Source organism: Ligaoa zhengdingensis, from assembly GCF_014384885.1.
Taxonomy (GTDB): Bacteria; Bacillota; Clostridia; order Oscillospirales; family Ruminococcaceae; genus Ligaoa; species Ligaoa zhengdingensis.
In genome coordinates this window covers 1-115,343 of sequence record NZ_JACRST010000002.1, presented here as the reverse complement: position 1 = coordinate 115,343, position 115,343 = coordinate 1, and the positions used below count along the sequence as shown (strand labels likewise).

Genomic DNA, 115,343 nt, shown 5'->3' with positions numbered 1-115,343 from the left:
TGCTGAAATCGGCGCCAACGCAGAGGATGGAACGCCGATCGACTGGAGAAGCATTGCAGACTCCATTTCTGTTTCTACTGGGGTGGTAGATCGAATCGAAGCTGATTATCTGGAAAAAGACAAGGCGATTAAGCTGACGCTATATCGCGATGAAAGGAAACCGTCGGAAGATAACATCACAGTTTGGGCCTCGGATGGCGATCACAAATTCCGGTGGGTGTTGCCCTATCGGCTGATCAGCGGTATTTATATCGCTGAGAGGGAGATGGACGGTGACTTCACATCCAGTGAAACTCCTGTAACAATCGAACTCCGCGAGTTGGAGACGCAATATTTTGCCATACTCAATGCGGAGCGCGAGCAGACTGGATTCCGTGTGGTGGAAACCCAGGGCGACGGCTTTGAATGGAGCACCATCGAAATCGACGGAAAAACCTATCTGACGGTGGACGCCCTGCTGCTGGGCGGGGACGAACCCAATTCGATCACCTTGGAAAATGCGGAAGGGGTTCGGCACACCTACCCGATTATAATACAAGAGGCGAAGATCAAAGCCTACTCCGATCCGGAGCTCACCAACCGCATCTGGCAGCTCGATTTCTTTGAAAATACCATCCGGAAGTGCTATCTGGTAGTGGAGGGCCTGAGCGCAGACGAGCTGGAGGTTTCTCACTGCCGGTTTACACTGAACCACGGCGGGACAGGTCAGCTTTTAAAGAAGATCAAAAATCCAGAGCTCGTGCAGGTTGAAGGGACCTATTGCTTTGAAGTGGAGCTGCAAGCGCCGGAGGATTCTGTTATGCAAAGGCCAGGGTCCATCGAATTTGTTGTCTATCCACTGCATGGAAATGAACTCAGGCAGACCTACCGCTATTGGATACATCCCCAGTTGACCAGCGACTATTATCATGCTGATTTTGAACAGCGGCAGTTGAGCGGGCTGGAAGTTGGAACCACCGTGGAGGAGATGAGCGATAACCTGACAGTTTTGACACGTTATCGTCTTGCGGTGATGCGGGCTGACAGTTCGGGACAGATGCGGCAGTTGCAGGGAGGCGACCTCGTGGGAACGGGGTGTGAAATTCGGTACTGTGATGAAAAGGGCCGCACGCTCAGTTCCCTGACAGCGTTGTTGTACGGTGACTGTTACGGTGATGGCAAAATCGATGTTTTCGACCTGCTGGAAGCCAAACGCCACATTCTCGGAATCAGCAGGCTGGACGGCATCTATGCGGCGGCGTCGGACACCACCCGCGATGGCGAAATCAATGTTTTCGATATGCTGGAGATCAAAAAAAGTATTTTGGGAATCAGTAGGATCGACCAATCAAAATAGAGGCCGAGGCTCCTGCCGCATCTGCGCGGCAGGAGCCTCTTTTCATACCAAACTTTTGTTAATATAGAGAAAATTCGATGAAATATTTGTGAATATTACAAAAAATACCTTTACAAATTAACACATTCGCAATATTATGTATTGGCAATAGATAATATAAATGATAAAGATAATTCGAGTAAAAAGAGGGGGATAGAAATGCAATGGGATATTATGACGTTTAAGACCAGCTTTTGGGATGTGCTGCGTCAGATCATGGGCAGCGGCGATCGCATGTTCCAGTCGGTCTACGAGCGGTACGGCCTCACCGGGGTACAGCTTCGGCTGTTGATGGATATCGGGCACGCGCGGGAAGGCGTACTTTCTGTGGGAGCCCTGAGCGAATCGACCTGCATGGCCGGGGCCAACGTATCCGCCATGTGCAAAAAGATGGAGCGGGCGGGTTGGGTCACCCGCACGCGAGACACACAGGACGAGCGGGTGGTCAACATTTCGCTTACCGACCATGCGACAGATGTGCTCGGCCAAATTAATGACGAGATGTGCCGCCGGTTCGATCCGGTGGGCGCCCAGATGAGCGAACAGGATATGGAAGACATTGTGCGGGGCCTCAACCGTCTTAATGAGATGGTGAAGCTGATGTCTCAACAATTTACATATACAAAACAAAAATAAACCGGATACGGAGGTTTTAACAATGACCAAACAAAAGAAGGCGCTCAGTTTAGCGCTGAGTGCAGTTTTACTCAGCACCGTGCTGACCACAGGCTGCTCGACGTTCGGCGGCCAGGAGTCGCAGGTGGAGGAGACCGACCGCAACATCCTGGTGGAGACCGCATATCCAGAGGTGGGCGACATCGCCTTGACCGCCGAATATATCGGCAAGCTGGAGCCCGCTGAGTCGGTGATGGTGATGCCCAAGACCAGCGGCGAGGTGCTCAAGACCTATGCCAAGGTGGGCGATACGGTCAAAAAGGGGGACCTGCTCTTTGAACTGGACGCCTCTGACCTGATGCCGGCGGTCAATCTGGCGAAAGCGAACCTCGAGCTCACAAAACTTTCCGCAGCGAGCAGCGAAACTCAGTTGGACCAAGCTGTTTTGCAGGCGCGCAGCAGTGTAATCCAGGCAAAGAGTGCATATGACAACGCCCGCTTTACTTACAATGATACCTATGGCAGTGATTATGATGGGGATAAGAGCGACTACAATTATCGCAAACTGAAGGCCGCCCGAGATGCGGCCGCCAGCTCTTACGATTTGGCGCAGCAGCTTTTGGAATTGACCGAGGGCGAGTCGCTGGAGGAGAACAAGGCGCTCATCGCGCAGCAGCTGGTGTTAGCTGAGGCAAACTACCAGGTACAGACGCAGCAGCTCGGTTTCACCAAGGTCTATGCGCCCATCGACGGCGTGGTGGAGGCAAAAAATGCCGACGAGCACCAGATGTCGGGTGGCACCAGCGTCGCCTATTACACCATCTCCAACAAGGGCAGTATGCTTGTTAATTTCGCGGTTCCGTCCAGCGTGGTGCTGGGTCTTTCCATCGACGACCCGGTCGCGGTTACGATCAACGGTGAGGAGCGCAAGGGTACCATCATCGAGGTAAGCACCGCCGCCGACCAGCAGACCGGCTTGTTCGCGGTCAAAGCTCGCATCGATGAGGACGGTTCCGGCCTATTGACCGGCGTGACGGTGAAGATCGCGGTGGATACCGACCGTGCGGAAGCCGCAATCCTGTTGCCGGTGAGTTGCGTCTATTACGAGGACAACAAGCCGTTTGTCTATGTCGATGAAAGCGGCGCTGCGGTGCGGGTGGATGTTACAACTGGCATCAACGACGGTAGCCGCATTGAGATCCTCTCGGGAATCTCCAAAAATGACCGCGTTATCACGACCTGGCACCCCAACCTGATGGACGGCGCAAAGATTATGGTGGCCGATTCCAATTCCGCGGAATCTTCCGCTGCGAACAGCGAGGGCGATGAAGCATGAATTTAACAAAACTATCGCTGAAAAGGCCGGTGTCGGTGGTAATTGTGGTGCTGGCGCTGGTGGTATTCGGCATCTCGGCGATCTTCAGCTCGCCGCTGGAACTGATGCCGGAGATGGAAATGCCCATGCTGATCGTCGGCACCACCTACCCTGGGGCCGGTCCCGAAGAGGTTGAGGATCTGGTCACCTCCAAGGTGGAAAGCGCGGTCGCCAACCTCAATGGTGTGAAGAACATCACATCGCAGTCGTCCGAGAACCTGTCGATGGTCATGCTGGAGCTGGAATACGGCACCAACATGGACGTGGCGCACATGGACTTGCAGGAAAAGATCAATATGTATGTCAACAGCCTGCCGGATGACGCCAGCAAGCCCATCATCATTGAGATCAGCATGGATATGCTGGACACAATCACCCTGTCTGCGGAGGGGCGCGGCGACGTCAAGCTGCTCAACGTGCTGGACGACGAGATTGTGCCGGAGTTTGAAAAGATTGCCGGCGTCGCCTCGGTGGATATTTCGGGCGGCCGCGAGGACTACATACGGGTCGAGCTCAAGGAGGAGCAGCTCAAGCAGTTCGGCTTGGATTTGAGCTCGGTATCCAGCGCGATCGCCAGCGCGAATTTCTCGATTCCAGCTGGCGATGTGGGGCGCGGCGATGTGGATTTGACAGTGCGCGGCGAGGTGGACTACAACACCACCGCAAGCCTGAGAAATATCCCGATCACCACCCGCTCGGGCGCGATCATCCGCCTGTCCGACGTGGCGGATATCTATGAAACCCAGGAGGATCTCGATTCGATCAGCCGCTACAACGGCAGCGAGTCGGTCAGCCTGGGCATCAAGAAGCGCCAGAGCGCGGACACCCTCAGTGTGACCCGCGCGGTCAACAAAGAGGTAGAGCGTATCAACGCGTCGCGCACCGATATCCAGCTTTCGGTGGTCAACGATACCAGCACCATGATCGTCAACTCCACTCAGTCGGTGGCGACAACGCTGGTTCTCGGCGTCATCATCTCGATGGCCGTGCTGTTCCTGTTCTTCGGCGACCTCAAAGCGTCGCTCATCGTGGGCAGCTCGATGCCGATTTCGCTGCTGTTGACCCTTATCATCATGAATCTGATGGACATTTCGCTCAACGTGGTGTCGCTGGGCGGTCTGGTCATCGGCGTCGGCATGATGGTGGATAACTCGATCGTCGTGGTAGAGAGCTGCTTCCGCGTTAAAGATCGCATCCCCAGCTTCCGCGAATCCGCCTTGGAGGGCGCAAAGGTGGTCACCAGCTCGATCATCGCCTCCACCATCACCACCATCGTGGTCTTCCTGCCCATCAGCTTGATGCAGGGTATGTCCGGCCAGATGTTTAAGCAGCTCGGCTTCACCATCATCTTCTCGCTCACCGCGTCGCTGATTTCTGCATTGACGTTGGTGCCCCTGTTGTTCTGCCGGTTGCGCCCGATGGAGAAGAAGAACACCCCCATTTCCCGCGGCCTGGCCCGCGTGGAGAAGGGGTATGGCAACTTCCTGCGCAAGACCTTCCGCTTCAAGTGGCTGGTCGTGCTGGTGGCGGTGCTGCTGCTGATCGCCTCCTTCTTCCTGTTCTCCACGTTGCAGATGGAGCTGATGCCGCAGATCGACCAGGGCCAGGTGTCCATTGAGGTGAACACCAAGCCGGGCCTCAAGCTCTCGGAGATGGAGCCCACCCTGAACCGTTTGGAGCAGATGGTCGCGGAGCACCCGGATGTGGAGCGGTATCTCGTCACCACGGGCGGCGGCCTGTTTGGCAGCGGCTCGGGGGCCACAGTCAGCGCCTATCTCAAGGGGGACCGCGAGATGACCACCCGCGAGGTGGTGGCGCAGTGGCAGGAGGCCACCCGGGATATCACCAACTGCGAGGTCAAGGTGAGCTCAGCGAGCAACTTCTCGTCCATCACCGGCGATGGTTCCGTCCAGATCAACCTTCAGGGCTCCGACCTGGACACCCTGAAGGAGGGAGCCGACCTGGTGGAGGAGACGATGCGCAAAAACAGTGCGATCATCAACGTATCCTCCAGCCTCACCAAGGGCAACCCGCAGGCGGAGGTCGTGGTGGACCCGCTCAAGGCGTCCGCCTACGGCCTCACCCCGGTGCAGGTGATGGGGATGGTGAGAACCAACCTGGTTGGCGCTGAGGCCACCACCATCCGCCAGGACGGCGTGGAGTATTCGGTGCAGGTCGAGTACCCGGAGGGGCGCTTTGAAAATGTCAACGATCTGGCCACGATGCTGCTGCCCACCACCACGGGCGGGCAGGTGCAGCTCACCGAGATCGCGGAAATCCGCTATTCGGATGCGCCGCAGAGCATCATGCGCAAGAACAACCGCTACATCGTCACCGTCACCGGCCAGCCCGCTGAGTCGGCCAAAAACCGCGGCAAAAACGAAATCACCGTGAGCGATGAAATCAATGCGGAGGTGGCCAAACTCGCGCTGCCCGAGGGTGTCAGCCTGGAACAATCGGATATGCAGGAGCAGATGCAGGAGGAGTTCAGCGCCCTGTTCGGCGCGATCGCCACAGCGGTGCTGCTGGTGTTCATGGTGATGACCATGCAGTTTGAGTCGGCGCGGTTTTCCGGCTTGGTGATGCTGTGCATCCCGTTCTGCCTGATCGGTTCGTTCGGATTGATGTGGTTGACCGGCACCACCGTCAGTATGATCTCCCTGATGGGCCTGTTGATGCTGGTCGGTACGGTGGTCAACAACGGCATCCTGTTCATCGACACCGCCAACCAGCTCCGCGCCAGTATGGACGCGGAAACCGCGCTGATTTACGCGGGTCGGACCCGTCTGCGCCCCATCCTGATGACCACGCTGACCACCATCCTGTCGATGGTGCCCATGGCGATCGGCATCGGCGAGAGCGCCGAGCTGATGCGCGGCATGGCTGTGGTCATCATCGGCGGCCTGATCGCCTCCACGCTGCTCACCCTGCTGCTGATCCCATCCTTCTACCTGTTGTTTGACGGCAAAAAGAAAAAGCCCTCGGGCGACGAGCCGGAGGAGCAGCCGCAGCAATCTCTGGAGGAGATGCGCGAGATCGATTACCTGATGGATTCCGAAAGTTAATATAATAGCAAGGGTGCCGGGGGTTTTATCACCTCCGGCACCTTTTAGGATTATTGCGTTTTCCAAAGCAGCTCCACAGCCAGTTCCAGTCCGTCGCGGAAGCCTTGCCGATAGTTTTGATAGGCCACCCGTTCGGCGCGCAGATCCTTTTCGTCGATGATGCGCAGCAACAGCTTGCGGCCTTCTTGGTTCAACTGTTCGCGCAAAAGGTGGCGGTATCGAGCCGTTTGGTCCTCGTGTTCGGCCATCTGTACGCGGCCAGCGGCGATTTGATCGATCAACGGTTATCCCCCCTTCGTAAGTACTTTACCACGGAATAAACATGGTGAGATAGCGTCAACCTGACACCAGTTAGACACCATAATCTGAATTTTGAGTGCTGGATTTATGATAAATCGGCCCTGGCCATTTGTCTATTCCCCTGTTTGAGGATATAATCAATTGACTCTATAAGTGAGAAAGATCGGTTTCCGATCCCAATTGGATATTTTTAGAAAGTTGTAAAAAATAAGGCCGAGATTGGCGGGGGATTTTGGTCGGAAGTCAACATAATTTTTAAATTGAGAAAAAAGGCTTTACAACCCCGCTTCGGTGCGCTATAATCATTACCAACATCGCAAAATGCAGTGATAGGGAAATCATAGCGGTCACATCCAGCTACAGAGAGCTGCCGGGTGCTGCGAGGCAGTGCGGAGGATCGTTAGAACTGGCCCTGGAGCAGTCCGACCCAAAGGCCCGCGCGGCTTAGTAGGTTTGACCGGGTTTCCGACCGTTATCATCGGAGGGCATTGTATGATGCCGCAGAGTTGGGTGTGGTGCGCCACGCCAACAAGAGTGGTACCGCGGAAGTGTGAACGCTTTCGTCTCTTGGTTTCATCCGGAGACGATGGCGTTTTTTGTTGTCTCCGGAAAAAATCAATTTTGGAAGGGGATTACAACCATGAAACTCGCATTTTCAACACTCGGCTGCCCGGACTTCGATTGGCCGGACATCTACTCGATGGCAAAGGACTTCGGCTTCAGCGGCATCGAGCTCCGCGGCTTGGGCGACGATATTTTCTCGATCAAGGCGAAGCCGTTCCGCGAGGATAACCTGCCCAAAACAATTGAAGAGCTGCACAAAAAGCGCCTGGAGATTCCCTGCCTCTCGTCGGGTTGCGCGCTGCGCTTTGCCGACCGCGCTGAGCAGACCCACCGGGAGCTGCTCGACTACATCGACCTCGCCTCCAAGCTGGGCGCTTCTTACATCCGCGTCCTGGGCGACCTTACCGCTGAGCCGCGCGGCGAGGTGGACGATGCGGTGGTGGTAAAGGCGCTCAAGGCGCTGGCCCCCTACGCGGAGGAGAAGGGCGTCACCCTGCTGGTGGAGACCAACGGCGTTTACACCGATACCCAGCGGCTGCGCGAGCTGCTCGACACGGTGCAGAGCGACAACGTCGCTGCACTGTGGGATATCCACCACCCCTACCGTTTCGCGGGCGAGAGCCCCGAGCAGACGGTGCAGAACCTGGGCGCATACATCAAATACACCCACATTAAGGATTCGGTCATGCAGGACGGCAAGGTCTGTTACCGCATGATGGGCGAGGGCGACCTGCCGATGGATGCGATCATCCGCGCGCTGCGTTCGATCAACTACGAGGGCTATGTCTCGCTCGAGTGGCTCAGGCGCTACGCGCCCGATCTCTCTGACGCGGGCATCGTGTTCCCGCATTACGCCAACTTCATGGGCCAGTACATGGAGAGATCTGCCGACACCGGCCGCCTTTACGACAACAACGCGGGCACCGGCAAGTATGTCTGGCCAAAGGAGCACCTGATCGATCTGACCTTCCCGCAGGTGCTCGACCGCATGGTGGAGGAGTTCCCCGACCAGTACGCCTTCCGTTACACCACCCTAGACTACACCCGCACCTATGCGGAGTTCCGCGACGATGTGGACACCTTCGCGCGTTCCCTCATCGCAATGGGGGTCAAGGCGGGCGACCATGTGGCCATCTGGGCCACCAACGTGCCGCAGTGGTATATCACCTTCTGGGCCACCACCAAGATCGGCGCGGTGCTGGTCACCGTGAACACCGCCTATAAAATCCACGAGGCTGAGTACCTGCTGCGCCAGTCGGACACCCACACCCTGGTGATGATCGACGGCTACAAGGATTCGGATTACGTTGCGATCATGAAGGAGCTCTGCCCGGAGCTCGCCACGGCGGATAAAGATAAGCCGCTGCACATCAAGCGCCTGCCATTCCTGCGCAACATCATCACCGTCGATTCCGAACAGCCCGGCTGCTACACCTGGGACGAGGCGGTCGCCCTGGCCGGCCGCGTGCCGGTCGAGGAGGTCTACCGCCGCGCCGCCGCGATCAACAAGCACGACGTCTGCAATATGCAGTATACCTCGGGCACCACAGGGTTCCCCAAGGGCGTGATGCTCACCCACTACAACGTCGTCAACAACGGCAAGGCGATCGGCGACTGCATGGACCTCTCCACCGCCGACCGCATGATGATCCAGGTGCCGATGTTCCACTGCTTCGGCATGGTGCTCGCCATGACCGCCTCGATGACCCACGGCGTCACCATGTCGCCCATCCCGGCGTTCTCGCCGCGCAAGGGGCTCGCCTGCATCAACCAGGAGAAGATCACCGCGTTTCACGGGGTGCCCACCATGTTCATCGCCATGCTGGGTCACGAGGATTTCCCCAAGACCGATTTCAGCCACATGCGCACCGGCATCATGGCGGGCAGCCCCTGCCCGATCAAGGTGATGCAGGACGTGATCGACAAGATGCACATGTCCGAAATCTGCATCACCTACGGCCAGACCGAGGCGTCTCCCGGCTGCACCATGAGCAAGACCACCGATTCGCTCGAGGCGCGCGTCAACACGGTGGGCGCGGCGATGTTCGGCGTCGAGTGCAAGATCGTCGACCCCGAGACCGGCGAAGACCTGCCGGACAACGTGGACGGCGAGTTTGTAGCCAAGGGCTATAACATCATGAAGGGTTACTATAAGATGCCAAACGCCACCGCGGCCGCCATCGATGAAGACGGCTGGCTGCACACCGGCGACCTCGCGCGGCGCGACGAAAACGGCTATTATAAAATTACCGGCCGCATCAAGGATATGATCATCCGCGGCGGCGAAAACATCTACCCCAAGGAGATTGAGGACTTCATCTACACCCACCCGAAGGTGTCCGACGTGCAGGTGATCGGTGTGCCGGATAAGCAGTACGGCGAGGAGATCATGGCCTGCGTGGTGCTGAAGCCCGGCGAGACGATGACCGAGGAGGAGCTCAAGGAGTACGTCGCATCCCACATGGCCAAGCACAAGACCCCCCGCTATGTCGATTTCGTCGACGGGTTCCCGATGAACGCGGCGGGCAAAATCCTCAAATATAAGATGCGTGAGAACGCCGTGGAGAAGCTCAACCTCCAGGCGGCCAACAGCATCGAGACCGCCTGACAGCAAAGGGGGAAGAACGGTGCCATTTTTTCAACAGACGCTCGACTTCCTGGTGGAAAACCGGCTGCGCAACAGCAGGGAATGGTTCCGCGCGCACAAGGAGCAGTACCAAAAATTTGTCCTGGCGCCGTTCGTTGAGCTGGCAGCCCGCCTCGGTCCAGCCATGCTGGAGCTCGATCCACTGTTGGTGGTCGAGCCCCGAGTGGATCGCACCATTTCGCGCATCTACCGCGATACCCGCTTTGCGAGGGATAAATCCCTCTATCGCGACGTAATGTGGTGCGCCTTTCAGCGCGACCGGAAAGTGTACGGCGAGCCGCCCGGCTTTGTATTCGAGCTATCCCCCGCCGGATTTCGCTGGGGCTGCGGCTATTATCAGGCGCCGCCCGGCCTGATGCGGGCGATGCGCGAGCTGATTCTGGAGGGCGCGCGCTCCTTCCAGCGTGCTCAGGCGGCCGTCGGGACAGACGGCCGGTTTGCCGTGGAGGGGGACCGGTACAAGCGCAGCCCCTGCCCGGACCAGCCGGAGGAACTGCGCGATTGGCTTGACCGCAGGTGTATCTCCCTGATGCACAGCAGCCGCGACTTCGACCTGCTGTTCTCCGACCAGCTCTGCGTCCGGCTGGAGGAGGACTTCCGGCGGTTGGAGCCGGTTTACGACTTCTTCTGGGAGGTTGAGAGACGGGCGCGCCTCTGACGGGTAAAAATCGAGGGGCGGGGAAATTTTTCCCCGCCCCTCGTATCGGTGTTAACCGGCATCCTCTTCCTCGAGGTCGAGCAGCTTGTTCACCGCCGCCTGCAACCCGGGGTGCGCCCGGTAGCTTTCCACCAGACGCTGTTCCCGCGCGTCCCGCCGCGGGGTGTGCCCTACGCGGTTTTGCAGGCTGTCCAGCCCAATCGCCAGCCCGTCACAAATTTTGATGGCATTGTCGAGCGATGCGCCGCCCACCGATCCGTTCAGGATCGAGAGCAGGGTGCTGTAAGGCATGTCGATCTGCCGCGCGAATGCCTTGACAGTGAGACCCTTTTGGTGGATCAGCCGCTTCAGCTCCTCTTCTCGGCTCATAGGTATCCCCTCCCATGGGTGTTATTTTACCACGTCTTGCCAGTTGAGGCAATGCAAACGCGGAATAAAATGGCGAAATCAACAATATTTTGGATTTCTACTTGCCAAACCGAATAAAATATGCTATTCTAAATAAGGTAATAGTGTTAACGTGAAAGAGTGGGGCTACCCGCTCTTTTGTTTATGTATGGGGGTCGTGCCTGGGTGCACACCCAAAAGGAATGGTGATAATTTGGCAAAAGGCAAAAATACGGTCGCGGTTGTGACCGAGCTGGTAAAGCCCGTCGCGGATCAGATGGGTCTGACATTGTGGGACGTCCGCTTTGAAAAGGAGGGCGCAGGCTGGTATCTGCGCCTGTTCATCGACAAGGAAGGCGGCGTAACCATCGACGACTGCGAAAATTACAGCCGGGCGGTGGATAAACTAATTGATGATGCGGATCCGATCGATCAGAGCTATTATCTGGAGGTCTGTTCGCCGGGCGTCGAGCGCGAGCTGGTGCAGGACTGGCACTTTGAGCGGTACCTCGGCAGCTTGGTCAACGTGAGGCTGATCCGGCCGGTGGAGGGGCAGCGGGATTTTACCGGCGAGCTCACCGCCTATGCGGACCGTACAGCCACCATTCTGCTGGACGAAGAGACCGAAATGCAGGTGCCGCTGAACGAAGCGGCTTTTGTGCGACTCTACGATGATTACGATATGGGGGGACTCGACTGACATGAACAACGAGTTTTTTGAGGCGTTGGCGCTTCTGGAGAAGGAAAAGGGCATATCCGCCGACTATCTGCTGGAAAAGATCAAGGCGGCGATTGCCATCGCGGTCAAACGCGATTACGGCGGCACGGAGAACGCCCTGGTGGAGATCGACCCCGCCCGCGGCGCCTTCCGCGTTGCCATCCGCAAGGATGTGGTCGAGGCCGTCGAGAACCAGTACACCGACATCCTGCTGCAGGATGCTTACCAATACGACAAGCACGCCGAGGTGGGCGGCACCGTGGAAATTCCGCTGGAGACCAAGCAGTTTGGCCGAATCGCAGCCCAGGCCGCGAAGCATGTCATCCGCCAGGGTATCCGCGAGGCGGAAAAGGGCCAGATTTTGCAGGAGTTCCAGAGCAAGGAGCACGAGATCGTCTCGGCGGTTGTCTCCCGCATCGACCCCAAAAAGGGGGTCGCCACGTTGGAGATCGGCCGCAGCGAGGCCATCCTGCCCAAGTCTGAGCAGGTGCCCACCGAGGAACTGGTCGAAGGCCAGCGGATCAAGGTGTATGTGGTCGAGGTCGCCAACAGCGAAAAGGGCCCGCGCATCATGATCTCGCGCACCCATCCGGGTTTGGTCAAGCGCCTGTTTGAGATTGAGGTTCCCGAGATTTACGACGGCACCGTCGAGATCAAGGCGATCTCCCGCGAGGCGGGCAGCCGCACCAAGCTCGCGGTGTGGAGCAAGGACGAGAACGTCGACGCGGTCGGCGCGTGCATCGGCCCCAAGGGTAGCCGCGTCGCCAAGATCGTGGATGAGCTGGACGGCGAGAAGATCGATGTCGTCAAATACAGCGAGGACCCCGCACAGTTCATTTCGGCCGCGCTTTCGCCCGCCGACGTGATCTCGGTGGAGGTGGACCCGGAAGGCGCGAAGACCTGCAAGGTCACCGTACCCGACCACCAGCTGTCGCTCGCCATCGGCAACAAGGGGCAGAACGCCCGCCTTGCCGCCAAGCTGACTGGCTGGAAGATCGATATCCGGCCGGAGAGCGGATTCTTCGGCGAGGATGAGCCGGACGGGGAGTAAAAGGTTTTACCAGACGAGGGAGGCAGAGGGGATGCAGACAAAAAAGATACCGATGAGAATGTGTTCGGGCTGCGGCAAAATGAAGCCGAAGCGCGAGCTGATTCGTGTGGTGAGAAGCCCGCAAGGTGAAATATCGCTCGACACGGTGGGCAAAAAGCCCGGAAGGGGCGCCTATGTCTGCAACAACCTCGACTGTCTGAAAAAAGCGAGAAAGGCAAGGCGCCTGGAGCGTTCGCTTTCCTGCCAGATCCCCGACGAGGTTTACAACCGGATGGAGGAGGAATTGGAAAAGGGTGAATAGGCTCCTGTCAACCATCTCGCTGTGTAAAAGGGCAGGGAAGCTGCTCATGGGGTACGACCGGGTCAAGGATGCGGTGTTTGCAGGCAAGGCGCACATTGTGTTCACCGCAACCGACCTTTCGGAACGATCCCGCAAGGGTGTGATCCTACTCTGCGAGGCGGATAACATAGATCATTTTGTCCTGCCGTTTTCAATGGAGCAACTGGAATATGAAATCGGCAGGCGCACCGGAATATTGGCGGTTACAGACCCGGGACTCGCCGGGAAGCTGCACGCGATGCTGACCGCCTCAACAGAGGAATAAGGAGGATTTTGCTTATGATGATAAAGTACAGAGTCAACGAGGTCGCCAAGGACTTGGGGGTCACCAGCAAGGAGATCATTGAGGTGCTCTCCAAGGTGAACGATACCCCGCATAAATCGCAGACCGCGCTGACCGAGGGCGAGCTCAACGCCATCTTTGAAAAATATACCCAGACCCGCCAGGTGGAAAACTTCGACGCCTACTTTGCGCAGGCGGATGAGAAGCCCGAGCCGCCGAAACCCGCGGTGAAGCCCGCCGAGCCCGCAGTGCAGCAGGCGAAGCCGGCGCCCGCGGCGGCGCCGGCCGTCCAGGCGGTAAAACAGCCGGCGACTCCCGCGGCGGCGGCAAAGCCCGCAGCTTCCGCTGCGCCCGCACCGCAGCCGCAACAACAGCCGGCAGCGCAGCAGCGCCCTGCCGCGCGCCAGCAGGCCCCTGCACAGCAGAGCGTGCCGAACGGCCGCCCCGCACCGCAGTTCCGGCCCAACACCAACCGCCCGCCCGTGGGCGGCGCGCAGGGCGGCAACCGGCCCCCCTACCAGGGCAACCGCCCGCAGCAAGGGGGACAGCAGCAGGGCCGTCCGCAGCAGGGCGGGCAGTTCCAGCAGAACCGTCCGGGCAACCGTCCGCCGTATCAGGGCGGGCAGCAGCGCGGCGGCTTCCAGCAGGGCGGCCGCCCGGGCAACAACCAGCCCAGAACCCCGAAGCAGCCCAAGCCGACCTATCAGCGCCCGGCCGTGAACCCCGCGAAGCCAGCCGCACCGCTGATGGTGGACGAACAGGGCAACAAGGGGCGCGACGTGCGCGTGGTCGATATGAGAACCTCCCAGGTCAACCTGGACAAATACAACGAGAAGTATGAGCGCATTGCGCCCACCAACTTCGCCAAGGACAATATCGTCAAAAAGCAGAAGCTCAACCAGCGCAGCGCGCAGCGCGGCAAGCCCAACTATTCCCGCCGCGAGCAGGAGATGCTCAAGATGCGCAAGTTGGAGATGGAGCGCCAGCGCCGCCAGAAGCTGGAGATCACCCTGCCCGATGAGATCACGGTGGGCGACCTCGCGCTGAAGCTGAAGATTCAGGCGGCCGAGATCATCAAAAAGCTGATGCTGAGCGGCGTGATGGCGGCGGTCAACGACGTGATCGATTACGACACCGCCGCACTTGTCGCCATGGAGATCGGCGCGAAGGTCGAACACGAGGTGGTGGTCACCATCGAGGACCGTCTGATCGACGACAGCGAGGATAATTCTGAAAACCTGCATCCGAGGGATCCGGTCGTGGTGGTCATGGGCCACGTCGACCACGGCAAGACCTCGCTGCTCGACGCCATCCGCAACGCCCACGTCACAGCGGGCGAGGCCGGCGGCATCACCCAGCATATCGGCGCTTACCGTGTGGAGATCGGCGGCAAGAACATCACCTTCCTCGACACCCCGGGCCACGCGGCGTTCACCGCGATGCGCGCGCGCGGCGCGCAGGTCACCGACATCGCCATCCTGGTGGTAGCGGCCGACGACGGCATCATGCCCCAGACGGTGGAGGCGATCAACCATGCCAAGGCTGCGGGCGTCTCGATCATCGTGGCGATCAACAAGATGGATAAACCCACCGCGAACCCCGATAAGGTCAAACAGGAGCTTACCGAATACGAATTGGTCCCCGAGGAGTGGGGCGGCGACATCATCTGCGTGCCGGTTTCGGCCAAGACCCACGAGGGCATCGACACCCTGCTGGAGATGGTCAACCTGGTGGCCGAGGTCAAGGAGCTCAAGGCCAACCCCGACCGCTTGGCGAAGGGCACCGTCATCGAGGCGAAGCTCGATAAGGGCCGCGGCCCGGTTGCAACGCTGCTGGTGCAGAACGGCACCCTGCGCACCGGCGACATTGTCATCGCTGGCACCACAACTGGGCGCGTGCGCATGATGCTCGACGACCGGGGGAACAAGATCGAAGCGGCCGGCCCGAGTGTGCCGGTTGAGATCACCGGCTTGGACGAGGTCCCGGCGGCGGGCGATATCTTCAACGCGGTTGAGGATGAAAAGCTGGCGCGCGAGCTGGTGGAGCAGCGCAAGCACGAGCAGAAGGAAGAGATGTTCAAGGCCTACCACAAGGTCACGTTGGATAACCTGTTCGATCAGATCGCCGAGGGCGATATGAAGGAGCTTCCGATCATCGTGAAGGCCGACGTGGCCGGCTCGGTTGAGGCGGTGAAGCAGTCGCTCGAGAAGCTCTCGAACAGCGAGGTGCGCGTCCGCGTCATCCACGGCGCGGTGGGCGCGGTCAGCGAAAGCGATGTGATGCTTGCAGCGGCCTCCGGTGCGATCATCATCGGGTTTAATGTGCGTCCCGACCCGGTCGCCAAGGCCAAGGCCGATGCGGACGGCGTGGATATCCGCCTTTACCGCATCATCTACGACGCCATTGAAGAAGTCAGCACCGCCCTCAAGGGGATGCTGGCGCCCAAATACCGCGATGTCGATCTGGGCCGCGCCGAAGTGCGCCAGGTGTACACCATCACCAACGTGGGCAAGGTCGCGGGCTGCTACGTGCTGGAGGGCAAAATCCTGCGCAACGCCAACATCCGCATCGTGCGCGATGGCATCATTGTGGCGGACGACAAGCTGGATTCCCTCAAGCGCTTCAAGGACGATGTAAAAGAAGTTGCCAGCGGCTACGAATGCGGTATGAGTTTACAGAAATTTGCCGATATTAAGGAAGGCGATATCTTCGAGGCCTACGAGGTGGAGGAGTATCGCGACTGATCCGCACGCATCTGAGGGCGGCGCGGAGCGATCACAAGTATGTCAGGAGGTTTTGCCATGGCAAGTTACCGGGCGGACCGCACGGCTGAGGACGTGAAGCGCGAGTTGACCGCGATCATGGGTACCTTGAAGGACCCGCGTATCACGGGGATGCTGAGCATCGTCAAGGTGGATCTCGCGCGTGATCTGTCGGCCTGTAAGGTATATATCAGCTCGCTGGACGGCATGGAGGCCGCCAGGGAGGCGGTTAAGGGGCTCAACAACGCCGCGGGTTTTGTGCGGCACGAGTTGGGTGGCCGGCTGGCGCTGCGCCACACCCCTTCGATCAAATTTATCGCAGACAATTCAATCGAGCAGAGCGCGGAGATTCTCAAGATCATGGAGGATATCGAACACCCAAAACGTGGGTGATCCAATTTGGAAAGCGCGGGGAACACCCGCAATATGAGGTGAGCAGATGGGCATTGCGATTACGCTGGAGCAGGCCTGCGCCTGGTTGCGGGAGCAGGACGACATTTTGATTTTGACGCACCAGAATCCGGATGGGGATACGCTGGGGTCGGCCTTTGCGCTCTACTATGCGCTGCGCGCGCTGGGCAAGCGCGTGCGGGTGGAGTGCTCAGACGAATTCCCGCGCAAATACCGGTTTATGTTCCCGGATTACCAGCCGGAGGCGTTTGAGGAGCGGTTTGTGGTGGCGGCGGATATCGCCGACACCCAGCTGTTCGGCAAGAAGCTCGAGCGGTACAGCGGGGCGGTCGATCTCTGCATCGATCACCACCCGTCCAACACCTTTTATGCGGCGCAGACCTATCTGGTGGCGGACGCAGCGGCGACCGCCGAGGCGATCTGCGATGTGATCGACGGCCTGGGCGTGACGCTCGATCTGCCGATGGCCACCTGCATCTACACCGGGCTTTCCACCGATACCGGGTGTTTCCGCTTTTCCAATACCACCGCGAAAACCCTTTCGACCGCGTCCCGGATGGTGGCGCTGGGGGTGGACAACGCCGAGATCAATCTGCAAATGTTCAGCCACAAGACCCAAAGCCGCATCGCCATCGAGCGCGAGGTTTATAACACGATGGAATACCACTTCGGCAACCGCTGCGCGGTCATCTGGATGACGCGGGCGATGCTGGAACAGGCCGGCGCGGACGACGCGGAGCTCGAAGGGGTATCCGCGATCCCCACGCAGATCGAAGGGGTCGAGGTGGGCGTCACTCTGCGCGAAAAGGAAGGCGGCTACAAGGTATCGCTGCGCACCAGCCGCTATATCAACGCCTCCGAGATCTGTGCCAGATTGGGCGGCGGCGGCCATGCGCGCGCCGCGGGATGCTTCCTCGCCGCCACGCTGGAGGAGGCAAAGCGCCAGGTTTTGGTTTTGGTCAAACAGGCGTTCGATCGATACGACGCCGAACAATAGAGAATGGATGGGACGGGGCGGACGGCGGTTGTCCGTCCCTCTCTTTTTTCGGAGGCCAGGCATGACAGGAATTTTACTTATCAATAAGCCCGCGGGCTTCACCTCCTTCGATGTGGTGGCAAAGCTGCGCGGGATTTCCAAGACCCGCCGCATCGGCCACGCGGGCACCCTCGACCCGATGGCGACCGGGGTGCTGCCGCTGCTGTTCGGCGCGGCTACCAAGGCGTGCGACCGCCTGCCCAACACGGATAAGCGCTACCGCGCCGAGCTCCGGTTGGGGATCACCACCGACACCCAGGACATCACCGGGACGGTGCTCTCCCGCAATGAGGTTCACGCATCCGCTCGGGATGTGGAGCGCGCGCTCGCCCGCTTCCGTGGGGAGATCATGCAGGTGCCGCCGATGTATTCGGCGGTGCAGGTGGGCGGCAGGAGGCTGTACGACATCGCGCGTGAGGGCGGCACGGTGGAACGCGCCGCGCGGCCGGTGACAATCCACCGGCTCGAGCTGCTGGAGGCGGACGGGCGGGAACACGTCTACACCATCGATGTGAGCTGCTCCAAGGGCACCTACATCCGCACCCTCTGCCACGACCTGGGGCAGGAGCTCGGCTGCGGGGCCACACTGACGGGGCTGTGCCGCACCGAGGCGGCCGGTTTTGGACTGGAGCAGTGCTTGACGCTGGAACAGGCGCAGCGCATGGCGGACGCGGGGGAGTTTGAAAGGGCTCTGCTCCCAGTGTCCACATTGTTTGCCGGGATGCAGCGCGTCACACTCGACGAACGCAGGGCGCGCCTGTTCTGCAACGGGGTGCGGCTCGACCTCGCGCGCAACCGCCTTCCAGCGCTGGAGGGCGGATATGCGGTGTACGGGCCGGGGAACCGCTTTCTGGGCTTGGCGCACAACGATTACGGAAAAAATGAACTGCACATCGATCAATTGTTCCCGGCAGAGGGGTAAATTCTGCCGGGGAACGGGAGGCTGGCGTTCTTTTGAATACAACGGAAAAACGGGAACATACTGTCATTGCACTCGGTTTTTTTGACGGGGTCCACCGCGGCCATCAGGCGGTGATCGGGCAGGCGGTGGAGTTGGCTGCGCGCCGCTCGTTGCTGCCGTGCGCGTTCACCTTTGACACCGCGCACAGCGCTCCATCCTCAAAGGGGGAACTGCATGCGCTGACCACGGTGGAGCAGCGGGAACGGGAGCTCACGCGCCTGGGGATTGCACAGGTGTTCTGTCCGGCATTTGAGTCCTTCCGCGATTTGAGCGGGGAGGCGTTTGTGCGCGAGATGTTGTACCAACGGTTCGGTGCGCGGGCGCTGTGCTGCGGCAGGGATTTTCGCTTCGGCAGATACGCGGGCTGCGGTGTGGATGACCTGGAGCGCCTCTGCGGCGATTTGGGCATCGAGCTGTGCATCACGCCCGAGGTGATGGACGGGGGCGAGCCGGTGAGCTCCACGCGGATTCGCGCCGCTCTGGCCCAGGGGAAGATGGACACTGTCAACCGCCTGCTGGGCCGCCGGTACGGCTTTGAGCTGGAGGTGGTGCACGGGCGACGGCTGGGCCGCCAGATGCAATACCCCACCATCAACCAACTGTTGCCCGAGGGCTGCGCCCTGCCGCGGTTCGGGGTTTATGCGGCCTTTGCCGAGGTCGACGGAAGGGCTTATCCGGCGGTGACCAACGTCGGGGTGAAACCTACGGTGAAGAGCGACAACCGGCCGGTCGCGGAGACCCATATCCCGGGCCTGACAGCCGACCTGTACGGCAGGGTGGTTCCGGTGACGCTGGTGCGTTTTTTGCGCCCCGAGGTTCGTTTTTCCTCCATCGAGGAGCTGCGGGAAAACATCCGGCGGGATACGGAACATGCCCTCGAGGCATGTAAACTTTATGCTTTACAATAACGGGATTTTATGGTATAGTGAAAAAGCTAACGCAGCCGTTTACCCCGGCTTGGGGACTGAGCCCGCTACGCGGGAAGATACCTACCCCTTGCTGCGATAGACGGTAATAAAAAGAAAAGAGGTACCGACATGCTCCTGAAAGAAAAGAAAAACGCAGTCATCGAGGCAAACCGCCTCAACGAGAAGGATACCGGCTCGCCGGAGGTCCAGATCGCCATTCTCACCAAGAGAATCGAAGAGTTGACCGAGCACACCAAACGCCACCCCAAGGATCATCACTCCCGCCGTGGCCTGCTCAAGATGGTCGGTCACAGACGCAACCTGCTCAACTACCTGATGAAAAAGGATATTGAGCGTTATCGTGCTATTGTTGCGAAACTCGGTCTGCGTAAGTAATTGGATGCGTTTCGAAAGGCAGATGGATTTCCATCTGCCTTTCGTTTCACATAATTCTCAGCACATCCAGAGGGGGGAGCGGAGGCCCGCGTTCACCGGCGGATGGTATCCGAAAAAACACAATGCTTCGGCTGCTTCAAGGTGATTTAGCAGTGAATCGACGGCTCAACGGGCTTGAACCGTGGATTTATTGCTAAACCCGGTGGCTGCCGAAGCGCGATGGAGGTAGCAGAATATGTTTGAAAATTTTAGAGTGTTTGAAACAGAGTATGCCGGGCGCAAGATCAGCTTTGAAACCGGCATGATGTGCGGCCTTTCCAACGGCACCTGTCTGGTGCGGTACGGCGAGACCACCGTGCTGTGCAACGTGACCGCCAGCAAAAAGCCCCGCGACGGCATCGACTTTTTCCCCCTGTCTGTGGATTACGAGGAGAAGCTCTACTCGGTCGGTAAGATCCCCGGTTCTTTCCTGAAGCGCGAGGGCCGTCCGTCCGACAAGGCGATCCTGGCTTCCCGCTGTGTCGACCGCCCGATCCGCCCGCTGTTCCCCAAGGATATGCGCAACGACGTGTCGGTGGTGATGACGGTGCTTTCGGTCGATCCCGACTGCTCGCCCGAGCTCGCCGGTATGCTGGGCACCTCGTTCGCCATCGCCATCTCGGACATCCCCTGGAACGGCCCGGTGGCCAGCGTCAGCATGGGCATTGTGGACGGCAAAATCGTCATCAACCCGGATGCGGAGCAGCGCAAGGTGTCGCAGATGGCCACCACTGTGGTCTCTACCGATCAAAAGATTGTGATGATCGAGTCGGGCGCAAACGAGGTGGACGACGACACCATGCTCGAAGCGATCGTGATGGGTCACGAAGAGAACAAAAAGATGGTCGAATTCATCAAGGGCGTGGCCGCGGAGATCGGCAAGCCCAAGTTCGAGTTCGAGTCGCAGGAAGTGGATCACGACATGTTCGAGGCGATCAAGGAGTTCGCCATCGACAAGGTGAAATATGCGCTGGATACCGATGACAAGAACGAGCGCGATGCGCGCCTCAATCCGATCATCGATGAAATTCACGCTAAATTCGACGAGGTTTATCCCGAGCAGACGGCCATGATCGACGAGTGCATCTACAAGCTGCAAAAATTTGTGGTGAGAAGATGGCTGCTCGACGAGGGCAAGCGTGTGGACGGCCGCGGCATCAACGAGATGCGCCCGCTCAACGCTCAGGTCGGCCTGATCCCCCGCGTGCACGGTTCGGGCATGTTCACCCGCGGCCAGACCCAGGTGCTCACCATCGCCACGCTGGGCCAGCTGCGCGACGCGCAGATTCTCGACGGCATCGACGGCGAGGAGAACAAGCGCTACATGCATCAGTACAACTTCCCCTCCTACTCAGTGGGTGAGACCAAACCCAGCCGCGGCCCCGGCCGCCGCGAAATCGGCCACGGCGCCCTGGCGGAGCGCGCCCTCGAGCCGGTGCTCCCCTCGGTGGAGGAGTTCCCCTATGCGATGCGTCTGGTGTCCGAGGTGCTGTCCTCCAACGGTTCCACCTCGCAGGCTTCCATCTGCGGTTCCACGCTGGCCCTGATGGACGCAGGCGTGCCGATCAAGGCGCCGGTTGCGGGTATCTCCTGCGGCTTGATCACCGAGGGCGACCGCTGGATGACCATGGTGGATATCCAGGGCCTCGAGGACTTCTTCGGCGATATGGACTTCAAAGTGGGCGGCACCAAGAAGGGCATCACCGCCATCCAGATGGACCTCAAGATCGACGGCCTCACCCCGGAGATCGTCAAGGAGGCGTTCGCCAAGACCCACGAGGCGCGCAACTATATCCTCGACAACATCATGCTGCCGGTCATCGCCGAGCCCCGGCCGGAGCTCTCCAAATATGCGCCCAAGATGATTTCGCTCCAGATCCCTGTGGATAAGATCCGCGAGGTGATCGGTTCGGGCGGCAAGGTCATCCAGAAGATCTGCGCGGACTGCAACGTCAAGATCGACATCGAGGACGACGGCCATGTGTATGTCTCCGCCATCGATATGGCCGACTGCCGCCGCGCAGTGCAGGTCATCGAGACCATTGCGATCGACCCCGAAGTGGGCGCAATCTACAAGGGCCGCGTGACCCGCATCATGACCTTTGGCGCGTTCGTCGAAATCGCGCCGGGCAAGGAGGGCCTGTGCCACATCTCCAAGCTGGAGAACAGCCGTGTGGAGAAGGTGGAGGACGTTGTCTCGGTGGGCGACGAGATTGTGGTCATGGTCACGGAGATCGACCAGCAGGGCCGCATCAACCTGTCTCGCAAGGACGCGATCGCCAAGCTGGCGGAGCGCAAGAAGGCCGCAGAAGCTGCAAAATAATAGAGAAAAGCGACAGTCGCCGGTGGTTTGCCACCGGCGGCTTATCTTTTGGAAATTTTTTCACGCCCTAAAATCCCCCTTGAAATGTCGGGGAGCTGTGTTATACTGTTTGGCAAAGGATTGGTGATGACAATGGACGACACCCTCTCGATGCTGAAATCGATGCTGCTCGAAAACAACTCCCTCATTCGCATGGACCTTGAGGCGAGCATGAAGGTGCTCAAGCTGGAGCTGGACTCCAATTTGAAGGCGATGAGACAGGATATGCAGGCCGAACGCCGCGAGCAGTTGCGCGAGATGCACACGGTGACGCGCGAGGAGCTCGAGGCCAACAACCACAAGCTTGCCCTCGCTATGGCGGACAACAATCAGCGTGTATTCGATTACATCCAGCTCAACAACCAGAAGATATTCGACTTTATCGAGCGGAACAACCGCGCGATTTCGCTGCTCATCGCCGACGCGGTCAAGACGGGCAACGACCAGATACGCTACGAACTGGGCGCCCTGCGCGATGAGACCGAGCGTCAGGAGCGGGAGCTCAACCACCTCAAGCGGAGAATTTAACAGCGACAAAAAGAGGACGCACCTGGGACCTTTTCCCGGGCGCGTCTTTTGTTTACCGGTTGATGAACCACAGCCCGCCCAGGCAGAGCGCCATTCCGACCAACTGGTTGGCCGACAGCTTTTCGCGGTAGAACAGCACGCCGATCACCAGCAACACCAGCGCCAGGGCGATGTTGCACACCAACGACCCCACGCTGACCTTCCATCCCGCCCGGTAGAGCAGGATGTAGCCGGCCTCCAGCCCTACGACTGAGAATCCGAGCAGCAACGGGGCCCAGTTGAGGGTATGTAGCTGTGCGGTCAGGTTTTTTTCCGGGCTGGTTGCAAAGAAGAGGCCGAGCGAAACCGCAGCGCCCACCAGATAGACCACAAATAGGGTGAAGTAGGAATTGGCACGCGCGGGTACCGATTTGGTACACAGGTTGTAAACGACGTTGGAGCAGACGATGAGCAGGGCGGGAAGGTAATAAGACAGCATGTGAAAGACCCCCTTGTTTGTAAAGTAAATCCAGTATACCACAGCGCGCGGGCCGGGCCAATCCCGCATTGTGGACAAAATTCTCCACAATGTGCCCCCGCAGAATCCACATTTTTTCAGATTTTGTGGAAAAGATGTTTGGCGAAATAGGGCTTGACGGGGATGCGCGGAAGGTGTATACTTACCAACATGGATAGTTTAAAGCGTTAAAGTGGTGTGGCGCGAAAGCTCCCGCCCGTGAGAGGATGAATGTAACGATGAAAAAGATACTTGCGATTCTGTTGACAGCCGCCATGGCGGTGGGCATGGTTTCCTGCGGTTCCAGCCCCTCGTCGAGCGCACCGGCAGCGCCCGTTTCGAGCGATGCCCAGCCCTCTGAGGAAGGCGCTTCCACACCGAGCACCGACAAGGTGTACAACATCGGCGTGATCCAGCTGCTGCCCCACACCGCGCTCGACGCGGCCTATGAGGGCTTTGTGGACGGCCTGAAGGAGGCCGGCTATGAGGACGGCAAAAATATCAAGATCACTTATCAGAACGCGCAGGGCGAGCAGTCCAACTGTGTCACCATCGCGGATAAGCTGATCAACGACAAGAACGACCTGATTCTGGCCATCGCCACCCCGGCGGCGCAGGCGGTCGCCAATAAAACCAAGGATATCCCGATCCTGGTCACAGCGGTCACCGATCCGGCTGACGCGCAGCTGGTCGCCTCCAACGAGGCGCCCGGCGGCAATGTCAGCGGTACCTCCGACCTCAACCCGATCAAAGAGCAGATGGAGCTGCTCACCCAGCTGGTGCCGGGCGCCAAGAAGGTGGGAATGCTGTACTGCTCGAGCGAGGCAAACTCCGAGTTCCAGGTGGGTTTGGCCAAAGCGGAGTTGGAGACCAAGGGGATCGAGAGCGTCGACTTCACCGTGACCAATGCCAATGAGATTCAGCAGGTGATGCAGTCGATGGCGGGCAAGGTGGACGCTATCTACACCCCGACCGACAACATGATTGCCAACGCGATGGTGACTGTCAGCATGGTCGCCAACCAGCTCAAAATCCCCATCATCGCGGCGGAGCCCGGCATGGTGGAGAACGGCGCCTTGGCCACCTACGGGTTGAGCTACTACAACCTGGGCAAACAGACGGCCGCCATGGCGGTTAAAATCTTGGCCGAGGGCGCAAATCCCGGCGACATGCCGATCGAATATCTGCAAGAGACCGAGCTGGTTATCAACACGACCACAGCCGATGCGTTGGGCCTCACCATTCCGGAGGATCTCGCCGCCAAGGCGCGGATGGTCGAGACGCCGGAAGCGGAATAACAACGACAGGACGGCGCCGGACGCGTTTGAGGCGCGCTTTGGAACCGACATAGAGCAAAACAAGCAGCGACAGAGGGAGTTTCCTTCTGTCGCTGCAAGCTGTATCAAAAACAAAAACGAGGAGTGCTTTCTGATATGCAAATGTTATCAGCTATTGGCGGTGCCATGTGGGGCGCGGTCGCACAGGGAATCCTGTGGGGCATTATGGCGCTGGGCGTCTACATCACCTTTAAGGTGCTCGATTTCGCCGACCTGACGGTGGACGGCAGCTTCGCCACCGGCGGCGCGGTCAGCGCGATCCTGATTTCGCTCAAGGTGGATCCGTTTCTCACGCTGTTGGTGTCGCTGGCGGCGGGCATGCTGACCGGTATTATCACCGGCCTGTTGCATACCAAGTTTAAAATTCCCGCGATCCTGGCGGGAATCCTGACCCAAATCGCGCTGTATTCCATCAACATCCGCATCATGGGGGATAAGCCGAACATTCCGCTGTTGGGCAGCACCACGATATTCAGCCAGCTTCAAAAGGTCTTTCCCGGCCTCAGTTACGATACCATCACCATTCTGCTGGGGCTTGCGCTCAGTGCTGTCATCATCGCCGCACTCTATTGGTTTTTTGGCACCGAGATCGGCTGCTGCATCCGCGCGACGGGCAACAACGAATATATGGTGCGCGCCCTGGGGGGTAACACCAATTCCATGAAGGTGCTCGGCCTGATGCTCTCCAACGGTTTGGTGGCGCTGTCCGGCGCGCTGGTGGCCCAACAGCAGGGCTATGCGTTGGTGGATATGGGAACCGGTGCGATCGTCATCGGCCTTGCCTCGGTGATCATCGGCGAGGTGGTGTTCGGCAAGCGGTTCAACTTCGCCTATTGCCTGGCGTCGGTGGTGATCGGCTCGGTGCTCTACCGCGTGGTCATCGCGATTGTGTTGCAGCTCGGTATGAAAGCGACCGACCAGAAGATGATCACAGCCATCCTGGTGGCCCTGGCGCTCGCGTTGCCGGTCATCCGGAAATGGTTGTTCCCCAATGGGAAAAAGAAACAGCCCGCTTCACGGGCTGCACAGTGAGGGAGGGTAAAAGCGATGCTGTATTTGAACCATGTCTCTAAAACCTTTAATGGCGGAACCATCAATGAAAAGCGCGCCCTCACCGATGTGAGCCTGCACCTGAACCCGGGCGATTTTGTCACGGTCATCGGCGGCAACGGCGCGGGTAAATCCACCCTGCTCAACCTGATCGCCGGGGTGTTTCCCTGCGACGAGGGCGCTGTGACGATCGACGGGGCGGACATCACCCGCCAGCCCGAATATCAGCGCGCCAAGCTGCTCGGTAGGGTGTTTCAAGACCCGATGATGGGCACGGCCGCTGACATGGGCATCGAGGAGAACTTGGCGATGGCGTTCCGGCGCGGCAAAAAGCGCACCCTGCGGTGGGGAATCTCCAAGGAGGAGCGCGAGGAGTATGTGGAACGCCTCAAGTCGCTCGATCTGGGGCTGGAAAACCGCCTCAGCTCCAAGGTCGGCCTGCTCTCTGGCGGCCAGCGGCAGGCGCTCACCCTGCTGATGGCGACCCTGCAAAAGCCGAAGCTGCTGTTGCTCGACGAGCATACCGCGGCGCTCGACCCCAAAACTGCGCGCAAGGTGCTGGAGCTCACCGACGAGATCGTATCCCGCGACCAGCTCACCACCCTGATGATTACCCACAACATGAAGGATGCAATCCGCATGGGCAACCGGTTGATCATGATGCACGAGGGGAACATCATTTACGACGTGTCGGGGGAGGAGAAGAGCAACCTGCACGTTAAGGACTTGCTGGAAAAGTTCGAGCAGGCCAGCGGCGGAGAGTTCGCCAACGACCGCATGATGCTCGCGTGACCAAAATAGTAAAAAACCAGGGGGCGCTCCCGTCGGAGCGCCCCCTGGTTTTTGCTTTATTCATCGTCAGTGCCGGCAAAGGAATGGTCGATCAAACCGCCGCCGGCCACGGTATCGCCGCAGTAGCACACCGCGCTTTGCCCGGGCGCAGGCGCGCGCTGAGGTTCATCGAATTCCAATCGCGCCCGGTCAGATTCCAGCAGCGTCAAATAGGCGGGAACCGGCCTTGCCATCGAGCGGATTTTCACCTCGACGCGACAGGAGCCCGTTTCGCTGCGCCCGGCCAGAGCCAGCGCGGGGTGCGTCACGCAGTTGATCAGCTCCACCGCCCCGGCGTACTCCTGCCCAGCTTCGGCGAGATAGACGCGGTTTTGTGCCGCATCGATGTGCGAGACAAACACCGGCCGGCCCAGCGCCACACCGAGCCCCTTGCGCTGCCCCACCGTATAGTGCAGAATCCCCTTGTGGCGACCACAGACGCTGCCGTCCGGCGCGATCAGGTCGCCGCCGGGCAGGGGCCCCAGGAGTTTTTCGATGTAGGAGGCATAGTTGCCCTCGGGGATAAAGCAGATTTCCTGGCTGTCGGGCTTGTCCGCCGCCGGGAGTCCGGCTTCAGCGGCGATACGGCGCACCTCGTCCTTGGCGAGGCTGTGCAGCGGGAGTATCAGGCGGGACAGGGTGCTCTGCCCGAGGCGGTAGAGCATGTAGCTTTGGTCACGGGGCAAAAAGCCCGCGCGCTGCAATAGCCAGGCATCCGCGCCGCCGATTTGGGCGCGCTCGATGCGGGCATAGTGCCCGGTGGCCACCTGCCCGATGCCCAGTTCATCGGCGGTTTTCATCAGAAAGTGAAATTTTGTGGTGGGGTTACAGAGGATACACGGATTGGGAGTGCGCCCCGCGCGGTACTCCTCGCAGAAGGGGAGGACGACATTCCGGTGGAACGCATCGTGCTCGCGTACCACGTGCAGCCGGACGCCGAGGCGTTCAGCGGTCTCCTGAGCAGCCTCCACAGTGGCCTGGGCGCCCGGAAACAGGTCGAGCACCGCGGCCTCCACCTCGTAGCCCGCCCGCTGCAATAAAACGACGCAAGCGGAGGAGTCCACTCCTCCGCTCAGCGCGACCAATACCTTGGAATTATTCATCATGGCTGCAAGCGTGGCAGTCGCCGATCTCGCCGACGATCGGGCCGGGATCGATGCCCAGGCGCTTGTAGTAGTCGGCCACAGCGGCGCGCACCGCCTGCTCAGCCAGTACAGAACAGTGGATCTTGACCGGAGGCAGGCCCTCCAGCGCCTCCACAACCGCCTTGTTGGTGAGCTTCAGCGCATCCTCGATCGTCTTGCCCTTGATCATCTCAGTGGCCATCGAGCTGGTTGCGATGGCCGCACCGCAGCCGAAGGTCTTAAACTTCACGTCGGTGATGACACCCTTGTCCACTTTGATGTACATCTTCATAATGTCGCCGCACTTCGCGTTGCCCACCTCGCCGATGCCGTTTGCGTCGGCGAGCTCGCCCACATTGCGGGGATTGGTGAAGTGATCCATCACCTTGTCGCTGTATAACATTGCCATAAGAAAGAATCCTCCTTGTCCGTCCGGCAGCCGCCGGTGTATATGATTTCTATGCTGAATCTGTTTATTTCTCGGAGATGATGCGCTCCCACAGCGGGGACATGGCGCGCAGCTTTTCAATCACGCCCGGGATCACCGAAAGCATGTAATCCACGTCCTCCTCGGAGGTGTCGTCGCTGAGCGACAGGCGCAGCGAGCCGTGAGCGACTTCGGCCGGCAGCCCGATGGCCAGCAGCACATGGCTGGGATCGAGCGAACCGGAGGTGCAGGCGGAACCGGAAGAAGCGCAGATGCCGTGCGCGTCGAGGGTGAGCAGCAGGCTTTCGCCCTCCACCCCTTCGAACGAGATATTGACGTTGCCGGGCAGGCGTTTTTCCCGGTCGCCGTTGAGGCGGCAGCGCTCAATCGGCAGCAGCCCGTCGATCAGCCGGTCGCGCAACGCACGCAGCCGCGCAGCGCGCTCGGGCAAGGTCTCCATTGCCTTGGTGATGGCCACGCCCAGCCCCACAATGCCAGCGACGTTTTCGGTGCCCGCGCGGTGGCCGCCCTCCTGGCCGCCGCCGTCGATCAGGTTGGGCAGCAGGATGCCGCGGCGGCAGTAAAGCGCGCCCACACCCTTGGGTCCGTGAATTTTATGCGCGGAAAGGGAGAGCAGATCGATCTGCTGCGCCTTGACGTCGATCGGCAGATTGCCGACCGCCTGCACCGCATCGGTATGGAACAGCACCTTGCGCTCGTGGCATAGGGCGCCGATCTCTGAGATCGGCTGTACGGTGCCGATCTCGTTGTTGGCGTACATGACCGACACCAGGGCGGTGTCCTCACGGATAGCGTTTTTGACATCCTCCACGCTCACTAATCCCATGTCGTCCACCGGCAGATAGGTGATCTCAAAACCTTCCTTGCGCAGGGCATCGCAGGTGTGAAGCACTGCATGATGTTCAAACACCGAGGTGATGATATGCTTTTTTCCCTTCTTGGCGAACGTGTGGGCAACCCCTTTGATCGCCCAGTTGTCCGCCTCGGAGCCGCCCGATGTGAAGTAGATCTCGCGGGGCTCAGCGCCGAGCGCCGCCGCGACCTGTTCGCGCGCCTTTAAAACGGCTCGCGCGGCCTCGTCGCCCTTGCGGTAGATGCTCGAAGGGTTGCCATAGCCCTCTTTGAGCCATGGAACCATCGCGTCGAAAACCGCGTCGGATATTTTTGTAGTCGCCGCGTTGTCGGCGTAGACAAATCTTGTTTCAGCCATAAAATTGTACCTCCCCCGGCCGCCGTACGTCCGGCCCCCAGCTACGGCGGCCCGTTTTCCCCGGCGGCGAATGTTTCACTTCTGTGTGTGAATGGCTTTTATAACCATAATATATACTATTTTAGTAGGAAAATCAATAGGCTATTTGTAAACTATCTGTGTTTTTCGCATTCCGCCACGGCCAGCCGGTCGCAGCGCTCGTTTTCCGGGTGCCCGGCGTGTCCGCGCACCCACACGATCTCCACCTCGTGGCGCTGGAGCTCGCCGAGCAGCGCGTCCCACAGGTCGGGGTTGAGGGCGGGCTCCTTTCTGTTGCGCATCCATCCGTTTTGCTTCCACTTTTCGGCCCAACCCTTGTTGATGCCGTTGGCCACATACTGCGAATCGGTGTAAAGGGTGACGCGGCAGGGCTCCTTCAGCGCGCGCAGCGCGGTGATCGCCCCCAGCAGCTCCATGCGGTTGTTGGTGGTCTCGTGCTCGCCGCCCGAAAGCTCCTTTTCCATGCCGTTGTAGCGCAGGATTGCGCCGTACCCACCCGGCCCTGGGTTGCCCGAGCAGGCCCCGTCGGTAAAAATCTCCACATGTTTGCGTTGCTGCGGCATGGCGTCCTCCTGTGATGTTGGATTGTATACGAAAAAGCTACCATATATTATAGTATTTTCTGGCGGCAAATGCAATCATTGGTTGCAGCGGGACGCTATTATTCTTGCAAAAATCTCTCTTTTTACTCCTCAAAAGGGATGGAGAATCGCTTTTTCTGCTTTTTTCCGAGATGCGGTTAGGTTGGCAAAAACCGAGCCATACTAATGGTAACAGTTGGGGGATACCACCCGGATGGAGGAAAAAACATGATTCAAGCGGTGATTATGGCGGGAGGAGCGGGCAGCCGGTTGCGTCCGCTCACCTGCGACCTGCCCAAGCCGATGGCGCGGCTGTGCGGCAGACCCAATATCGAGTATATTTTGGACCTGCTGGCGGAACACAGCATCACCGAAGCAGCGGTGACGGTCCAATATCTCGCGCAGCGCATCGAGGAGCACTTCGAGAGCGGGGAGTACCGCGGCGTCCGGCTGCGCTTTGTGCGCGAGGAGCAGCCGCTGGGGACGGCGGGAAGCGTGAAGAATGCGGTGCCCAATGGGTTCCAGGGCGAGGCCTGCCTGGTGATCAGCGGGGACGCGATGTGCGATTTTGATCTCACGGCCGCCCTGCGCCGCCATAAGGAGGCGAACGCGGCGGCGACCATCGTGGTCAAGGCGGTGGAGGACCCGCGGGAGTACGGCCTGGTGGACACCGATCCGGAGGGTATGGTGCGCGGTTTTGTGGAAAAGCCCTGCTTTTCTCAGGCGGTCAGCAATCTGGCGAATACCGGCGTCTATATCCTCAGCCCGCGTGCGCTGGAACAGATCCCCTGCCACCGGTTTTACGACTTCGCAAAGGACCTGTTCCCCAGGCTGCTGGAAAAGCGGTGGAAGATTGCGGCGTACGAGGATCGGGGCTACTGGTGCGATATCGGGGACATCGAGAGCTACCGACGCTGTCAGCGGGATATGCTCGAAGGAAAGGTGCGCTGCCGCATCGAAGGCGAGCGCGACCAAATGGGCAACATTTTCGCCGGGCCGCGGCCGCGCGGCAGCTATCGCCTGTCCGCGCCGGTGTACGTCGGCGCGGGGGTGGAATTGGGCGACGGCGCGCTGGTGGAGGCGGGCTCGGTGATCGACCGGGGCTGCTCGGTGGGACCGGACGCCCGTGTCACCGCTTCCGTGCTGCTGCCCGGCAGCCTGGTGGAGCGCGGCAGTTCCCTGACCGGCGCGGTGGTCTGCGCAGGCGCGACGGTGCGCCGGAAGGCGATGCTTTTTGAAAACGCTGTGCTGGGCGCGGATGCGACTGCGGGAGAGGGCAGCACCATCCGGCCGGGTGTGCGGGTATGGGCTGGCAAGGCGGTCGAGGCGGGCGTCACCCTGCGGGACAACCTGCAGCACGGCGCCGGGCGCGGCCCCTGCTTTGAGGACGACGGCTTAGGCGGCGCAGGGGGATTGGAGTTCACCCCGGAGCTGGCGCTGCGGCTGGGCCTGGCGCTCGGCTCCTGCGGCGAGCGGCGCATCGGTGTGGGCGGCGCGGGCGACCCGGCGACTCAGGTGATGCGCCAGGCGCTGATTGCGGGCGTCCTTTCCACCGGCTGCGATGTGCTGGATTTCGGCCCCTGCTTTGAATCGCTGTTCCGGTTCGACCTATCGTTTTGCGGCGTCGGCCTGGGGGTGTACCTCGGCGGCGGAGAGGAGGCGGGCGCGCGCCTGTTTACCTTCGGCGGTCTGCCCGCCACCCGCGCACAGGAGCGGTCGGTCGAGGGCGCATTGCAGCGCGGGGAGTACAGGCGGAGTTCGCGGGAGGGGTTCGGCGACAGCAGCAACCTCACCGGGATGAAGCTGCTCTATGAAAATGAGCTGCTCAAATACGCGCCGTTCGGCCTGTCCGGCCTGGGCGTCGCGGTGAAAAGCCCCAACCGGGAGCTGCAAACGATTCTGCGCGGCACACTGGAACGGCTCGGCGCGGAGGAGGACAATTCCCTGACCCTGCAAGTGTCGGCCGACGGCGGATCGATCGGGGTTTCCTGTTCCGGGCTGGGATATCTGTCACACGGCAAGGTGCTGGCGCTCTGCTGTCTGCGGGAGTTTCAGCGGGGCAGGGCGGTGGCGCTGCCATATGAGTCCCCGCGCGCGCTCGATGAGCTCGCGGCGCGGGAAGGGGGGTGCGTCGAGCGCTACCTATCCTGCCCGGCCGACCACACCGACGATGCGGCGCGGGAGCTGGCCTGCCGCCAGCTTTGGAGCCGCGATGCGCTGATGCTCGCGGTGCGGCTGCTCGCCTGGATGAAGGAGGAACAGCTCGCGCCGGAGCAGCTATTCCACCTGCTGCCAGAGTACGACGTTGCGTCGGTGCTCATCAAGACCGGGCGCAACCCGGCAGATGTGCTGCGCGCGCTCGCGCAGAGCGAACAGCGCGAAGGGGACGGCATCGGCGAAGGGGTGGTGCTGCGCGACCCCAACGGCGTGGTGCTCATCCGGCCGCTCAAACGGGGCGGCGGGCTGCGGGTGCTGGCGGAGGCGCACAGCAGCGAAATCGCCATGGAATTGTGCGCGCAGTATGAAAAGCAGATCAAACCGCTGCTGGCGGATTCGGCCGATCGTTAAATTTACTTGACAGGATTAAACAAAGAGTATAATATTTAACATAAGGTAGTGTTCGGACTTACAATATCAAAATCGGGCCGCCGCAGACGGGCAGTAGCTGGCAGGGCTGCTGTGCTGCGGTGGGCGTGCGCCTTCGGGCAGAGGTATGGCGGAAATTCCGGCCGTTTGCGGCACGGCGGAAGGGCTTCTGTGTGCCATCTTGGATGAAACGCCCCATTTTGAATGAGAATTCTTCCCGAGAAAGGGAAGGATGGATATTGGATTTTAAGCCCAGATGGGCTGTTTTGAACGGACAAAACCGAATAATAACCTTTTGCGCTCCCCGTTTGAATCGAGTTGAGCTGAAGATGCGGCGGCAGGAGTAAAATGGCGTGGACGGGTGAAGTCCGTGGCTGACAGCGTGTTGGCGAGGGCCTTCTTTTTGTACCCTGTAAAGACCATTTTGCATAGAAAATGAAAGCCGATTTTTCCCATTTAAGCAGAAAAAAGAGCAAATGGGTTAATTTTGTTGTGCGCGAAGGTTCTAAATATGGAGGTATACCATCGTGTCAAAAGACCAAATGGAACAAGAAATGGATTTCACCGAGAAGATCGCGCCCAAAGCGCATGGCCAGACGAAAAAGCCGTCGCTGGCGATCGACCCGGCAGATCTCATCGAGCACATCGCCCCCAAGGCGAAGCCGGCCCAGCGTGGGCGGCGCAAGCCGGGGCAGAGCGCCGCGAAAAAGCCGCAGGCGCCATCCGCGGCGGAGAAACCGCCGGCCAAGGCGGAACCCGCCGCGGCCCCGGCAAAACCCAGGCGGCAGCGCACCGCTGCAAAAAAGGCGCCCGCGCCCGCCGTCACCACCATGCAGCCGGCCGAGACCATCGCACCGGTCGTCCCGACGCCCGCGAAAGCGCCCGCTAAGCGCGGCCGCAAGCCCGCAGCGCCTCAGCGCAAGACACCGGTGCGCATCATCCCGCTGGGCGGCCTGCATGAGATCGGCAAAAATATGACCGTGATCGAGTGCGGCAGCGATATGTTCATCGTCGATTGCGGTCTGTCCTTCCCTGATGAGGAGATGCCCGGCGTGGATCTGGTCATCCCCGACTTCAGCTATGTGGAGAAGAACCGCGAAAAGCTGCGCGGAGTCGTGCTCACCCACGGCCACGAGGATCACATCGGCGGGCTGGCGTTTCTGCTCAAGAGCGTCGACACCCCGGTCTATTCCTCGCGCCTCACGCTGGGGCTGGTCGAGGGCAAGCTCAAGGAGCACGGGCTGCTCGGCCGCGTCAAGCTGAATGTGGTGCAGCCGCGCGACACCATCAAGATGGGCTGTATGGCCGTGGAGTTCATCCACGTCAACCACTCGATTCCAGACGCGCTGGCCCTGGCGATCCACACCCCCGCCGGCGTTATCATCATGACGGGCGACTTCAAGATCGACCCCACCCCGATCGAGGGCGAGATCACCGACCTGGCGCGCTTTGGCGAGCTGGGCAACCGCGGCGTGCTGGCGCTGCTGATGGATTCGACCAACGCGGTGAAGCCCGGCATGACCATGAGCGAGCGCAAGGTGGGGGAGAGCTTCTCCAACCTGTTCCAGCGCGCGCAGGACCGCCGCATCATCATCGCAAGTTTCTCCTCCAACATCCACCGCGTGCAGCAGATCGTGGACTATGCGGTGAAGTACAAGCGCAAGGTGGCGCTTTCCGGGCGCAGTATGCTCAATGTGGTGGCCAAGGCGACCGAGTTGGGCTACCTCAAGGTGCCCGACGGCATCCTCATCGAGATCGACGAGATCAACCGCTACCGCCCCGACCAGCTGGTCATTATCACCACCGGCAGCCAGGGCGAGCCGATGTCCGCGCTCACCCGCATGGCGATGAGCGACCACCGCAAGGTGACCGTCACCCCGCACGATTTCATCATCATCTCCGCATCCCCGATTCCCGGCAATGAGAAGCTGGTCAACCGCGTGATCAACGAGCTGATGAAGCTGGGCGCCGAGGTGATCTACGAGAAGATGTACGAGGTGCACGTCTCGGGACACGCCTGCCAAGAGGAGCTCAAGATCATCCTGGGGCTCACCAAGCCGAAGTTCTTCATCCCGGTGCACGGCGAATACCTGCACCTGCGCAAAAACGCCGACAACGCGGTTGCGATGGGCATGGACCCAAAAAATATCCTGATCACCGAGATCGGCAAGGTGGTTGAGCTGGATGGCGTTGAGATGAAGGTCACCGGCAGCGTACCGGCGGGCCGCGTGATGGTGGACGGCCTCGGCGTGGGCGACGTGGGAAGCATCGTGCTGCGGGACCGCAAACACCTGGCTGAGGACGGTCTGATCATCGTAGTCACCGCCATCGACTCCCAAAGCGGGCAGATCGTGGCCGGGCCGGATATTGTGTCGCGCGGGTTCGTCTACGTGCGCGAGGCCGAGGATATGATGGCGCAGACCCGCCGCATCGCCAAGAAGGCGGTGGAGAACTGCATGGCCAGCAATGTGCACGAGTGGGGCAACATCAAAAATAGGATCAAGGACGATGTGGGCGATTACCTGTGGCAGATGACCAAGCGTACCCCCATGATCCTCCCGATCATTCAGGAAATTTAAATGAAAAAGGGGCTGCCTGTCTGCGGGCGGCCCTTTTTGTACCTGATGAGACAAAAAGGAAAAAAGAAAAAGAGAAATCCGGTTGAGAAAACAGGATGTTGATGCTATAATATTGAAATGAATACCCGGCGTTTCGGCCGGGCGACAGCGGAGCGACAGTTGCATTGCAGAACCCGGCCTCGGCCGGGCAGGAGGAGCCTTTATGAAGAGCAAGGTATGGCTGTTTAAGCCGATATTCTATGTATTGATCGCCCTGTGCGTGGTGCTGACGCTGCTCACAGGCTGGTTTCATACCCAGGATCGCGTTCTGTTCTATGTGGAAGCGGGCTTGACCATCGCGGTGATCGCTTATGTAATCCTGCGCCTGCGCCACATTCAAAAGGACATCAAATGCTTTTTGCAGGAGATGGGCCGCACCCTCACCTCGGCCCAGCAGGAGGCGCTGACCTCCTTTCCGATTCCGGTACTGGTGGCGAGCAAAAAGGGGGAGATCATCTGGTATAACGACCTGTTCCAGGAGCAAGCCTTACAGCAGGACGACATGTATGGCTGCCGTGTGGATGAGATCATCCCCAATATCGATATGGAGAACCTCGCGGGCAGCGAGGGTTATGAGGTGGAGTTCCACGACCGCCTGTACACCGTCTATGCGGTGGATTCCGCACAGACGGGAGACCCGCTGGTGGTGTTTTATTTCATCGATGAGACGCGCCTGAAAAAGACCGCGCGCCGGTTCGAGGATACCCGCCCCTCGGTGGGCGTCATCATGATTGACAACTGCGAGGAGCTGCTGGAGGCGGCCAAAGAGGACGAACGGGCCCAGCTGACCGGCCGCATCGAGTATCTGCTCATCCAGTATGTCGCGGCCTGCAACGGCCTGTTTAAGCGGCTCGAGCGGGATAAATATCTCATGGTGGTGGAGGAACAGCACCTGCGCACCATGCTGGATAACCGATTCGACATCCTCGACCGGGTGCGCGAGATCGTGGTTGGCGAGAGCAAGATGGCGGCCACCCTGTCCATCGGCATCGGCCGCGGGGCGGAAAACCTGCGGGACAGCGAGCAGATGGCCCGCCAGGCGCTGGAGATGGCGCTTGGGCGCGGCGGCGACCAGGTTGCGGTGCGCACCCAGAACGGATATGAATTTTTCGGCGGCGTCTCCAAGGGCGTGGAAAAGCGCACCAAGGTCAAGACCCGCATTGTGGCTTCAGCCCTGATCGAGCTGATCGAGGGCAGCGATAACGTGTTACTGATGGGCCACAAATTTGCCGACCTCGATTGCCTGGGCGCGGCGGTCGGCCTGCTCAAGGGCATCCGGATGCTGGGCAAGCCGGTTTCAGTGGTGCTCAACCGCGAGCAGAACCTTGCGCAGCCGCTGTATGAGCGGTTGGCCGGAAACGGCTATCAGGATGCGTTTGTCGATCCACAGGCGGCGGTGGAGCTGGTCTCCAAAAAGACGCTGCTCATTGTGGTGGATACCCATATTCAGCATATCCTGGAGTCCGAAGCGGTCTATCAGGCGTGCAAAAACGTGGTGGTGATCGACCACCACCGCAAGATGGTCGGTCACATCGACAGGGCGGTCATCTTCTATCACGAGCCCTACGCCTCGTCGGCGTCCGAGATGGTGACCGAGCTGCTGCAATACTTCGGCGGCGACCGCACCATCGGCCGCTTGGAAGCTGAGGCGCTGCTGGCGGGCATCATGCTGGATACGCGCAACTTTGTGCTGCGCACCGGCGTGCGCACCTTTGAAGCGGCCGCCTACCTGCGCAAGCTGGGTGCGGATACCGTGGAGGTCAAGCGCCTGTTCGCCAGTTCGATCGAGAGCTACCAGCACAAGGTGCACTTGGTGGCGTCCGCAGAGATTTATAAGGGCTGCGCTGTGGCCAGCGCAGCGGAGGGCGGCGCGGATATCAAGCTGGTGGCTCCGCAGGCGGCGGACGAACTGCTCAACATCAACGGCGTGGATGCGTCGTTTGTGCTGTACGAATATCAGGGGGGGACCTCCTTCTCGGCCCGTTCGATGGGCGGGATGAACGTACAGCTGATTATGGAAAAGCTCGGCGGCGGCGGCCACCAGACGATGGCGGGCGCGCAGCTCGCCGGGGTTCCGTTGGAGGAAGCGCGGGGGCGGCTGTTGGCTGCAATCGACGAATACCGCGAGGAGAACCGGAGCAAGCAGCAAAAGCTGCTGCCTCCGCAGGCATTCCAAGCGGCAATTTAGTAAGGAGATGGATTAACAATGAAAGTGATTTTACAGGCGGATGTCAAGGGCTCTGGCAAGAAGGGCGACCTGGTCAACGTATCCGACGGGTATGCCCGCAATTTTCTGTTCCCCAAGAAGCTCGCGGTGGAGGCCAACGCGCAGGCGATGAACGAGATGAAAAACCGCGAGGCGGCTGCGAAGCACCGCGCCGAGGTAGAGCTGCAAAACGCCAAGGATACCGCTGCGAAGCTGGAGGGTAAGACCATCAAGCTGACCGCCAAGGCGGGCGCTGCGGGCAAGCTGTTCGGCGCGATTACCTCCAAGGAGATCGCCGAAGGGGTGCAGAAGCAGCTCGGCATCGAGCTCGACAAGAAGAAGATCAGCCTGGACGAGGACATCAAGAGCTTTGGCACCTTCAACGCCACCGTCAAGCTGCATGTGCAGGTGCAGGCCAAATTCTATGTGACCGTCGCGGAAGCCGCGTTCTAAGCGGGGCGCACAGGCGCAGTTTTACATAACGGAAAAGGGGAGGGGAGTCCTTGGCGGAACTGGATCAGATTTTTGACGCGCAGATGCCGTACAGCCTGGAGGCGGAGCAGTCGGTGCTCGGCGCTGTGCTGGTGGACCCCTCCTGCCTGACGCGCGTGCTCGAATTCGTCAAGCCGGAGTGCTTTTACCGCAAGCAGCATGTCGAGCTGTTCGGCATCCTGCTGCGGATGTTCACCTCGGGGCAGCCGATCGACGTCGTCACAGTGCTGGAGCAGGTCAAAAGCGAAGAGGTGTTCCCCTCCGAGCAGGAGGCGAAGGTCTATCTCACCCAGCTGGTGCAGATTGTGCCCACCACCGCCAACGTCGAGGCCTACGCCCAGATTGTGCAGGAAAAATATTATGTGCGCTGCCTCATCGACACCGCGCGCGACATCATGGAAAACGCGCGCGATGTTTCCTACGACGCCAAGACGCTGCTCGACACCGCTGAACAGCGCATCTTTGAAATCCGCAAGGGGCGGGAGACGCGCGGGCTCCAGCGCATCAGCGAGATTATTATTTCCACCTACGACCACCTTCAGCAGCTCTCGGGCGAGGATCGCAGCCAGCACCTGGGCCTGCCGAGCGGATTTACCCAGCTCGACAACCTCATCACCGGTCTCAACCGGTCGGATTTGATCCTGCTGGCGGCCCGCCCTGCCATGGGCAAGACCTCGTTTGCGCTCAACATTGCCGCCAACGTCGCCAAAAAGGGAAAAACGGTGGCGGTGTTTTCGCTGGAGATGAGCAAAGAGCAGTTGGTGCAGCGCATCCTGTCCTCCGAGGCGCGGGTGCAGTCGCACCTGCTGCGCACCGGCAACCTCAGCGGCGACGACTGGACAAGGCTGGCCGAGGCCGCTGAAATCCTCTCAAAGGCGCCGCTCTATATCGACGATTCCACCGGCATCACCATCGCCGAGATGAAGGCGAGGCTGCGCCGCATGAAGGATCTCGGCCTGGTGGTGATCGACTATCTACAGCTGATGAGCTCCGGCCGCCGCATCGAAAATCGCGTGCAGGAGGTTTCGGAGATCACCCGCAGCCTCAAAATTTTGGCCAAGGATTTGGACGTGCCGGTCATCACCCTGTCGCAGCTTTCGCGTGGCCCGGAGATGCGCGGCCTCGACGCGCGGCGACCGGTGCTGTCCGACCTGCGCGAATCCGGTTCGATCGAGCAGGATGCCGATTTGGTGCTGTTTCTGTACCGCGACGCCTACTACAATAAGGATACCGAGGATCAGAACGTGGCGGAGTGCATCGTGGCCAAGAACCGCCACGGCGAGACCGACACGGTGAAGCTGCACTGGGACGGCCAGTACACGCTGTTCGGCAATTTGGAGCTGTATCGAGATGAAGGATAAGGCGTTGGCGGCCATCCGTCAATATGGCATGATTCCACCAGGCGCTTGCGTGCTGGTGGGGGTTTCCGGCGGCGCGGACTCGGTCGCGCTGCTTCATTTTTTGCAGAGAAGCCGGGAGCAGCTCGGCTGCACTGTGGTTGCCGCCCACGTCAACCACGGCCTGCGCGGAGAGGAAAGCGACCGCGACGAACGGTTTGTCCGCGCGCTTTGCGAGCGGCTGGGGGTCGAGCTGGCGGTCACTCACCTGCAAAATCTCGCGGCTGGCGCGAAGGCGAGCGGGCGATGCCTCGAGGAAGCGGCGCGCGATGCGCGCTACCGCTTTTTGGAGGAAAAGGCCCGTAAGCGCGGCGCGCAGGTCGCTACAGCCCACACGATGGACGACAGCATCGAGACCACCCTGTTCCACCTCGCGCGCGGCACCGGGCTGCGCGGGCTGCGCGGCATCCCGCCGGTGCGCGGGAAGATCGTCCGCCCGCTGATCGCCTGTACGCGGCGGGAGATCGAGGCGTACTGTGCTGAGAACGGGCTCGATTATGTGACCGACAGCAGCAACCTGAGCGACAGCTACGCCCGCAACCGCATCCGGCATACGGTGTTGCCGCCGCTGCGCGAGGTGCATCCGGGACTGGATTCGGTTTACCCCAGGATGGCGGCGCGCCTCGCCGCGGATGAGGATTACCTCGGGCAGGCCGCCGCAGCAGCAGTGCAGAGTTGCCGCCGCATGGACGGCAGCTGGGATGCGAAGGGGCTCGCAGCGCTGCACCCCGCCTTGCGCTACCGCGCGCTGTCGGTGATTCTGGCCGGGCGCGGATGGTCCGCATCCGATGTGCAGGCGACGCTGCTCTTAGAACATCTCAGGTCGGAACACTTTGTGCTGGAGCTGAGCGCCGGGCGGTACGCAGAACTGCGGGAAGGCGTACTGCGCCTGTATGAGAAGATGCCGCGGGAACCCGGGTGGGAGCTGCGGGTCGGCCCGGGAGAGTTTGCCCTCAGCGGCGGACGAACTGCGGTTCTGACGAGAATAAATTGTAAATATTCTGAACAAATCGAAAAAACTGACAGAAAGCTCTTAAAAAACGCGCTGGATTATGATAAGATATACGGTGATTTGGTTTTGCGGCAGCGCCGCGAGGGCGACAAGATCCGGCTTTGCGGCAGAGGCGTCGGCAAGACGCTGAAAAAGCTGTTCCAGGAGGCGGGGGTTCCCGCCGATGAGAGGCAGCGCATTCCGGTGCTCGCGGACGGTGTGGGCGTTGTCTGGGTTGCGGGGTTCGGCTGCGACGAGCGCGTTGCGGCGGATGCATCGACCAAGACGGCATTGACAGTGCAGATTGCGGAGGGGAACTACAATGAAAAATGATATCCTGAAGGTACTCATCACCGAAGAAGAGATCGCGGCAAAGGTTCAGGAGCTCGGCCGGCAGATCACCGAGGACTACAAGGGGAAAAACCTCCTGATGGTCAGCGTGCTCAAGGGCTCGGTCATCTTCATGGCCGATCTGATGCGCGCAATCGACATTCAGGCCCGGGTGGACTTTATGTCGGTCTCCAGCTATGGGAGCGGTGTAAAAACATCGGGTGTGGTTAAAATAGTCAAAGACCTGGACATCAACCTGGCGGGTTACGACGTGTTGATCGTCGAAGATATCCTGGACAGCGGCATGACGCTGCAATACCTCAAGGAAGTTTTGCTACAGCGCAAGCCGCACAGCCTCAAGATCGCCACACTTCTGGATAAGCCCGAGCGCAGAAAGGTGGATTTGCAGGCCGATTACGCTTGCTTTAACGTGCCTGACGAATTTGTGGTCGGCTACGGATTGGACTTCGCGGAGAAATACCGCAACCTGCCCTTCGTGGGCGTCCTAAAGCCCGAGGTATACGCAAAATAACGGGCACGGCATTCTTTATAACAAAATTTCACCTGGCAGCAAGGAGTGAACCGTTTGGCAGTGAACAGAAAGAAATCCAGGGGCCTCGGCATTTATCTCTTAATCCTGATCGCGCTGGTGCTGGGCATCTTCTCGGTGTTTACCCTGGGCGATACGGCGGAGGAAACGCCGCGATATCAAGAGATTTTGGCCTATTTCCAAAATGGTGAGGTCAAGGATTATTCCATCAACTTCGGTACGGGCGAGCTGATTATCAACCTGCGCCCCACGCCGGAGGAGCAGCAAAAATATGAGGAACAGCTGGCCAATTTGCAGCAGCAGGGTGCAAATGCACAGCAGAGCGGCGGATTGCTCAGCGGCTTGTTTGGCCCGGCGGGGCAGCAGGCGGTTCCCTCCGGCGACGAGAAGAAGGAGGCCCCCGGCAAGCAGATCATCTACCGCGTGCCGAGCGTGGCTTACTTTGTCGACGATACCGAGGATATGGTGGCCGAATACAACGAGGCGCATCCCGATTCGCCGATCACCTTCGACTATATCCGCGCCAAGGATGTATCCCCGCTGGTGCAGTGGATGCCCACTTTGATTTTGATCGGCGTAATGGTGCTGTTTTGGTTCCTGATGATGCGCCAGGCGGGCGGCGGCGCGGGCAAGGCGATGAGCTTTGCCAAGATGAAGGTGAAGAGCGACGACGGCCGCAAGACCACCTTCGCCGATGTCGCGGGCGCGGACGAGGAGAAGGAGGAGCTCAAGGAGGTCGTCGAGTTCCTCAAGGACCCGCGCCGCTTCAACGAACTGGGGGCGCGCATTCCCAAGGGCGTGCTGCTGGTGGGCCCTCCGGGAACCGGTAAGACCCTGCTGGCCCGCGCGGTTGCGGGCGAGGCGGGCGTCCCGTTCTTCTCGATTTCCGGTTCGGATTTTGTGGAGATGTTTGTGGGCGTGGGTGCGTCGCGTGTGCGCGACCTGTTTGAGCAGGCGAAGAAAAACGCCCCCGCCATTGTGTTCATCGATGAGATCGACGCCGTGGGCCGCCAGAGAGGCGCGGGCCTGGGCGGCGGGCACGACGAGCGCGAGCAGACCCTCAACCAGCTGCTGGTGGAGATGGACGGCTTCGGCGCGAACTCGGGCGTCATTGTGATCGCGGCGACCAACCGCGCAGATATTCTGGATAAGGCGCTCCTGCGCCCCGGCCGCTTCGACCGTCAGATTTATGTCGGCTATCCCGATGTGGAGGGCCGCGAGGCGATTTTGAAGGTGCACACCCGCGGAAAACCCCTCGGTCCGGATGTCAATCTCAGGACGATCGCCCAGACCACGGTCGGCTTTACCGGCGCAGACCTGGAGAACCTGGCCAACGAGGCTGCGCTGCTCGCGGCGCGCCGCGGCAAAAAGGCCATCACCATGCAGGAGATCGAGGAGGCCACCATCAAGGTGATCGCCGGCCCCGAGAAGAAGTCCCGCAAGGTGAGCGAGAAGGACAAAAAGCTCACCGCTTACCACGAGGCAGGCCACGCCATCGCGCATTACAGCCTGCCCGGGCAGGACCCGGTGCATCAGGTGTCGATCATTCCTCGCGGTATGGCGGGCGGGTACACGATGTCGCTGCCTGTCGAGGATGAGAGCTACCGTTCCAAGAAGTGGATGCAGGAGAACATCGTCACCCTGCTGGGCGGCCGCGTGGCCGAAAAGCTGGTGCTCGACGATATCTCCACCGGCGCTTCCAACGACATCCAGCGGGCTACCAAGATGGCGCGCGACATGGTCACCCGGTACGGCTTCTCTGAGAAGCTCGGCCCCATCGTCTATGGCACCGACGACAACGAGGTGTTCCTGGGGCGCGACTTTGGCCAAGCGCGCAACTATTCCGAAAACGTCGCAGCCGAGATCGATTCGGAGGTGCGCGAGATCATCGACAACGCCTACGAGCAGTGCAAGGATATTCTCACCGAGCACATGGCCGAGCTGCATAAGGTGGCGAAATACCTCTACCGCTATGAAAAGATCGACGGCGATGTGTTCCGCCGCCTGATGGAGGATCCGAATTTCCCGGATGAGGCGCACGAACAGGAGATGGAAGAGCGCGAGGAGCGGGAACGCCGGATAGAGGAGCGGGCCAAGAAAAACACCGAAGAGATTTTGGCAAAAAAGGTGGAGCCCAACGTTCCGCAGGACGACGAGGACAAAGAGTAACAGAAGCAAACAGGGAGCGGATTGGAGACAATCCGCTCTCTTTCTTATCGGCCTTAGAAAATTTCCATTTTATTTCCAGCTATTGACAAATTGCCCGCAATCGGAGAAAATAAAGGGTATGGAAAAATTTATAAACAACAAAGCATCGGAGGCGTGAAATGCCGAAAAAAACACAGGAATACGGAAACGAGAGCATCAGCCAGCTCAAGGGCGCGGACCGGGTGCGCAAGCGCCCCGCGGTCATCTTCGGATCGGACGGCATCGTCGGATGCCAGCACTCAATCTTTGAAATCCTCTCCAACGCGATCGATGAAGCGCGCGAGGGGCACGGCGATACCATCATCATCACCCGCTACCGCGACCACTCGGTCGAGGTGGAGGACTTCGGCCGGGGCATCCCGGTGGATTACAACCCGCGCGAGAAGCGGTTCAACTGGGAGCTGGTGTTTTGCGAGCTGTACGCGGGCGGAAAATACAACACAAACGACGGCGAGAGTTACGAATATTCGCTGGGGCTCAACGGTCTCGGCCTGTGCGCCACGCAATACTCCTCGGAGTATATGGACGTGGAGATCTACCGGGACGGCTCGAAATATACCCTGCGGTTTGAGAAGGGAAAAATTGTCGGAGAGCTGCATAAGGAGCCGACCTCCCGCAAAAAGACCGGAACCAAAATCCGTTGGAAGCCGGACCTCGAGGTGTTCACCGATATCAACGTGCCGCTCGAATACTACACCGATGTGCTCAAGCGGCAGGCGGTGGTCAACGACGGTACCCGCTTTGTGCTGCGCGACCAGAGGGAGAAAGGCTTCGAGGAATCCGAATTTGTCTACCAAAACGGCATCGTGGATTATGTGAATGAGCTGGCAGGGGAGGAGGCCCTCACCCCGGTGCAGTTCTGGACAGGCGAGCGGCGCGGCCGCGACCGGGAGGACAAGCCGGAGTATAAGGTGAAATTGCAGGTGGCGGCCTGTTTTTCCAATCGGTTCAAGCTGATCGAGTATTATCACAACTCCAGCTTCCTGGAGCACGGCGGTTCCCCGGAAAAGGCGGTCAAGAGCGCTTTTGTCTCGATGATTGACAGCTACCTCAAGCAGAACAACAAATACCTCAAAAACGAGGGGAAGATCACCTTTCAGGACGTGGAGGACTGCCTGATTCTGGTCTCATCCTCGTTTTCCACCCAGACGAGCTACGAAAACCAGACCAAAAAGGCGATCACTAACAAGTTCATCGCCGAGACGATGACAGAGTTTCTCAAGCACAACCTGGAGGTCTATTTCATCGAGAACCCCGAGGACGCGGCCAAGATCGCGGAACAGGTGCTCATCAACAAGCGCAGCCGCGAAAACGCCGAGAAAACCCGCCTCAACCTCAAAAAGAAGCTGGCTGGCGGGCTGGATATCGCCAACCGTGTGCAGAAATTTGTGGATTGCCGCAGCAAGGACACCACACGGCGGGAGATTTACATCGTGGAGGGCGACTCGGCCCTCGGTTCGGTCAAGCTCTCGCGCGACAGCGAGTTTCAGGCGATCATCCCGGTGCGCGGCAAGATTCTCAACTGCCTCAAGGCGGATTACGATAAAATCTTCAAAAACGACATCATCATCGATATTTTAAAGGTGTTGGGCTGCGGCGTGGAGGTCAAGAGCAAATCCAACAAGGATATCGCGTCGTTCGATCTGGCCGGCCTGCGCTGGAGCAAGGTGGTGATCTGCACCGATGCGGACGTGGACGGCTATCAGATTCGCACGCTGATCCTCACCATGCTCTACCGGCTGGTGCCTACCCTGATTGAAGAGGGTTATGTCTACATCGCGGAGTCGCCGCTGTATGAGATCACCAGCAGGGATAGGACCTGGTTTGCCTACAGCGAGGCGGAAAAGGCGGCCTGTCTTGCGGAGATCGGCTCGGCCAAGTATAAGGTGCAGCGCAGCAAGGGGTTGGGCGAAAACGACCCGGACATGATGTGGCTGACCACCATGAACCCCGAGACACGCCGCCTGATCGCGGTGAAGCCGGACGACATGGCGGCCACGGCGCAGATGTTTGATGTGATGCTGGGGGATAACCTGGCCGCGCGCAAGGAGTTCATCGCGGAGTTTGGGCACCTGTATCTGGATGTCGCGGATGTTTCCTGATCGGATGGGTTGCAGAGAAGGGCGCGGCACAGCCCGCGCAGGAGGGAGAGGACAGAATGCGATACAGCTTTCGGAATGATTACAGCGAGGGGGCGCATCCCCGCCTATTGGAGGCACTGGCGCGCACCAACCTGGAACAGACGGTTGGCTATGGGCTGGATGGATATTGCGACGCGGCGCGGGAAAAGATTCGCAGCGCGATCGGCCGCGCGGACCTGGACGTGCACTTCCTGGTGGGGGGCACCCAGGCGAACACCATTGTGATCGCTGCGGCGCTGCGGCCGCATCAGGCGGTGATCGCAGCACAGACCGGCCACGTCAATGTGCACGAGACCGGCGCGATTGAGGCGACCGGCCACAAGGTGGTGGCGATGCCGGGGGAAAACGGCAAGCTCACCCCGGCGCAGGTGCAGGCCGCGGTGGATAGCCACACCGACGAGCACATGGTGCAGCCCAAGCTGGTCTATATCTCCCAGTCCACCGAGATCGGCACCGTATACAGCCTCAAGGAATTGGAGGCGCTGCGGTCCTGCTGCGACCGCAACGGCCTGCTGCTCTACATCGACGGCGCGCGCCTCGCGTGCGCGTTGGCCGCACAGGGTAACGACGTAACGCTATCCGACCTGGCGCGTTTGAGCGACGCCTTCTCGATCGGGGGAACCAAGTGCGGCGCGCTGTTCGGCGAAGCGGTGGTGCTGCGCACCCACATCATCCGTGCGGACTTTCGCTATTTCATCAAGCAGCGCGGCGGGATGCTGGCCAAGGGACGGCTGCTCGGCGTGCAGTTCAGCGAGCTGTTTGAGGGCGGCCTCTATGAGGAGCTCGGCGCCCACGCCAACCGCATGGCGATGCTGCTGCGCAGCGCTTTTGCGGCTGAGGGAATCCCGATGCTGACCGATTCGCCCACCAACCAGCAGTTCCCCATCCTGCCCAACCGCATCAAGACAGCGTTGGAGCAGAACTACGAATTTGAAATCTGGGAGGCGCGCGGCAACGGGACCACCGTGGTGCGGTTCGTCACCTCCTGGGCCACGCCGGAGGACGCGGTGCGGTGCCTGATTGGGGAGCTGCACCGGCTGTGCGCCGGAAACTAATGATAACAGGAACTTTCCTGCGAGGGAGATGATGGATTGCCACCGAAAAAGAAGAAGGAGCCCGCCGCTTCCCACAGGCCTCAATTGGGGGAGAACGTGCGGATTGAAAACGCCGGTGTGGTGCTCGACCAGCCCATCACCGAGACGATAGAAAAGAATTACATGCCCTATGCGATGAGCGTGATCCTGTCGCGCGCTATCCCGGAGATCGACGGGTTCAAGCCGTCCCATCGAAAGCTGCTCTACACCATGCACAAGATGGGGCTGATCTCGGGGGCGCGCACCAAGTCGGCCAACATCGTGGGGCAGACGATGCACCTCAACCCGCACGGCGACGCGGCCATCTACGAGACGATGGTGCGCCTGTCGCGCGGCTACGAGGCGTTGCTGCATCCCTATGTGGACAGCAAGGGCAACTTCGGCAAGGCGTATTCGCGCGACATGGCCTATGCGGCGTCGCGTTACACCGAGGCCAAGCTCGACCCGATCTGCACCGAGATGTTCAGCGATATCGACAAAGACACCGTCGATTTTGTGGACAACTATGACAGCACCACCAAGGAGCCCACCCTGTTGCCGGTGACCTTCCCCACCATCCTGGTCAACCCCAACATGGGCATCGCGGTGGGCATGGCGAGTTCGATCTGTTCGTTCAACTTGGGCGAGATCTGTGAGACCACCATCGCGCTGATCAAAAACCCGAATCACAACATCATGGACACCCTGACCGCGCCCGACTTTGCGGGCGGCGGTTACGTCGTCTACGACCAGAACGAGTTGAAAAAGGTCTATGAAACCGGCCGCGGCAGCGTGAAGGTGCGCGCGCGTTACACCTACGATAAGCAGAACAACTGCATCGACATCACTGAAATTCCGCCGAGCACCACCATCGAGGCGATTATGGACAAGATCGTCGAGCTGGTCAAGGGTTCCAAGCTCAAGGAGATCGCGGATATCCGCGATGAGACCGACCTGTCCGGCCTCAAGATCACCATAGACCTCAAACGCGGCGCGGACCCCGAAAAGCTGATGCTCAAGCTGTTCCGTTTCACCCCGCTGGAGGACAGCTTCTCCTGCAACTTCAACGTCCTGATCGCGGGCACCCCGCGCGTCTTAGGGGTGCGCGGCCTGCTCAGCGAATGGATCGCCTTCCGCGAGGGGTGCGTCCGGCGCCGGGTGTACTTCGACCTCACCAAGCGCAAGGAAAAGCTGCATCTGCTCAAGGGCCTGGCCAAAATCCTGTTGGATATCGACAAGGCGGTTCGGATTGTGCGGGAGACCGAGGAGGAGGCCGAGGTGGTGCCCAACCTGATGATCGGGTTTGGCATCGACGAGACCCAGGCGGAATATGTCGCGGAGATCAAGCTGCGCCATCTCAACCGCGAATACATCCTCAAGCGCACCGACGAGATCGACAAGCTCAAGGGCGAGGTCGCGGACATGGAGGATATCCTGAGCTCCCCCGAGCGGATCGATGAGATCATTGTGGACGAGCTGCGCGACATTGGCAAGAAGTACGGCAAGCCGCGCCGCAGCCTCATCATCTACACCGCTGAGGAGGAGAAGGTTTCCATCGAGGAGGAGATTCCGGACTATCCGGTGAACCTGTTCTTCACCGCAGAGGGCTATTTTAAAAAGATCACCCCTCAAAGCCTGCGCATGAGCGGCGAACAAAAGCTCAAGGAGGGGGATGCGGTCGTCAGGCAGGTGGAGGAGACCAACACCGCCGAGCTGTTGTTTTTCTCCGACCGGTGTCAGGTGTACAAGGCGCGCGCCTGCGACTTTGACGACACCAAGGCCAGCGTGCTGGGGGACTACATCCCGGCCAAGCTGGGCATGGAAGAGGGGGAGCGCGCGGTCTACATGGCGGTCACCCACAACTATGCGGGCTATCTGCTGTTCTTTTATGAAAACGGCAAGGTGGCCAAGGTGGAGATGAGCGCCTATCAGACGGTGACCAGGCGCAAAAAGCTGCTGGCAGCCTACAGCGACAAATCGCCGCTGGTGGCGGCCTGCGCAGTGCGCGAGGACGGGGAGTTCCTGCTCACCTCGACCGCAGGCCGGATGCTGTTGCTGCATACCGGCGCAATCGCGGCCAAGACCACCAAAAACACCCAGGGTGTGGCGGTGATGACCCTCAAGAAGAACGCACGGTTGGCAAGCGCCGCACCGTATGAAGCGGGCACGTTGCCGAACGAGCACCGCTACCGCACCAAAACCCTGCCCGCAGCTGGAATGCTGCCGCGGCCGGAGGACCTGGGCGAGCAGCTCACCCTGTGAGCAGTAAAGAAAAAACCGGATAGCCCGCATCAAACACGGGCCGTCCGGCCGATGGAATTACAAACGCAGCCACGGAGACAACTCACAAACGCAACAGTGCACCAAAGTGGCGCGGTGTGGCTGCTCTGTAAAACCATCCTTATTATCCGCGCGATTCGGGCAAATATACAGAAAATTAGCGGAAAACATCCTTGCAAATAAGATTTTATTATGATATAATTGTAAAAGTTAACATGTAAAAGTGCGGAGGTGCAAAAAGATCATGAGTGTATTTGAAATAGTGGGCGGAATCATTCTGGCAATCGCCTGCATCCTGATTGTGGCAATTGTGATGATGCAGGAGACCAAATCCAACGGCATGAGCGCGGTGAGCGGTGCGGAGTCCTCTATGGGTTACAACAGAGGCCGTGCGCAGACCAAAGAAGCGATGCTCAACAAGGCGACCAAGATTCTGGCGATCATTTTCTTCGTCATTTCTTTGGCGGTATGCATTGTTTCGGTTTATGTGAAATAAGATTTGTATGAATGACTGAGAAGCCCTGCGTATTTGTGCGCAGGGCTTTTTTGGTGAAAAAGCGGGCAAACTATCTGATGAAGCGGCGCAGAACCGCGGTATTCAAGATTGTTTTGCAGCGTCCGGCGGAGCCGGGAAAGGAAATCCATGGGAAGATACAGAGAAAAAACAAAGAAAACGAGCGGAGCGCCGCGAACCGGCGCTGGCAAAAGGGATTATGCCGAGGCGATCGCCGCTGTTTTGCAGCGCAACCCCGGCAAGGGTTTTACCGCGCGCGAGCTCGGAGACCGGCTCAAAGTGAAGCGCCAATACCGCGAGGAATTTTTATTGGCGCTGCACCGGGCGGTTAAAGCCGGTGCCGTCAGTGAAAAGCGCGGCCGTTACCGCGCGGCGGGCGCACAGGAGCTCATCCCCGCGCGGATTATCAGCGTCAAGGAGGGCTTCGGCTTTGCGGGTGGTGAAGGACTCGAACAGGACATCTTCATCCCAGGGCGCGCGCTCAGAGGCGCGATGCCCGGGGACGAGGTGATGGTGCGCCGGAGGCCGGGACATGGCGAGCTGCCCGAGGGCGAAGTCGCACGCATTGTTCATGAGAATGACGCCCTGTTCAGCGGCGTGTTTACCAAGCGGGGCGGCCGGTGTGAAATCATGCCCGATTCCGGGTCGAAGATCCCGGTCAAGGTGTCCCCGGCCGACGCACTGGGTGCGCGGGACGGCGACAAGGTGCTCGGGCGCATTGTGCGGCGGGGTGAGAGCCATTTTGATCACCGCGCCGAAGTGATGGAGGTGTTCGGCAGGGCGGACAGTGCCGCTGCGTGCAGCGAGGCGATTTTGGCCGCGGCGGGTATCGTCAAGCAGTTCCCCGATGAGGTGCTGCAATTTGCCGACCGCGTCAGCCGCAAGGGCCTGGACGACCCGCAGTTTCAGGACCGCATCGACCTGCGGGGCGAACCGGTGTTCACCATCGATGGGGCGGACACCAAGGATATCGACGACGCAGTATCGCTAGAGCGCGACCCGGACGGAAGCTGGAGGCTGGGGGTGCACATCGCCGATGTGAGCCACTACGTGCGGCCAAACACTCCGCTGGATCTCGAGGCCTTCGAGCGGGGTACTTCGGTGTACTATGCCAACTCGGTGGTGCCGATGCTGCCGCCGTCCCTTTCCAACGGCATCTGTTCGCTCAACCCGGGGGAGGACCGGCTGACCTTTTCAGCTTTCCTCACGCTGGACGCGCAGGGCAAGCTGGCCGACTACCGCTTCCACAAGACGGTCATCCGGTCGCGCGTAAAGGGGGTCTACGCCGAGGTCAACCGAATTCTCGCGGGAGAGCAGGATGAGGTGCTGATGCAGAAGTACGACGGTTTGGTGGAAACCCTGTTTGCCATGCGCGAGCTCGCCGGTCTGCTGCAAAAGCGGCGCTCAGCGCGCGGCGGGCTCAACCTGACCTCCACCGAATCCAAAATTTTGGTGGGGGAGGACGGGCGCGCGCAGGAGATCCTGGCGCGGCAGTCGGGCGTGTCCGAAGGGATCATCGAGGAGTTCATGCTCACTGCAAACGAGGCGGCGGCCTCCCTGGCGATGGAACGCTCCCTTCCCTTTGTCTACCGCATCCATGAAAGCCCGTCCCCTGAAAAAATCGAGGGGCTGTGTACCCTGCTGGATGCGGTCGGGATCGACTGCGGGGAGCTGCGGCGGCAGGCGTCGTCCGGCGCGCTCGCCAGGATTCTGAATGAAGTCAACGGCACCGAATTGCAGCTGATGGTCAACAATCAGATCCTGCGTTCGATGGCTAAGGCGCGCTACAGCGAGGAGAACAAGGGCCACTTTGGCCTGGTGTTGGAGAACTACTGCCACTTCACTTCTCCCATCCGGCGTTACCCTGATCTGTCGATCCACCGGATTCTCACCAGCGCGCTTTCGGGCATGGATGCGGATCGTCTCAAGCGAAAGTATGGAAACTTCGTGCGGGAATCCAGCGCACAGAGCAGCAACCGTGAGCTGCGCGCCATGACCGCCGAGCGGGACTGTGAGGACTGCTACAAGGCTGAATATATGGCCCGGCATATCGGCGAGGTGTTCGACGGTGTGATCACCTCCGCGACCAGTCACGGCCTCTACATCGAGTTGGCCAACACCGTGGAGGGACTGCTGCGCATCGACCGGTTGCCGGCCGGCAATTACGATTACGACGGAGCAGTCGAACTGCGGGAGACCGCCTCGGGGGTTCGCTATCGGGTGGGCATGGCGGTGCGGGTGCGCGTCGTGAGCGCCGATGTGAGCGCGGGCCAGGTGGATTTTGCCTTGGAACGGGATGACGGTGAGGCACTAAGTTAAAAGCAGCCCGACACAGCGATCGCTGTGCCGGGCTGCTTTTGTTTTTATAATCGGTTAGAAACCGCGCGAGGAACCGCCGCCGCCAAAGCTGCCGCCGCCCCCACGGAATCCGCCTCCACCGCCGAAACCGCCGCCGCGGAAGCCCCCGCCGTAGTGAGATCCGCCCCCGAAGTACGGCCCCATGTAGAAGCCCCTGCGGGGCGGGCGCGGGCCGCGCGGAAAAAATCCGCCGCTTCCCAGCAGAATCACCAGGACGATCACCACCAGGGCGATTACGAGGCCGTTGCCGGAACCTTCGTCCTCCTCCGGTGCGTCGACCGGGCGCACCGAGTCGGGAACCTCCAGGCCGTACTCCTGGTAAATTTCGGCCAGCAGCGCCGAATAGACAGCGGCAATGCCTTCATCCCAGTTGTCGTCCCGGAAATAGGGCACCGCGTATTGGTCGAGAAATCGGCCGGTTTTGGAATCGTTGAGCGCGCCCTCCAAGCCGTAACCCACCTCAATGCGCACCTGGCGTTCGTTGGGGGCGAGCAGCAGGAGAACGCCGTTGTTGTCCTCTTCGCCGCCGATCCCCCAGGTGCGACCAAGCTCCAACCCGTATTCCTCGATGGGCCTGTCGTCGAGCGAGGGGACTGTGACCACCACAAGCTGCGCCTTTGTGGCCTTTTCTAGCGCCGCGCTGTTGTCCAGCAGATACTGTTCGGTATCCGCCGAGAGCACGTCGGCAAAGTCGTTGACGTAGAAGCGGTCGGTCGGCTGGGGATAGGCGGCGAATGCTGTGACGATACACAGCATCGCGGCCAGGGCCAGCGCCGCACCGCGCCGGAACAATTTCATCATTTGTTACACCTCAAAGTATGCCGCGCATCAATCGAAGCTCACCGCCGGAGGCGCCTCTGAGCCCGCGGCCGCTTCAAAGTATTCCACGCCTTCAAAACCGAACATGTTGGCGAAAATGACGCTGGGGAAGGTTTTGATTTTTTTGTTGTAGGTCTTGGCCGCGTCGTTGTAGTCCTTGCGGGCCACGGCGATTCGGTTTTCCGTTCCGGAAAGTTCATCCATCAGGGCGGTGAACTGCGCGTCTGCCTTCAGGTCGGGGTAGTTTTCCACCACCATGAGCAGGCGGCTGAGCGCGCCCGAAAGGGCGGCGTCCGCTTCGGCCTTTTCCGCCAGATTCCCCGCGCCGACCAGGGCGGAGCGCGCCTCGGCGAGCTCGGTCATAATCTCGGTTTCATGGGCCGCATAGCCCTTCACCGTAGAGACCAGATTGGGGATCAGGTCGGCCCGGCGCTGCAGCTGGGTTTCGATATTGGCGCTCTGGCCGCTCACCTCTTCGCGCAGGCCCACCAGGCCGTTGTAGCTGGAGACAGCCCACACGCCCAGCAGAAGCGCTGCCACCACAATGAAGATGAGAGCGATCATGCCTCCGGATAATTTTTTCATAAGTACTCCTCCTATATCATTGCATTGTATTTGCAAATACCGCTTGACGTTATTATACCAAAACAAGACACAAAAGTATCAACAGATTGTGAAGATCATGATTTCTTTATGAATGATTGAAGCTCAAAGCTGATCTCCAGTTCGATCTGCGGCAGGGAATACAGCCGCTCGGCGGCCTCAGCGGAGGTTTTCCAGTAGTAGGGGGTCATAGAGAACAGGTTGCGGATATCCTCGCCGCTGGTCAACCGGATGCGGTCGCCGAAGTGCATCTTCCGCTCCAGGGCGAAGCCCTCGAAGCTGTAGTGCTTGGGCTCGTTGAGATAAGGGGATTCGTACAGGAACTGTTTGAGCTCCCACAGATGCCGCTCGCCCGGCCCCACGACGACCATGCAGCCGCCCGGCTTGAGCACCCGGCGGAATTCTGCGTCGGCCACCGGCGCAAACAGATTGGTCACCACATCCGCGACTTCCGATTCCAGCGGCAGGTTGAAGATGCTCGCGGCCGCGAAGCTGATTTGCTTGCGGCGCTTGGCCGCGTATTTCAGGGCGTATTTGGCGATGTCCACCCCAGCCACGCGGGGCGCCTTGCCCGCCGCAGCCAGATGGTCGTAAAGCGCAGCGGTGTAGTAGCCCTCACCGCACGCAGCATCGATCACCACCGGCCGTAGGTTGCCGCCCACAGCTTCAGTGACATAGTTCGCCAGCCCTTCCGCGAGGCAATGGTAGTAGCCCTTGCTCAAAAAGTGGTTGCGTGCGGCGCACATCTCCTTGCTGTCGCCGGGCGCGGATGATCTTTTGCAGTGATCCACCAGGAGATTGACATACCCCGACGATGCGAGATCGAAGTTGTGGCTTTGCGCGCACTTGAGGCTTCCGCCCTCCCGCGAGAGCGGCATTTTGCAGATGGGGCAGAGAAACAGGTCCATAAGAGGCCTCCTTCGCCATAAAACTGAATAATACAATATGATTATACTTTAAGTAATAATCGGTCGCACAAAAAGCAGGGGAAATTGTTCCCCTGCCTACCGTAATCGGTCGCTCAATTGCGAAATACAAATCCATTTTCATCTGCGCGGTCGATGATTGCGAGGGACTCCAGCCGTACCCCCATGTCGCGCAGGGTTTGGCCGCCTTCCTGGAAGCCCTTCTCGATGACAATGCCGCAGCCCGCGAGGCTGGCGCCGCTCTGCTTGACGATGTCGATCAGGCCGAGCAGGGCCCTGCCGCGCGCCAAAAAATCGTCCAGGATGAGCACACAATCGTCCCGAGTGATGAACTTCTTCGACACCTGGATTTCCGAAACTGTGCCGTGCGTGAACGATTCCACCTGGGAGAGATAGAGCGCCCCATCGAGATTTTTTGACTTGGCCTTTTTGGCGAACACCACCGGCACATTGCCGAAATGCAGCGCCGCGATGGTCGCGATGCCGATCCCGGACGCCTCGATTGTCAGGATTTTGGTCACCGGCTGGTCCGCAAAGCGGCGGGCAAACTCCTCGCCAATTTCTCCGAGCAGGACCACGTCCATCTGGTGGTTGAGGAAGCTGTCCACCTTGACGATGTTGCCGGGTTTGATACGCCCGTCCTTGATGATGCGCTGCTTTAAAAGCTCCATGGTCCTCCGCCGTTTCTCCGCACACGGTGTAGTTATTTGGGTGCGCCATGTTGCCCCGTCCGTGCGGGGGACGGGGCAGCGCTTAGAGCTGTATGTATGATTATACCATAATCCCTACGGGAAGTCAGCCTTTCCGCTATTTTTTGCGCTCCTGCGCGGTTCGGTCTGCCCTCCCGCAGCGGCGGCAGAGCAGCTCCACCGCCTGGCGCGCGGTGAACCCTTCACAGATGCGCTCGGCCCGGCGGGACAGCAGAATCTGTTTGAGTGGGGCCGAAAAGAGGTTGCCGAGGGCGACTGCACCCTCGCTGTCGAAGCAGCAGGGTACCACCGTCCCGTCCACCAGCACGCCGAACTGCTCGCGCAAGCCGGTGCAAAACGCCTCCGTCCCCAGGATGGGCGCGGTCAGGGAGGGCCACTGAAACCGCTCGGCCATCTCCAAATAGATGCGGGGGGCGAGCTTGACGCCGCTTTGCCCCTGCGAAAGCATCTGGCGCAGGGAAAAGGTGCAGCAAAATTTCCCCTCCAGCAGCTCGATGATGTCGCGATTCAGGCGGTTTTCCCCGCGCAGCTCGCCGCTGTCCATGTTCCACAGGCGCAGGATGCACACCGTCCCCCGTTCCGCGAGGGCGCACGCCGTGTCCACGACGGTGTGCAGGTAATCGCACAGCGGCCCCGTCTGCCCGTTGGCCTCGAAGCTGTGCAGCGAAACCTGAAGCCGGCACAGGCTGGAGGCGCCCAGCAGCAGGTCGCGGCGCTGTTGCAGCAGCGTCCCGTTGGTGGTAATCGCCGCCTTGAACTCCAGAATTTCGCAGATTTTGAGGATTTCGTCGAGCTGGGGGTGCAGCAGCGGTTCCCCCATCAGGTGCAGATAGATCCAGTCGGTCAGCGGCCGGATTTGGCGGGCCGCCTGCGCGAAGCGCTCGGGGCTCATAAAAGCGGGAGCGCGCGCGATGGGGGGACAGAAGCTGCACCGGAGGTTGCAGCAGTTGGTGATCTCCACATAGGCCCTTTTGTAGTGCATCAAGGGGATTGCACCCACCTCTCCAGGTCGGCGCTGTAGGCCCTGAGCGCGCCGGGCAGGGCGTGGCCTTCCCGCAGCTGCGGCAGCGATATCCACTCGCCGCCGGGTAGGGGGATGGGCTGTTCTGCATAGGCCAGATATCCCTGCATCCGCCATTCGATGTGGGTGAAGATGTGCTTGGCCTTTTTCAGCGTGTGCATCGACCGCACCGCTAAGCCGTCCCGCTCCAGCTCGCGGCAGAGCTCATCCCGCGAGAGATGGCCCGGGCGGTTCCAGAACTCCCACAGCCCGGCCAGCAACCCGCCCTCCGGCCTCTTTTGCAGGTAGACGAGCTCCCCGCAGACCAGCACGCAGACGGTCTTTTCCTCGATTCTGCGCTCGGGCTTGGGCGGCTTCACCGGGTAGTCGAGCTCACAACCGGCGCGGTGCGCCGCGCACAGCTCCGCCAGCGGACACCCCCCGCACAAGGGCAGGCCGTTCGGCAGGCAGACCAGCGCGCCCAGCTCCATGAGCGCCTGGTTGAAGTCCCCCGCGCGCCCCGCAGGGATCAATTCGCGCGCGAGCGCCTGGTAGTCCCGCTTCACCGCGGGTAGGGTGATGTCCGCGCAGTTCGCCGTCACGCGCGAGAGCACCCGCATCACATTGCCGTCCACACACGGCGCCGGAATGCCGTATGCGATCGATGCGATCGCCCCCGCCGTGTACTCCCCGATGCCGGGCAGCGCCAGCAGTTGTTCGTAGTCGCGCGGCAGCTCCCCGCCGTGGCGCTCCACCACCAGCTTGGCGGCCTTTTGCAGGTTGCGGGCGCGGTTGTAGTAGCCCAGGCCCTCCCAGAGCTTGAGCAGCGTCTCCTCGTCACACGCCGCCAGGTCGCGCAGGGTGGGCAGCGCGGCGATAAACCGGTCGAAGTAGGCGCGCACCGCCTCCACCCGGGTCTGTTGGAGCATGATTTCACTTACCCAGGTGTAGTAACTGTTGTGGGCGTCCCGCCAGGCCATCTCGCGCTTGTTCTGGTCGTACCAGGCGAGCAGGGGGGCGGGGATTGCCGCGGCGGAATCCCTGGTTTCACGGTTAAAAATCATCGGCTGTAACCCCGTTTCGTCAAAAGATGAAGGGAATAGACCCTTTTAGTCTACCAGCAGCCCACCGGGATTGCAAGGGGCCCAGAGATTGACAACTGCCCTGTAAAACTGTATGATATTGGTAACTGTCTTTTGTTCATATTTTGGATAAGGAATTTTCACATTTGAGGAGGTTTTCTTTTGGAGAGGGAAAAGTTTTCATCGCGGCTCGGCTTTTTGCTGATTTCCGCGGGATGTGCGATCGGCATCGGGAACGTGTGGCGGTTCCCCTACATCACGGGGCAGTACGGCGGAGCGGTGTTCGTGCTCATCTACCTGTTGTTTTTGGCGATTCTGGGGCTTCCGATCATGGTGATGGAGTTCGCGGTGGGCCGCGCCAGCCAGAAGAGCGTGGCGCTTTCCTTCAATGTGTTGGAGCCCAAGGGCAGCAAGTGGCATATCTACCGTTGGTTCGGCATGGCGGGCAACTACCTGCTGATGATGTTTTATACCACGGTGGGCGGCTGGATGCTGACCTACTTTGTGAAGATGGTCAAGGGGGATTTTGTGGGGCTCGACGCCGACCAGGTGGGCGCGGAATTCGGCGCTGTCACCTCGCAGATGGGGATGCAGATTTTTTGGATGATCGTGATCGTGCTGGTGGGCTTCGGCATCTGCTCGCTGGGCCTGCAAAAGGGTGTGGAAAAGATCACAAAATGGATGATGTGCAGCTTGTTCGTCATCATGGTCGTCCTGGCGATCCGCTCGGTCACCCTGCCCGGCGCGGTTGAGGGCCTCAAATTCTACCTGGTGCCCGATTTCGGCCGCATGGTGGAAAACGGCATCGGCAACACGATCTTCGCGGCGCTCGGCCAGGCGTTTTTCACGCTCAGCCTGGGCATCGGCGCGATGGCGATTTTCGGCAGTTACATCGGCAGGGATCGCAGCCTCATGGGCGAATCGGTCAGCATCACCATACTCGATACGCTGGTCGCGCTCATCGCGGGCCTCATCATCTTTCCGGCCTGCTCGGCGTACAGCGTCAACCCCGGCGAGGGCCCCGGCCTGGTGTTCGTCACCCTGCCAAATGTGTTCAACCACATGGCGGGCGGCCGCTGGTGGGGCGCGCTGTTCTTCATCTTTATGTCGTTTGCAGCCCTGTCCACCATCGTCGCGGTGTTTGAAAACATCCTATCGTTTGCCATCGATCTCACCGGATGCAGCCGTAAAAAGGCGGTGGCCTGCAACCTGGTCGCCATCATCTTGCTTTCGCTGCCCTGTGTGCTCGGTTTCACTGCGTGGGCCGGTTTCCACCCATTGGGGGGAAGTAGCAACATCCTCGACCTGGAGGACTTCCTGGTGAGCAACAACCTGCTGCCGCTGGGCAGTCTCGTCTACCTGCTGTTTTGCACTCGACGCTACGGCTGGGGTTGGGATAATTTCATCGCCGAGGCCAACCAGGGCCGGGGTCTCAAGTTCCCGCGCTGGGCGCGGGTGTATGTCAGCTACATCCTGCCGGTTATCGTGCTGCTGGTGTTTGTGCAGGGGTATCTCTCCAAATTCTTCCCCGCGTTTTATGCGCGGCTGTTCGGCGGATGAGGCAAATTCAAATGGAAAAGCGCCGGGGCTCCTCAATCGGGCTCCGGCGCTTTTGTGATGCGCAATCGGCTGTATGTTATCTGCATTTTTCGACAAAACCTCTTGCATTTTTACCAATATTCGCCTATAATAAGTTCGAGGCACAAAAAGAGCAAGGCAGGCCCAGAGGTTAGCCCCCTCTGCGCCCTGCATATGAGCCGAGAACTCATACACTGCGGCAACAGCCGCGCCCTGCAACCGACATTATACAACATTTTTCCCCCGCTGTAAAGGAGCCAGCGATGTGCTCACACGCTGACACGCATAAAAGTCGCGCCTTGCAAGTCGAAGATGGATATGCGTTCCACACGTGGGGAGGATGTGCCGCGCTGTATTTTGCAGGCGGCCTGCGTTGCACGAATGAAGGGGAAAACATTCGGGGTGCTGTATGAGTAAAAAACATACAGCGCCTTTTTTGCGTCCTCAAACAGAGGCCGGGCGGGATGGCACTATCATCCCCGCCCGGCTTTTTGCGGCCTTTTTACGGAGCTTTTGCGTGCCCCCGTGCGCCTGCCTCGGCATTGCCTGGGCGGGGTTGCGCCCCTGCGGGACGGCTGGTGCAATTTTAATTTAATGTTTCATTTTTAAATGTTCTTCTTTTATGTGAAAAGAAGAACCAAGGCCCCAGGGGCCCTTCTCTTGGCCCAATGGGCCAATTCACCTTGAAAGCACACAAAAGGGTTTTCCCCTTTTGAAACCCCCGCGCCGGAGATAAAATTTGCGCTGATGTTGCCGACACCCGGCAAGCCCCCTCGGCAATGGTTCTGAAGTCGCTTCGCGAAAAAAGGCAAGGGGACGCTTCGCTCCCACGAACCATTGCCCCTACGGGGAGCCCTCGGACGATACCAGTAAAGCGCGCAGGCAGCGCACCGCTTGATTTTTGGCTCCGGGTCGGGTCGGCAACGCCGACGGGAAAGCCGGGTTGGCGCTTACGTTAATACAGGGCGCGGTGGCCGAAGCCGGAAGCACAAACAGAACACCGCATTTACGCCCTCGGAAGGGCGGAGGATCTAGGGCAAGCGGGGGACGGCAGAGAGGATGCGGGCATTACCCGAGGGGATCCCGCCAAAGGCGGGACAGGTGCCTGAGTGGAGCGAGTGCCCTCCAGAGGGCCTTCTCTTGTCCCTTCGGGACAATTCACCTTGCGCTCCCTGGAATTTGCACGAAGCGACTGGAAGGCACGTCGGCAGTGCCGACAGGCAATCCGAGTTGGCGCTTGCGCCATACCGGGTGCGTCCTCCGCGCGGAAGCTGCACTTTGCTTAACAAACGAGCCTGCCCGGCTTTCCTCCGGCCGTTGGCCGGCCGCCCCAAAGGGGGGTGCCAAAGGGGGGAACGCCCTTTGGGGCGCTTTTGCTCACTTTTGGCGCGTACCAAAAGTGAGGCGTCCCGCGGGGGCGCAACCCCGCCGGGCATGCGCCCGGGGGCAATGCCAAGGCAGGCACACGGCAGTGCGCAAACGCTCTGCCCGAAGCTGCAAGGCAAAGTGCAAACCCATCGGGCGGCGCCCGGAGGCGGTGCCGAAGAAAACATTTACTAAGGCATTGGACTCGGTGCCCGTAGCTGCAAAGCAAAGTGCAAACCCGCTGGCCAGTGGCCAAGGCCAAGCCGGGCCAGCTGCGCTACAATGCGCAAACGCTCTGCCCGCAGCTCACAGCTACGGGCAAACCCTCCGCTTTATTCCGGCTGGCCGACCGTCACGCCGAACAGCCGCTCGAAATTCTGATACAGGATTTTGTCCTGCTCCTGTTCGGTGAGATCGAGCGCCAAAAAGCGTTCCAGCTCCACCCGTGGCTCCCACATCGGGAAGTCGGTGCCGAACATCATGTGGTCCGCGCCGAAGTGATGGATCAGGCCGACCGCCTCCTCCGGGGTGAGCCGCCACAGGCTGCTGGAGGTGTCGAAATAGAGCTGCTCCCCCACGAGATATTTCGCCGCGTCGCTCCACCGCTGGTAGCCGCCAAAATGCGCCGCAATGCAGCACAGGCCGGGCACCTCCTCCAACACATGCGCCAGGCGCTGGGGGGCGGAGTAGTCGTAGCGGTCGTCGCCCATGTGGAACAGGATGGGCAGCCCGGTCTCGCGCACCTTGCGGTAGAGCGGCAGCATCGAGTCGTCGTCGATGTTGAAGCGTTGGAAGTCGGGGTGGAATTTAAAGCCGCGCAGCCCCAACGAGATGGCGCGGTCGATCTCCTCCGCCCAGTCGGTCTGCGCGGGATGCAGGGCGGCGAGTCCCAAAAACTGCGGATACTGCCCGCACTTCTGCGCGATAAAGTCGTTGATCGAGCGCGCCTGCTCCGGCTTGGTGGCCACCGAGCAGACGAGAAACCGGCCGATGCCCGCCTGCGTCCCGCTTTCTAACAGGGTGTGCGGGTACCCGATGCGGTTCATGCCGATGTGGTAGAAATCGCCCACCGAGGCGGTGGCCTTCTCCGCAATCTTGCCTGGATAGATATGGGCGTGCGCGTCTGCGATGGTGAGCACCCGCCCGTTGTGTCTCATTTGCATACTTTGCCTGCCTCTCCTTGGTCAAAATAGAACAAACCGCTTATTTGGTGACGGCGTGTTCTTCCCGCAGCAGGTCGCGGATTTCGGTGAGCAGCTCGGCCTCGGTCGGGGCGGGCGGAGCTGCCACAGCGGCTTCCTCCTCGGCCTTCTTGCGGGCAGCGCGGCCGCGGTTGACCAGCTTGACCGCCAAAAAGATTGAGAACGCAATAATCAAAAAGTCGATGATATTCTGAATAAAGCTGCCGTACAAAATTTCGGTGTTGAGCACGACCTCCTGGCCGCCCTGCATCACGGTTTTGCTGAGCACCCACTTGAGCTCCTTAAAATCCATGCCTGCGGTGAGGTAGCCGAAGAACGGCATAATCAGGTCGTTGACCAGCGAGGTGACGATCTTACCGAACGCGCCGCCGATAATTACGCCGACCGCCATGTCGATCACATTGCCTTTAAAGGCGAATTTTTTAAATTCCTGCCACATAAAAAATCTCCCTTTCTTGTCGGTTTGTGCCGGACCTGTTTTTATTATAATACGGTTTTTCAAAAAAACAAGGGAAAAGGCCTAGCGCGACACGCTGTTGTTCCCCAAATCGGAGAGGTTGTACAGGTGGCTGTAGACCCCTCCCTTGGCGAGCAGCTCCTCGTGGGTGCCCTGCTCCTCGATGCCCTTCTCGGTGAGCACCAAAATGGTGGCTGCGTTGCGGATGGTGGTGAGGCGGTGGGCGATGGTGAAGGTGGTGCGGCCGTGCGCCAGCTTTTCCAGCGACTGCTGCACAATCCGTTCGCTCTCGTTGTCCAGCGCCGAGGTGGCCTCGTCCAGAATCAGGATCGGCGGGTTTTTGAGGAACACCCGCGCGATGCTGATGCGCTGCTTTTGTCCGCCCGAGAGCTTCACCCCGCGCTCGCCCACATAGGTGTCATAGCCGTCGGGGAAAGCGGTGATAAACTCGTGCGCGCCCGCCAGCTTGGCTGCCTTGATCACCTCCTCGCGCGAGGCGTCCGGGCGGCCGTACTGGATGTTTTCAAACACGCTGCCCGAGAAGAGGTAGACCTCCTGCTGTACCACGCCGATGTTGGAGCGCAGCGAGTGCAGGGTAAAGTCGCGGATGTCGCGCCCGTCGATCAGGATGCGCCCGGCGGTCACATCGTAAAAGCGGGGGATGAGATTGCACAGGGTGGTCTTGCCGCTGCCCGAGGGACCCACCAGGGCGATATTGTCGCCCGGCTTCACATGCAGTTGGATGCCGGAGAGCACATTTTTGTCGTCGTCCCCGTAGTGGAAATCCACGTGATCGAACTCGATCTCGCCCACCACATCGGTCAGCTCCTCCGCGCCGCTGTCGTCGTCGATATCCACCGGCGCGTCCATCAGCTCGAGGAAGCGCTCGATGCCGGTCATGCCGCGCTGGAACTGCTCGGTAAACTCCACAATGCGCCGGATGGTGGTGAGCAGTGTGGTGACATACAGCAGGTAGGCCATCAGATCGGCCGGGGTGATCTGGCCGTTTATCATAAACAGCGAGCCTGTCACCACCACTGCGATGTACATAATGCCGTCGAACAGGCGGGTGGTGCTGTGAAAGGCCGCCATATAGCGGTACATCCGGCGCTTGATGTCGAGAAAATCGCCGTTGCCTTGCTCAAACTTTTCCTCCTCGATCTCCTCGTTGGCGAACGACTTGACCACCCGCACCCCCAACAGGCTGTCCTCCACCTGGGCGTTCAGCTCGCCGATCTGGTGGCGGGAATCCTTGAACGCCCGGCGCATCTGGGTGTTGAAGTGGGTGGAACAGAGCAGCATCACCGGGATAACCGCGAAGATGATGCAGGTCAGCGGCAGGTTGATGGTGGCCAGCACAGCGAAGGAGACGACGATCTTGAGCCCCGCGATGAAAAATTCCTCGGGGCAGTGGTGCGCGAATTCGGTGATATCGAACAGGTCGCTGGTGATGCGCGCCATGATCTGCCCGATCTTGGTGTTGTCGTAAAAAGAATAGGAGAGGCGCTGCAGATGGGAGAACAGGTCTCTGCGCATGTCGGTTTCGATGCGCGCGCCCATCATGTGCCCAATGTTGGCCATGTAGTAGTTGGCTGCGGTGTCGATGAGCCGCAGCAGCAGGTAGAGCGCGCCGATCGTAAGGATGACCGGCACCGTGAGGCTCCCCAGATCGTTCGCACCTTTCTCAGTGATGTACCGCACCATCATGGGGAGCACCAACTCGCACACGGTGGTGAGCGAGGCGCAGAACAGGTCGAGCAGCAGGATGCCGGTGTACTTTTTAAAGTAGGGTGCAAACCGCCGGAGCAGCACCGAGGTTTTCATGGTGCGGGTGGGATGGCTCATGATATTCCGCCTTTCTTTCAAGAATATAGGAAAAGGGCACAGGCCGGTCAGTTTTTGACCGCCAGGCAATAGTTGACGTTGTCAAACGCATACATGGAGTATTGGGGATTGAATTTGTTGTAGCCCGCAAAGAACCGTTTGGTCATTTCGTCGGGTGCCAGATGTTCATAGATCAGGAAACCGGAGTCCGAGAGCAGGCGCTCCATTTCTTTGTAGGAGTAACTTGCAAGCATCGCTTCACCAGTTCCGCCGGCAAGCTGCGCCTGCTTCCTTGCGCGTTTTCCCGCCCTGTTGGTGTAAGCGTCCTGATCGGGATAATCAAAGACGAGGGAGCTGCCCTTGGGGAGAAAATCTCCGGTCGCGGCGATCATATCCTTGAATTGTTCCGCTGTGAGATAGTAGGACAGCCCCAAAAGGCTGCAAAAGCTGATACGCTTCGAGGAAAAGGTCTTTTCCTGGAGCAGGGAGGTTTGCCAGCCTTCGGAGGTGAAATCCGCGCTTACATAGCGGGCATTTTCCGGAATTTCAACCGTCGCCCTTTGCAGCCGCGCCATTTTGTCCGCCGCTGTCGCGGGGTGGTCAATTTCAAAGATGGTGAGCGGCTTTGCCCAGTCCGGCTGGCGGTAGGCAAAGGTGTCGTACCCGGCTGCAAAGATCAAATACTGCGACGCACCGATGCGGACAGCGGTCCCGAGGGAGCTTTCCGCAAAGGCGGCCCGCGCGAGCGGGGTCGGAGACAGGTAATTATCGACGATCCACCGCAGCGCCTGCTGTGCATCGCCCACAAAGGATGGATGGAAAAAGCCGATGCCGGAGGCCATGCTTTCTGAAATCAGATGGTATTCCCCGTCGGTCAGAATCGCCCTGGCAACACTGTCGTTAAAAATCTTAATTTCGTTGTTTTCTGCGTGATATGCCCTTGAAAATGCGCTGACGAGTGCGGTCATGCTTTTTTGTCCCATTTTTCAGTCACCTCTTATTCTTCATACACCCGGCGGGGCAAAAGCGCAAGACTTGAAATTTTCTCTATTTTGTGGTATCATAAGAAACAAGAGATAAGAGAATTTACAAATCCGTCACAAGTTTGGTGGCGGATTTTTTGTTTTATGAAAACGCAAAGAAAAGCCACAGGACGCCAAAAGCATCCTGTGGTGAATCGTGCGGAAAGGAAAATAATGTTACCGTATGATGGTCATTTCAAGGCCGCTCGGCTTCTGCACCGGCAGCTCGATGAGATTGCGGGAGGCGTCGAATTGGAGCGGGATGACATCAGCCCCGGCATATTTGAGCATGTCCCGCAGGCGGGTCTTTTCGTTGGCTGCATAAAAGATGTAGGAGACGCCCTGCCGCTTGGCGCGTCCGGTGCGCCCGATGCGGTGGGTGTAGTACTCGTTTTCGTTGGGCATCTCATAGTTGAACACCGTGTCCACGTCATCCACATCGATGCCCCGCGCCGCCACGTCGGTGGCTACAAGGTAGTTGATCTCGCCGGCCTTGAACCGCGCCATAATGCTGTTGCGCTCCTTTTGGTTCATATCCCCGTTGAGGCACTCGGCGTTGAGGCCGCGCGCGCGCATCTGGTTGCGCAGCGCTTCGGTGCCATATTTGGTGTTGCAGAAGATCATCGCCTTTTTGCTGTCGCGCAGGCGGATGAGCTCGAGCATGTCCTCCAGCTTTTGGCTGCCCTGCGTCTCCATGCTGTACTGGGTGATCTGGGGCTTGCTCTCCTCCACCGGCAGCACCACCAGCTCTTCCGCGTCCCGCTGGTACAGCCAGCCGATGTCCATCACCGGGCGGGAGATGGTGGCCGAAAACATCGAGATTTTGCGGCTCTTGGGCAGCTTGTCCAGGATGAAGCGCACATCCTTGAAAAATCCCATGTCGAGCATCTCGTCGGCCTCGTCGAGCACCGCGATTTGTACCTTGTTCAGCTTGAGCGAGCCGCGCTTGAAGTGGTCGATCAGCCGCCCAGGGGTGGCCACCACGATTTGCGGGTTATTTTTGAGCGCAGAAAACTGCTTGCCGATCGGCTGGCCGCCGTATACCGCGACAATCTTCAGCCCCTTTTTAAATTGAGCGAGCTCCCGCAGCTCGTCCACAATCTGGGTGCAGAGCTCACGGGTGGGGCAGAGCACCAGCGCCTGCAGAACAGGATTTTCCAGATCGATCTGCTCGATGATGGGGATGCCGAAGGCGCAGGTCTTGCCGGTTCCGGTGGGCGCCTTGGCGATCACCTCGCGTCCCGCCAGCATCACGGGGATGGCCTTCTGCTGGATTTCCGTCATGGTGGTGAATCCCATTTTTTTTACTGCTTGAAGCAGCTCCGGTGATACCGGAAGTTCGCTGTAGTTTGTCATGCCGTACTGTACCCTTTCCGTTCCTCAAAAAGTTGATTTTGTCCGAAGCCGATTTTTTCGGCCCTATGATATCACAGATGCGCAGCGCGCGGCGGCATCTATTGATGTTCTACGGTTATTATATCACATTGTGAAGCCGGGGGCAATCAGTGGCGCAGGTAAACGGTTTTTCCCTCCTTGATCGTTTGCATCACCCTAAGCTCGCGCAGCCGGTCGGGGGAGACCTTCAGCGGGTTTTGATCGAGGATGACCAGGTCAGCCAGCTTGCCGGGGCGCAGGCTTCCCTTGCGGTTCTCCTCAAAGTACTGATAGGCGGCGTTGACGGTGACGCCGCGGAGCGCCTCCAGCGGGGAGATGCGCTCCTGCTCTCCCAAGAGATGGCCTGCCCGGCTGATGCGGTTGACTGCGCACCAGATGGTTTCGATCATATTCGGGCGGATGACGGGGGAGTCCTGATGGAAGGTGTAGACCACGCCGGTGTCGATAGCGGTGCGCGCGGGGCTGATCGCTTGGGCGCGCTGATCGCCGAAATTTTGCAGGTGCACATCCCCCCAGTGCCAGATGTGAGCGGCAAAGAAGGAGGCGATCAGGCCGAGGCGATGCATGGCGGGCAGTTGGTCGCGCCGCACGAGCTGCGCGTGGATCATCACATTGCGCGAGGCAGGGTCCCCGCAGGAGGCGCAGGCTTCGATCAACTGCTGGGCCGCCGCGTCACCGTTGCAGTGGGTGAGCAGCTGCATCCCGTCCCTCCGGGCGGTGGCCACAAAGCCGCGCACCGCTTCGTCTGTGTGGATGGGATACCCCCGGTAGCCGTCTTCCGCTCCCTCATAAGGCCGGGTCATCCAGGCGGTCCGGCCCTGTGGAGAACCATCCAGAAAGATTTTGTAACCGCCGATCTTGAGCCGGTTGCGGTAGCTTTTGCGGTATTGGGGGTACTGTTCCGCGATCGGCCGGCTGTGCTCCAGATCGAGGTAACAGACCACGTCGGCCTCCAAAAGTCCGGATTCCGCCGCAGCTTGCAGGAGCGCCCAGTCCCCCTGTTTTGTGATCCCATCCTGGATGGTTGTGATACCGTTTTCAAAATAGATGTTCTGAGCTTGAACCAGGCTGCTGCACAGCTCCTCCATGGTTGGTTGGGGAATCCTGGCGGTCAAGCCGGAGAAAGCGGTCTCTTCCAGGTAGCCGTTGGGCGTCCTGCCGTCCGCTTCACGGCCGATGACGCCGCCCGCCGGATCTGGGGTGTCCGCATCCACCCCGAGCGCCCGCAGCGCGGCGGAGTTCGCCACCCCCATGTGCCCGGAAGCGTGGGCGATCAGTACAGGGCGGTCGGGGCAGGCCGCGTCCAACACCTGGCGGGTGGGGTGCCGGCGGTTGGGAAAGCGGTTGTGGTCGTAGCCAAAGCCGGTGATCCACTGGCCGCCGGTCCGGGGATGGGCGCGCGCATAGTCCGCGATGGATGCGCCCAGCGCCTCAATACTGGAAACATCCTCCAGCGGAAGCAGGCGCAGGGTACTGGCCAGCGCAGTGATGTGGCTGTGCGGGTCCAAAAAGGCGGGAAGGAGCGTCTGCCCGCACAGGTCCACCAGTTCCGCATCCGGATAGCGCTTCATCAATTCCGCCTTGGCGCCGAGCGCGCCGATCATGCCGCCCTCCACAGCGAGCGCAGGGGAGTACAGGGGCTCCTCCATGGTGAGAATATCCCCGCCGTAGTAAATAGTGTGCCTCATGCGAAAAGACCTCTTTTCCATTGTGATGTGACATTTTTATTACTGTTTCCTGATATCGGATGTGGTATGAATTCTGACCTTTTGCGCTTGGTGGCCAGGCAGGGCCGATGATATCCAAAAAACCCCCGCCGTCAGCAACAACGGCGGGGGCACGTGCCACACAGAGTGTGAAGAATTACATCACCTTGCGGAACAGCTCTTTCAGATCCTCGACAGAGGTATCCTTCGGATTGCCCGGGCGGCAGGCGTCCGCATAGGCGGACTCGGCGAGGAATTGCAGGTCCTCCTCCTTGAGGGCGGTCAGCTTGGCGGGGATGCCCACGTCCTCGGAGAGCTTGCGCACCGCGTCGACGGCCGCCTTGCGGTATTCCTCCTGGCTCATGGCATCCACACCTGCAACGCCCAGGGCGCGCGCAATCTCGCGGTACTTTTCGCCGGTGCAGGAAGCGTTATATTCCATGACGATGGGGAGCATCATGGCACAGGCCACACCGTGCGGGGTATCGTACACCGCACCCAGGGTGTGGGCCATCGAGTGAGCGATGCCCAGACCGACGTTGGAGAAGCCCATGCCGGCGATGTACTGGCCGAGCGCCATGCCGTCGCGGCCCTCTTTGGTGTTGGCGACAGCGCCGCGCAGCGATTTGCCGATGATCTCAATCGCTTTGATATGGAACATATCGGTCATTTCCCACGCGGCCTTGGTGGTGTAGCCCTCAATGGCGTGGGTCAGAGCATCCATACCGGTGGAAGCGGTGAGGCCCTTGGGCATGGAGGCCATCATATCCGGGTCGACAACCGCGACGATCGGCATATCGTGGGGATCGACGCAGACGAATTTGCGTTTGCGTTCTACATCGGTGATAACATAGTTGATGGTGACCTCTGCTGCAGTGCCGGCCGTGGTGGGAACCGCAATGATCGGCACACAGGGATTTTTGGTGGGCGCGACGCCTTCCAGGCTGCGCACATCCTCAAATTCGGGGTTGGCCACGATGATGCCGATGGCCTTGGAGGTATCCATAGAGGAGCCGCCGCCGATGGCGATGATGTAATCGGCGCCCGCTTTTTTGTAAGCCTGCACGCCGTGCTGGACATTCTCAATGGTCGGGTTGGCCTTGATATCCGAATAGACTTCGTAAGCCAGTCCTTCCTTGTCCAAAAGTTCGGTGACCTTGGTGGTGACGTTGAATTTGATCAGATCCGGATCGGAGCAGACGAATGCCTTTTTGAATCCGTGGGATTTGGCCTCGCTGACGATTTCCGAAATTGCCCCCGCGCCGTGGTAGGAGGTCTGATTCAACATGATACGGTTTGCCATCCTGCATTTCTCCTTTTTTCATATTTGAGAGGTTTTCAATCGGTCATGCCCTCAACTTTTATTTTATTCCGCAGCATGGGGAAAGTAAAGTTACAAATCCTCCAAAATGTCAAGTGAAGCTCCTGAAAAAGCGGATAAAGTGGTGCGCACAGGACCATGAAGGTTTATACCTGTCCTTCGCTGGACAGCAGGCTGAGCTGTGAGAAAAGGGCGGCGAGCGGCGCGGGCAGGGCTCGCACCAACTGGCAGGCGAGCCATGCGGGTGGCTGAGGCATCCCGCTGAGAACCCATTTCACGGTCATGTAGATGGAACCGCGGCAGTACATCTCCAACAGAAATTGGGCGTTTTCATCGGGCGACTGGTGCGTTTTCTTTTGAATCAGATCGGTGTAAAACTGTAGGATCAGCTCAAAATCGTGCTCCTTGAGGGAGTTGTGATCGTCCGAACGGAAGGCCGATGTGAAAAAGATGCGTTCCTCCTGGATGTATTCAAACTTGCGCTCCAATCCCTCCAAAATGGTGCGCCCGCTGCCCATCTGCTCGAAGGATTGATGCAGCAGCTTGTCGAAATACCAATTGACAAGATCATATTTGTCGATGAAATTTCGGTAAAAGGTCTGGCGCGTCAGGCCGCAGCGTTCTACAATTTGGCGGACGGTGATGTCGTCAATCGAGCTGGTCCGCATACACTGCCGCAGGGCCTCCGCCAGCCGGTATTTGGTGGCGTCCCGTTGCATTCTGTTTCCCCTTTCGTTTTGAGCTGCATGGCGCGCTTTTGCTTGAGCGGAGGTCGAGAGCCCCGCCTATTTTTGTAACTCCCGCTTAAATACTGGCCGCTTTACCGTCCACTCAACACCCGTGTTGTACGGTTTTGGCTTATTCGCTTCACCTTGTCATCAGCGCAACGCATTCGACATGCGTGGTGCGGGGGAACATGTCCACAGGTTGGGCTTTCACCGTGTGGTACCCCAGTGTTCGCAGCGCGGCCAGGTCGCGGGCGAGGGTGGCGCTGTTGCACGAGACCATCACAATGCGGTCGGGGTTCATGCCGCTCACCGCCTCGAGCACCTCGGGCACGCAGCCCTTACGCGGCGGGTCGAGTACCACCACATCCGGGGTGAGCCCCTCCCGCTGGAGGGAAGCGGCCGCGCCCTTGGCGTCGTCACAGAGAAAGCGCGCGTTTGTAATGCCGTTCTCCTGTGCGTTCCGGCGCGCATTCTCCACGGCCTGCGGGATGATCTCCACACCGATCAGTTCACGGACGCGATGAGCCATTGAAAGGCCGATGGTGCCCGCGCCGCAGTAGAGGTCCAGCAGAAGCTCCCGTCCGGTGAGACCGGCAAACTCCTCAGCGACGCGGTAAAGCTGTTCTGCACCCTCGCGGTTGACCTGATAAAACGAAAGCGGCGAGAGGTTGACGCGCACCCCGCAGAGGATGTCGGCGATGGTGTCCTTGCCCCACAGAGTTTGGCAGTGCTGCCCCAGGATGACGTTGGTCTTCTCACGATTCCGGTTGAGGACAATCGAAGCCACCGACGGGCAGACAGTCCGCAGGCGGTCCACCAGTTCTCCGCTGTGGGGCAGGCTGACGCCGTTGATGACCAGGCAGACCATGATTTCTCCGGTGGCCTGGGCGCTGCGGAGATATACATGGCGCAATAATCCGGAATATTTCTCCTCATTGTAAATAGATATCTTCCATTCCAGGCAAAAATCGCGGATTGTTTTTAAAATAGATTCAAATTCCGACGGCTGCAAGCGGCAGTCGGTGCAAGGGATCACCCGGTGGCTCCGCTTGCCGAACATCCCCAGACGCAGCTCGCCGTCCTCCATTCGCACGGGATATTGCGCCTTGTTGCGGTATCCGTCCTGTCGGGGCGAGCCGATGATCGGCAGAACTGGCGCGTCGATCCCGCCGATCCGTTTCAAATGCTGCTCCACCCAATTCTGTTTGATCTGCAGCTCCGCCTGATAGGAGATATGCCGCAGCGAGCACCCCCCGCACTGGCGGTAGACGCGGCAATCCACCGGGATCCGGTCGGGCGAAGGGGAGAGGATCTCCTCCACAATGCCGTAGGCAAAGTTTTTTTGGATTTTAACCAGCTTTACACGCAGGCGGTCGTCGACAGCGGTTCCGGGGACAAAGACGGCGAACCCGTCGATTTTGCCGACCCCGTTTCCCTCGTCGGTGATATCGATGATGGAGAGCTCTACCAGATCATTTTTTGCGTACATCGGCCGCTTCCTTTCCTTTTTCCGAGATAGGTTTATTGTAACACAGAAAGCGGGAAGTTCCAACTGAGAGCGCAAAAAAGCGGCGGGATGCTCTGCACCCCGCCGCCGGTTATTATTTTCGGTCGAGCACCATCTGCTCATAGTCGAGCGGTTCAAACCCATACCGCGTATAAAGCCGCCGGGCGCCGTCGTTTCCAGCGGTGATCTCCAAACGGATGCGTGTGGCATCCTTGTACTCGTCGAGCATCCATTCCATGAATTCAGAGCCCAGCTTGCGGCCGCGGAACGCGGGCAGGACGTACAGTTCCTCCAGCCAGACGACAAAACCGCCGCTCTCGTTGCTCCAGGTGAAGCTGAACAGGGCAAAGCCCGCCGGGCGGCTTTCCTCTTCGAGGATGACGGCGCGCGCATAGGGGGAACCCTTCACGCACTCCCCAAACGTGCGGTCGATGTGGTCAAAATTTGCGGGATGCAGCGTGGCCTCACCCGAATAGAACCCCTGGGAGAGCTCGCGGTAAAGGCCGTGATCGGCCGCTGTCACATCGCGGATAGTCATACAAACAGTCCTCCAAACAACTTATGATACCACAAGGATACACGAAAAGGGGGGATGGGTCAACTTTATTCGTGGCGCAACGCCTCAATCGGGTTGAGCTTGGCGGCCTTACGCGCCGGATAGATGCCGAAGAAGATGCCCACAGAACAGGAGAAGCCCAACGCGAGCAGGATGTGGTTGATCGTAATGGACGGAGTGATGGTGCCGCCCGCCATGCCGCTCACCAGACTCGAGACCCCCATGGCGCCCAGGATGCCGAGCACCAGGCCGATCAGGCCGCCGATCAGCGACAGGATGGCTGATTCGGTGAGAAACTGCCCCATAATCGACTTGGTCTTGGCGCCCAGCGACTTTCGGATGCCGATCTCGCGCGTGCGTTCGGTCACAGCCACCAGCATGATGTTCATCACGCCGATGCCGCCGACCAGCAGGGAGATCGCTGCCACCGCGCTGATGAAGGTGGTGATGATGTCCAGCATGCTGTTCATCTGATCCACCTCGCCCATCAGGCTTTCCGGACGGTAGACGTCGCGGCCGCGGTTGCCGTGGCGGGATTCCAGCACGTTGCGCGCGCTGTTGCCCATGGTGGTGGCAAAGGCCGGATCATCCGCCATCAGGTAGATCGAGCTGAGCGTGGGGTCCGTGCCGGTGTTGTTGAACAGGGTTGTGATCGGCATATAGAAGTAAAACGGCATACCTTCATAATAAAAATTGCCCTGCTGCGATTTGGCCACGCCGACGATTTTAATCTTCATCCGTTCGCCCCAAACCTCGAGCTCCAGCGTCATGCCGGACACATTGGTATTGCCAAAAAACTGCATGGCGGCGATCTCGTCGATGACCGCCACATTGCGGGCCGCAAGGTAGTCCTCCTCGGTGAAGAAGCGGCCGGAAACCATATCGGTACCCATGAAGTAGTTGAAGCTGTCGCTGCACCCATAGATGATCGCATCGTTGGTTTTTTTCTTGAAGGTGGTGCTGCCCCAAACGCCGATCTGGGGGGAGATGTATTTGAGATGCTCCACCTTGCCGCGCAGCGCCTCGATGTCGTCGAAGGTGATGTAATCGGAATCGGTGGCCTCCTTGTCGTTTACAGTGACCTGCACCGTGGAAGCGCCCACCTGCTCGATCGACCCCATCATGTAGGCGCGCGCGCCGCCGCCCACACCCAGGATGGTGATGACCGAGCTGATGCCGATGATGATACCCAACATGGTGAGAAACGAGCGCATCCGGTTGCTCTTAATGCTGAACAGCGCCATCTTGAGGTTATCGAAAAAATTCATATCGACCACCCCTTACGCTGCGGCTGCGGCCTCATCGGTGGAGGCGGCTCCTTCGCCGGCCGCCGATTCGGGCGCAACCATCACGAGGGGCAGCATTTCGATGGTGGTAGGCGGATTGAGCACCACCTGATCCCCTTCGTCGACACCCTCCAGGACTTCGACGTAAGTGTCGGAGGAGTTCCCGGCTTTCACATAGACCTTTTCATACTGGAAGACGCCGGGGGTCTCCGTTGCGATCAGGCGGTAACAGAAATCGCCCTCACGGTCGCTGAGCAGGGCCTCCACCGGCAGGGAAAGGACGCTCTGCGCGGAGAAGGTCAGGATATCCACATCGAATTCCAGACCGACGATCAGATTGGCGTCGGGGTTGTCGATGGTGATTTCCGCGGGAACCTGCGCTGCGGTGGCGTTGCCGCTGGAGTTGACCCCTTTGACTGCGGCCGCGCCGATTTTACTCACTGTGCCGCTGTAGGTGAGGTTGCCCAGCGAAAGGGTGGCCTTCTGGCCGATCTTGATGGTGCCGATATCGTATTTGCTGATGTTAAACTCGGCCTTCAGGTTTTCGGTGGTCTCCACCACACAGGCGGTGCTGGAGTTGCTGGAGAGCCCGCCCTCCACCAGGTTCATTTCGGTGATGATGCCGTCGAATTCGGCGACGATCCCGTTGTCCTTCTGGTACTGCTGCATGGTAGCGAGATCGATCTGCGCGGAATCCACCGCGTTTTTCGCGGTTTCCATCGCATTTTTGGCCTTGGTGATGTCCTCTTCCTTGGTCTTTTGATCCTCTAGGGCATCGCGCTCAGATTCTGCGGACATCAATTTGGAAAGGTAACGGGTATACTCCTCATAACCTTCCTCGCCCGCAGCTGGCGGCGCGCCGTATTCCTTTTTGATTTTCTTGATTTTTTCGTTGTACCTGTGGATTTCTTCATTGAGCGATTCGATCTCCTCGTCGCGCTCGTCGTCCGCGTGCAGAATCTTGTCGTAATCCAGCTGGGCGTCCTCGTAGCTGATCTTCGCATTTTCGTATGCCAGTTGTTTGAGCCGCACATCGTTGTTGAGCTCGGTCAGGTCAAAGGTAGCGATCACGTCGCCTGCACTCACCATATCGCCCGCCTTGAAATTGACCTCCACCGCCTTGCTCTGCGGAGGCGCGAAGTAGGCTTTGCTGTCCGAAGAGCGGATGGTGGCCGAGGTGCTCAGGTAGCTGTCGATGTCCTGATAACCGACGGTATCCGTCTTCACTGTTGGTATGTAAGTGGCTGCCTTGTACATGCTGTAACCGATGTACCCGACCACCGCCCCGATGATCACCAGCCAAATGATCAGCTTGCGCAATTTTTTATTGCGCGGTTTTTTCTGCTTTTTCACCTTCTTTGCCTTTTCTGCCGGCTGTGTTTGTGCCGCAACACCCGGCGAAGGGAGGGATTGCTCTGCTGTTGTTTGCATAATTTGCACCGCTTTCTTTTGCCCTAAACATCCCCTATTATAGCGAAGACCGGAAAAACTGCCAATAGCGTACCTGTAAAATAATAATGAACAAACTGAATACAAAATTGTGTCCAACTGCTTGCATTCGGCAGGATTCTACTTTATAATAGTAAAATATGAATAAAATTTTTTGGAGGATAGGCTATGAACATAGGAACAATTGCGGCATTTGTCTTGTACATGGCTCTGATGCTCGGCATCGGCGTGTACTTCTTTTCAAAGTCTAAAAACATTTCCGATTATTTCCTGGGCGGCAGGCAGCTCGGCAGCTGGGTGACCGCCCTTTCCGCGCAGGCCAGCGACATGAGCGGCTGGCTGCTGATGGGTCTCCCGGCGGCGGCCTACATGTCCGGCATCAGCGCCGGCTGGATTGCGATCGGCCTCGGTGTGGGCACTTATCTCAACTGGAAAATCGTTGCATCCCGTCTGCGCCGGTATACAGAGGTGTCCGGCGATTCGATCACCATCCCGGAATATTTGCAGAACCGCTTTCAGAGCAAATCGACGGTGGTGCGCAGCATCTGCGCCGTCATCATCTTTGTGTTTTTCCTGATCTATACCGCCTCGGCGTTTAATGCGGGCGCGACGCTGTTCGAGCACCTGTTCGGATGGGACTACACGATGGCGCTCACAGTGGGCGCGGTCATCATCATCGCGTACACCTTCCTGGGCGGTTTCTTCGCGGTGTGCTGGACCGACTTCATCCAGGGCATGATGATGTTCGTCGCCATTGTTGTAGTGCCGATTGTCGCCATGGTGCAGACCCCCGGTTTTTCGGTGGCGCTGCTGGAGGACCTGGGCGGCCAGGGCTTCCTCAGCATGGTGCGCGGTCCGGAAGGCAGTGTGCCGATGACCACGATTATTTCCAGCCTTGCGTGGGGCCTCGGCTATTTCGGCATGCCCCACATTCTCACCCGCTTTATGGCGATCAAATCGAGCGACCTCATCAAAAAATCCCGCATTATCGCCATGGTTTGGGTGGCAATTTCCCTGACCGCAGCGGTTGCGGTGGGCGTGTTCGGTCATGCGTATCTGTCTTCGATCGGTGTGGCGTATGAAAGCAGCAAGGCGGCCGAGGTGGTCTTTATGGACTTGGTGACCCGCCTCACCCCCGGATTTATCGCGGGTGTGCTGCTCTCCGCGATTATGGCGGCTGTGATGAGTACGGCGGATTCGCAGCTTCTGGTCACTGCGTCGGCGGTCTCCAACGATTTTTACAAGGCGCTGTTCCGCAAAAATGCGTCCGATAAAGAGCTCATGTGGGTCAGCCGCGGCGCGGTCATTGCCATTGCTGTTGTGGCCTATATCATCGCGCTTGACCCCAACAATTCGGTCATGGGCCTGGTTTCCTACGCGTGGGCTGGCTTCGGCGCTGCGTTCGGTCCGGTCATCCTGCTCTCGCTCTTCTGGAAGCGCATGACCCTCACGGGCGCGGTGGCCGGTATGGTTTCCGGCGGCGTAACCGTCCTGATTTGGGAAAGCCTCAAGTTGGAAGCGGCCACCGGCCTGTATTCGCTGGTGCCCGGCTTTGCCATCGCGCTGGCGCTGGTGATTGTGGTGTCCCTGCTGACCAAGGCGCCCTCCGAGGAGGTTGTAAGCCAGTTCGAGGCGGTCAAAAAGACAGAGCTGGCCTGATTGTCAACGGGAACGATATTCTGAAAGATGCGGCGGAAACCGGGAAAGTATCCTGGCTTCCGCCGTTTTTTTTATAAAAAATTTACAATTAGAGTGCGAAAAAAGTCGTTTCCGCCTGTGCGATTTGTTGCACTTGTCCCCTTAATATGATAAGATGGAAAATAGTTGTGGGGAGAAGGCGGTGTAACTTTTCTCGAAATGGGTGCAACAATCCGTGCAAAAAAACATACTAATTCAAATGAAACGGTCCGCTTCGCGGCAGCGCTGCGGACCGGATGGGATGAACGTGGAGACTAGAGAGGGATAGCCATTGAAAAAAGCGATGATTACGGTGAAAGATCTTCGCAAGGTTTACAAGCTCGGCAGTGAAAAGGTGATCGCGCTGGACGACATCAACGTGACCATCTATACCGGAGAGGTGTGCTGTATCCTCGGCACCTCGGGTTCTGGTAAGTCGACGCTGCTCAACATGTTGGCGGGGCTGGAGCGCCCCACGCGCGGGCAGGTGCTCATCGGCAAGCGCGATATCGCCCGCATGGATGAGGCGAGCCTTGCAAAATTCCGGCAGAAGTATGTGGGCTTTGTGTTCCAGTCCTACAATCTGATGAGCTCTTTGACAGCGCTGGAGAATGTCAGTATGCCGCTGATGTTCAAAGGGGTGGGCAAGGGGGTGCGCAACAAGGCCGCCCGCCAGATGCTCAAAAGTGTGGGCCTGGGCAACCGCTGTGACCACAAACCCACGCAGATGTCAGGCGGACAGCAGCAGCGTGTGGGCATTGCCCGCGCCTTTGTCAGCAAACCGCGCATTGTGTTCGCGGACGAGCCGACCGGGAACCTTGACACCAAGACGACCATCGAGGTGATGCAGTTGATGGTACAGATGGCGCGGGAAAACGACCAAACCCTGGTGATTGTAACGCACGACCCGGAGATCGCGGAGTATGCGGACCGCGTCATCCATTTGATTGACGGCAAGATCGTGTCGGACATCAGCAGGGGGCCGGGGATGGACCATCTGGTGCTGGAGGGGCAGTTCTCCAACCAGGAGACGGTGCACCACACGGAAGAATCCCCGCCGGAGGAGCCTTTGATTTTGGAAGAAGACGACCCGGATGTAGAGGAAGAGCTTAGATTAGAGCCGGAGGGCGGGGAACTCCCCGCGGGCAGCACAGGAGGAAAAGTAGAACCATGAAAGTTAGAAGCAAGTTTACCAAAGTGATCTGTATTTTTCTGGCAGCGCTGATGCTGCTCACCACCTTTGGGATGTTGTTCACCCAAATCGCTTTTGCCGCAAATGACGATGACAGCAGCAGCTCGTCTTCCTCGGACGATGACGGAGAGTTGCCGACTTCAACTGGCTCTCTCCGCCTGATTACCAAGCCGCAGTTTTACCGCGTGGACAGCGATGGAAATGATATCGATGACGAACCGACCAAGAAGGTGAAAGAAGGTTATCGTTATCGTGTGGAATTTACCGTTTTGGATCGAAGCGTCAACGATGACGAAGTAGATGGATTTACTGGCGGGTTTGTCGCATCAAATGGCGGATATTTTGATACGGTCATTGATACGGATGGGAACTTTGAAAGTTCCGTTACCCGCGTGCGGGGTTCTTCAAGTGGATACCTCGAGCTCGAAGTGGAAGCGTATGTTAAATTTAACGGAAAAGGCCGCACCATGAGTTTCGACGTAGGCTATACTTACTATAAAGAGAGCAACTCTTCTTCGGATGAATCCTCTTCCACCGATCGCACTTACCATGAGAGCAGCGGTACGGTCGTCACTAAAATTGCAGAAGCCATTGTGACTGATGGCAGCGAGGACGACGAGGACAGCTACCTGATTGCGACCCCCAACATCATCGTCACCGGTTACAACTACGGCGGTCAGGAGGTCATGGCGGGCAGCGAGTTCCCGCTGACCATCACCTTCCAGAACACCAGCGACACCCTCGCGCTTGAGAACATCATCATGGATATCACCACAACCACCGATCTCGCAATTGCGAACGGCTCCAACTCCACCTACATCGAAAAACTGGGCAAGGGCGAGAAACAGACCAAGACTCTGCAGATGTCCACCTTCAGCAGCACCGAACCCAAACCGCAGCAGGTGACGGTCAAATTCACTTATGAGTACATACTGGATAAGACCAGAAAGACCGGCGAGCGCACAGAGGAGCTCGCCATCCCGGTGGTTCAGCTCGACCGCTTCAGCATCGGCGAGCTGAGCGTCCCCAGCCAGCTTTGGCCGGGCGACAGCACCTATCTCAGCGTCGAATATGTCAACAAAGGCAAAACGACCATATCCAACCTAGCCGCGCGTCTGGAATCGGATGTGCCGGGCATCAGCGACAGCCAGACGATCGGCAACATCGCGCCGGGTGAAAGCGGAACGATCGATTTTTCGTTCACCGCAAATGATTCCGGTTCGATTAGCGGCAAGGTCGTGATTATCTATGAGGACGCCAAAGGGGACGAGAAGGAGATCGAGCGGCCCTTTTCCGCCACGGTGATGGATATGGGCGGCATGTACCCGGACGACGGTATGGCCAATATGCCCATGCCCATGCCGGAGGAAAATAACCAGACTTCAGCGGCCACCATTGTCATGGCGGTGGTCGGCGGACTGATGGTGGCGGGCCTGACTGCGACCATCATCGTGAAAAAAGTGAAAGCCAAGAGGGAAGAGGAACAAGATGAAGACATTTGATTTAATTTCAATGTGCTTCCGCAACCTCTTCCGCCGCAAGATGCGCACCATCCTCACCGTGCTCGGCGTGGTCATCGGCACCTGTGCGATCATTGTCACCATCTCCCTGGGCCTCGGTATGACCAAGATTCAGGAGGATGCGCTCGCACAGATGGGCGACCTGACCAAGATCGAGATTTACAACTACGGCGGGGGAGGCGGTTCGGGCAGCAGCGAAGCCCCTGTTTTGGATGACAAGGTGCTCAAACAGATCTCCGAATTGGAGGGCGTCGAGGTTGCGACGCCGCTTGCCCGCGCCGACTGGAGCGCCATGGAGTTTTGGGTGGGCGAAAAATTCCGGTTTAGCGGCCAAGTGGTGGGTATTTACCCCGAAGCGATGGAGAAGCTCGGTTATCAGATGAAGGAAGGCAGCTACCTGACCGAGGGAACCGGCAAAAAGATCCCCATTGTGATGGGAGAACAGGCCGCGTACAATTTCTACAATGTGAAGAAGCGCGACGGATGGGTTTACCCTTACCCCGATGCCAACGGCAATATCCCGGACCCCTACGTCGATGTGATGAAGGATGAGATCACCCTGCGCATCGGCCGGCAAGACGAGGAGAAAACGAAACTGGTCGAGTACGAAACGCAGGTGCAGGGCGTACTCGTGGCCGACTTCAGCAAGGGCTGGGAGACGCAGGAATCGATTTTTATGTCGATCGACGATATGAACCGGATGGTTGCGGAATATAAGAAGCTCAACAAAATTAAGGAGAGCAGCAACTCGTCCAAAGGCTATGAAAATGCCGTGGTCAAGTGCTCCGACATCAAATATGTCGAGTCGGTCGAGAGCTACATTTCCGAGACGCTCGGGCTTCAGACCAACAGCATGGAGAGCATCCGCAAACCCATGCAGAAGCAGATCCAACAGCAGAGCATGATTTTGGGCGGTTTGGGCCTGATCTCCCTGGTGGTCGCGGCCATCGGTATCACCAACACCATGGTCATGTCCATCTATGAACGAACCCGTGAAATCGGCATCATGAAGGTGCTCGGCTGTGAAATCCCGAATATCCGCGCCATGTTCCTGACCGAGGCGGGCATCATTGGCTTGCTCGGCGGCATTGTGGGCACGTTGGTGAGCTTCAGTATCAGTTGGGTCATCAACAACTGGGAGATGATCAAAATGGCGCTGGGCATCATGAGCGACGGCAGCTCCGGAGGTTTTGGCATGATGGGCGGCATGATGGGTATGGGCGGAGGCGGCCAGGTGTCGCTGATTCCGCCGTGGCTCGTTTTGGTCGCGGTTCTGTTCGGTATCCTGATCGGTCTGGTCTCCGGCTTTACGCCGGCCAACCGCGCTGTCAAAATCAGCGCCCTTGAGGCGATTAAGCACGATTAAAAGGCGATTTGCCGCGGTCTCGCTTTTGGGGGGCCGCGGCTCTTTGTTGCAGCGTCTTCCATTTTTCGTGTAGATCCGCTATAATAGAGGCACCACTTTTTAGAAAGGGGAAGGGTTATGAAGCTGATTTCCTGGAATGTCAACGGCCTGCGGGCCTGTATGAATAAAGGCTTTGCCGGTTTTATGGAAAAGATCGACGCCGATGCTGTCTGTGTGCAGGAGACCAAGATGCAACCGGAGCAGGCTGATTTTTCGTTTGAGGGCTACGAGGCGTATTGGAACAGCGCCGTCAAAAAAGGGTACTCCGGCACAGCCGTGTTTACCAGGGTGCCGCCGCTCAGCGTTACCTACGGCATCGGTGTGCAGGGGCATGACGAGGAGGGGCGTGTGATCACCGCGGAATATCCGGACTTTTACCTTGTGAATGTGTACACCCCCAATTCGCAGCGCGGCCTCACGCGCCTGGATTACCGGATGCAGTGGGAGGAGGACTTCCGCGCATATGTCTGTGGGCTGGATCGGAGCAAGCCGGTGATTATCTGCGGCGACTTGAACGTGGCGCACGAGGAAATCGACATCAAGAACGCCAAATCCAACCGGGGAAACGCCGGCTTCACCGACGAGGAGCGCGAGAAGCTCACCGAATTGTTGGAGTCCGGTTTTGTCGATTCCTTTCGTATGCTTTACCCCGATCTCACCGGGGCATACAGCTGGTGGTCCTATCAGTTCAATGCGCGGGAGAAGAACACGGGTTGGCGCATCGATTACTTTTTGGTGTCTGAACGGTTAAAAGGCCGCATCGCCGGCGCAAAGATTCATGCCGAGGTGTTGGGCAGCGACCACTGCCCGGTGGAGCTGCTGCTCACAGAATGAGGAGGAATCGCAATGGAGCCAGCAATATTGCCGGGGCGTTACCGCCACTTTAAGGGCAACGAGTACCGGGTGCTGTATCTCGCGCGCCACTCCGAAACTTTGGAAGAATACGTGGTGTATCAGGCGCTTTACGGCGAACGGGGCATCTGGGTGCGCCCAGCATCGATGTGGAACGAAATGGTGGAGCGGGATGGAAGAAGCATCCGCCGTTTTACCTATTTGGGGGAGTAAGGGGAGACATACCAGAAGATCGCGGAACAGGCTGTGCAGCGGAACAGCGTCCTCTCGATGATAACATAATCGAAAAGCTCCCGGAGGGATCATCCCTCTGGGAGCTTTTTGATGGGTAAAAGCGTATTGGCCTTGTATGCGTCGTGGAACCATAGGTGCATCAAGTTTTATATAGCAAGAAGTCGCAGCACCTGTTCGGTGAGAAAGACCGCCGCAGTGGAACCGAGCGCGACAGTGAGCAGGCCCTTGCCCCAGTAGGCGAGCGCCAGAGCGGCCAGCAGCCCAACCACAGCCGATGCGGTGGTCGCGGTGGAGGACAGGATATCGGGAAAGGTCATGGCCGCCAGCACAGCGTAGGGCACATACTGCAAAAACGATTGGATAAACCGGTTGTTGATCTTCCGCCGCAAAAAGGTGAGCGGGATCATGCGCGGGATATAGGTGACCAAAGCCATAATCAGAATAGCGGTCAGGATGCGGGTGTAGTTCATGCGGCCGCCCCCTCTCCGTTTTTTCCCTCGTCCACCGGGTAGCGGAATGCCGCATAGGTGGAGGCGATGACAGCACAGAGGATGATTTTCCAGCCGCTCGAAAGCCCCGCAAACCAGGGAACATATTGGAAGATACAACTGAGCACCACCGCGATCCCAATGGTCACAGCGACCGACCGAACCTTGCGCGCGGGCGGGACGATGATCGCAAGGAACATGCCGTAGATCGCAATGCCCAACGCGCTGCGCAGCGCGGCGGGCAACAGGCTGGTGGCTGTCGCGCCGAACAAGGTTCCAAGTGCCCAGCCCCAATAGGGGGTAAAGGAGAGCCCCGCAAAATATGCTGCGGTGACCGGTCCCTTTTCCTGCATGGCGACAGCGAAGATCTCATCAGTCACCGTGAACGAGAGCAGGCTGCGCTGTAGGGTGGTCATGCGCGGTTCCACCTTTTGCGACAGGGAGAGGGACATCAGCATATAGCGGATGTTGATGACAAAGGTGGTGACGGCGATCTCCAAGTATCCCCCTCCCGCGATGATCAGTGCGGTACCGGCGAATTGCCCGGCCGAGGTGAGGTTGGTCATTGAAATCAGCAGTGCAATCCAAAATGGCAGCCCGTTTTGGGTGCACATCATACCGAAGGTAAAGGACACCGACAGATATCCCAAACAGATCGGGACGCCGTCGCGCAGCCCTTTTATAAATGCGTTTTTCTTCTGTTCCACAGACGATGCTCCCTGTTTTGAAATTGGTCCAGTCCCGAGGGGCAAATAAAACGCCTCCGACATCGCCGGAGGCGTTGGCAGACCGGTTCGCTTTGAAAGCCAACGGATTCATCATATAATAGGCGGGAGCATTCTGTCAAGAAATATTGACAGAAAAATTTACGTTTTGGCAGGATAGGAAAGCATGTTTCACGCCGTCAATCGGGACGAAGCGGAGCGGCTTGCAGTCGGAAATGGACGCTGGCACATCCTGCATTTTAGCAATCCACTCTCGTTTTCTCGATTATAACAGGAACGCGGGCTTGCCTCCCAATAGTGGATAGAAATAAAAAATGGCCCGCGGACCCCGGACGAACCGGGAGTCTGCGGGCCGTCGGCCTGCCTGCGGGGCGGGCAGATCCTATAGCCTGTTAAAGCTGCCGTGCGAGATAGGCAATATCGGAGATATCAATCTCGCCGTTGTTGTTGAAATCAAAGAAGCAGAGGACATCCCACTTCTCATCGCCGCTTGTGGTGCCGAACCAGTCGATCATGTTGGACAGGTCGATCAAATCGAGAATACCGTCGTCGTTGGTGTCCCCAGGAACCACAGGATCGGTGGTGCCGTTGCCAATGGTTGTAAAGGAGGTGGAAGCCGCCGCCTCTTTGATGGTCTTAACGCCTTCTCCGTCGATCAGGACATACTCCGCATTGACCTGCACGCCCTGCTGCTCCCTGTTAAGGGCTGCATCCTCTTTGGCATGCAACATGATGTCGCCGAGCTGCTTCACCTTGTAATTGGGCGCCATCAGGGTGATCTTCGCAAAACCGTCGCCATACTGGGCATCTACCACGGCAATGCCGTCGGCGGGCGTGTAGTTGGCATACTCGAACTTGTCCCCGTCAAAGGTGTAGTTAAGTACCACGACATTGCTGGCCTGCTCACTGATAAAGCTCGCGTTCACATTAAAATAATCGCCGGCTTTGACGTTGTGGGCGTCGGTTGTAAGGGTCATCGCGATTTCAGACCCCAACATCAGGTAGCGGGCATCGTTCAGAGCCTTGCTGTGGAAGCCCATATTAAAGGCACAATCCATGTTGGTTGCCGACGGATAGTTGTAGCTGAGCGAGAACAACACCTCTTCGCCTTCGGTCAGCGGGTTGGCATCCGCGTCTTTTCTAAAGGAATCGAGCGGGATGGCGATGGTGTAGATAAATGTATCAGTGCCTTCGATTCTCTTGATCTCGTAGTTGCTGTAGTCGCGAGGCAGAGTGGTAGCGCCAGAAGCGGTGGACCACTGATAGTGAGACGGGCCGTCCGCGGTCAGGCCGAAGCCGTATTCCGATCTGCCGCCGTCTCTGCCGCTCCATAGGTTGAGCTGAATGCCGCAGCCCTGCCAGAGGTTCGCGCCGGCCTTGGCCGCTGTCCAATTCGGGTCTGTGACATCCAGGCCCAGATAGAGATTGTTCTCGTCATAGGTTAGATAGATGTCGGCGTTGAAGCCCTTCGGCGGGTTGGTGCCGAACAGGATTTCGGTGCCTTCGAGGCCCTCAGCGAGGGTGAACACCTTGCCACCCCAGCTCGCGGGATCGATCGTGCCGTCCACTGCGGAGGCAACTTTGCCGATCGTGTTGGTTTCGCGAGTGATGGTAACGGTATAATCCTTCGTCGTGATGCCATCCTGTGCGGTAACTCTGATGTATCTGACGTTATCGCCGGGCAGCACCGGGCTGACAACCTTGAGGGCCTCGGTTGTGAACTCCGCGTCGCTGTACATCATCCAAGTTGCGTCGTCGCTCACCTGGACCATCTCGTTCATATCCATTGCGGTGACGTGGTTGGACACAGTAGCGGTGACATCCGTGCCGTCGATCTCGAACGGATCGCCAATAGAAACGATGTCGCATTCGGTGCTGGGGGCCGGGTCGACCTGCACTGTAGCGACGTCGCTTGTTACAAACGCCGTCTTCTCGGAGCCCACTGCATCTGCATTGGTGTTGGTGATAACCACATAGTAATAGAAGGTGCCGATCTCCGCCGTGGACGGCTTGAACGAGGCACTGGTGGCGCCAGCGATCTCAGTGCCGCCGACGTTCGAATCCGTCGTGTTGCTGTACCACTGGTAGGTCACTACGCCGCTGTCTTTTACCATAGCCTCTACCGAAAGCTCGGCCTCGGTATCGACAATAACGGTCACATCCTTGGGCTGGGTCGAGATAATCGGTCTGCGGGCGTTGCCCTCGTTGTCAAAGATCGGTTTGACTTCCACTTCGCCGTACGGCATGTAGAAGGAGTTGTCGGTGATGACCAGGCCCTCGGGTTTCACAACTTCCCAGCCGTCAAATTCGCCAGCGCCTTCGTCGTAGGACAGGGTAACCTTCGAGCCAGCCGCCACGTTCAGGCTCTCACCGGCATCCTGCTGGCTCCACTTTGCTTCTGCGGTGCCGCCTTCCGTCTGGGTGACCGTCAAATCAAAGTAACCCGGAGCCGGCTCGTCGTCAAGCAGGATGACTTCGATATAATTGAGGTTCATTCTGCCCTGATTGATGCCGCTGAGCTGGATGGTATTGGTCTTGCCGGGGTTGAGTCTCTTTGTGGTGAGCTCAATCTCCGAGTAGAACGAGTTGCCGCCGGTTTTCGGGAAGTTGATTCCTTTATAATCGACGCCGTTTACAAACAGTTGCAGCTTGGGCACAGCATCCGGCGTGGAGTAGTGGAATCTGAGTCTCGCACGGCTGCCGGTCTCGCCGCCGTCCACATCGTTGAAGGTGATCGTTGTGTTGTTTGCGCCGCATGTGGTGAGAACCGCGCCGCCGTTGCCCGCCGCCGGATCGGTGCTCAACACCGGGAGGGTGCCAGTGCCGTCAATGACCGCATCCTCAGCGCCCAAAATGTAACCGGACGGTTTCTCATAGTCAGGGCCGTTTTGCAGAACACCTTCCGAGGTCTTGCTGAACCGCTGGATGCTGCCGTCGTCGTTGAAGATCACTTCTTCCACGCTGACAGAGCGTTGCTCGCCGATGTTTGAGAGGTCCTGCGTGTGGTAGAACCAATACCACTTGCCGTTGAACTCGGTGATCGAGCCATGAGAGGTGCCGCAGCCGGTGGGGTTGAAGAATATCTGCGCGTCTTCCCACGGGCCCAGCGGGGAATCAGCCATGCAGTAGAAAAAGCTATCGCCAGAAAGACCGTTGGGGCCGGTGCCAGCGCCGCCCGGATAGATCAGGTAGTAAACCCACTCGCCATCTGCATTCTGTCTTCTGAACGCGGATGGACCCTCGTGATAATGTTGAAGCCGGTTGTACGCCTCGGGGGTGCCATTATTGTTCGCTGTGTTGCGGTTGTCCGTCGATACCAGCTCCAGCTTGCCGTCGAGGGTAACCATGTCGTCTTTGAGCTTGCCCTGCCACAACGTTTGAGCGGCGCCGTTGTAGATGTACGCTTCTCCGTCGTATACGCGGACGCAAACGTCATACATGTTGTTGTAGCCGTCGGTCGAGCCGGAATCTCTGATGAAGCCCAGCCACGGCTTGCCGGGGTTGGCGTCCACATCCTCTGCGGGAATCCGCTCAAAATCCCTGTCGGGGTAACGGCTTCTCAACACGCCGGTTTCCCAGGTGGCCCCCCAGTTCTTAACGTCTCTGGATACGGGGAAATAGAAATAATACCAGCCGTCTTTATAGGCCGCGTCGGGTGCCCACATGAAGCTGCTGTTGCTTGTCGAGGGTGTAATCCAAGAGAGGTCGTTCAGATCCGAGCGGCGCAGGATTTCGCCTTCGTCCTCAAAATCCACCATGTTTTCGGTTGAAAAAACATGGTACATATCCATGTTATTGCAGCCGGCATAGGGATACGGGTCATGGGACGAATAGATATAGAGCTTATTGGGCTCTGTCGGCCACACGTGCGCTTCCGGGTCAGCCGTGAATATGGATTTGATAACCGGGTTATTGGGCTGAACGAATGGTTCTTCATCGGCCGCCATTGCCGTCATCGGCATCAGGCCCGTACAAAGAACTAAGGAAGTAAGAACCGAAATAATGCGCTTTTTCAACATTGTCGTTCTCTCCTTTATAAAGTCAAAATAGAATTTTAATCTCTCTCTTCATTGCGGAACTAAGTTCGCATCAAAGCACTGAAAAATGCATCGGACGCCTTCATCCTCTCTTTTCTTTTTCATCCTCCTCTTCTGTTATTTGCCTATTCTAAGAAACTCCAGTCACCTCCTCGAAAGCCATTATTTGTGTTATAAATCACAGACTTATCAACTTAATTCATGTGTTCTGGAATAAAAAGCCGAGGCACCGCAATTCGTGCTCGGGCACGTAAATTTAAAAAAGAAAAATTGCTTTTGTTTGCCGGAACGTTTGAATCCCAAGAAACCAACCCAGAATGCTATTATCTGTATAGCGGCTTCTGGGCTGTTTTTATTTCGTGAATATAACAACTAAGCAATTGTGTGCTCGAGCACAATTTTGGGAACAGATACCTCTCAACGAGAAAACACACTTTGAAGACTGTGCTCCTCCATAAGAGCCCTGCTGTGAAAGCAGATAATAAACAGCCAATATTATATTTAATGCCTAATATTAATAAACTTTACTATATCATATCATTAATATTAACAACAATCAACTGGTATATAAAAAAATTTAAAAATAAGAAAAAAGAGTTGGGTTTTCAGTCATGAGGTAAGGTGATGGTATACTTCATTGTGCGTAATATGATATAGAAGATACCACCGGCCAGAAAGTGCGCAAACTACTTGGAAAGTTTTTCTTTGATACGATTGTGTTAGACGAAAGTGAGGCTGGTTGGGCGGACAAAAAAAGCCACCCGGGAGGGCGGCAGGTAGGGATTCATAAAAGCTGGATTAGACGGGTAAAAGTTCGTTTCCCATTTCCACCTGCTCTATGAGATTGCCAAACTGATCGAGAAAATTGGATACTTCCTCGGGCGGCAACAGGCGCAGAAAGAAGGCGAAAGTAGTAGCGGAAAAGCTGTAATCACCTTGCTCCATTGCGCAATAGGCACGCGGTGAAATGTGCAGAAGTTCAGCCATGGCCTCTTGCGTCAGGCCATGGCCAATTCGATATTGAATGACTACCACCCGAAGATGCATTTTAAAAATATCTTTGTATTCATACATGATAAATCCTCCTAACTTTGAGAGAAGATAGGAAAATTTTACCTGTAAATGAAGAACACTACCATGAAGCATACTTCTGGGGAAAATGACGATTCTTTACAAATTATACACTTTTAACAAATAGAGATCGGGAGAATAGCGTCGAAACAAGGAGAAATTTGTGAAGAAACAAAAGGCTGTCCCGCAGAGCAAGGGGGGAAGTAAGATAGTGCGTGAGATCTATGCGATGCACACTAAAATTCACGGTCGGATGGTCGAAATGGACGTTGACCGGAATTAGATGAAAAAAGATAATTTAATGTAATTACAAAAATCCGCTCATGGCAGTCCATGAACGGATTTTTTGCATGTTTCTTCAGATAGAATCCAGAACAACATCCAGTAGATGAATTGGATCAAGCTGTTCTTTTGTGCAGAGGTATGCCAGCTTCGAAACAAAAAAGCTGTCGATTGAAACGTCTGATACAAAAATAGATTCGCTGCCAAAGGGTTGGTATGCCATTAGGCCAAAGGACTGATAAGCCCCCAGACCCGGAAAAGATAAGAACTCTCTAACGGGAACGTACTGGAACATTGATTTCTTCCTCCTCTCTAAACACCTCGATATCCAATTCGAGGAAAAAAATAAGACGAAGCATAAGGACATTCCCCGGCATGAAGGTGCCTTTCTCAATGTGTTGATACCAGCGCACAGATGTGGAAACGGCGTCGGCAACCTCTTGCTGGGTGAGTCCCAGAGCGGTGCGAGCCCGGAGGGCCTCACTGGAAAATTTGGATTTTAGAGACATATAAATTCCCCCTTAAAAGGAAGGATATACCAGTAAGCCGCAAAAAAACACGAATAACATATTCAGGTTGTACAAGATGACGAAAAATGTTTTTAATTTTGGGTATGGAGGACATAGATATCGGGGTTCTGGGATGATACATGACAAAACAGATCTCAGGAAAAGCAGCTTAAGGAGGCGGAAGTATTCTTACCCCCCGATTCATCGGGATAATCACGCAGTTATGCGAGTGTGTTGGAGATATGAGGTCGATTGCGATTTGTTGAAAAGCGCAACTGATTTTATATCTCCAGAGGCGAAGATGGGAGCAAAGCAGCGCTGATCCGAGGTGCGGCTCATCTTCCGTAAGTCGATGGTGCACTTGCCTCAGCCATAAGCGCCTATCGCGCAATCATCACACAACAAAAAAGACTGGGTGCCATGCCCGTATAACGGGGCGCATCCAGCCTTTTTGTCTATCGAGTCGCAAGTTTCTATCCACGTCCTCCTCGCGGAGGACGACGCAGAGACACAGAGATGACAAAAGAAGTTTCTACCCTCACCACCTTTGCAGGTGACGACAAATTATATTACATTGATGATACCAAGCGGACGTGTGACTGTCAATTGTGCGGTCACCCAAAAACGAAAGGAGAAATTGAAAAGCGAATGTCGTATTAAACTATGTGCTTGAAAAAGTGGGTTATAAGATGAAAATACCGCATTAGAAATGTGATTTTAATGCGGTATTTTGGTGGTGGAGCTGATGCTTCTCTCATCGAACCCAGCTCCGGGGGTGCGACCAGCGATCAAATTGGAAAGGGTGGATAAAATCGCTATTTTCCTGATAACGGAAAAAGCCGCCCGCAGGGCGGCCCCAAACCGGAGCCAAGCGAAAGCGGGTCCGGTTTGGAAAGGAGCCGCAGCAGAATGAGCGAGCGGTGACATGAAAATGTCGCCGCAAGCGTCATATCGCTTGCGGCGACGTGGTGGAGGCGACGGGAATCGAACCCGTGTCCGAAAATCAGTCCATACGAGCATCTCCGAGTGCAGTTTATCATTTCAAATTCCCTCAGCGAGACGCCGATAAACAGGCTTCAAGCATGTTGGTAGCCCCTGATACAATCCAACCTACGAGGCGCTCAGTGGGATCGTTCACCACTCATCGACGCCTTATCCCAAGCCGTGGTCCTCCTGGGTAAGACGGCTGCCTTAATTAGGCAGCGACTAATTCGTTAGAATCAGCGTTTATATTTAGTTTGCACATTTTAAAGAGATCGTGCGTCTCTACTCGCTTCTCATATTTCGTAATCCCCGTCGAAACCTTTACGCCCCCATATTAAAAATAGATTGGTTAGCCGCGGCTGCGGTCCTTCATGGCGCGGTCAATGTCGCGTTTGGCGTCCCGCCGGGCCATATCCTCGCGTTTATCATACAGCTTTTTGCCTTTGCACAGCCCCAACTGCACCTTCACCCGCGACCCTTTGAAGTAGAGCGACAGCGGGATCAGTGTGTATTGCATCTGTTTGACTTGGCCGTACAACCGGGCGATCTCGCGTTTGTGCATGAGCAGCTTGCGCATACGCAGCGGATCGCGGTTGAAGATGTTGCCCTTTTCATACGGGCTGATGTGCATCCCAATGACGAACAGTTCGCCATTTTTGATGTCGCACCAGCAGTCCTTTAAGTTGACCGACCCCTGGCGGATGGATTTGACCTCGGTTCCAAACAGTTCGATCCCGGCCTCAAAGCTCTCGATGACGAAATAGTCGTGACGAGCCTTGCGGTTTTCCGCGATCGTTTTGGTGTTTTCCTTTGCCATCTCCATCCCTCCCTCGGGTACTTTATTATACGCAACCCACAGGCCGCTGTCAATCTGTTTTTTCCCGGAATACCCACAGCCGGCTGAGTACAAAGTTGACCACTGTAGTGATACAGACCACCGGCAGCTTCAACACAATGCGGTTGAGGGAGGGGAACCACTGCTGCAAAAAATACATTGCAACAAAGGAAATCGCCAGTGTAATCAGGTTGGCCGCTACAAACCGCACTAACTCGCGGCTGAAAAACCGTTCGCGGCTGCGAAAGGTCCAGCTGCGGTTGATGATATAGCTATTGAGCGTTCCACAGGCGTACCCAGCCGTCTGGGCGAGATACAGGTTGGCCGAACAGAAGGTGACCAGCAGGGTGTAGACCAGAAAATCCACCAGGGTATTGATGCCGCCGGTCACGCCAAACTTGATGAATTTTTTAAAATCTTCCTTCCAGTTTCGCTGCGCCATCCGGTCGCCTCCATCCGCCCAGCGCGGGCCCGCATGTTTTCAGAGAGATACAGTTTGCGTCAGATTTCGCTTCGGCCCTCGAGCGCGCGGTAAAGCGTCACCTCATCGGCATATTCCAGGTTTCCGCCCACCGGGATTCCGTAAGCGAGACGGGTGACCCGAACGCCGAGAGGCTTGAGCAGGCGGGAGAGGTACATTGCGGTGGCTTCGCCCTCGACTGTCGGATTGGTGGCCATGATGACCTCCGACACCCCGCCAGCCTGGATGCGCTTCAACAACTCCTTGATATAGAGCTGGTCTGGACCGATACCGTTCATCGGCGAAATCAGTCCGTGCAGCACGTGGTACACACCGTTATATTCGCGGGTGCGCTCAAATGCCTGCACATCCTGCGGCGATTCCACCACACAGATGGTGGTTCCGTCGCGCGTTTCGTCGCTGCAGATCGGGCACTTTTCCACGTCGGTCAGGTTCTGACAGACGGCGCACCGGTGGATTTTTTCCCGCGCATCCAAGATACAGCGGGCAAAATCCTCGGCTTTTTCGCGCGGCATGTTCAGCACATGGTAAGCCAAGCGCTGTGCACTCTTTTTACCGATGCCGGGCAGCCGCTCAAAATGTTCGATCAGGCGGGTCAGCGGTAAAATCTGATAGCCCATGGCCGATTAGAGCATGCCGGGCACGTTGAGGCCGCCGGAAATGCGCTCCATCTCCTTGTTTGCGACCTCTTCCACCGTGCGAACCGCTTCGTTGACGGCGGCAATGATCAAATCCTGGAGCATCTCGATGTCCTCGGGGTCCACAACCTCAGGTTTGATGCGCAGCTCTTTGATGACCTTTTTGCCGGTGATGACAACCTCGACAGCGCCGCCGCCAGAGGTGATGGTGGTTTCAGTCTGCTCGAGCTCGGCCGATTTCTTGGCCATCTCGTCCTGAATTTTCTGAGCCTGGCGGATCATCTGCTGCATGTTGCCGGGGCCGCCGCCGTAACCTTGGGGAAGTCTTGCTTTCATGGTGATATCCTCCATTGTGAATAGTTTTTATCATTGCAGCATGAAAATTCATGCCGGTTACCGAATTTCAAAGGATGCGCCGGAATCGCGCACCAATTGGGTGAGATCGTCGAGCGGGTCCTTTTTTTGCTCGGCGGCCTCCGCCGCCATTTCGCGCTTGTAGGGTCCCAGGCGGTAGCGCTTGCCGGTTTGGGCAAAGAGCGCCTCGCGCAGGGTCGTTTTGGAGACGTCGCTCTGCCGGATCAAGGTGAAAAACAGCTGATCCTGACAGTCGATCAGGCAGATATCCCCCTGAAGATAAGCGCAGGACCCCTTCAGCGTTCCAGTGAGCGCGGGGTTGGTCTTGGCGAGCCGGGCCAGCACCTCGCCCCACTCCGCAAACGGCTCTGGCGAGCTCTGCGGGATGGCGGCGGGAGCGCTTTCCGGTTCCGTGTGCGGGGGCGCCTGTGTCAGATCGGCGCGCGGCGCAGCCTTTTTGGAAGAAGCCCCGGGGTGAATATCCGAGGTGGACTCCTTGGTGGACCCATTTACCGGTGGCCGGCCCTCCTCCAACCGCTCGATCCGCCGCAGAAGCGCGTCCGGGCTGTTGTCCAGTTGAGGGTTGCACAGGCGGATGAGCGCCAGCTCCAGCTCAGTGCGCCGGTTGGGGGAGCGGGACATCCGCCCCAGCGTCTCCTGCAACACGGTGAGCCCGTGCAGAACCTCCGACATTTTGAAGTCGGCCTGTTGCTTTTGAAGCTGTTCCCGCTCTTCGGGCAGCAGGACGATCAGCTCGTCCGGTTTGGCGGCGGATTTGAAAATCATCAGATCGCGGAAGTGTGAGATCATCTCCTCGCACAGCCGCTCCAGATCGACGCTCTGCCGGTACAGCTCGTCGATGATGGCGAGCGCCTCACCGGTATCCTGCTTTGCCAGCGCATCGGTCAGACGGAACAGGTAGCCGTGTCCTGCGAGGCCGGCCGCCTCCGCGGCGAGCTCTGCGGTGATCTCGCGGTCGTGGGAGGAACACAGATCGAGCAGGGAGATCGCGTCGCGCACACCGCCGTCGGCCAGCCGCGCGATCAGAAGCGCAGCGTCGCCGTCCAAGGTGAACCCCTCGGATTGCGCGATGAATTGCAGCCGCCCGGCGATGATGTCGGGGGGGATGCGCCGGAAATCAAACCGCTGGCAGCGGGAGAGGATGGTCGCGGGGATCTTGTGCACCTCGGTGGTGGCGAGGATGAACAGCACATGCGCCGGCGGCTCCTCCATGATCTTGAGCAGGGCGTTGAATGCGCCGGTGGAAAGCATGTGCGTCTCGTCGATGATGTATACCCGCTTTTTACACTGGGCGGGAAGAAAGTAGGCCTCCTCGCGCAGTTGGCGGATGTTGTCCACGCCGTTGTTGCTCGCCGCGTCGATCTCCACAACGTCCAAAATAGAGCCGCCGTCGATGCCACGGCAGATTTCGCACTCCCCGCAGGGGTTGCCGTCGCGCGGGTCGAGGCAGTTGACCGCCTTGGCCAAAATTTTGGAGCAGGTGGTCTTGCCGGTGCCGCGCGAACCGGTGAACAGATAGGCGTGGGAGGTTTTGCCGGCCGCCACCTCGTTTTTCATCGTGGTAGTGATGTGCTCCTGGCCCACCACATCGTCAAATACAGTGGGACGGTATTTGCGGTACAGCGCCTGATACATCGGTTCACCTCCCAAAACGCGGATAGACTGCAAAAACAGGCAGGGTGTAGTTGCTCTGTCATGCGGGTACACAGGTTACCTGCGGCGCACAGAAACGGCCGCTTAATGCTGCTCGGTTCCCCGCCTGACATGGTTCACGACGTTCTGTCGCACAGGACCCGCATACTCGCATGACAGAACAATTACCTCGTCCTGCCTGTTTGCCCGAACGAATCAGGCTTTACTATTATAACCGGTTTGTCCGAGAATTTCAAGTCACAATAATGGATAAGCGGAACTTTCCTGTATGACGGCCGCAGGGCGCCGTACAATCGGCCCCCAAAAGGCGCATAAGGACGAAATCGCTCTCATATATATCCTGTGGGATCGAAAACCCCAAAGGGGGACAGCGTCTGCCGGCGGGCGGTGACGGCCCCGGCGAAGCGCCGGTAAAAACTAGGAGGTTCGAGAAATGTCAAGCTCAACAAAGTTCCAACCAGAGGGGTGGCTGTGCGACACCCCGGAAAACGCCGCGGCCTTTACGAGCCTGGCAACCCTTCAGGAGGCGTGCGTGCAGGGGCGCGTTTTGGAAGCCCGCGCCATCATCTGCGACAGTGCGCACAATCTGATTGTGGATTGCGGCTGCGTCAGGGGCATCATCCCCAAAAATGAGTGCGCCATCGGCATTGAGGACGGGACGACGCGGGAAATTGCGATCATCTCCCGCGTCAACAAGCCGGTGTGTTTCACCATCACAGAATTCCGCCGTGGCAGCGACAACAACACCTATGCATTGCTCTCACGCCGCGCGGTGCAGAAGCGGTGCATCGAGACCTATGTCAACCGCCTGGAGCCTGGGGACATCATCGACGCGCGCGTGACTCATCTCGAGCCGTTCGGCTGCTTTGTCGATATCGGCTGCGGCGTGGCTTCCCTCATCCCCATCGATGCGATTTCGGTTTCTCGCATCGCCCACCCGAGCGATAGGTTCCGCACCGGGCAGGACATCCGCGCGGTGGTCAAATCGATTGATTCCTACGGCCGGATCAGCCTCTCACACAAGGAGCTGTGGGGCACCTGGGAGGAAAACGCGGCGCTGTTCCACAGCGGCGAGACGGTGGCGGGCATTGTGCGCTCGGTGGAGGAATACGGAATCTTTGTGGAACTCACCCCCAACCTAGCGGGCCTGGCCGAGCCGCGCGAGGGCGTTGCGCCCGGTCAGCAGGCCAGTGTTTACATAAAAAATTTGATCCGGGATAAAATGAAGGTGAAATTGATTATTGTCGACAGCTTCGACGCGCAATATCCGCTGTCCGCGCCGCCCTACTTTATCACCGGCGATCACATCGACCGTTGGCGGTATTCCCCCGAGGGTTGCGGCAAGGTGATCGAGACGGTGTTCCCCCCGCCCGACCAGGCGGGCTGAGTACAAAATCTTGCCGCCCAGAGCCTCCGCGCTTTCAGAGAACTGAAAGCGCGTTTTTCATTATAGACAGAAAACGCCCTCCCACCGTTCGGTGGGAGGGCGTAGTCGATGGAAGCCAATCAGGCGATGCAGACATTGACCGCGCGGAATTTCTTCCTGTTCTTCGGGTCCTGTTCAACGTCGAACGTGACCCGCTGGCCTTCGTTCAGGGATTTAAACCCGTTCGAGACGATAGCGGAGAAATGGACGAACACATCGTCGCTGCCGTCGTCGTTGGAGATGAAGCCGAAGCCTTTTTCAGAGTTGAACCATTTTACAGTACCATGATTCATGTAGGTACCTCCTAAAAAATATTATATTCACGAGCAAATAAAAACTCACATGCCTTTGTAAACCATTCAACCAACAAATGACTTACAAAAACATGTGAGTTCAATTGAACATTTTGAATATAAAACATATGATAGCACAGATACTTGTTTCTGTCAACATGTTTTTTATCAACCGTTGCGGAGAAAAAAGGGAGGAGCGGCCTTTTCACGGACCGCCCCTGTTTCAGATTCAGTTATCCAATTTAATCTTCCTTGGGGGATGCGATCAGGAACACGTTCCGATCGAAATCTGGGTCGAAGCGGTTGCTCCAGTTATAGTAAAGGCGCTCGAACGATTGAATGAGGTAGCCGTCCTGATTGTGATCGGTGGTGTCGTAGGGGTCGGCCAGAATCAGCACATCATCGGCGGTGGTATCGGTGCCCATCGTATCGTATCCGATGATCACCAGCCAGTGGCCGCCCCAGTCGTCCCAACCCAGCAGGATGGGCTTGCCCTCCTTGAGGGTGGTGAGGATCATATCCTCGGGCAGCTCTTCATAATTTTCCATGTCATAAGTGGAGGTGACCTCCCAGCCGCCAAGCCCGTCGAAGATGTTAATCATCTGCCGCAGGGTGGTCGCGCCCGGCTCGTCGTTCTGCCGCAGCTTGACCAGGTCGGCCTCGTTGAGGTCGCCGCGCTTGCCGTAATACTCCAGCACCATCAGGGCGGAGGTCGGCCCGCAGGTCCATTCGGTCGCCTGTTGAATCGTCTTAAAGTTTTCCAGAATAGTGAGGCTGCCGCTCGACTTCATGTTGTAAAAGTCGGGGTGCTTGTAGTAGGGGGAATCCTGGACATCCGCCTCGCGTTCCACGCTCGCGGCCCCCTCCAGTTCCAGCCTGTCTCCATAAGGGATTTTGTTGTCGTCGGTGTACACCGCGGCAACGCTCGATTGGTTTCCAGCACCCTGTGCTGGTTGTGCTCCCTGTTGTTTCCCGCTGCATGCAGTCATCATCGACGCAGCCATACCGATGGCGAGAACCCAAAGAACTGTCTGTTTCATCTCTCAGCAACCTTTCTTGCCCTGTTTGGGCGTTCATTTTATTGAGGCCCCTGTAGTTTGGGACGGCTCAATTCGGTATTATAACAGAAAAGGTAGAAATAACCAGAGCAAGGAGAAAAATTCGACTAAATTCTCCCTCTTTTATAGAAAGCAGTGGAATATCAGAAAAATAATTTCTGTTTGCCACAAAAGTATCACCAGCCGAAGTATCTCAGGGCGAAAAGCGCCGGTGAGACGGGTTTCCCACATGCGGCAGCGCCCGATTTTTTGCGGGGAGGTGCCGGCGCGGAGGCTTGCGCAGAATCGGGGTGTTCTGCTATAATGGCAGGTGGATTATTTTGGATTTTGGAGGGAAAGCTGTGGATGTACAGGTAGGCGATATCCTACAGATGAAAAAGGAGCATCCCTGCGGCTCCAACCGCTTTTTGGTGCTCCGCTCGGGCATGGATTTCAAGCTGCGCTGCGAGGGCTGCGGGCACGAGGTAATGATCGCGCGTTCCAAGGCGGAGAAGCACATCAAGAAGATATTCCGCGGGGGACAGGAGTTGTAGCGGGCTGATGTTGTCTGCCTGCCCCGCGCGGTTTAAGATGGATGCGCGGAAAACAACTGAAAGGAACCGGATTTCATGTTTGATAAATTGATGGACGTTGAGGCGAAGTACGAGCAGATCAACCAGCGCCTGATGGAGCCGGGTGTGACGAGCGACCCCGAGCAGTACAAATCGCTGATGAAGGAGTACAAAAATCTGACGCCGCTGGTGGAGAAGTATCGCGAATACCGTGCGGCGCAGGGCGAATATCAGGAGGCCAAGGAGCTGCTGGAGGAGGGCGGCCTCGACAAGGAGTTCAAGGCTGTGGTCGACGAGCAGTACAACGAGGGCAAGAGCCGGATGGAAGCGCTCGCGGAGGAGCTCAAAATTCTGCTGCTGCCCCGCGACCCCAACGACGACCGCAACGTGATCGTGGAGATCCGCGGCGGCGCGGGCGGGGAGGAATCCGCGCTGTTTGCGGGTTCGCTTTACCGCATGTACAGCATGTACGCGGCCCGCATGGGGTGGCAGGTCGAGGTGATGAACGCCAACGAGACCGAGCTGGGCGGCTACAAGGAGATCAGCTTTTCCATCGACGGCGAGGGGGCCTACTCCAAGCTCAAGTTTGAAAGCGGGGTACACCGCGTGCAACGGGTGCCCGAGACCGAGACGCAGGGCCGCATCCACACCTCCACCGCCACCGTGGCGGTGCTGCCCGAGGCGGACGAGGTGGAGTTTGAGCTCGACCCCAAGGATTTGCAGATCGACGTGTTCCGCTCCAGCGGCGCGGGCGGCCAGCATGTCAACAAAACCTCGTCGGCTATCCGCGTCACCCACCTGCCCACCGGTATGGTGGTGGAATGCCAGGACGAGCGCAGCCAGTACAAAAACAAGGATAAGGCGCTCAAGGTGCTGCGCTCCCGCCTGCTCAACCAGAAGGTCGAGGAGCAGAATGCGGCCATCGCGTCTGAGCGGCGGCTCCAGGTGGGCACCGGCGACCGCTCAGAGCGCATCCGCACCTACAACTTTCCGCAGGGGCGGGTGACTGACCACCGCATTGGGCTCACTTTATATAAAATCGACAGCATCATGAACGGCGATCTCGACGAGTTGATTTCGGCGCTCATCACCTTTGATCAGGCCGAAAAGCTCAAGGAGCAGAACCAGGACGGCTAAAACCGCGGCCGCTTACCGAGGAAAGGAAGTCATCAAGCTATGCGGCAGACACAACTGCTGAAAATTGACGGGATCGAGCGGTGTTCCGCCGAGCTCGACCGCGCGGCGCAGATCATCGCGGGCGGCGGGCTGGTGGCGATCCCCACCGAGACGGTCTACGGCCTGGCGGCCGACGCCACCAACGAGGAGGCCGTCCGATCGATCTTCGAGGCCAAGGGCCGCCCGCAGGACAACCCGCTGATCGTGCACATCGCGGACCGGTCGATGCTCGGCCGGGTGGCGAGCCGGGTGCCGGAGGCGGCGCTGCATTTGGCCGACCGCTTTTGGCCCGGCCCGCTCACCATCATCCTGCCCAAAAGCGATCTGATCCCGGCCGTGACCTCGGCGGGGCTCGACACCGTCGCCATCCGCTTTCCGAGCCATCCGGTGGCGCGCGAAATCATCCGGCGCGCGGGCGTGCCGGTGGCGGCGCCGTCGGCCAACCTGTCAGGCAGCCCCAGCACCACCACGGCGGCGCACTGTGTGCGCGACCTCACCGGCAGGGTGGACGCGATTGTGGACGGCGGCGACTGCGCGGTGGGGGTGGAATCCACGGTCATCACACTCGCGGGGGAGACCCCGCGCCTGCTGCGCCCCGGCTATGTGACGCTCGAGCAGCTCCGTGAGGTGCTCGGCGAGGTGGAGGTGGACCGCGCGGTGACCGACCAGCCCGACCCCAACCAGCGGGTCGCATCGCCGGGGATGAAATACAAGCATTACGCCCCCAAGTGCCGGGTGATCCTATTGGACGGCGGGCGGCAGGCCTACGCCGGTTACATCAACAGCCACCAAACGGAGGGGGAATACGCCCTCTGCTACGAGGAGGACCTGCCGCTGCTGCGCTGCCCGGCCATCTCGATCGGGAAGCAGGCGGACGAGGCGGCGCAGGCCGCGCGCCTGTTCGACAGCCTGCGGCGGCTGGACGACGAGGGCGCGCAGGTGGTCTATGCGCGCTGTCCCGGAAAAACCGGCGTGGGGCTCGCGCTCTACAACCGGCTGATCCGGGCGGCGGCGTTTGAGGTGATCCACCTGGACAGCGCGCCGTCCACAGGGGAGGGATGACCGCGATGCGGATATACGGCCTGACCGGGCAGACCGGCGGGGGCAAGACCACCGTCGGCGAGGAGTTGGCCCGCCAGGGCTTTGCGGTGATCGACTGCGACCTCGTCTCGCGCGAGGTGGTCGAGCCGGGGACGCCCTGCCTCGCCAGATTGGCGCAGCGGTTTGGGCAACAGATTTTGCGGCCGGACGGCAGCCTCGACCGCAAAAAATTGGGCGACATCGTGTTCCACGACCGGACGGAACTGGCGGCTCTGGACGAAATCATCTATCCATACATCGAGCGGGAGATCGAACGCCGTATTGAGGAGCTGCGCGCGGGGAATAACAAAGGTATCCTGTTGGACGCGCCTACGCTGCTGGAAAGCGGCGTGCAGCGGCTGTGCGACGGCGGGGTGATCTCGGTGATCGCGCCGGTATCGCTGCGCCGGGCGCGCATCATGGCGCGGGACGGGCTGGACGGCGAGCGGGCGGATGCGCGCATCGCAAGTCAGCACAGCGACGAATACTACATCGGGCAGTCCGATTATCTGTTGCGCAACGAGGGTTCCCCCGAGGAGCTGCGTCAGCGGGCGCGCGAATTGGCGCGCGAGCTGCTCAAATCCAACGAAAAGGGCTGAAGCAATGGCATCCAATATCGGCAGACAAATCGCGCGCACAGCCGTGTTGCTCGGCGCGCTGGCCCTGGCCTTTTGGGTATTGTATGGGGCCTACACCACCTTTTATAAACGGGCTTATCCCACGGAATACTGGAAGACCGTGGTGCGCGAGGCGGACCGCAACGGCCTGCCCTACGACCTGGTGTTTGCGGTGATCCGCACCGAGAGCGGCTTCCGTCCGCAGGTGCAGTCGAGCGTGGGCGCGCGCGGGCTAATGCAGCTCACCGAGGACACCTTCGACTGGACCAAATCCAAGATGGAGGACGCGGGGGATGAGACCTATGCCGACCTGTTCGACCCCGAGGTCAACATCCGGTACGGCTGCAAGCTGCTGCGCCTGCTGCTGGATGAATTCGAGGCGGGGGATACCGCGCTGTGCGCCTACCATGCGGGGTGGGGCAACGCCAAGAAATGGCTGGCGGATGACGAGCATTCGGCCGATGGGATCAACATCCACACCATCCCGTTTGGGGATACCAGGCGCTATGTCCAAAAAATCAATGAGACCCGGGCCATCTACCGGAATCTCTATCAATTTGTAGAACACGGAGGTTAACTATTATGGCGGAAGAAAAGAGCGCAGCGGAACAGTTGCAGGAAAAGCTGCTGATCAAAACCGAGAACGGCGGTCTGGCTCTCGACGACGCGGAGCTGCAAAAAGCGCAGGAATTCTGCGAGGGGTACAAGGCGTTTTTGAACGCGGCCAAGACTGAACATGAGGCGGTGGCCTACACCGTCGAAAAGCTCAAAGCCGGCGGCTATGTGGAGTTTGAGCCGGGTAAGCGCTACAACCCCGGCGACAAGGTCTACTATAACAACCGGGGCAAGGCCCTGGTGTTCGCCACCATCGGCACCGAGGGGTTCGAGCAGGGGGTGCGCATCGTCGCCGCCCACATCGACTCCCCGCGGCTGGACCTCAAGCCCCGTCCGCTCTATGAGGAGGCGCAGCTCGCCTACCTGAAGACCCACTACTACGGCGGCCTCAAGAAATACCAGTGGGGCGCTATCCCGCTGGCGTTGCACGGCGTGGTCGTCAAGAAGGACGGCACCACCGTCCAGGTGAAGATCGGCGAGGATCCGGAGGACCCCATCTTCTGCGTGACCGACCTGCTGCCCCACCTCGGCCGGGAGCAGATGAAGCGCCCGCTCGCCGAGGGCCTGCGCGGCGAGGAGCTCAACATTTTGGTGGGCTGCCACCCCTTCCGCGACGACAAGGCCAGCGAAAAGGTCAAGCTCAATATCGCCAACATCCTGTTTGAAAAATACGGGATTACCGAATACGACTTCCTCTCGGCTGAGCTCGAGGCGGTGCCCGCCTTTGACGCGCGTGACCTGGGCCTCGACCGCGGCATGATCGGCTCCTATGGGCAGGACGACCGCGTCTGCGCCTACACCGCGATCGAAGCGGGGCTCGCGGCGACCGCACCGGTTCATACCACGGTGACGGTGCTAGCGGACAAGGAGGAGATCGGCTCCAACGGCAATACCGGCCTCAAGTGTTCGTACCTGCGCTATTTCATCGCTGATCTGGCGGCGCCCTACGGGGTGGAGGCGCGCACCGTGCTCTCCCATTCCCAGTGCCTGTCGGCCGATGTGAACGCGGCCTACGACCCGAACTTCGCAGATGTCTACGAGCGCAAAAACAGCTGCTATATCAACTACGGCGTGGTCATCACCAAGTACACCGGCGCGGGCGGAAAGAGCGGCACCAGCGAGGCGTCGGCTCACTATATGGCCAAGATGCGCCGCCTGCTGGATGACGCGGGCGTGTTGTGGCAGACCGGCGAGCTCGGCAAGGTGGACGCGGGCGGCGGCGGCACGGTAGCGATGTATATCGCGGAGCTCAACGTCGATGTGGTGGATGTCGGCGTCCCGGTGCTTTCGATGCACGCGCCGTTCGAGGTGGTGTCCAAGGTGGACGTGTATATGACCTACCGCGCGTTTTGTGAATTTTTGAAGGAACAGAAATAAGACGGCTGGCGTGGCGGGGGAGACCCCGCCCGCCGATTTTTCGACTGAAACAGGAATGGAGCGTTGAAAATCCCATGGTATCGGTTTTGGTGTGCATGGCGGTCGGCATCTTCTTGGGGCTCAAGGTGATCCCGGCCAAATATCAAAAGATCAACGGCCTGCTGCAATACGTGTTCATCGCAGTCCTGATCTTCTGCATGGGCGCGGGGCTGGGCAGCAGCCCGACCTTCTTTGAGGAGCTCGCGCATATGGGCCTCCAGGCGCTGGCGTTTGCGGCGATCCCCATCGCGCTGTCGGTCGCTGGCGTCGCGCTGGTCACAAAATACATATTAAAGGAGAATAAGCGATGATCTGGCTCGCAATCGTCAGCCTGGTACTGGGCGTGGCCTGCGGGCAGTGGGTGTTCTCGGGTGAGACGGTGTCGCTGCTCGACCAGGTCGCGGATGTGACCCTCAGTCTGCTGATGCTCTCAGTCGGGATCAGCGTGGGGGCCAACCGTCTGGTTTTCCGCAAGCTGCGCGAAAACAATCTCAAGCTCCTGGTGATACCCGGCGCAATCATCGTCGCGTCGGTGCTGGGGGGATACCTGACCGGCCTGCTGTTCGGCATGGAACCGCATGTCAGCATGGCGGTCGCGTCCGGCCTGGGGTGGTACAGCCTGTCGGGCGTCATGCTCACCGAGCTGGCCGGGGCGGAGATCGGCGCGCTCACCTTTTTAAGCAATGTGCTGCGAGAAATCCTCTCTTTCCTCATCATCCCCACCATAGCCAAGTACTGCAACCGCTATACAGCCATCGCTCCAGCGGCGGCCACCAGCGAGGACACCACCCTCCCGATGATTATGAAATGCACCGACGAGGAGGTGGCGGTAGTCTCAGTGATCAACGGCTTTCTCTGCTCTCTGGCTGTGCCGTTTTTGATCGAGCTGACCTTCCATCTGCCCTGGTGAACCGCCGGTTCCGTAAAATATTGGAAAAAATCCGCGCTTCCGTGTATGGGAGCGCGGATTTTTGGCCCATATTATGGGTGTGCGCCTGCTGGTTCCGCTACATAAAATGGGGGAGAGGGCGCAAATTTGCGTGAAAATGCGCCGATCGCAACAAAAAATGGGCGTAGAATCGCCAGAGAGTGTTAAAAAAATGGACGTTCCTATTGACTTCGCTTGTAAATTGGTAAAATGGACAAGCCGAAAAAATTTTTTTATCAAAAAAGGACAAAAATGTTGACAATCGCTTGCAAAGGTAATATAATATTAGAATGTATCATAATGGCTAAGTTTGCCATTAAAACAAAATAGTATAGCAAAAATCAAACGAAAATTCAATACTATTGTGCAGAACTTTGCAGAATTTCGCTGTCAAATTCTGTGAGTTTTATACAATCGGGTTGTAAATAGATGGAATGGAGTGAGCAAGCCTATGGTGAATGTGAAAGACGTACATCTGGGAAAGAACATCCGCAAGAGCTTCAGCCGGATCAACGAAGTGCTTGAGATGCCAAACTTGATCGAGGTTCAAAAAAACTCGTATAAGTGGTTTCTTGAGGAAGGGCTGAAGGAGGTATTCCAGGATATTTCCTCAATCACCGATTACACCGGTAACCTTGTACTCGACTTTATTGACTATCATCTCGACAACACGCCCAAGTACTCGGTTGAGGAGTGCAAAGCCAGGGATGTGACCTATGCGGCTCCCCTGCGTGTGCGCGCCAGCCTGCTCAACAAGGAGACCGGCGAGGTCAAGGAACAGGATATCTTCATGGGAGACTTTCCCCTGATGACCGATAGCGGCACTTTTGTCATCAACGGTGCGGAGCGCGTCATCGTCTCCCAGCTCGTCCGTTCGCCGGGCGTCTATTACGGCATGAGCTACGACAAGACCGGTAAGAAGCTGTTCACCTCCACCGTGATCCCCAACCGCGGTGCGTGGTTGGAATATGAAACCGACTCCAACGATATCTTTTATGTCCGCATCGATAAAAACCGCAAAATTCCTGTGACGGTGTTCCTCCGCGCGCTGCTCAAGCTGGACGACGACAAGCAGAACGGCAGCGAGAACGGGCTCACCGACCGCTACGGCTCCGACCAGGAGATCTTCGACATCTTTGGCGAGGACGAGCGCCTGATCAAGACGATTCAGGACAAGGATAACACCAAGAACGGCGAAGAAGCGCTGCTCGAGGTCTACCGCAAGCTGCGCCCGGGCGAGCCGCCGACGGTGGACAGCTCGGTCACCCACCTGCAAAACCTGTTCTTCGACCCGCGCCGCTACGACCTCTCCCGCGTGGGCCGCTACAAATACAACAAAAAGCTGGGCATCGGCCAGCGCCTGGCGGGCCATGTGATCGCCGAACCGATCGTCAACCCCATGACCGGCGAGCTACTCGCCGAGCCGGGCAAGGTGCTCACCTATGACGAGGCCATGGAGGTCGAGGCGGCGGGCGTGTCCCGTGCAGCAATCACTGTGGATGGTGTGGACATTCTTATTTTGTCCAACGGCATGGTGGATATCAAAAATTATGTGGCATTTGATTGCTCTGAGCTGGGCATCAACGAGAAGGTCCGCTTCTGTGTCCTGCGCGAGTTGCTCGAGCAGAACGAGGATGAGGCGTCCCTCAAGGAAGCCATCAAGGCGAACCTCGATAAGCTGATCCCCAAGCACATCATCAAGGACGATATTTTCGCCTCCATCAACTACATCAACAACCTGGCCTATGGCGTGGGCAACACCGACGACATCGACCATCTGGGCAACCGCCGCATCCGTTCGGTGGGCGAGCTGCTGCAAAATCAGTTCCGCATCGGTTTTTCCCGTATGGAGCGCGTGGTGCGCGAGCGCATGACCATCCAGGCGCAGGATATGGATGTGATCACCCCGCAGGCGCTGGTCAACATCCGCCCGGTGGTCGCGGCGATCAAGGAGTTTTTCGGCTCCTCGCCGCTGTCGCAGTTCATGGATCAGACCAACCCGCTCGCGGAGCTGACCCACAAGCGCCGCCTGTCGGCCCTGGGTCCCGGCGGTCTGTCCCGTGACCGCGCGGGATTCGAGGTTCGCGACGTGCACTACAGCCATTACGGCCGCATGTGCCCGATTGAAACCCCGGAGGGTCCCAACATCGGCCTGATCTCCTACCTCGCGACCTTCGCCCGCATCAACGAGTACGGCTTCATCGAGGCGCCTTACCGCCGCGTGGACAAGAACACCGGCGTGGTCACCGAGGAGGTCGTCTACATGACCGCCGACGTGGAGGATAACTTCCGCGTGGCGCAGGCGAACGAACCGCTGGACGAGGAGGGGCGTTTTGTGCGTCCCCGCGTCACCGGCCGCTTCCGCGACGAGATCCTCGAGATCGAGCGCGAAAAGGTCGATTACATGGATGTCTCCCCCAAGATGGTTGTCTCGGTCGCAACCGCAATGATCCCCTTCCTGGAGAACGACGACGCCAACCGCGCACTGATGGGCTCCAACATGCAGCGCCAGGCGGTGCCGCTGCTCAAAACCGATTCCCCCATCGTGGGCACCGGCATGGAGTACAAGGCGGCGGTCGATTCCGGCGTCACGGTGCTCGCCAAGCAGGACGGTACGGTCGAGAAGGTTTCGGCCAACGAGATCGTCATCAAGGCGGACAGCGACGGTTCGCTGGAAACCTATAAGCTGATTAAATTTATGCGCTCCAACCAGAGCACCTGCATCAACCAACGCCCGATCGTCGAGCACAACGAGCATGTCGTGAAGGGGCAGGTCATCGCAGATGGCCCCGCCACCAGCGATGGCGAGATCGCGCTGGGCAAAAATGCTCTGATCGGGTTCATGACCTGGGAGGGCTACAACTACGAGGACGCGGTTCTCATCAACGAAAAATGCGTCCGCGACGACGTGTTCACCTCCATCCACATGGAGGAGTACGAGGTGGAGGCCCGCGACACCAAGCTCGGACCCGAAGAGATCACCCGCGACATCCCCAACGTTTCGGACGACGCGCTGCGCGAGTTGGACGAACGCGGCATCATCCGCGTGGGTGCGGAGGTGCGCGCCGGGGATATCCTGGTGGGCAAGGTGACGCCCAAGGGCGAGACCGAGCTCACCGCCGAGGAGCGCCTGCTGCGCGCCATCTTCGGCGAAAAGGCGCGCGAGGTGCGCGACACCTCCCTGCGCGTGCCGCACGGCGAGTACGGCACCATCGTGGACATCAAGGTGTTCACCCGCGAAAACTGCGACGAGCTGTCCCCGGGCGTCAACATGGTGGTGCGCTGCTATATCGCCCAGAAGCGCAAGATCTCGGTGGGCGATAAGATGGCCGGCCGCCACGGCAACAAGGGCGTCGTGTCCCGCATCCTGCCGCAGGAGGATATGCCCTTCCTGCCCGACGGCACGCCGCTGGATATCGTGCTCAACCCGTTGGGCGTTCCGTCCCGTATGAACATCGGGCAGGTGCTGGAGGTCAACCTGGGCCGCGCCGCACGGGCGCTCGGCTGGAAGGTGGCCACCCCGGTCTTCGACGGCGCGCACGAGGAGGACATCCGCGAGCTGTTCCGCGAGGCTGGTCTGCCGGAGGACGGCAAGATCACCCTTTACGACGGCCGCACCGGTGAAAAATTCGACAACCCCGTCACCGTGGGTTATATGTATTACCTCAAGCTGCATCACCTGGTCGATGATAAGATCCACGCCCGCTCTACCGGCCCGTACTCGCTGGTCACTCAGCAGCCGTTGGGCGGCAAGGCGCAGTTCGGCGGCCAGCGCTTCGGTGAGATGGAGGTTTGGGCGCTCGAGGCTTACGGTGCCGCCTACACCCTGCAGGAGATTCTGACCGTGAAGTCGGACGATGTGGTCGGCCGTGTCAAGACCTTCGAGGCGATTGTGAAGGGCCACAACATTCCGAAGCCGGGCATCCCCGAATCGTTCAAGGTCATCATCAAGGAGTTGCAGTCGTTGGGCCTCGACGTCAAGGTGCTTGACAAGGACAACGAGGAGATCGACCTCAAGCAGACGTTCGACGATGATGACGACGTGGGTCTGCCCCGCATGGGCGACGACGACACCCTCGAGATGGAATATGTCAAGGACGAGGAGGAAATCGGTGAGCACTACCAGCCCGAAGAGATGGAACCCGACGAAAGCGAATCGATCTTTGAAGCCGACGAAGTGTTCGGCCTGGACGACGATGATTTGTTTGACGATAAATTGTAAGGGAAGAAGGGGTCGCAATGGAGTTTAATGTATTTGAATCAATCAAGATCGGCCTTGCTTCGCCGGAACAGATCCGGGAGTGGTCTTATGGCGCGGTGGAGAAACCGGAGACGATCAACTATCGTACACTAAAGCCAGAGCGTGACGGCCTTTTCTGTGAACGCATTTTTGGTCCCACCAAGGACTGGGAATGTAATTGCGGTAAATACAAACGCCTGCGCTACAAGGGCAAAATCTGCGAGCGATGCGGCGTCGAGGTCACCCGTTCCAAGGTGCGCCGCGAGCGCATGGGCCACATCGAGCTGGCCGCGCCTGTCTCGCACATCTGGTACTTCAAGGGCATTCCGTCCCGCATGGGCCTGCTGCTCGACCTCTCGCCGCGCCTGCTCGAAAAGGTGCTGTATTTTGCGTCCTACATCGTGATTGACCACGGCAGCACCCCCCTGGAGGATAAACAGCTCCTTTCGGAAAAGGAATACCGCGATATGCGCGAAAAATATGAGGATGAATTTGTGGCCGGCATCGGCGCGGAGGCGATCAAACAGCTGCTGCAAAACATCAACCTCGACAAGCTCTACGACGAGCTGCGCTCCGACCTGGAGCACGCCTCGGGCCAGAAGAAGATCCGTGTGCTCAAACGGCTGGAGGTCGTGGAGGCATTCAAGAAGAGCGGCAACAAGCCCGAGTGGATGATTCTGGACGTGGTGCCGGTCATCCCGCCTGATATCCGCCCGATGGTGCAGCTGGACGGCGGCCGCTTTGCGACCTCCGACCTCAACGACCTGTACCGCCGCGTGATCAACCGCAACAACCGCCTCAAGCGCCTGCTGGAGTTGGGCGCGCCCGATATCATCGTGCGCAACGAGAAGCGCATGTTGCAGGAGGCGGTGGACGCCCTGATCGACAACGGCCGCCGCGGCCGTCCGGTCACCGGCCCCAACAACCGCCCGCTCAAATCCCTTTCGGATATGCTGAAAGGTAAGCAGGGTCGTTTCCGCCAGAACCTGCTGGGTAAGCGTGTCGACTACTCCGGCCGTTCGGTTATCGTCGTCGGCCCCGAGCTGAAGATGTACCAGTGCGGTCTGCCCAAGGAGATGGCGCTCGAACTGTTCAAGCCGTTCGTCATGAAGCGCCTGGTGGATACCGGCGCGGCGACCAATATCAAAAACGCGCGCAAGATGGTGGAGCGCGCCCGCACCGAGGTGTGGGACGCCCTGGACATCGTCATCAAGGACCACCCGGTTATGCTCAACCGCGCGCCGACCCTGCACCGTCTGGGCATCCAGGCGTTCGAACCGATCCTGGTTGAGGGCCGCGCGATCAAGCTGCACCCGCTGGTCTGTACCGCCTTCAACGCCGACTTCGACGGCGACCAGATGGCCGTCCATGTGCCGTTGTCCGCAGAGGCACAGGCGGAGGCCCGCTTCCTGATGCTGGCGGCCAACAACCTGCTCAAACCCTCCGACGGCCGCCCGGTGGCGGTGCCCACCCAGGATATGGTGTTGGGCTCCTACTATCTGACGCTCATTAAAGAGGACGAACAGGGCGCGGGCAAGGTGTTCCGCGACGTGAACGAAGCGCTGATGGCTTACCAGGACGGCGCTGTCGGGCTGCACGCCCCGGTGAAGATCCGCATGACCAAGGAGGTAGGCGGCGAGAAGGTGCACAAGCTGGTGGAGTGCACCGTGGGCCGCGTCATCTTCAACAACCCCATCCCGCAGGATTTGGGCTATGTCGACCGCTCCAACCCCGACAATCTGTTCCGCCTGGAAGTGGAATTCCTGGTGGGCAAGAAACAGCTCGGCGACATCATCGACCGCTGCATCCGTGTGCACGGCACCGCCGCCACCGCGGAGGTGCTCGACAAGATCAAGGCGCAGGGCTATAAATATTCGACCAAGGGAGCCATCACCGTCGCGGTGTGCGACGCTGTGATTCCGCCGCAGAAGAAACAGATGCTCGACGAGGCGGATGAGAAGATCCTCAAGATCACCAAGCAGTATAAGCGCGGCCTCATCTCCAACGACGAGCGCTACGGCCTCATCATCAAGACCTGGAACGACACCACCGAACAGGTGGCCAAGGCCTTGAAGGATAACCTCAGCCGTTACAATCCCATCTTCATGATGGCGGATTCCGGTGCGCGTGGTTCGATGAATCAGATCCGCCAGCTGGCGGGTATGCGCGGCCTGATCGCCAACACCTCCGGTAAGGCCATCGAAATTCCGATCCGCGCCAACTACCGCGAGGGTCTCAACATTTTGGAATACTTCATCTCCTCCCGCGGCGCGCGCAAAGGCCTCGCCGATACCGCGCTTCGCACCGCGGACTCCGGTTACCTCACCCGCCGTCTGGTCGATGTCTCCCAGGATGTCATCATCCGCCAGGAGGACTGCGGCACCCGCGAGGGCATCGTGGTCTGCGACATCAAGGACGGCGGCGAGATGATCGAGCCGATGAAGGAGCGCCTGCTCGGCCGTTACCCGGTCGACGACGTGATCGATCCCAGTACCGGCGAGCTGTTGGTTTCCAAAGACAAGATGATGGACGAGAACGACGCCAAAAAGGTGGTCGATGCGGGCATTACCCACGTCAAGATTCGCACCGTCCTCAACTGCGAATGCAAGCACGGCGTCTGTGCCAAGTGCTACGGCGCAAACCTGGCCAACGGCAAGCGCGTTTCGGTCGGCGAGGCGGTCGGCGTCATCGCGGCCCAGTCGATCGGCGAGCCGGGTACCCAGCTCACCATGCGTACCTTCCATACCGGCGGTATCGCGTCGGCGGACGATATCACTCAGGGTCTGCCGCGCGTCGAAGAGCTGTTTGAAGCGCGCAAACCCAAATCGCAGGCGATCATCAGCAAGACGGCCGGTGACGTGCGCATGGAGGAGATCAAGAAGAGCAACCACGTCGTGGTCCTGAACAAGGAGACGATGGAAGAGGAGAGCTACATGATCCCCTACGGTTCCCGCTTGAAGGTGCAGGAGGGCGACCACATCGAGGCCGGCGATATGATTACCGAGGGCTCGATCAACCCGCACGACGTGCTCGCCATCAAGGGCTACCTCGCGGTTCAGGATTACCTGATCCAGGAGGTGCAGCGCGTCTACCGCTTGCAGGGCGTTGATATCAACGATAAACACATCGAAGTCATAGTGCGTCAGATGATGCGCAAGGTCCGCGTGGAAGACCCCGGCGACACCAACATGCTCACCGGCTCGCTGGTGGATAAGGGCGAGTTCGTCGCCGAAAACCAGGCGGTCCGCGACCGCATCGAGGCCGGCGAGGAGAGCCTGCGCGAGGCGACCGCTTCCGCAGTGCTCATGGGTATCACCAAGGCGTCGCTCGCCACCGACAGTTTCCTGTCTGCGGCTTCCTTCCAGGAGACCACCCGCGTGCTCACCGAAGCCGCGATCAAGGGCAAGGTCGATCCGTTGCTGGGCCTCAAAGAGAACGTCATCATCGGCAAGTTGCTGCCCTGCGGCACCGGCATGGATTGCTACAGCCGTGTGGAAGTGGTGCCTGGGAACCAACAAAACGGTTACCTCAGCGACGCCATGGAAGAGGTAGCCGCCAATTAAGAACTGAAATAATTAGAATTCGTAGGCTTTCACAAAGATTTGTCAGGATTTTTTGTAAAAATGTAGAAATACTACTTGACATCCTAGGCAATGAAATGGTAGAATATTTACTTGGTGAAGCCTGAAAACCGATTAAGGGGCTGGCGAAACCAGCCCCTTTCTCTTTGTTTATTAAAAGCTGTGCGTATTGTACAAGCTCTTAATAGAAATAATTTTGTAAGGAGGTGCCATATGCCAACCTTTAACCAGTTAGTCCGTAAGGGAAGAGAAGTCGTTGAGAAGAAATCCACCGCTCCCGCGCTGCTGAAAGGCTGGAACTCCAAGAAAAGAGTTGCAATCGATCAGAATTCTCCTCAAAAAAGAGGTGTGTGTACTGCCATCAGAACATCCACCCCGAAAAAGCCGAACTCCGCGCTTCGTAAAGTTGCCAGGGTGAAGCTCACCAACGGAATCGAGGCAACAGCCTATATTCCCGGTATCGGCCACAACCTGCAGGAACACAGCGTTGTACTGATCCGTGGTGGACGTGTCAAGGACCTTCCCGGTGTGCGTTATCACATCATCCGTGGTACGCTCGACGCGCAGGGCGTTGCGAAGAGAATGCAGGCCCGGTCCAAATACGGCGCAAAACGTCCGAAGGCTGGTGCATCGAAGTAATAAAACCCCAAGAATTTGGCGATAATAGCAACTGCTGGTGCAGTGCGTTTATTTTGATAAATGCCCCTGCATTGGCGCCAACGGGAGTTTTGTCACTTTCGAGTACCGATGAATTCATACTGTGAAGGAGGGAAGCGAAGTGCCAAGAAGAGGTCGTATTGCAAAACGCGATGTTTTGCCGGATCCGCTTTATAATTCAAAGCTGGTCACTCGTTTGATCAACAATGTTATGTACGATGGTAAAAAGGGTGTATCGCAGAAGATTGTCTACGGTGCCTTTGACATCATCAAAGAGAAAACCGGCCGTGATCCCCTCGAGGTGTTCGAGGAAGCGATGGAGAACGTCATGCCCCTGCTGGAAGTAAAGGCCCGCCGTGTCGGTGGTGCCACCTATCAGGTGCCCATGGAAGTTCGTCCGGACCGCAAGCAGACGCTCGGTCTGCGTTGGATCACCACCTATTCCAGAGCTCGTTCTGAGAGAACGATGAAAGAACGTCTTGCGGGTGAGCTGCTCGATGCCATCAACGGACAGGGCGGCGCGTTCAAAAAGCGCGAGGATACCCACAAGATGGCGGAAGCCAACAAGGCGTTTGCACACTACAGATGGTAAGTTCACACCGGTTCGCTCCGCGCATGGCAAGCTGACGGCCCTGTGCGCGGCGTGATTCCAGTGAAAATGGGAGCGCGCGCGGCCGTAATCGGGCTGGGCGCGCGTCCAAGCAAAAACCGATTCGTTCGTTATTTATTTTAAGGAGGACAATATGCCGAGAGACGTTTCTTTAGAGCTCACTCGTAATATAGGCATAATGGCCCACATTGACGCTGGTAAAACCACCACAACCGAGCGTATTCTGTTCTATACCGGTAAGAATCACAAGATCGGTGAGACTCACGACGGTTCAGCTACAATGGACTGGATGGCGCAGGAGCAGGAGAGAGGTATCACCATCACTTCCGCTGCTACGACTTGCTACTGGAAAGGCCATAGAATCAACATCATCGATACCCCGGGACATGTGGACTTCACAGTGGAGGTTGAGCGTTCGCTCCGCGTGCTCGACGGTTCTGTGACGGTTTTCTGCGCCAAGGGTGGTGTTGAGCCGCAGTCGGAAACAGTTTGGAGACAAGCTGATAAGTATCGCGTTCCCAGAATGGCGTACGTCAACAAGATGGACATCATGGGCGCGGATTTTTACCGCGTGCTGAATATGATGCACGATCGTCTGAAGTGCAACGCCGTTCCCATTCAGTTGCCGATTGGCTCTGAAACTTTCTTTAGAGGCATTGTTGACCTCATTAAGATGAAAGCGGAAGTATACTACGACGATCTGGGCAAAGATATCCGCGAGGAAGAGATCCCCGAAGACATGTTGGAGCTGGCGGAGAAATACCACACCGAGCTGATCGAGCATGTCGCTGAGACCGACGAGGCCCTGATGGAGAAGTACCTGGAGGGCGAGGAACTCACCATAGAGGAGATCAAGGGTGCGATTCGCAAATCGACCATTGCCAACACTATGGTTCCCGTCTGCTGCGGTACTTCCTATAAAAACAAGGGCGTGCAGCCCCTGCTGGATGCGATTGTGGACTTCATGCCCGCCCCGGTGGACATCCCCAACATCAAGGGTGTTAACCCTGATACCGAGGAAGAGGAGGAGCGTCCCTCCTCCGACGACGAGCCGTTTGCTGCGCTTGCTTTCAAGATCGCAACCGACCCGTATGTGGGCAAACTGTGCTTCTTCCGCGTTTACTCCGGTACGGTCAACGCTGGTACTACTGTTTACAACTCTGTAAAAGATAACAATGAGCGTATGGGCCGTATCCTGCAGATGCATGCGAACCACAGACAGGATATTGAAACCTGCTACTCCGGTGATATCGCGGCGGCGGTTGGCCTCAAGAACACCACCACCGGCGATACGTTGTGCGATCCCAAGCATCCGATCATCCTCGAGTCCATGGAATTCCCCGAGCCGGTTATCCGCGTCGCCATAGAGCCCAAGACCAAGGCTGGTCAGGAAAAGATGGGCATCGGCCTGGCGAAGCTGGCCGAAGAGGATCCGACTTTCCGCACCTACACCGATCAGGAAACCGGACAGACGATCATCGCCGGTATGGGTGAGCTTCACCTGGAGATCATCGTCGACCGTTTGTTGCGCGAGTTTAAGGTGGAGGCAAATGTCGGTAAGCCCCAGGTTGCTTACAAAGAAACCATCCGCAAGCATGTCGAAGTGGACGAGAAGTACGCCCGTCAGTCGGGCGGTAAAGGTCAGTACGGCCACTGCAAGATCAAGATGGATCCGAACGAGTCCGGCAAGGGCTACGAATTCCGCAATGAGGTCGTTGGCGGTGCGATTCCGAAGGAATATATCCCCGCGATCGATGCCGGTATTCAAGGCGCGATGCAGGCTGGCGTTTTGGCCGGTTATCCTGTTGTGGACGTTATCGTCACGCTGTACGATGGTTCCTACCATGAGGTCGACTCCTCGGAAATGGCGTTTAAGATCGCCGGTTCCATGGCGTTCAAAGACGGTATGAAGAAGGCTGACCCGGTCATCCTCGAGCCGATCATGAAGGTTTCGGTTACTGTGCCTGAGGATTACATGGGCGATGTCATCGGCGACCTGAACAGCCGCCGCGGCCAGATCCAGGGTATGATTGCCCGCAACGGCGCGCAGCAGATCGATGCGTTCGTGCCGCTGTCTGAGATGTTCGGTTATGCGACCGACCTGCGTTCCAAGACCCAGGGCCGCGGTCAGTACACGATGGAGCCCTCGCACTATATCGAAGTTCCCAAGTCGATTGCTGAGAGCATCATGTCCGCAAGGGCTAAGAAGGACTAATTCTTGTCCATCTTTTGCGGCAAAATGCTTGAATTTTCTATGAAATATTGCTACAATGGGACTTGTAGCCACCAATAAAAAATAATTCCAATTTAAGGAGGAACAAAATCAATGGCGAAACAGAAATTTGAACGTACCAAACCCCATGTTAACATTGGTACTATCGGCCACGTTGACCACGGCAAAACCACTCTGACCGCTGCGATTACCAAGACTCTGGCGATGAAGGGCCAGGCCAAATATGAAGCGTACGATATGATCGATAAGGCCCCTGAGGAGAGAGAGCGCGGCATCACCATCAACACCGCTCACGTCGAGTACGAGACCGACAAGCGTCACTATGCTCACGTTGACTGCCCGGGACATGCCGACTATGTTAAAAACATGATCACTGGCGCTGCGCAGATGGACGGCGCGATCCTGGTTGTTTCCGCGGCTGACGGCCCGATGCCCCAGACCCGTGAGCACATCTTGCTCTCCCGTCAGGTTGGCGTTCCCTATATCGTCGTATTCATGAACAAAGCGGATCAGGTTGACGATCCCGAGCTGCTCGAGCTGGTTGAGATGGAGATCCGCGAGCTGCTGTCCTCCTACGACTTCCCCGGCGACGATATTCCCATCATCAAGGGTTCCGCTCTGGAAGCTCTGGAAGCTCCCGACGATATTACCAATCCCGCTTACAAGCCCATCCTTGAGCTGATGGATGCTGTCGACGATTATATCCCCACCCCCGAGCGCAAAGCCGACCTGCCCTTCCTGATGCCTGTTGAGGACGTGTTCACCATCACCGGCCGTGGTACTGTTGCCACTGGTAGAGTTGAGCGTGGCCAGGTTAAGATGTCTGACGAGGTTGAGATCGTCGGCCTGCAGGACGAAAAGATGAAGACCGTTGTCACTGGTATCGAGATGTTCCGTAAACTGCTCGACTATGCTGAGGCTGGCGACAACATCGGTGCTCTGCTCCGTGGTATCCAGAGAAGCGAAGTGCAGCGCGGTCAGGTTCTCTGCAAACCCGGCTCGATTCATCCCCACACCAAATTTCGCGGCCAGGTTTACATCCTGAAAAAGGATGAAGGCGGCCGTCACACCCCGTTCTTCAACAACTATCGTCCGCAGTTCTATTTCAGAACCACTGACGTGACCGGCGTTGTCGAGCTGGATCAGGGTGTTGAGATGTGCATGCCTGGCGATAACATCGAGATGAACGTCGAACTGATCACCCCGATCGCGATCGAGGAAGGTCTGCGTTTCGCTATCCGTGAGGGTGGCCGTACCGTAGGCTCCGGCGTTGTTATCAAGATCAACGAATAATCTTTTTGAGTATTCAATAAAAACCGGCGGTAAAAGGGCCCTTTTACCGCCGGTTTTTTCTTTTTGATTTCTTACTTCTCCTCCGCAATCAAGGAACTGGCCCATTCGATCAACAGGCGGTAGTCGGCTTCAAGCGACGAAGGAGAAAAGCAGTTGCACCGATTTTTTTCAAGGATTTGTGCATCTATGCCGGTGAGATGGGTGGACAAAGCGTCCTTTTTGTCAAAGTATTGGCCGGTTTTCAGAAATACCTTTGCTTGGAGCAGGAAGAAAGCGGGCTTATAGAGTCCTTTTAAATTTTGCAAAGCATCTTCAAAACATCGGTGTACAAGGGGTACAAACGAGATAAAATAGAAATGAGGGTCGATAGAGTGGAAGTATCAGATTTTCCACTCTATCTGAACACGGTCGCTGGTGGCCTTGATCGTAGAGAT

The 115,343-nt window shown here is 58.4% G+C and carries 96 protein-coding genes, 2 other RNA genes and 1 other annotated feature (1 of these 99 running past the window's edge); of the genes, 57 read left to right on the top strand and 41 right to left on the bottom strand.

Going from position 1 to position 115,343, the window contains the following annotated elements:
* The 4 genes from H8711_RS02885 to H8711_RS02870 all read left to right on the top strand — a co-directional run.
* Positions 1-1,336, top strand: the 3' portion of a protein-coding gene (locus H8711_RS02885) for a dockerin type I repeat-containing protein (protein WP_249282034.1). The gene continues 2,654 nt to the left of window position 1, outside the view; only the last 1,336 of its 3,990 coding nucleotides appear in the window; its start codon lies off the left edge, out of view; the stop codon is at positions 1,334-1,336.
* Between the two features lie 198 nt (positions 1,337-1,534).
* Entirely contained in the window at positions 1,535-2,011 is a 477-nt protein-coding gene (locus H8711_RS02880; protein ID WP_249282033.1) for a MarR family winged helix-turn-helix transcriptional regulator, read from the top strand.
* A gap of 22 nt (positions 2,012-2,033) precedes the next feature.
* Positions 2,034-3,326, top strand: coding sequence for an efflux RND transporter periplasmic adaptor subunit (locus tag H8711_RS02875; RefSeq protein ID WP_249282032.1), 1,293 nt, complete (start codon positions 2,034-2,036; stop codon positions 3,324-3,326).
* Entirely contained in the window at positions 3,323-6,430 is a 3,108-nt protein-coding gene (locus H8711_RS02870) for an efflux RND transporter permease subunit (RefSeq protein ID WP_249282031.1), read from the top strand. Before H8711_RS02875 ends, H8711_RS02870 begins: the two co-directional genes overlap by 4 nt.
* Before the next feature lie 50 nt (positions 6,431-6,480).
* Here the strand turns inward: H8711_RS02870 and H8711_RS02865 are convergent, their stop codons facing one another.
* Positions 6,481-6,711 carry a DUF6809 family protein gene (locus H8711_RS02865; protein ID WP_249282030.1) on the bottom strand — a complete coding sequence of 77 codons (231 nt, stop codon included), beginning with the start codon at positions 6,709-6,711 and terminating at the stop codon, positions 6,481-6,483.
* Between the two features lie 336 nt (positions 6,712-7,047).
* Positions 7,048-7,301, top strand: a binding site (T-box leader).
* Between the two features lie 69 nt (positions 7,302-7,370).
* Here H8711_RS02865 and H8711_RS02860 point away from each other — a divergent pair.
* Positions 7,371-9,902 carry an AMP-binding protein gene (locus tag H8711_RS02860; protein WP_249282029.1) on the top strand — a complete coding sequence of 844 codons (2,532 nt, stop codon included), beginning with the start codon at positions 7,371-7,373 and terminating at the stop codon, positions 9,900-9,902.
* 19 nt (positions 9,903-9,921) lie between these two features.
* The gene (locus tag H8711_RS02855) at positions 9,922-10,599 is read left to right on the top strand and encodes a DUF2461 family protein (RefSeq protein WP_249282028.1); all 678 of its coding nucleotides are present in this window, start codon (positions 9,922-9,924) and stop codon (positions 10,597-10,599) included.
* A 51-nt stretch (positions 10,600-10,650) separates the two neighbouring features.
* Here the strand turns inward: H8711_RS02855 and H8711_RS02850 are convergent, their stop codons facing one another.
* On the bottom strand, positions 10,651-10,968 hold the full coding sequence (locus H8711_RS02850; protein WP_249282027.1) for a helix-turn-helix domain-containing protein: 318 nt from the start codon (positions 10,966-10,968) through the stop codon (positions 10,651-10,653).
* Positions 10,969-11,200: 232 nt separating this feature from the next.
* On the opposite strand from H8711_RS02850, the gene H8711_RS02845 reads away from it, so the two are divergent.
* The 12 genes from H8711_RS02845 to H8711_RS02790 all read left to right on the top strand — a co-directional run bounded on the left by H8711_RS02845 (position 11,201) and on the right by H8711_RS02790 (position 22,781).
* A complete protein-coding gene (locus H8711_RS02845) occupies positions 11,201-11,686 on the top strand; it encodes a ribosome maturation factor RimP (RefSeq protein ID WP_249282026.1) in 486 nt (161 codons plus the stop codon).
* 1 nt (position 11,687) lies between these two features.
* Entirely contained in the window at positions 11,688-12,755 is a 1,068-nt protein-coding gene (gene nusA / locus H8711_RS02840) for a transcription termination factor NusA (protein WP_249282025.1), read from the top strand.
* Between the two features lie 31 nt (positions 12,756-12,786).
* Positions 12,787-13,056 carry an RNase P modulator RnpM gene (rnpM, locus tag H8711_RS02835; RefSeq protein WP_249282024.1) on the top strand — a complete coding sequence of 90 codons (270 nt, stop codon included), beginning with the start codon at positions 12,787-12,789 and terminating at the stop codon, positions 13,054-13,056.
* Positions 13,049-13,360 carry a ribosomal L7Ae/L30e/S12e/Gadd45 family protein gene (locus H8711_RS02830; protein ID WP_249282023.1) on the top strand — a complete coding sequence of 104 codons (312 nt, stop codon included), beginning with the start codon at positions 13,049-13,051 and terminating at the stop codon, positions 13,358-13,360. Before rnpM ends, H8711_RS02830 begins: the two co-directional genes overlap by 8 nt.
* A 14-nt stretch (positions 13,361-13,374) precedes the next feature.
* Positions 13,375-16,122, top strand: coding sequence for a translation initiation factor IF-2 (gene infB, locus H8711_RS02825; RefSeq protein WP_249282022.1), 2,748 nt, complete (start codon positions 13,375-13,377; stop codon positions 16,120-16,122).
* A gap of 57 nt (positions 16,123-16,179) precedes the next feature.
* On the top strand, positions 16,180-16,533 hold the full coding sequence (gene rbfA, locus H8711_RS02820; RefSeq protein ID WP_249282021.1) for a 30S ribosome-binding factor RbfA: 354 nt from the start codon (positions 16,180-16,182) through the stop codon (positions 16,531-16,533).
* Positions 16,534-16,579: 46 nt separating this feature from the next.
* Positions 16,580-17,548 (top strand): DHH family phosphoesterase, encoded by a 969-nt coding sequence (locus tag H8711_RS02815; RefSeq protein ID WP_249282020.1) that lies wholly within the window; start codon positions 16,580-16,582, stop codon positions 17,546-17,548.
* A gap of 61 nt (positions 17,549-17,609) precedes the next feature.
* Positions 17,610-18,509: a tRNA pseudouridine(55) synthase TruB gene (truB, locus tag H8711_RS02810; protein WP_249282019.1), complete on the top strand. Its 900-nt coding sequence runs from the start codon at positions 17,610-17,612 to the stop codon at positions 18,507-18,509.
* Positions 18,510-18,541: 32 nt separating this feature from the next.
* Positions 18,542-19,456 (top strand): riboflavin biosynthesis protein RibF, encoded by a 915-nt coding sequence (gene ribF / locus H8711_RS02805; protein WP_249282018.1) that lies wholly within the window; start codon positions 18,542-18,544, stop codon positions 19,454-19,456.
* Between the two features lie 129 nt (positions 19,457-19,585).
* Positions 19,586-19,852: a 30S ribosomal protein S15 gene (gene rpsO / locus H8711_RS02800; protein ID WP_249282017.1), complete on the top strand. Its 267-nt coding sequence runs from the start codon at positions 19,586-19,588 to the stop codon at positions 19,850-19,852.
* Between the two features lie 235 nt (positions 19,853-20,087).
* On the top strand, positions 20,088-22,214 hold the full coding sequence (locus tag H8711_RS02795; RefSeq protein WP_249282016.1) for a polyribonucleotide nucleotidyltransferase: 2,127 nt from the start codon (positions 20,088-20,090) through the stop codon (positions 22,212-22,214).
* A gap of 126 nt (positions 22,215-22,340) precedes the next feature.
* Positions 22,341-22,781, top strand: a complete 441-nt coding sequence (locus H8711_RS02790) for a hypothetical protein (RefSeq protein ID WP_249282015.1) — start codon at positions 22,341-22,343, stop codon at positions 22,779-22,781.
* A 52-nt stretch (positions 22,782-22,833) separates the two neighbouring features.
* On the opposite strand, the gene H8711_RS02785 is transcribed toward H8711_RS02790, so the two are convergent.
* A complete protein-coding gene (locus H8711_RS02785; RefSeq protein WP_249282014.1) occupies positions 22,834-23,259 on the bottom strand; it encodes an EamA family transporter in 426 nt (141 codons plus the stop codon).
* Between the two features lie 257 nt (positions 23,260-23,516).
* Between H8711_RS02785 and H8711_RS02780 the strand changes: the two genes are divergently transcribed.
* From H8711_RS02780 to H8711_RS02770, 3 genes are all read left to right on the top strand, one after another.
* Positions 23,517-24,575: an ABC transporter substrate-binding protein gene (locus H8711_RS02780; protein WP_249282013.1), complete on the top strand. Its 1,059-nt coding sequence runs from the start codon at positions 23,517-23,519 to the stop codon at positions 24,573-24,575.
* 135 nt (positions 24,576-24,710) lie between these two features.
* Positions 24,711-25,646, top strand: a complete 936-nt coding sequence (locus tag H8711_RS02775) for an ABC transporter permease (protein WP_249282012.1) — start codon at positions 24,711-24,713, stop codon at positions 25,644-25,646.
* A gap of 15 nt (positions 25,647-25,661) precedes the next feature.
* Positions 25,662-26,456, top strand: a complete 795-nt coding sequence (locus H8711_RS02770) for an ABC transporter ATP-binding protein (RefSeq protein WP_249282011.1) — start codon at positions 25,662-25,664, stop codon at positions 26,454-26,456.
* Positions 26,457-26,512: 56 nt separating this feature from the next.
* Here H8711_RS02770 and mnmA read toward each other — a convergent pair whose 3' ends face one another.
* From mnmA to rnhA, 4 genes are all read right to left on the bottom strand, one after another.
* The gene (gene mnmA / locus H8711_RS02765; RefSeq protein WP_249282010.1) at positions 26,513-27,601 is read right to left on the bottom strand and encodes a tRNA 2-thiouridine(34) synthase MnmA; all 1,089 of its coding nucleotides are present in this window, start codon (positions 27,599-27,601) and stop codon (positions 26,513-26,515) included.
* Complete coding sequence (gene nifU, locus H8711_RS02760; RefSeq protein WP_249282104.1) at positions 27,591-28,022, bottom strand: Fe-S cluster assembly scaffold protein NifU; 432 nt, start codon at positions 28,020-28,022, stop codon at positions 27,591-27,593. The genes mnmA and nifU overlap by 11 nt, the downstream gene beginning before the upstream one ends.
* Before the next feature lie 70 nt (positions 28,023-28,092).
* Positions 28,093-29,277, bottom strand: coding sequence for a cysteine desulfurase NifS (gene nifS / locus H8711_RS02755; RefSeq protein ID WP_249282009.1), 1,185 nt, complete (start codon positions 29,275-29,277; stop codon positions 28,093-28,095).
* 152 nt (positions 29,278-29,429) lie between these two features.
* Positions 29,430-29,879: a ribonuclease HI gene (gene rnhA, locus H8711_RS02750; protein WP_249282008.1), complete on the bottom strand. Its 450-nt coding sequence runs from the start codon at positions 29,877-29,879 to the stop codon at positions 29,430-29,432.
* Between the two features lie 246 nt (positions 29,880-30,125).
* Between rnhA and H8711_RS02745 the strand changes: the two genes are divergently transcribed.
* The 13 genes from H8711_RS02745 to rnr all read left to right on the top strand — a co-directional run bounded on the left by H8711_RS02745 (position 30,126) and on the right by rnr (position 51,602).
* Complete coding sequence (locus H8711_RS02745) at positions 30,126-32,465, top strand: sugar phosphate nucleotidyltransferase (RefSeq protein ID WP_249282007.1); 2,340 nt, start codon at positions 30,126-30,128, stop codon at positions 32,463-32,465.
* A gap of 545 nt (positions 32,466-33,010) precedes the next feature.
* Complete coding sequence (locus tag H8711_RS02740) at positions 33,011-35,062, top strand: ribonuclease J (RefSeq protein WP_425516125.1); 2,052 nt, start codon at positions 33,011-33,013, stop codon at positions 35,060-35,062.
* Positions 35,063-35,264: 202 nt separating this feature from the next.
* Positions 35,265-37,289 (top strand): DHH family phosphoesterase, encoded by a 2,025-nt coding sequence (locus tag H8711_RS02735; protein WP_249282006.1) that lies wholly within the window; start codon positions 35,265-35,267, stop codon positions 37,287-37,289.
* A gap of 18 nt (positions 37,290-37,307) precedes the next feature.
* Positions 37,308-37,760: a 50S ribosomal protein L9 gene (rplI, locus tag H8711_RS02730; RefSeq protein WP_249282005.1), complete on the top strand. Its 453-nt coding sequence runs from the start codon at positions 37,308-37,310 to the stop codon at positions 37,758-37,760.
* Between the two features lie 50 nt (positions 37,761-37,810).
* Positions 37,811-39,160 carry a replicative DNA helicase gene (gene dnaB / locus H8711_RS02725; protein WP_425516126.1) on the top strand — a complete coding sequence of 450 codons (1,350 nt, stop codon included), beginning with the start codon at positions 37,811-37,813 and terminating at the stop codon, positions 39,158-39,160.
* Positions 39,150-40,520, top strand: a complete 1,371-nt coding sequence (gene tilS, locus H8711_RS02720; protein WP_249282004.1) for a tRNA lysidine(34) synthetase TilS — start codon at positions 39,150-39,152, stop codon at positions 40,518-40,520. Before dnaB ends, tilS begins: the two co-directional genes overlap by 11 nt.
* Positions 40,510-41,049, top strand: a complete 540-nt coding sequence (gene hpt / locus H8711_RS02715) for a hypoxanthine phosphoribosyltransferase (RefSeq protein ID WP_249282003.1) — start codon at positions 40,510-40,512, stop codon at positions 41,047-41,049. The genes tilS and hpt overlap by 11 nt, the downstream gene beginning before the upstream one ends.
* A 60-nt stretch (positions 41,050-41,109) precedes the next feature.
* The gene (gene ftsH, locus H8711_RS02710; protein ID WP_343252269.1) at positions 41,110-43,236 is read left to right on the top strand and encodes an ATP-dependent zinc metalloprotease FtsH; all 2,127 of its coding nucleotides are present in this window, start codon (positions 41,110-41,112) and stop codon (positions 43,234-43,236) included.
* Positions 43,237-43,394: 158 nt separating this feature from the next.
* On the top strand, positions 43,395-45,377 hold the full coding sequence (locus H8711_RS02705) for a DNA gyrase/topoisomerase IV subunit B (protein WP_249282002.1): 1,983 nt from the start codon (positions 43,395-43,397) through the stop codon (positions 45,375-45,377).
* 56 nt (positions 45,378-45,433) lie between these two features.
* The gene (locus H8711_RS02700; RefSeq protein WP_249282001.1) at positions 45,434-46,471 is read left to right on the top strand and encodes a threonine aldolase family protein; all 1,038 of its coding nucleotides are present in this window, start codon (positions 45,434-45,436) and stop codon (positions 46,469-46,471) included.
* A 36-nt stretch (positions 46,472-46,507) separates the two neighbouring features.
* Positions 46,508-48,751 carry a DNA gyrase subunit A gene (locus H8711_RS02695; protein WP_249282000.1) on the top strand — a complete coding sequence of 748 codons (2,244 nt, stop codon included), beginning with the start codon at positions 46,508-46,510 and terminating at the stop codon, positions 48,749-48,751.
* 262 nt (positions 48,752-49,013) lie between these two features.
* The gene (gene secG, locus H8711_RS02690; protein WP_249281999.1) at positions 49,014-49,265 is read left to right on the top strand and encodes a preprotein translocase subunit SecG; all 252 of its coding nucleotides are present in this window, start codon (positions 49,014-49,016) and stop codon (positions 49,263-49,265) included.
* Positions 49,266-49,412: 147 nt separating this feature from the next.
* Positions 49,413-51,602 carry a ribonuclease R gene (gene rnr, locus H8711_RS02685; RefSeq protein ID WP_249281998.1) on the top strand — a complete coding sequence of 730 codons (2,190 nt, stop codon included), beginning with the start codon at positions 49,413-49,415 and terminating at the stop codon, positions 51,600-51,602.
* A gap of 54 nt (positions 51,603-51,656) precedes the next feature.
* Here the strand turns inward: rnr and H8711_RS02680 are convergent, their stop codons facing one another.
* The 6 genes from H8711_RS02680 to mutY form a co-directional block, all read right to left on the bottom strand.
* Positions 51,657-52,442, bottom strand: coding sequence for a TPM domain-containing protein (locus H8711_RS02680; protein WP_249281997.1), 786 nt, complete (start codon positions 52,440-52,442; stop codon positions 51,657-51,659).
* A 27-nt stretch (positions 52,443-52,469) separates the two neighbouring features.
* Entirely contained in the window at positions 52,470-53,045 is a 576-nt protein-coding gene (locus H8711_RS02675; RefSeq protein WP_249281996.1) for a LemA family protein, read from the bottom strand.
* Positions 53,046-53,140: 95 nt separating this feature from the next.
* A complete protein-coding gene (locus H8711_RS02670; RefSeq protein WP_249281995.1) occupies positions 53,141-53,971 on the bottom strand; it encodes a putative RNA methyltransferase in 831 nt (276 codons plus the stop codon).
* Between the two features lie 113 nt (positions 53,972-54,084).
* Positions 54,085-54,660 (bottom strand): xanthine phosphoribosyltransferase, encoded by a 576-nt coding sequence (locus H8711_RS02665; protein ID WP_249281994.1) that lies wholly within the window; start codon positions 54,658-54,660, stop codon positions 54,085-54,087.
* A gap of 136 nt (positions 54,661-54,796) precedes the next feature.
* A complete protein-coding gene (locus H8711_RS02660) occupies positions 54,797-55,681 on the bottom strand; it encodes a radical SAM/SPASM domain-containing protein (protein ID WP_249281993.1) in 885 nt (294 codons plus the stop codon).
* Entirely contained in the window at positions 55,681-56,763 is a 1,083-nt protein-coding gene (mutY, locus tag H8711_RS02655) for an A/G-specific adenine glycosylase (RefSeq protein ID WP_249281992.1), read from the bottom strand. Before mutY ends, H8711_RS02660 begins: the two co-directional genes overlap by 1 nt.
* 180 nt (positions 56,764-56,943) lie before the next feature.
* Here mutY and H8711_RS02650 point away from each other — a divergent pair, with 180 nt between their 5' ends.
* Positions 56,944-58,341, top strand: a complete 1,398-nt coding sequence (locus H8711_RS02650) for a sodium-dependent transporter (RefSeq protein WP_249281991.1) — start codon at positions 56,944-56,946, stop codon at positions 58,339-58,341.
* Positions 58,342-60,056: 1,715 nt separating this feature from the next.
* Here H8711_RS02650 and H8711_RS02645 read toward each other — a convergent pair.
* The 12 genes from H8711_RS02645 to H8711_RS14175 all read right to left on the bottom strand — a co-directional run bounded on the left by H8711_RS02645 (position 60,057) and on the right by H8711_RS14175 (position 74,081).
* Positions 60,057-60,887, bottom strand: coding sequence for an amidohydrolase family protein (locus tag H8711_RS02645; RefSeq protein ID WP_249281990.1), 831 nt, complete (start codon positions 60,885-60,887; stop codon positions 60,057-60,059).
* A 40-nt stretch (positions 60,888-60,927) separates the two neighbouring features.
* Positions 60,928-61,365 carry a large-conductance mechanosensitive channel protein MscL gene (mscL, locus tag H8711_RS02640; protein ID WP_249281989.1) on the bottom strand — a complete coding sequence of 146 codons (438 nt, stop codon included), beginning with the start codon at positions 61,363-61,365 and terminating at the stop codon, positions 60,928-60,930.
* A gap of 81 nt (positions 61,366-61,446) precedes the next feature.
* A complete protein-coding gene (locus H8711_RS02635; RefSeq protein WP_249281988.1) occupies positions 61,447-63,228 on the bottom strand; it encodes an ABC transporter ATP-binding protein in 1,782 nt (593 codons plus the stop codon).
* A gap of 47 nt (positions 63,229-63,275) precedes the next feature.
* Complete coding sequence (locus tag H8711_RS02630; RefSeq protein WP_249281987.1) at positions 63,276-64,190, bottom strand: class I SAM-dependent methyltransferase; 915 nt, start codon at positions 64,188-64,190, stop codon at positions 63,276-63,278.
* A 216-nt stretch (positions 64,191-64,406) separates the two neighbouring features.
* Complete coding sequence (locus H8711_RS02625; protein WP_249281986.1) at positions 64,407-65,585, bottom strand: DEAD/DEAH box helicase; 1,179 nt, start codon at positions 65,583-65,585, stop codon at positions 64,407-64,409.
* A gap of 146 nt (positions 65,586-65,731) precedes the next feature.
* A complete protein-coding gene (locus H8711_RS02620) occupies positions 65,732-67,312 on the bottom strand; it encodes an amidohydrolase (RefSeq protein ID WP_249281985.1) in 1,581 nt (526 codons plus the stop codon).
* 175 nt (positions 67,313-67,487) lie between these two features.
* Positions 67,488-68,633 carry a lactaldehyde reductase gene (gene fucO, locus H8711_RS02615; RefSeq protein ID WP_249281984.1) on the bottom strand — a complete coding sequence of 382 codons (1,146 nt, stop codon included), beginning with the start codon at positions 68,631-68,633 and terminating at the stop codon, positions 67,488-67,490.
* Between the two features lie 164 nt (positions 68,634-68,797).
* Positions 68,798-69,370: a TetR/AcrR family transcriptional regulator C-terminal domain-containing protein gene (locus H8711_RS02610; RefSeq protein WP_249281983.1), complete on the bottom strand. Its 573-nt coding sequence runs from the start codon at positions 69,368-69,370 to the stop codon at positions 68,798-68,800.
* Between the two features lie 148 nt (positions 69,371-69,518).
* On the bottom strand, positions 69,519-70,868 hold the full coding sequence (gene rlmD, locus H8711_RS02605; RefSeq protein ID WP_249281982.1) for a 23S rRNA (uracil(1939)-C(5))-methyltransferase RlmD: 1,350 nt from the start codon (positions 70,866-70,868) through the stop codon (positions 69,519-69,521).
* 112 nt (positions 70,869-70,980) lie between these two features.
* Complete coding sequence (locus tag H8711_RS02600) at positions 70,981-71,424, bottom strand: GNAT family N-acetyltransferase (RefSeq protein ID WP_249281981.1); 444 nt, start codon at positions 71,422-71,424, stop codon at positions 70,981-70,983.
* 65 nt (positions 71,425-71,489) lie between these two features.
* Entirely contained in the window at positions 71,490-72,710 is a 1,221-nt protein-coding gene (locus H8711_RS02595) for an ABC transporter permease (RefSeq protein WP_249281980.1), read from the bottom strand.
* 12 nt (positions 72,711-72,722) lie between these two features.
* Positions 72,723-74,081: an efflux RND transporter periplasmic adaptor subunit gene (locus H8711_RS14175; RefSeq protein ID WP_249281979.1), complete on the bottom strand. Its 1,359-nt coding sequence runs from the start codon at positions 74,079-74,081 to the stop codon at positions 72,723-72,725.
* Between the two features lie 264 nt (positions 74,082-74,345).
* Here H8711_RS14175 and putP point away from each other — a divergent pair, with 264 nt between their 5' ends.
* The 6 genes from putP (at position 74,346) to H8711_RS02560 (ending at position 81,036) form a co-directional block, all read left to right on the top strand.
* A complete protein-coding gene (putP, locus tag H8711_RS02585) occupies positions 74,346-75,836 on the top strand; it encodes a sodium/proline symporter PutP (RefSeq protein ID WP_249281978.1) in 1,491 nt (496 codons plus the stop codon).
* 310 nt (positions 75,837-76,146) lie between these two features.
* Positions 76,147-77,028 carry an ABC transporter ATP-binding protein gene (locus tag H8711_RS02580; RefSeq protein ID WP_343274468.1) on the top strand — a complete coding sequence of 294 codons (882 nt, stop codon included), beginning with the start codon at positions 76,147-76,149 and terminating at the stop codon, positions 77,026-77,028.
* Positions 77,025-78,548, top strand: a complete 1,524-nt coding sequence (locus H8711_RS02575; RefSeq protein ID WP_249281977.1) for a COG1361 S-layer family protein — start codon at positions 77,025-77,027, stop codon at positions 78,546-78,548. Before H8711_RS02580 ends, H8711_RS02575 begins: the two co-directional genes overlap by 4 nt.
* Positions 78,535-79,932 (top strand): ABC transporter permease, encoded by a 1,398-nt coding sequence (locus H8711_RS02570; RefSeq protein ID WP_249281976.1) that lies wholly within the window; start codon positions 78,535-78,537, stop codon positions 79,930-79,932. Before H8711_RS02575 ends, H8711_RS02570 begins: the two co-directional genes overlap by 14 nt.
* 117 nt (positions 79,933-80,049) lie before the next feature.
* The gene (locus H8711_RS02565) at positions 80,050-80,805 is read left to right on the top strand and encodes an exodeoxyribonuclease III (protein WP_249281975.1); all 756 of its coding nucleotides are present in this window, start codon (positions 80,050-80,052) and stop codon (positions 80,803-80,805) included.
* Between the two features lie 12 nt (positions 80,806-80,817).
* Positions 80,818-81,036, top strand: coding sequence for a DUF1653 domain-containing protein (locus tag H8711_RS02560; RefSeq protein ID WP_249281974.1), 219 nt, complete (start codon positions 80,818-80,820; stop codon positions 81,034-81,036).
* Positions 81,037-81,203: 167 nt separating this feature from the next.
* On the opposite strand, the gene H8711_RS02555 is transcribed toward H8711_RS02560, so the two are convergent.
* From H8711_RS02555 to ffs, 13 genes are all read right to left on the bottom strand, one after another.
* On the bottom strand, positions 81,204-81,527 hold the full coding sequence (locus H8711_RS02555; protein WP_249281973.1) for an AzlD domain-containing protein: 324 nt from the start codon (positions 81,525-81,527) through the stop codon (positions 81,204-81,206).
* Complete coding sequence (locus tag H8711_RS02550) at positions 81,524-82,252, bottom strand: AzlC family ABC transporter permease (protein WP_249281972.1); 729 nt, start codon at positions 82,250-82,252, stop codon at positions 81,524-81,526. Before H8711_RS02550 ends, H8711_RS02555 begins: the two co-directional genes overlap by 4 nt.
* A 410-nt stretch (positions 82,253-82,662) precedes the next feature.
* Positions 82,663-86,289, bottom strand: coding sequence for a family 43 glycosylhydrolase (locus tag H8711_RS02545; protein WP_249281971.1), 3,627 nt, complete (start codon positions 86,287-86,289; stop codon positions 82,663-82,665).
* Positions 86,290-87,105: 816 nt separating this feature from the next.
* Positions 87,106-87,381 (bottom strand): helix-turn-helix transcriptional regulator, encoded by a 276-nt coding sequence (locus H8711_RS02540; RefSeq protein ID WP_249281970.1) that lies wholly within the window; start codon positions 87,379-87,381, stop codon positions 87,106-87,108.
* A 355-nt stretch (positions 87,382-87,736) separates the two neighbouring features.
* Complete coding sequence (locus H8711_RS02535) at positions 87,737-87,955, bottom strand: hypothetical protein (protein ID WP_249281969.1); 219 nt, start codon at positions 87,953-87,955, stop codon at positions 87,737-87,739.
* Entirely contained in the window at positions 87,933-88,169 is a 237-nt protein-coding gene (locus H8711_RS14315; RefSeq protein ID WP_425516127.1) for a helix-turn-helix transcriptional regulator, read from the bottom strand. Before H8711_RS14315 ends, H8711_RS02535 begins: the two co-directional genes overlap by 23 nt.
* 966 nt (positions 88,170-89,135) lie before the next feature.
* Positions 89,136-89,484: a transfer-messenger RNA gene (gene ssrA, locus H8711_RS02530) on the bottom strand.
* A gap of 18 nt (positions 89,485-89,502) precedes the next feature.
* Positions 89,503-89,970, bottom strand: a complete 468-nt coding sequence (smpB, locus tag H8711_RS02525; protein WP_249281968.1) for an SsrA-binding protein SmpB — start codon at positions 89,968-89,970, stop codon at positions 89,503-89,505.
* Between the two features lie 49 nt (positions 89,971-90,019).
* Positions 90,020-90,430 carry a GtrA family protein gene (locus H8711_RS02520; RefSeq protein WP_249281967.1) on the bottom strand — a complete coding sequence of 137 codons (411 nt, stop codon included), beginning with the start codon at positions 90,428-90,430 and terminating at the stop codon, positions 90,020-90,022.
* 59 nt (positions 90,431-90,489) lie between these two features.
* Positions 90,490-91,089: a recombination mediator RecR gene (gene recR / locus H8711_RS02515; protein WP_249281966.1), complete on the bottom strand. Its 600-nt coding sequence runs from the start codon at positions 91,087-91,089 to the stop codon at positions 90,490-90,492.
* Between the two features lie 6 nt (positions 91,090-91,095).
* Positions 91,096-91,443, bottom strand: a complete 348-nt coding sequence (locus H8711_RS02510; RefSeq protein WP_249281965.1) for a YbaB/EbfC family nucleoid-associated protein — start codon at positions 91,441-91,443, stop codon at positions 91,096-91,098.
* Positions 91,444-91,500: 57 nt separating this feature from the next.
* The gene (gene dnaX / locus H8711_RS02505) at positions 91,501-93,117 is read right to left on the bottom strand and encodes a DNA polymerase III subunit gamma/tau (RefSeq protein ID WP_249281964.1); all 1,617 of its coding nucleotides are present in this window, start codon (positions 93,115-93,117) and stop codon (positions 91,501-91,503) included.
* A gap of 65 nt (positions 93,118-93,182) precedes the next feature.
* Positions 93,183-93,281, bottom strand: an RNA gene (ffs, locus tag H8711_RS02500) — signal recognition particle sRNA small type.
* A 287-nt stretch (positions 93,282-93,568) separates the two neighbouring features.
* Here ffs and H8711_RS02495 point away from each other — a divergent pair.
* Complete coding sequence (locus H8711_RS02495) at positions 93,569-94,522, top strand: S1 RNA-binding domain-containing protein (RefSeq protein ID WP_249281963.1); 954 nt, start codon at positions 93,569-93,571, stop codon at positions 94,520-94,522.
* A gap of 119 nt (positions 94,523-94,641) precedes the next feature.
* Here the strand turns inward: H8711_RS02495 and H8711_RS02490 are convergent, their stop codons facing one another.
* The gene (locus H8711_RS02490) at positions 94,642-94,854 is read right to left on the bottom strand and encodes a cold-shock protein (RefSeq protein WP_249281962.1); all 213 of its coding nucleotides are present in this window, start codon (positions 94,852-94,854) and stop codon (positions 94,642-94,644) included.
* Positions 94,855-95,096: 242 nt separating this feature from the next.
* Complete coding sequence (locus H8711_RS02485) at positions 95,097-95,894, bottom strand: C39 family peptidase (protein ID WP_249281961.1); 798 nt, start codon at positions 95,892-95,894, stop codon at positions 95,097-95,099.
* Between the two features lie 359 nt (positions 95,895-96,253).
* On the opposite strand from H8711_RS02485, the gene H8711_RS02480 reads away from it, so the two are divergent.
* The 15 genes from H8711_RS02480 to tuf all read left to right on the top strand — a co-directional run bounded on the left by H8711_RS02480 (position 96,254) and on the right by tuf (position 114,909).
* Positions 96,254-96,445, top strand: coding sequence for a DUF951 family protein (locus H8711_RS02480; RefSeq protein WP_249281960.1), 192 nt, complete (start codon positions 96,254-96,256; stop codon positions 96,443-96,445).
* 75 nt (positions 96,446-96,520) lie between these two features.
* Positions 96,521-97,600: a peptide chain release factor 1 gene (gene prfA, locus H8711_RS02475; RefSeq protein WP_249281959.1), complete on the top strand. Its 1,080-nt coding sequence runs from the start codon at positions 96,521-96,523 to the stop codon at positions 97,598-97,600.
* A gap of 39 nt (positions 97,601-97,639) precedes the next feature.
* Positions 97,640-98,701, top strand: a complete 1,062-nt coding sequence (locus H8711_RS02470) for an L-threonylcarbamoyladenylate synthase (RefSeq protein WP_249281958.1) — start codon at positions 97,640-97,642, stop codon at positions 98,699-98,701.
* Positions 98,702-98,706: 5 nt separating this feature from the next.
* Positions 98,707-99,318 (top strand): dephospho-CoA kinase, encoded by a 612-nt coding sequence (gene coaE / locus H8711_RS02465; protein WP_249281957.1) that lies wholly within the window; start codon positions 98,707-98,709, stop codon positions 99,316-99,318.
* Positions 99,319-99,322: 4 nt separating this feature from the next.
* A complete protein-coding gene (locus tag H8711_RS02460; RefSeq protein ID WP_249281956.1) occupies positions 99,323-99,913 on the top strand; it encodes a lytic transglycosylase domain-containing protein in 591 nt (196 codons plus the stop codon).
* A 5-nt stretch (positions 99,914-99,918) separates the two neighbouring features.
* Positions 99,919-101,328, top strand: a complete 1,410-nt coding sequence (locus H8711_RS02455; protein ID WP_249281955.1) for an aminopeptidase — start codon at positions 99,919-99,921, stop codon at positions 101,326-101,328.
* A 74-nt stretch (positions 101,329-101,402) separates the two neighbouring features.
* Positions 101,403-101,678: a LysO family transporter gene (locus H8711_RS02450; protein WP_249281954.1), complete on the top strand. Its 276-nt coding sequence runs from the start codon at positions 101,403-101,405 to the stop codon at positions 101,676-101,678.
* Positions 101,675-102,277 (top strand): LysO family transporter, encoded by a 603-nt coding sequence (locus H8711_RS02445; protein ID WP_249281953.1) that lies wholly within the window; start codon positions 101,675-101,677, stop codon positions 102,275-102,277. The genes H8711_RS02450 and H8711_RS02445 overlap by 4 nt, the downstream gene beginning before the upstream one ends.
* 61 nt (positions 102,278-102,338) lie before the next feature.
* The gene (locus H8711_RS02440; RefSeq protein ID WP_249281952.1) at positions 102,339-102,554 is read left to right on the top strand and encodes a hypothetical protein; all 216 of its coding nucleotides are present in this window, start codon (positions 102,339-102,341) and stop codon (positions 102,552-102,554) included.
* Between the two features lie 192 nt (positions 102,555-102,746).
* Positions 102,747-106,517: a DNA-directed RNA polymerase subunit beta gene (gene rpoB / locus H8711_RS02435; protein WP_249281951.1), complete on the top strand. Its 3,771-nt coding sequence runs from the start codon at positions 102,747-102,749 to the stop codon at positions 106,515-106,517.
* Positions 106,518-106,534: 17 nt separating this feature from the next.
* Positions 106,535-110,098, top strand: a complete 3,564-nt coding sequence (gene rpoC, locus H8711_RS02430; RefSeq protein WP_249281950.1) for a DNA-directed RNA polymerase subunit beta' — start codon at positions 106,535-106,537, stop codon at positions 110,096-110,098.
* A 231-nt stretch (positions 110,099-110,329) separates the two neighbouring features.
* On the top strand, positions 110,330-110,755 hold the full coding sequence (gene rpsL / locus H8711_RS02425; protein WP_249281949.1) for a 30S ribosomal protein S12: 426 nt from the start codon (positions 110,330-110,332) through the stop codon (positions 110,753-110,755).
* A 139-nt stretch (positions 110,756-110,894) separates the two neighbouring features.
* Entirely contained in the window at positions 110,895-111,365 is a 471-nt protein-coding gene (rpsG, locus tag H8711_RS02420) for a 30S ribosomal protein S7 (protein WP_249281948.1), read from the top strand.
* Between the two features lie 151 nt (positions 111,366-111,516).
* A complete protein-coding gene (fusA, locus tag H8711_RS02415) occupies positions 111,517-113,598 on the top strand; it encodes an elongation factor G (RefSeq protein WP_249281947.1) in 2,082 nt (693 codons plus the stop codon).
* 111 nt (positions 113,599-113,709) lie between these two features.
* Positions 113,710-114,909 (top strand): elongation factor Tu, encoded by a 1,200-nt coding sequence (gene tuf, locus H8711_RS02410; protein ID WP_249281946.1) that lies wholly within the window; start codon positions 113,710-113,712, stop codon positions 114,907-114,909.
* A gap of 71 nt (positions 114,910-114,980) precedes the next feature.
* Here the strand turns inward: tuf and H8711_RS02405 are convergent, their stop codons facing one another.
* Entirely contained in the window at positions 114,981-115,214 is a 234-nt protein-coding gene (locus H8711_RS02405) for a hypothetical protein (RefSeq protein ID WP_249281945.1), read from the bottom strand.
* Positions 115,215-115,343 lie beyond the last annotated feature (129 nt).

Excerpts from the sequence above, each read along its gene's own strand:
- H8711_RS02880 (WP_249282033.1), top strand. The coding sequence starts at position 1,535 with ATGCAATGGGATATTATGACGTTTAAGACCAGCTTTTGGGATGTGCTG.
- H8711_RS02875 (WP_249282032.1), top strand. The coding sequence starts at position 2,034 with ATGACCAAACAAAAGAAGGCGCTCAGTTTAGCGCTGAGTGCAGTTTTA.
- H8711_RS02870 (WP_249282031.1), top strand. The coding sequence starts at position 3,323 with ATGAATTTAACAAAACTATCGCTGAAAAGGCCGGTGTCGGTGGTAATT.
- H8711_RS02860 (WP_249282029.1), top strand. The coding sequence starts at position 7,371 with ATGAAACTCGCATTTTCAACACTCGGCTGCCCGGACTTCGATTGGCCG.
- H8711_RS02850 (WP_249282027.1), bottom strand. The coding sequence starts at position 10,968 with ATGAGCCGAGAAGAGGAGCTGAAGCGGCTGATCCACCAAAAGGGTCTC.
- nusA (WP_249282025.1), top strand. The coding sequence starts at position 11,688 with ATGAACAACGAGTTTTTTGAGGCGTTGGCGCTTCTGGAGAAGGAAAAG.
- rnpM (WP_249282024.1), top strand. The coding sequence starts at position 12,787 with ATGCAGACAAAAAAGATACCGATGAGAATGTGTTCGGGCTGCGGCAAA.
- infB (WP_249282022.1), top strand. The coding sequence starts at position 13,375 with ATGATGATAAAGTACAGAGTCAACGAGGTCGCCAAGGACTTGGGGGTC.
- rbfA (WP_249282021.1), top strand. The coding sequence starts at position 16,180 with ATGGCAAGTTACCGGGCGGACCGCACGGCTGAGGACGTGAAGCGCGAG.
- H8711_RS02815 (WP_249282020.1), top strand. The coding sequence starts at position 16,580 with ATGGGCATTGCGATTACGCTGGAGCAGGCCTGCGCCTGGTTGCGGGAG.
- truB (WP_249282019.1), top strand. The coding sequence starts at position 17,610 with ATGACAGGAATTTTACTTATCAATAAGCCCGCGGGCTTCACCTCCTTC.
- rpsO (WP_249282017.1), top strand. The coding sequence starts at position 19,586 with ATGCTCCTGAAAGAAAAGAAAAACGCAGTCATCGAGGCAAACCGCCTC.
- H8711_RS02795 (WP_249282016.1), top strand. The coding sequence starts at position 20,088 with ATGTTTGAAAATTTTAGAGTGTTTGAAACAGAGTATGCCGGGCGCAAG.
- H8711_RS02790 (WP_249282015.1), top strand. The coding sequence starts at position 22,341 with ATGACAATGGACGACACCCTCTCGATGCTGAAATCGATGCTGCTCGAA.
- H8711_RS02785 (WP_249282014.1), bottom strand. The coding sequence starts at position 23,259 with ATGCTGTCTTATTACCTTCCCGCCCTGCTCATCGTCTGCTCCAACGTC.
- H8711_RS02780 (WP_249282013.1), top strand. The coding sequence starts at position 23,517 with ATGAAAAAGATACTTGCGATTCTGTTGACAGCCGCCATGGCGGTGGGC.
- H8711_RS02775 (WP_249282012.1), top strand. The coding sequence starts at position 24,711 with ATGCAAATGTTATCAGCTATTGGCGGTGCCATGTGGGGCGCGGTCGCA.
- H8711_RS02770 (WP_249282011.1), top strand. The coding sequence starts at position 25,662 with ATGCTGTATTTGAACCATGTCTCTAAAACCTTTAATGGCGGAACCATC.
- mnmA (WP_249282010.1), bottom strand. The coding sequence starts at position 27,601 with ATGATGAATAATTCCAAGGTATTGGTCGCGCTGAGCGGAGGAGTGGAC.
- nifU (WP_249282104.1), bottom strand. The coding sequence starts at position 28,022 with ATGTTATACAGCGACAAGGTGATGGATCACTTCACCAATCCCCGCAAT.
- nifS (WP_249282009.1), bottom strand. The coding sequence starts at position 29,277 with ATGGCTGAAACAAGATTTGTCTACGCCGACAACGCGGCGACTACAAAA.
- rnhA (WP_249282008.1), bottom strand. The coding sequence starts at position 29,879 with ATGCCGCAGCAACGCAAACATGTGGAGATTTTTACCGACGGGGCCTGC.
- H8711_RS02745 (WP_249282007.1), top strand. The coding sequence starts at position 30,126 with ATGATTCAAGCGGTGATTATGGCGGGAGGAGCGGGCAGCCGGTTGCGT.
- H8711_RS02735 (WP_249282006.1), top strand. The coding sequence starts at position 35,265 with ATGAAGAGCAAGGTATGGCTGTTTAAGCCGATATTCTATGTATTGATC.
- rplI (WP_249282005.1), top strand. The coding sequence starts at position 37,308 with ATGAAAGTGATTTTACAGGCGGATGTCAAGGGCTCTGGCAAGAAGGGC.
- tilS (WP_249282004.1), top strand. The coding sequence starts at position 39,150 with ATGAAGGATAAGGCGTTGGCGGCCATCCGTCAATATGGCATGATTCCA.
- hpt (WP_249282003.1), top strand. The coding sequence starts at position 40,510 with ATGAAAAATGATATCCTGAAGGTACTCATCACCGAAGAAGAGATCGCG.
- H8711_RS02705 (WP_249282002.1), top strand. The coding sequence starts at position 43,395 with ATGCCGAAAAAAACACAGGAATACGGAAACGAGAGCATCAGCCAGCTC.
- H8711_RS02700 (WP_249282001.1), top strand. The coding sequence starts at position 45,434 with ATGCGATACAGCTTTCGGAATGATTACAGCGAGGGGGCGCATCCCCGC.
- secG (WP_249281999.1), top strand. The coding sequence starts at position 49,014 with ATGAGTGTATTTGAAATAGTGGGCGGAATCATTCTGGCAATCGCCTGC.
- rnr (WP_249281998.1), top strand. The coding sequence starts at position 49,413 with ATGGGAAGATACAGAGAAAAAACAAAGAAAACGAGCGGAGCGCCGCGA.
- H8711_RS02680 (WP_249281997.1), bottom strand. The coding sequence starts at position 52,442 with ATGATGAAATTGTTCCGGCGCGGTGCGGCGCTGGCCCTGGCCGCGATG.
- H8711_RS02675 (WP_249281996.1), bottom strand. The coding sequence starts at position 53,045 with ATGAAAAAATTATCCGGAGGCATGATCGCTCTCATCTTCATTGTGGTG.
- H8711_RS02670 (WP_249281995.1), bottom strand. The coding sequence starts at position 53,971 with ATGGACCTGTTTCTCTGCCCCATCTGCAAAATGCCGCTCTCGCGGGAG.
- H8711_RS02665 (WP_249281994.1), bottom strand. The coding sequence starts at position 54,660 with ATGGAGCTTTTAAAGCAGCGCATCATCAAGGACGGGCGTATCAAACCC.
- H8711_RS02660 (WP_249281993.1), bottom strand. The coding sequence starts at position 55,681 with ATGCACTACAAAAGGGCCTATGTGGAGATCACCAACTGCTGCAACCTC.
- mutY (WP_249281992.1), bottom strand. The coding sequence starts at position 56,763 with ATGATTTTTAACCGTGAAACCAGGGATTCCGCCGCGGCAATCCCCGCC.
- H8711_RS02645 (WP_249281990.1), bottom strand. The coding sequence starts at position 60,887 with ATGCAAATGAGACACAACGGGCGGGTGCTCACCATCGCAGACGCGCAC.
- mscL (WP_249281989.1), bottom strand. The coding sequence starts at position 61,365 with ATGTGGCAGGAATTTAAAAAATTCGCCTTTAAAGGCAATGTGATCGAC.
- H8711_RS02635 (WP_249281988.1), bottom strand. The coding sequence starts at position 63,228 with ATGAGCCATCCCACCCGCACCATGAAAACCTCGGTGCTGCTCCGGCGG.
- H8711_RS02630 (WP_249281987.1), bottom strand. The coding sequence starts at position 64,190 with ATGGGACAAAAAAGCATGACCGCACTCGTCAGCGCATTTTCAAGGGCA.
- H8711_RS02625 (WP_249281986.1), bottom strand. The coding sequence starts at position 65,585 with ATGACAAACTACAGCGAACTTCCGGTATCACCGGAGCTGCTTCAAGCA.
- H8711_RS02620 (WP_249281985.1), bottom strand. The coding sequence starts at position 67,312 with ATGAGGCACACTATTTACTACGGCGGGGATATTCTCACCATGGAGGAG.
- fucO (WP_249281984.1), bottom strand. The coding sequence starts at position 68,633 with ATGGCAAACCGTATCATGTTGAATCAGACCTCCTACCACGGCGCGGGG.
- H8711_RS02610 (WP_249281983.1), bottom strand. The coding sequence starts at position 69,370 with ATGCAACGGGACGCCACCAAATACCGGCTGGCGGAGGCCCTGCGGCAG.
- rlmD (WP_249281982.1), bottom strand. The coding sequence starts at position 70,868 with ATGTACGCAAAAAATGATCTGGTAGAGCTCTCCATCATCGATATCACC.
- H8711_RS02600 (WP_249281981.1), bottom strand. The coding sequence starts at position 71,424 with ATGACTATCCGCGATGTGACAGCGGCCGATCACGGCCTTTACCGCGAG.
- H8711_RS02595 (WP_249281980.1), bottom strand. The coding sequence starts at position 72,710 with ATGAATTTTTTCGATAACCTCAAGATGGCGCTGTTCAGCATTAAGAGC.
- putP (WP_249281978.1), top strand. The coding sequence starts at position 74,346 with ATGAACATAGGAACAATTGCGGCATTTGTCTTGTACATGGCTCTGATG.
- H8711_RS02575 (WP_249281977.1), top strand. The coding sequence starts at position 77,025 with ATGAAAGTTAGAAGCAAGTTTACCAAAGTGATCTGTATTTTTCTGGCA.
- H8711_RS02570 (WP_249281976.1), top strand. The coding sequence starts at position 78,535 with ATGAAGACATTTGATTTAATTTCAATGTGCTTCCGCAACCTCTTCCGC.
- H8711_RS02565 (WP_249281975.1), top strand. The coding sequence starts at position 80,050 with ATGAAGCTGATTTCCTGGAATGTCAACGGCCTGCGGGCCTGTATGAAT.
- H8711_RS02560 (WP_249281974.1), top strand. The coding sequence starts at position 80,818 with ATGGAGCCAGCAATATTGCCGGGGCGTTACCGCCACTTTAAGGGCAAC.
- H8711_RS02555 (WP_249281973.1), bottom strand. The coding sequence starts at position 81,527 with ATGAACTACACCCGCATCCTGACCGCTATTCTGATTATGGCTTTGGTC.
- H8711_RS02545 (WP_249281971.1), bottom strand. The coding sequence starts at position 86,289 with ATGTTGAAAAAGCGCATTATTTCGGTTCTTACTTCCTTAGTTCTTTGT.
- H8711_RS02540 (WP_249281970.1), bottom strand. The coding sequence starts at position 87,381 with ATGTATGAATACAAAGATATTTTTAAAATGCATCTTCGGGTGGTAGTC.
- H8711_RS02535 (WP_249281969.1), bottom strand. The coding sequence starts at position 87,955 with ATGTTCCAGTACGTTCCCGTTAGAGAGTTCTTATCTTTTCCGGGTCTG.
- H8711_RS14315 (WP_425516127.1), bottom strand. The coding sequence starts at position 88,169 with ATGTCTCTAAAATCCAAATTTTCCAGTGAGGCCCTCCGGGCTCGCACC.
- smpB (WP_249281968.1), bottom strand. The coding sequence starts at position 89,970 with ATGGCAAAGGAAAACACCAAAACGATCGCGGAAAACCGCAAGGCTCGT.
- H8711_RS02520 (WP_249281967.1), bottom strand. The coding sequence starts at position 90,430 with ATGGCGCAGCGAAACTGGAAGGAAGATTTTAAAAAATTCATCAAGTTT.
- recR (WP_249281966.1), bottom strand. The coding sequence starts at position 91,089 with ATGGGCTATCAGATTTTACCGCTGACCCGCCTGATCGAACATTTTGAG.
- H8711_RS02510 (WP_249281965.1), bottom strand. The coding sequence starts at position 91,443 with ATGAAAGCAAGACTTCCCCAAGGTTACGGCGGCGGCCCCGGCAACATG.
- dnaX (WP_249281964.1), bottom strand. The coding sequence starts at position 93,117 with ATGTATCAGGCGCTGTACCGCAAATACCGTCCCACTGTATTTGACGAT.
- H8711_RS02495 (WP_249281963.1), top strand. The coding sequence starts at position 93,569 with ATGTCAAGCTCAACAAAGTTCCAACCAGAGGGGTGGCTGTGCGACACC.
- H8711_RS02490 (WP_249281962.1), bottom strand. The coding sequence starts at position 94,854 with ATGAATCATGGTACTGTAAAATGGTTCAACTCTGAAAAAGGCTTCGGC.
- H8711_RS02485 (WP_249281961.1), bottom strand. The coding sequence starts at position 95,894 with ATGAAACAGACAGTTCTTTGGGTTCTCGCCATCGGTATGGCTGCGTCG.
- prfA (WP_249281959.1), top strand. The coding sequence starts at position 96,521 with ATGTTTGATAAATTGATGGACGTTGAGGCGAAGTACGAGCAGATCAAC.
- H8711_RS02470 (WP_249281958.1), top strand. The coding sequence starts at position 97,640 with ATGCGGCAGACACAACTGCTGAAAATTGACGGGATCGAGCGGTGTTCC.
- coaE (WP_249281957.1), top strand. The coding sequence starts at position 98,707 with ATGCGGATATACGGCCTGACCGGGCAGACCGGCGGGGGCAAGACCACC.
- H8711_RS02460 (WP_249281956.1), top strand. The coding sequence starts at position 99,323 with ATGGCATCCAATATCGGCAGACAAATCGCGCGCACAGCCGTGTTGCTC.
- H8711_RS02455 (WP_249281955.1), top strand. The coding sequence starts at position 99,919 with ATGGCGGAAGAAAAGAGCGCAGCGGAACAGTTGCAGGAAAAGCTGCTG.
- H8711_RS02450 (WP_249281954.1), top strand. The coding sequence starts at position 101,403 with ATGGTATCGGTTTTGGTGTGCATGGCGGTCGGCATCTTCTTGGGGCTC.
- H8711_RS02445 (WP_249281953.1), top strand. The coding sequence starts at position 101,675 with ATGATCTGGCTCGCAATCGTCAGCCTGGTACTGGGCGTGGCCTGCGGG.
- rpoB (WP_249281951.1), top strand. The coding sequence starts at position 102,747 with ATGGTGAATGTGAAAGACGTACATCTGGGAAAGAACATCCGCAAGAGC.
- rpoC (WP_249281950.1), top strand. The coding sequence starts at position 106,535 with ATGGAGTTTAATGTATTTGAATCAATCAAGATCGGCCTTGCTTCGCCG.
- rpsL (WP_249281949.1), top strand. The coding sequence starts at position 110,330 with ATGCCAACCTTTAACCAGTTAGTCCGTAAGGGAAGAGAAGTCGTTGAG.
- fusA (WP_249281947.1), top strand. The coding sequence starts at position 111,517 with ATGCCGAGAGACGTTTCTTTAGAGCTCACTCGTAATATAGGCATAATG.
- tuf (WP_249281946.1), top strand. The coding sequence starts at position 113,710 with ATGGCGAAACAGAAATTTGAACGTACCAAACCCCATGTTAACATTGGT.